Source organism: Streptomyces sp. NPDC048392 (genome assembly GCF_043200575.1).
Lineage (GTDB): Bacteria > Actinomycetota > Actinomycetes > Streptomycetales > Streptomycetaceae > Streptomyces.
In genome coordinates, this window is sequence record NZ_JBICYB010000005.1 from 141515 (window position 1) to 254077 (window position 112563).

Below are 112563 nucleotides of genomic sequence, written 5' to 3' on the forward strand. Positions count from 1 at the left end.
CCGGCGTGAGCTGCGGACACCCCGCCCGGCCGTACCGTCACGACACATGCGACGGCACCCGTGGGCGCACCGGCACCCGCCACGCCGGGCCGCGCCCCCGCGAGCACACCGCCGCAGCCGGCGTGAGCTGCGGACACCCCGCCCGGCCGTACCGTCACGACACATGCGACGGCACCCGTGGGCGCACCGGCACCCGCCACGCCGGGCCGCGCCGCGCCCCCGCGAGCACAGGCAAGGCACAGACACCGGCACCTGCACCGGCACAGAGACCTGCGCACCGGCACCGGCACAGACACCGGCACCACCACCCGGCCGCGCGCTCAGTGTCCGAGCGCCCGCCGCCACTCCCCCACCGCGTCCGCCGACACCGGCCCGTCCCACCCCGCGGGCCGCGCCGCTCCGCCGATGTGGAAGCCGTCGACGCCCGCGTCCAGCAGCCCGGGTACGTGCTCCAGCCGCAGCCCGCCGCCCACCAGCAACTGCTGCTCGTACCCCGGTTCCCCCCGCCGCCGCGCCTCCGCGAGCAGCACCGTCAGGCCCTCGTCCACGCCGTCGGCCGCCCCGGCCGTCAGATACGTGTCGAGGCCCGGGAAGTCCGCGAGCTGCTTGCGCAGCGCGTCCCGGTTCGCGGCCCGGTCGATCGCGCGGTGGAACGTCCACCGGCACCCGTCCAGCACTTCGGCGACCCGCTCCACCGCCCCGAGGTCCACCTCGCCCTCCGCGTCGAGGAACCCCAGCACGAACTGCGTGGCCCCGGCCTCCCGCAGCCGACCCGCGACCCGTGTCAGCCGCTCGACGTCCCCGGCGGCGAACCCGTCCGCGAGCCGCAGCATCACCCGTACGTCGATGTCGACGGCGGCGCGGATCGCGGCGACGGTGGCGGCCGGCGGGGTGAGTCCGTCGGCCGCCATGTCGCTGACCAGTTCGAGGCGATCCGCGCCTCCGGCCTGGGCGGCGACCGCGTCCTCGACGTCGAGGGCGATCACCTCCAGGACTGCACGCTTGCTCATGGGACCCCATTCGTCGGCCTGCTACAGGTCTAGTCCAATCCAAGACTACGCCCGGACGACGGGCAGGGGTGCCCCGTCGCCGCTCAGCCGCCGAAGATGTTCAGCTCCGCCGCCTCCACCCCGGCCAGCTCGAATCCGGCCGCGCCTGCCGTTCCGTCCGCTGCGTCCACGGGGCGGCCGGCGTACAGCCGTACGAGGGTGGCGGCGTCGCCGATGAACCGGCCCGGCGGCCGCTCACCGCTCACCTCGCCGAGTTTCAGGGGCTCGTCGAGGTCGTCGAGGTCGGCGTGCAGCGGCACGTGACCGCGCTCGCGGGTGAGGGTGCCGAGCAGCGCGAGCGCCTGAGGCAGTCCGCGGCCCGCGTACGCCCCCGGCTCACCGAGGGCCGCCCGCACGTCACCGGCGTGCACCCACTCGCCCAGCGCGACCAGGTCAAGCGCGCCGCCGGCCCGGGCGATCACCGGGCCCGCCTCGGTCATGCCGCGCTCCAGTTCGTCGACGACCCGGGCGTTCGTCCAGTCGGCGCGTTCGGCGATGTCGCGGTCGTTGGACTCGGGCGAGAAGACGCCGTCCTCCAGGCGGTGCTCCACCACCCGGATCAGCGCGCCGGAGCAGTGCGCCAGCACGTCGCGCACGGTCCAGCCCGGACACGCGGCCACCGGCAGCGCGAAGTCCGCGTCCGTCCTGGACCGCAGCAGCGGCACCAGTTCGTCCCTTCCAATGGTCAGCAGCCGCCCGGGCAGCTCGGGGTCGCGTACGTCGTGCACGTCTGCGGGAGTCGTCATGGACTCCACGTTAGGGGTGTGCGCCGCGCGCGGTCAGTGTTCCAGCAGGTCGTCCAGTTCGGCGGCGAAGAGGAGCGCGGGGTCGAAGCCCATGCCGGTGAACTGGCCCGCGAGTTCCAGGGAGAGGACGCCGTGCAGCCGGGACCAGAAGGACAGGGCCCGGTGGAGTACGGCGCCGGACGCCGGGTGGTCCCCCGCCCACCGCCGGTGGGTCTCGAGGTGCCCGTCGAACGCGTCGGTGCCGCCGTCGGACGGCAGCGCGGCACAGGCGTCGACGATGACCCCCATCGTCTCGGCGGCGATCTCGGTGATGTCGTCGGGCGCGCGGTAGCCGGGGACTGGGGTGCCGTGGATGAGGAAGTAGCGCTGCGGGTCGTCCAGGGCCCAGGCCCGCAGGGTGTGCGCGAGGCCCGCCAGGCCGGCGTCGGCCTCGGCGGCCGCCCGGAAGGCGTCGGCCTGGCTGCGGTAGGCGTCCCGGATGAGTTCGGTGATCAGCTCGTCGCGGCCGTCGAAGTACCGGTAGAGCGCGGGCCCGCTCATGCCCATCCGCTTGGCGATCGCGTTGAGGGAGAGCGCGGACGCTCCCGCCGCGGCGATCTGCTCCCACGCGTGTTCCTTGATCTCCGCGCGCACCTGGGTGCGGTAGCGCTCGCGCGGGGTCGTCGTGCGCGCCTCCGGCATGGTCCGCCCGCCGCCTCTCGGCCTTCTCCGGCCAGGGGATGCAACAATTCGTTAGAAGCTATCACGAACATTATCTGGGAGAATGCGTGCATGGCCGACCTCGACGCCCTGCGTTCCCGCTGGCTGCGTGCGCTCCTCCCGGCACGTGACGGCGCCCGCGACCCGGATCCGTACCCGTACGCCGACGCGCTGCTGCGCCGGTGGTCCGAACCCCTGCGGCGCTACCACACGCTCGCGCACCTCACGGCGGTCCTGGACCACGTCGACCTGCTGGCGGAGCACGCGCGGGACCCGGACGCGGTCCGGCTGGCCGCCTGGTTCCACGACGCGGTCTACCGGCCCGACCGGTCCGAGAACGAGGAGCGCTCGGCCCGGCTCGCCGAGCGCGCCCTGACCGAGGCCGGGGTCCCGGCGGGCAGGACCGCCGAGGTGGCCCGGCTGGTCCGGCTCACCGTCACCCACGCCCCGGCCGCCGACGACCGCGACGGGCAGGTGCTCTGCGACGCGGACCTGGCGGTCCTGGCCTCGCCGCCGTCGGCCTACGCGGCGTACACGGCGGCCGTCCGCGAGGAGTACCACTTCGTGCCGGACGACGCCTTCCGCCGGGGACGCGCCACGATCCTGCGCCGGCTCCTCGACCTGCCCCGCCTGTTCCACACCCCGTACGGACAGCGGGAGTGGGAGGCCACCGCCCGCCACAACCTCACCGGCGAGCTGGAAATGCTGTCGCTCCCGGACACCCCGGGCCTCTAGCCTGCACGGCATGCGGAACATGGGCGGGGAACAGGTGGAGGAGGCCGTCGCGAGCGCCGTCGCGCTGCTGCGGACGGCGACGGACCGGGACTGGCAGACGGCGCGGGCCGGACGGCTCGAGTGGAGCTGCCGGTACACGGCGGAGCACGTCGCGGGCGTCCTCATCGCCTACGCGGGCCAGCTGGCCGGACGCGCCACCGAGACATGGGTCCCCTTCGAGATCACTCTCGACGAGGGCACCGGCAACGAGGACGTGCTCCAGGTGGTCGAGACATCCGGCGCGCTGCTCGCCGCCACCCTCCGCACCACTCCGCGCGAGGTCCGGGCCTTCCACCCGTACCCCTTCCGCAGCGCGGACCGCGAGGGCTTCGCCGCGATGGGGGTCGTCGAGGTGTTCCTGCACACGCACGACATCGCCGAGGTTCTCGGGCCGGTCTACGAGCCGCCCGCCGAGCTGTGCGCGGACGTCCTCGCCCGGATCTTCCCGCACGTCCAGCCCGGCGCCGACCCCTGGCGCACCCTGCTGTGGGCCACCGGCCGCGGCGACCTGCCCGGGCGCGCCCCGGTCACCGAGTGGCGCTGGCGCAACAACCTGGTGGTCCCGGCCGGACGGCTCGCCCTCCAGGGCGTCACGCCCGCCGCCGCCACCGACCTCGCCGCGGGCGGCGACGGCGGCTTCGCGTGGGTCGGCGGCGGGCCCTTCCAGGGCACCCGGGACGCCGCCGGCATGCTGCTGAAGGCGTACCAGGCGGGCGTCCACCGGCCGGAGTGGGGTGTCTTCGTGCTCGTGCGGCGCGAGGACGGGCGCGCGGTCGGGGGCATGGGCTTCCACGGGCCGCCGGACGAGGACGGCCGGGTGGAGATCGGCTACGACCTCGCCGAGGCGGCCCGGGGCAACGGCTACGCGACCGAGGCGTTGCGCGCGCTGTCCGCGTGGGCGCTGGCGCGGGAGGAGGTGACGTCCGTGTTCGCGACGACCGAGCCGGAGAACACCGCGTCGCAGGCCGTCCTCGCCCGTGCGGGGTTCGTCCGGGTCGCCGCTCAGGACGCGGAGGGCACCGAGCAGTTCGCCTACGAGCTGCGCGACTGAGTACCGGCCCCGGAGCCCGGACCGGTAGAACCCTTGCGGCGGCGCAGTCCCGCCCCGTGCAGCAGCCGCACCACCTCGCGGCTGCCGACCTCCAGCGCGCCGGCGGACACCGCGTCGGCGTACCGCTGGGCGGGCAGGTCGTAGTGATCGCGTTCGAAGGCGCGGCGCGGCACGCCCAGCCTCGCGGCGAAGGCGTGCAGTTCGGCGTAGGAGACGTCGCTGACCAGGTGGGACCACATGCGGCCGTGGCCCGGCCAGGCCGGCGGGTCGATGTAGAGGGTCACCGGGCCGCCGTCCTCACGAGGATCCCGGGCCGCCGGTGCCCGCGCCCAGCGAGCCGACCGCCGCGACCTTCACGCCCGCCTTGCCGCACACCCAGTGCGGATCGGGGCCCAGTTCGGGCTCGACGTCCAGCGCGTGCGGGTCGCCGGAACCGCACACCGGGCACAGCGGCCAGCGGCCGTACCGCTCCAGCAGGGCGTCCTGCACGTCCTGCGCGACCAGCCCGGCGACGAACTCCGCGCCCTCGGGCCACTGCTCTACCCACCAGCGCCGCCGCACGACGGACTCCTCGACCAGCGACACGACGTCCGGCTCGGCGACCTCGCCCGCCACCAGGTCGGCGAGCACCAGGGCGCGCGCGGCGTGCAGCGCCTGCTCCAGGGGGCTGATGGGGTTCATGCACCCATTGTGCGCACTCTTGACCCGCGGACCGAAACGAAAATATCTTTCACGAGTGACCGATGAAGTGAAGGAAACTTTCGCCAGCGCCGACGGGGGCCGCCGCGCCTCCGGTGGCGCGGGCGCACCGCCCGCGCCCGCCGCCCTCGCGGCCAAGGTCCGCACGCTGGCACCGTCGATGACCCGGTCCATGCAGCGGGTCGCCGAGGCCGTCGCGGGCGATCCGGCCGGCTGCGCGGCCCTCACGGTCACCGGTCTGGCCGAGCTGACCGGCACCAGCGAGGCGACCGTCGTACGCACCGCCCGGCTGCTCGGCTACCCGGGCTACCGTGATCTGCGCCTCGCGCTCGCCGGACTCGCCGCCCAGCAGCAGTCCGGGCGCGCGCCCGCCATCACGACCGACATCGCGGTCGACGACCCGATCGCCGACGTCGTCGCCAAGCTGGCCTACGACGAGCAGCAGACCCTCGCGGACACCGCCGCCGCTCTGGACACCGTCCAGCTCGGCGCGGCCGTCGCCGCACTCGCCGCCGCCCGGCGCACCGATGTGTACGGCATCGGCGCCTCCGGCCTGGTCGCCCAGGATCTCACCCAGAAGATGCTGCGCATAGGGCTCATAGCGCACGCCCCCGCCGACCCGCATCTCGCCGTCACCAACGCGGTGCAGCTGCGCGCCGGGGACGTCGCCCTCGCGATCACGCACTCCGGCTCGACGGGGGACGTCATCGAACCGCTGCGGGTCGCCTTCGAACGCGGCGCGACGACCATCGCCGTCACCGGCCGCCCCGACAGTCACGTCACCCAGTACGCCGACCACGTACTGACCACGTCCACGGCCCGGGAGAGCGAGCTGCGGCCGGCGGCCATGTCGTCGCGGACCAGCCAGCTGCTGGTGGTGGACTGCCTGTTCGTGGGGGTGGCGCAGCGGACGTACGAGGCGGCCGCGCCGGCTCTGGCGGCGTCCTACGAGGCGTTGGCGCATCGGCACCGGTCGCTTCGCGCGGGAGACCGCAGGGCTTGATCATCGCGGGCGGCCGCGGCCGGGTGTGGCTGGTCGCGCAGTTCCCCGCGCCCCCGGACATGTACAGACACCGAAGTTGAAAAGGGCCGCTTCCTCATGACCTCGACCCCCCATCACCCCGACCTCCGCTCCCAGTTGGAGACCCTCACCACCGAGGCGTTCCGGCCCGAGCTGGCCGAGGTCGACCGGAAGAGCACCCTGGACATCGCGCGGCTGATGAACGGCGAGGACGCCGCCGTGCCCGCCGCCGTCGCCGAGCGGCTGCCCGAGATCGCGGCCGCCATCGACGCCGTGGCCGCCCGGATGGCACGCGGCGGACGGCTCGTCTACGCGGGTGCCGGTACGGCCGGCCGGCTCGGCGTGCTGGACGCCTCGGAGTGCCCGCCGACCTTCAACACCACTCCCGGGCAGGTGGTCGGCCTGATCGCCGGCGGCCCGGACGCCATGGTCAGCTCCGTCGAGGGCGCCGAGGACTCGCCCGAGCTGGCCCGCGCCGACCTGGACGGCCTCGCCCTGACCGCCGACGACACGGTGGTCGGTGTGAGCGCCTCCGGCCGCACCCCGTACGCCGTCGGCGCGGTCGAGCACGCCCGTGCGCTCGGCGCCCTGACGATCGGCCTCGCCTGCAACCGGGGCAGCGCCCTGGCCGCCGCCGCCGAGCACCGCATCGAGGTCGTCACCGGGCCCGAGCTGCTCACCGGCTCCACCCGGCTGAAGGCCGGCACGGCGCAGAAGCTGGTCCTGAACATGCTGTCGACGATCACCATGATCCGGCTCGGCAAGACGTACGGGAACCTGATGGTGGACGTCCGCGCCTCCAACGAGAAGCTGCGGGCCCGCTCGCGCCGCATCGTCGCGCTCGCCACCGGCGCCGCCGACGACGACATCGAGCGCGCTCTGACGGCGACCGACGGTGAGGTCAAGCACGCGATCCTGGTGCTGCTGGCCGACGTGGACGGCCCGACGGCCGCCCGCCTCCTGGCCGAGTCCGGCGGTCACCTGCGGGCGGCACTCGCGGCCGCGCACGGCTGACCGCCCCGCTCCACCACCCCGCCCGGCCGCGCGCCCGGGGCAGTGGGCGCCGTGTGCGATTCTGAGGGACATGAACCACGCCCAGCTGACCGCCCTGGGCCGCGCCCTGCGTCTTCTCGGTGAGCACGGCGAGGCCCTGACCACCGACACGCCGGAGGCCAAGCTGCACGAGGTCCGCGCGGACCTGAAGCGTGCGCTGGACCAGCTGGAGGAGAGCGTCACGACGACGGCCCCCAGCACCCGCTGCCCCGAGCATCCGAACGGACCGGTCGACAAGGCCGCCCCCGACCTCTGCCTCCTGTGCGAGACCCGCCGCCGCACCGCCCGCCGCACCGAGTACAACGGCGGTCCGCTGCCGGCCCGGCCCACCGAGCCGGTCCAGTCCCGGTACGGGGTGCGGGGCGACCGGCCGCAGCCCCAGCAGCGCTGGCTGCCGGAGCTGTGGAACGGCCAGGCGTGGCAGCTGTGCGGCACCCCGCGCCGCGACCGCCGCGAGGCCGAGCTGTACATCGCGGCCCAGCTGCGCGGCCCGCGCGCCGCGATGGCGTACCGGCTCGTCCACGAGTTCACGGACTACGAGGTGCTGCGGGTGTGGGGCACGCCGGTACGGGCCGACACCGAGCCGATGGGCGGCCTCTGAGCCGACCCGCATCACCCTGAAGACTCCATCCGCAGTACTCTGACCGGAGTGCTTCGAGTCCGCGTACGCTCCTGGAGCCGGAACATGGTGAGACGGAACGACCAGCGCCGCGCCGCCCTCGTCGACGCCGCGATCGAGGTGCTGGCCGCGCAGGGCGCCCGGGGGCTGACCTTCCGGGCGGTGGACACGGAGGCCGCCGTCCCGGCCGGCACCGCGTCCAACTACTTCGCGAACCGCGACGACCTGCTCACCCAGGCGGGCGCCCGGGTCTACGAGCGCCTGCACCCCGACGAGGCCACCCTGGCCCGTCAGCGTACGGCCGGCCACGACCGGGACACCTACGTCCTGCTGATGGGGGAACTGGTCGACCGCGTCGCCTCGTTCCGCACCGGCTACCTCGCCCTGCTGGAGCTGCGCCTGGAGGCCACCCGGCGCCCCGGCCTGCGCGCGGTGCTGACCGAACGCGTCCGCGAGGACGTCGCCGCCAACGTCGCTCACCACGAGGCGTCCGGCCTCCCCGGCGACGCCATGGCGGTCAAGCTGCTCCACCTGGCCCTGAACTGGCTGATCGTCGAACAGCTCACCCTGCCGGACGTGTTCACCCCGGCCGAGCGCGACGAGCTGGTGGCGGCGGCCGTCGAACGGATCGTGACGCCGGTCGCGGCCCGGTAGGCGGATGACCCGCCGGGTCAGATCTGGTTCTCGCCGCCGTCGACGTACCAGTTGGCGCCGAGGACGAAGCTGCTCTGGTCCGAGGCGAGGAAGGCCACCACCGCGGCGACCTCCTCGGGGCGTCCCATCCGGCCGATCGCGGTGTCCCCGGCGAGCTTCGTGTGGACGGTCGGCGCGTTCGACTCGCCGAAGAGGTCGGTGATCCCGGGGGTGTCGACCGGCCCCGGGGAGATGGCGTTGACCCGGACGCCGCGGCCCTTGAGCTCGTTGGCCCAGCCCCGCGCGAAGGCGCGGACGGCGGCCTTGGAGGCGGCGTACAGACTGAACGCCTCCGCACCGTTGTCGGCGGCGGTGGAGGCGTTGAGGATGACCGAGGCACCGTCGTTGAGCAGCGGCAGCGCCTGCTGCACGGTGAAGAGCGTGCCCCGCACGTTGACGCCGAGGATCTGGTCGATCTGCTCCTCGGTGATCTGCTCAAGCGGCACGAGGGAGGCGGTCGCCGCGTTGGCGAAGACCACGTCGAGCCCCCGGCCCCGGGCGCGGACCGCGTCGTAGAGCCGGTCCAGGTCGGCCCGGTCCGAGACGTCACCGGCCACTGCCGTGACCCTCTCCGCACCGATGACCTCCACGGCCGCGTCGAGCGTGGCCTTGCGCCGGCCGGTGATGAACACGTGCGCGCCCTCGTCCGCCAGCCGCACCGCGCTGGCCAGACCGATCCCCGTGCCGCCGCCGGTGACGACGGCGGTCCTGCCTTCGAGCTGTCCCATGGTGAACGCCCTCCGATCAACATTCAGTACCGAGCGGTACTGAAAGCGACCGTAGCACATCCGTATCGATTGGTACCGAAGGCGTAGACTGGGGAGCATGGAGAAGCGACGGAAGGGGCCGATCGGCCGGCCCAGGGGCTTCGACGCCGACGAGGCCCTCGAAAAGGCCATGCGGGTCTTCTGGGAGCAGGGGTACGAGGGCGCCAGCCTCACCGACCTGACCAGCGCCATGGGCATCACCCGCACCAGCATGTACGCGGCCTTCGGCAACAAGGAGGACCTGTTCCGCAAGGCGCTCGAGCGCTACGAGGAGGGTCCCGCCGCCTACGTGGCCCGCGCCCTGCGCAAGCCCACCGCCCACGAGGTGGCCACGGCGTTCCTGAACGGCGCCGTCGACACCTGCACGCGCCCCGACTGCCCGGCAGGGTGCCTGGGCGTCCAGGGCTCCCTCGCCTCCGGCGAGACGGGACGCCCCGCCCGGGACCTGCTCGCCGACTGGCGCAACGGGGGCGTCTCCCAGCTCCGGGACCGGTTCCGGCAGGCCGTCGAGGACGGCGATCTGCCCCCCGGCACTGACCCGCTGCACGTCGCCCGCTACCTCATGACCTTCGCCAACGGCATCTCCGTGCAGGCCACCGGTGGCGCCACCCGTGAAGACCTCCAGCGGGTGGCCGACACGGCCCTGCGCAACTGGCCACCCGCCTGACGACACCCTTCAGGGCCGTACGCACACCACGCCGCCTCAGCGGCAGACCCCTGACGGGCGGAGCGGTTCAGCCTCGGCGCGGGACGCCCCGCGAGGGACCCCTCTCAAAAACCGAGGACAAAACAGCGATTTTGTCCTCGGTTCTCGACATGCCCCCCACCGCCCCACCAGCTCACCGGCCCACCAACCCGCCAATCCACCGGCCCACCGGCTTCCCAACCCACCAACCCACCGGCCCACCGGCTTCCCAACCCACCCCGCACCGACCCGCCGGTCGTCAGACGCCAAGCCCCACCGACCCACCGGTCGTCAGACGCCAAGCCCGCCCGTCGTGCTGGCGAGACGCGAGACACGCGCGCCCCTCACCCCGGGCCCCTGGACGGCCCACCCGAGGGACCGGCATGCCCGGACACCCGCTCTCCCCCGGCCGCCCGCACGCTTCTCACCCGTGCTGGAGCGGGCCGGGTCAAGGGTGGCCCGAAGGGCCATCGGCGCAGCCGACGCGGAGCGCCCTTGACGCGGGTCGTGGAAGCACGACACTGGCCAAGAAGCGGGCGGCCCCAGGCCCAGGTTCAGGCCCAGACCCAGACCCAGACCCAGACCCAGCAGGAGGCTCCGAAAAGGTCACGCCTCCGGTCCCGGCCCCACCAGCGGCAGCGGCAGCGGCAGCGGCGCGAACTCGTACCCCTCCCACAGGCGCCGGGACGTCTCCTCCGGGTACGGCGCGACGGTCGGCTCGGCGTCCAGAACCTGTACGAGGCGCCGTTCCGTGTCGTACACCGGCCAGCCGGGGTCGCCGGTGCGGGCGAACGCCGTCCAGGCGGAGCGGAAACGCGACGACAGGGCCAGCGCCTCCTCGGACGGCTCCGCACCGGCGAACAGGAGCAGCGCCACGTCCGCCTGGAAGGTGCCGAAGAGGAGCGGGACGTCCAGCGCGTGACAGGCGCCCAGGGCGCCGCCGTCGGCCGGGGCCGGCCAGGTCAGTTCGTAGACGTGGGCCCGGCCGCCGCCCGCGAGGTGCGCCTCGGCCAGGTGCAGGGAGGGCATGGCGAACAGCCAGTCGGTCTGGACGCGTTCGTAGAGGTCGTTCGCACAGGCGCCGGGGAACGCCGCCCGGTAGGCGGCCTCGCCGCCCGGTGCGTACAGGCGCAGGGAGGCGCTCGCGCGGGCCTCGTCGATCTCGCCGAGCTTCCCGGCCATGGCGGTGAACAGGCGGTGCTCGTCCCGGTTGTGACCGACGACCAGGTCGACGTCGCGGGACGCGCCGGACGCGAGCGCCTGCCAGGGCATGACCGGCAGGACCTCGCCGTCCACGACCGGGGAGTACGGGGTCACCGTGGGCGCCGCCCGCCCCCAGCGGGCGACGTTGCCGGGCATCTTCGGGGCGAGGGCCTGACCGGCCCTGACCAGTCGGTCCGGGGCGACGCCCGAGAGGTCCGCGACGGTCGGGCGGAGACCGACCTCGGCGGCGAGGGCGGCGCCGAGGTCCCGGGCGAGTTCGGCGGAGAAGAACGTGCCCGGCACGCTCTGGGCGATGGCCCGCCGGAAGAGTCCGGCCGCGCGCGGCATGGCCAGCAGGGCGGCCACGGAGCCGGCACCCGCCGACTCGCCGAAGACGGTGACCCGGCCGGGGTCGCCGCCGAACGCGGCGATGTTGTCCCGTACCCATTCCAGCGCGGCCACCTGGTCGAGCAGGCCCCGGTTGGCGGGGGCGCCCTCGATGTGGGCGAAGCCCTCCATGCCGACGCGGTAGTTGAGGGTGACGACGACGAGGTCGCCGTCGGCGGCGATGCGACGGGCGTCGTAACCGGGGCTGCCGGAGTGGCCGAGCCTGTACGCGCCGCCGTAGATCCAGACCATGACGGGGCGGTGGGCGGCCGGGTCGGCGGCCGGCGTCCAGACGTTGACCGTCAGCCAGTCGTCGCCCCCGGGGGCGGCCGGCGCGCCGGAAGCGTCCGGTACGCCGGGAGCGGCCGGCGCGCCGGGGGAGTCCGGTACGCCGGCCGCCCCCACGATGCCGAGGTCCTGCGGGGGCGGCGGACCGAAGACGTAAGCGTCGCGTATGCCGTCCCAGGGGCGTGCGGGGCGCGGGGCGGCGAACCGGGCGCCTCCCACCGGGGGTTCGGCGAACGGGATGCCGCGGAAGACGGTCAGGCCGTCCTCGGCCCGTCCGCGCACCGCACCGAAGACGGTGCGCACCACGGGGTCGGTCGTGCTCATCGATCACTCCTCACTGGTCTACCGCAGGCCGTGCGCCAGTTGGTGATCCATGGACCCTACGCCGTGGTGCGCACCGCGCTCGGCCGGAGGGCTGCTCAGCTCAGGGTCTTCAGCGACGCCGCGTCGTACGGGGCGAGGGCGTCGAAGCGGCCGGTGAGCACCTTCTCGGCCCACTGCGGGTCCTGGAGCAGCGCGCGGCCGACGGCGACGAGGTCGAACTCCTCGCGCTCCATGCGGTCGAGGAGGTTGTCGAGGCTGCCGACGGGAGCGCCCTCGCCCAGGAATGCCTTGGTGAAGTCGCCGTCGAGGCCGACCGAGCCGACGGTGATCGCGGGCCTGCCGGTCAGCTTCTTGGTCCAGCCGGCGAGGTTGAGGTCCGCGCCGTCGAACTCGGGGAGCCAGTAGCGGCGGGTGGAGGCGTGGAAGGCGTCCACTCCGGCCGAGGCGAGCGGAGAGAGGACGGCCTCCAGTTCCTCGGGGGTCCCGGCGAGGCGGGCGTCGTAGGCCTCCTGCTTCCACTGGGAGTATCGGAAGATCACGGGGAAACCGGGGGAGACCTTCTCCCGTACGGCGGCCACGATCTCGGCGGCGAACCTCGTCCGGGCCACGGGGTCGCCGCCGTAGGCGTCGGTGCGGCGGTTGGTGCCGGGCCACAGGAACTGGTCGACGAGGTAGCCGTGGGCGCCGTGGATCTCCACGCCGTCGAAGCCGATGCGCTCGGCGGCCGCGGCGGCCTCGGCGAAGGCGCCGATGACGTCGTCCAGGTCGCGCTGGGTCATCGCCCGGCCGGTGGCCCGGTCCTCGCCGATGCGCAGGCCGGACGGGCCGACGGGGGGCGCGTCGGCGAAGGGGGGCTCCCCGGCCTTGCGCACCATGCCGATGTGCCACAGCTGCGGCACGATCGTGCCGCCCGCCGCGTGCACCGCCTCGGCGACCCTCGCCCATCCGGCGAGCTGCTCCTCGCCGTGGAAGCGCGGCACCCGGTCGCTCTGCCCGGCCGAGTCGTGGCCGACGTACGTCCCCTCGGTGACGATCAGTCCGACCCCGGCGGCGGCGCGGCGCGAGTAGTACGACACCACGTCCTGGCCGGGTACACCACCCGGGGAGAACATCCGGGTCATCGGCGCCATCACGACGCGGTTCGGCACGGTGAGGCCGTTGATGGTGGCCGGGCGGGCGAGGAGCCGGGCGGCGCGGGAGGCGGCCTCGGCGGGGATGACGGTCACGTGGGGCTCCAGAGGTGGGTACCGATGGGTATGTGCGCGCGCATGCACCGCACCCCCACCTGAACCACCCCGTCCCGCCGGACCATTCCGTCCCCCGCCGCCGATCTGCCGTGACCCGGGCCACACGGGGTGGTCGGGGCGGGAAACGCCCGAGGGCGGCACCCCCTTGTCGGGGGTGCCGCCCTCGGTCCGTGCGGGACGGCCGATCAACCGGAAACGGTCGATCAGAAGTCCATGTCACCGCCCGGCATGCCGCCCGGAGCGCCGCCGCCGGCGGCGGCCTTCTCCGGCTTGTCGGCGATGACGGCCTCGGTGGTGAGGAACAGCGCGGCGATGGAGGCGGCGTTCTGCAGCGCGGAACGGGTCACCTTCGCCGGGTCGATGATGCCTTCGGCGATCATGTCGACGTACTCACCGGTCGCGGCGTTCAGGCCGTGGCCGACGGTCAGGTTGCGGACCTTCTCCACGACGACGCCGCCCTCGAGACCACCGTTGACGGCGATCTGCTTCAGCGGGGCCTCCAGGGCGAGCTTCACGGCGTTGGCGCCGGTCGCCTCGTCACCCGACAGCTCCAGCTTCTCGAACACCTGGGAGGCCTGGAGCAGGGCCACGCCACCACCGGCGACGATCCCCTCCTCGACGGCCGCCTTCGCGTTGCGAACGGCGTCCTCGATGCGGTGCTTGCGCTCCTTGAGCTCGACCTCGGTGGCGGCACCGGCCTTGATGACGGCCACGCCGCCGGCCAGCTTCGCCAGGCGCTCCTGGAGCTTCTCGCGGTCGTAGTCGGAGTCGCTGTTCTCGATCTCGGCGCGGATCTGGTTGACCCGGCCCTGGACCTGGTCGGCCGAGCCGGCGCCGTCCACGATCGTGGTCTCGTCCTTGGTGATGACGACCTTGCGCGCGCTGCCCAGCAGGTCCAGCGTGGCGTTCTCGAGCTTGAGGCCGACCTCCTCGGAGATGACCTCGCCGCCCGTGAGGATGGCGATGTCGCCGAGCATGGCCTTGCGGCGGTCACCGAAGCCCGGGGCCTTGACGGCGACGGACTTGAAGGTGCCGCGGATCTTGTTGACGACCAGGGTCGACAGGGCCTCGCCCTCGACGTCCTCGGCGATGATCAGCAGCGGCTTGCCCGACTGCATGACCTTCTCCAGGAGCGGCAGCAGGTCCTTGACGTTGCCGATCTTGGAGTTGGCGATGAGGATGTACGGGTCGTCCAGGGACGCCTCCATACGCTCCATGTCGGTGGCGAAGTACGCCGAGATGTAGCCCTTGTCGAAGCGCATACCCTCGGTGAGCTCGAGCTCCAGACCGAAGGTCTGGGACTCCTCGACGGTGATGACGCCTTCCTTGCCGACCTTGTCCATGGCCTCGGCGATGAGCTCGCCGATCTGGGTGTCGGCGGCGGAGATGGAGGCCGTGGAGGCGATCTGCTCCTTGGTCTCGACGTCCTTCGCCTGCTCCAGCAGGGCGGCGGAGACGGCCTCGACGGCCTTCTCGATACCGCGCTTCAGGGCCATCGGGTTGGCGCCGGCCGCGACGTTGCGCAGGCCTTCCTTGACCAGGGCCTGGGCGAGGACGGTCGCGGTGGTCGTACCGTCACCGGCGACGTCGTCCGTCTTCTTGGCGACTTCCTTGACCAGCTCGGCGCCGATCTTCTCGTACGGGTCCTCGAGTTCGATCTCCTTGGCGATGGATACACCATCGTTGGTGATCGTGGGGGCGCCCCACTTCTTCTCGAGGACGACGTTGCGGCCCTTGGGGCCGAGCGTCACCTTGACGGCGTCCGCGAGCTGGTTCATGCCGCGCTCGAGGCCGCGCCGTGCCTCCTCGTCGAACGCGATGATCTTGGCCATGTGAAGTGGTCCCTCCAGGACTGGGGGTGATTCCTTCGGACCGCGCCCGCGCCCGCGACGGACGGCTCGCCGGCGTTGTGGTTCCTTCCCCACTCGGCCTGCGGGCCTCACCGACCCGGTCCTTCGTTGTCACTCTCACCTTCAGAGTGCTAACGCCAATGATTAGCACTCGCCCCCGTCGAGTGCAAGCGCCTCCCACGGATCGGCCATGCGGTCAGCCACCCGCGAACAGGGACCGGGCGGGTGTCCGGGCAGGTGTCCGGGCAGGCCGAAGGGCCCGCACCCCCCGGTTGGGAGGTGCGGGCCCTTCGGAGAAGAACCGTTCGCTTGCGGTGGCCGGACGTCTCAGGCGCTGAGGCGAACCATGTCGGCCTGCGGGCCCTTCTGACCCTGCGAGATCTCGAACTCGACCCGCTGGCCTTCTTCGAGGGTGCGGTAGCCGTCCATCTGAATCGCGCTGTAGTGGACGAAAACATCCGCACCACCGTCGACCGCGATGAAGCCGTACCCCTTCTCCGCGTTGAACCACTTGACGGTGCCCTGAGCCATGCCTAACTCCCCTATTACTGGCCCTTGCACAGATCCGCACTTCGCGGACCCGGGTCAGACCTCGCCCCCCACGACCGGGGGCGTGCGCCGGAACGCGTCGACCGCGGCTGAATGTATCTGTCCAACTGCCGTCTGCAACAGGTCAATCGGACGAGAAATCTGGACGCACCCGGTCCGGAATGTGGCGAGAATTCGCCTGAATTCGGGTCAAGTCAGGTCACTCAAAAGGAGTAAAAGCCGCGAAACACGCCCACACTTTGGCTGCTTCTTGTCGGGCCGGCGGCAGGAATTCACGGTTCCCGTTGTCGTGATCGGGAGCGCGTTCCCCAACTCTACCGCGCTCAACCCAATGGAATTGCCCCCTCCGCTTCTCTTACGGAGAGGGCAAGACGCACTACCGGAAGTATCAGCGGGAGATCAGCGGGGATCAGCCGCCGGCGACCGCCGGGATGATCGAAACCCCCGCGCCGTCCGGGGTCGCGGTCTCCAGGCCCTGCTCGAAGCGGACGTCGTCGTCGTTGACGTAGACGTTGACGAAGCGGCGCAGCCTGCCCTGGTCGTCCAGGACGCGGGCGGCGATGCCGGTGTGGTTCTTCTCCAGGTCGGAGATGATCTCCCCGAGGTTGGCGCCCTCGGCATCGACCTCGGCCCTGCCGCCGGTGTAGGTGCGCAGGATGGTCGGGATGCGAACGGTCACGCTCATGCGAGGCCAGCCTCTCGGAAGGAGTCCAGGTTCGGGCGGATGGTGGCGCTGAGGCCGGTGCCGGCCACCGCGTCGAGGGTCTTGAGTCCGTCGCCGGTGTTGAGGACGACGGTGCTGAGCGCCGGGTCGAGGACGCCGTTCTCGATCAGCTTCTTCGTCACGCCGACCGTCACGCCGCCCGCCGTCTCCGCGAAGATGCCCTCGGTACGGGCGAGCAGCTTGATCGCGTCCACGACCTGCTCGTCGGTCACGTCCTCCACGGCACCGCCGGTGCGGCGCGCGATGTCGAGGACGTAGGGGCCGTCGGCCGGGTTGCCGATGGCCAGCGACTTGGCGATGGTGTCCGGCTTCTGCGGGCGGACCACGTCGTGACCGGCCTTGTACGCCGTGGAGACCGGCGAGCAGCCCTCGGCCTGCGCGCCGAAGATCCTGTACGGCTTGTCCTCGACCAGACCGAGCTTGATCAGCTCCTGCAGCCCCTTGTCGATCTTCGTGAGCTGGGAGCCGGAGGCGATCGGGACGACGAGCTGGTCGGGCAGCCGCCAGCCGAGCTGCTCGCAGATCTCGTACGCCAGGGTCTTGGAGCCCTCGGCGTAGTACGGGCGCAGGTTGACGTTGACGAAGCCCCAGCCCTCGCCGGCCGGGTCGCCGATCAGCTCGGAGCAGAAGCGGTTCACGTCGTCGTAGTTGCCCTGGATGCCGACCAGCTCACCGCCGTAGACGGCGGCCATGACGACCTTGCCCTGCTCCAGGTCGTGCGGGATGAACACGCAGGAGCGGAAACCGGCGCGGGCGGCGGCGGCGCCGACGGCACCCGCGAGGTTGCCGGTGGAGGAGCAGGACAGGGTGGTGAAGCCGAAGGCGCGGGCGGCCTCGATGGCCTGGGCGACGACGCGGTCCTTGAAGGAGTGCGTGGGGTTGCCGGAGTCGTCCTTGACGTACAGGCCGCCGGTGACGCCGAGTTCGCGGGCGAGGTTGTCGGCCTTGACGAGCTTGGTCCAGCCGGGGTTGATGTTCGGCTTGTCGGCCACGTCGGCGGGGACGGGCAGCAGCGGGGCGTAGCGCCAGATGTTGGCCGGGCCCGCTTCGATCCGCTTGCGCAGTTCCTCGGTGTCGTAGGCCGAGAAGTCGTAGGCGATCTCGAGGGGGCCGAAACACTCCTCGCAGGCGAAGACCGGTCCGAGCGGTACCCGGTGGCCGCACTCCCGACAGCTCAGCGCCGCGGCGGGACCGAGGTCGACCGTGGGGTTCGCTGCGTTCGCGGAGTTCGTGGTGCTTTCGGCAGTCTGCACAGCCATGGAGGCGAGGCCCTTTCTCCTCATCTTCCTCACGACGCATCTCGCCGTGAGACGGATTTGGCACCTTCCCTAGCCGGGAGCCCCGCCACGTCTGTGTGACAAGAGCCGGCTGGAGGGTTGCCGGGGCTTCATCGGGCCGTATCCCTCTGCCCCTCTGGATGAGCGGTATGTGGTTGTTTTTCCGTTGTGCGCGCGGCGACCCCGGCATGCGGTGGTCCCACGCGTTGTTCAAGACTGTAACCGAAGGCCAGGACGGTTGAGATAGTCGTCCGTACCGCGAGATGGATCACAAAGGAGCTTCGGGACGTGCTGGAAGAAGTCGAGCGCTGGCTGAGCGCACGCTCCTGGTCCGCCGCGGACCGGCCGATCCAGCAGATCCTGTCCGCCAAGCACGCCACCGGGCAGTCGGTCAGCGTGGTGCTCCCCGCCCTCGACGAGGAGGCGACGGTCGGCGACATCGTCACGGTGATCCGGCGGGAGCTGATGCTCCGGACCCCGCTCGTCGACGAGATCGTGGTCGTGGACTCCGGTTCGAGCGACCGTACGTCGGAGGTGGCCGCGGCGGCGGGCGCGCGAGTGGTGCACCGGGACGCGATCCTCCCGCGAATCCCGGCCGTGCCCGGCAAGGGCGAGGTGCTGTGGCGATCGCTGCTGGTCACCGGCGGCGACATCGTCTGCTTCGTCGACGCGGACCTGCGCGAGTTCTCCGCCGACTTCGTCTCCGGGATCGTGGGGCCGCTGCTCACCGACCCGGACGTGCACCTCGTCAAGGCCGTGTACGACCGTCCGCTGGACGGGGCGGCCGGGCAGGGCGGCCGGGTCACGGAGCTGATGGCCCGGCCGCTGCTCAACATGCACTGGCCGCGACTGGCCGGCTTCGTCCAGCCACTGAGCGGCGAGTACGCGGCCCGCCGCTCCCTGCTCGAACGGCTCCCCTTCCCGGTCGGTTACGGCGTGGAGCTGGGCATGCTGGTCGACGCCCTGCACCTGGTGGGTCTGGACGCGCTCGCCCAGGTCGACGTCGGGGTGCGCGTCCACCGCCACCAGGACGGGCGGGCGCTGGGCCGGATGGCCGCGGCGATCTACCGCACCGCCCAGCTCCGGCTGGCCCGCGGCCACCTGATCCGGCCGGCGCTCACCCAGTTCGAGCGGGGCGTCGACGGCTTCGAGCCGCGCACCTTCGCCGTGGACACCGAGGAACGGCCCCCGATGGCGGAGATCGCGGAGTACGCGGCCCGGAGGGTGGCCTGAGCGTCAGCCGGGGACGCCGTCCGACCAGCGCCAGGTGCCGCCGGAGTCCCGCTCACAGGTCAGGTACTCGCCGCCGCGGCCGTGGGTGCTCAGGCCGTGGTGCCTGCCGGCGCAGAACTGGCCGTCGGCGTAGCAGTTGCCCGCGGGGCTCGTCAGCTCGCAGGCGCCGGTGCCGCCGCCCGTGCCGCCACCGTTGCCGCCACCGGTCGAGCCCGTGCCGCCGTCCCGCGTCTTCGACGGCTTCGGGGCCGGCTCGGGGGTGTGCAGCAGGCGTCCGGCGCAGTCGCGGCCGTCGCGGGGGACGGTGAAGGTCACGGTGCCGGGTCCGCCGCTCTGCTCGCAGACCTTCTCGCCGGAGCCCCAGGACGAGGCCCGCCGACCGGTGCCCTGCAGCCGCACGGTGAAGTCGACCTTCGCCTTCTTGGCGGTGAGGACGGCGGACCCCATGCTGCGGCCGGTGAGGTCCGGCAGCGTGACGGCGGCGGGGGTCGGCGTGGGGGTCGGTGTCTCGGTGCTGGGGGCGGCCTCGGGGGTGGGACTGCCGCTCGGCGTGGCGGTGTCGGTGGCGGTGGCCGTCGCGGGTCGCGCGGCCGCCGCCGGGCCGGCGTCTCCGTCGCCGCAGCCGGCCAGTGCCAGCGCGGCGGCCGCGATCAGCGCGGCCGTGCCGGCGAGTCTGCTCGTGCGCGGGTACCGCCTACGTATGGGCATGGTGCGCCCACCCCCCAGAAAGTTGAAATGTACACCGCGCATCCTCGGCCCGTTCACACTTCCCGCACAAGACGTGTGACCGAATCGCCGCCGAGGTGACGCGCGAGCACGTTTGAGGTTTTCGGGGCCGGGCTAGGTTGAGGCGTATGGCTTCAAGCTTCGGTGCTGCTCAGGTGGTGGTCGCCTCCAATCGGGGGCCGGTCTCGTACGAGGTGCGGGAGGACGGTTCGCTCAACGCCAGACGGGGTGGTGGCGGACTGGTCTCGGGACTGTCGGCCATCGGGCCGGACGCGGGGGCGCTGTGGGTGTGCTCCGCGTTGGGCGAGGGCGACCGCGAGGCGGTGCGGCGCGGGGTCGGCGAGGACGGCGTACGGATGCTGGACGTGCCGGCCGACGTGCACGCGGACGCGTACAACGGGATCGCCAACTCGGTGCTGTGGTTCGTGCACCACATGCTCTACCAGACGCCGCTGGAGCCGGTCTTCGACGCGGAGTTCCGGCGGCAGTGGGCCTCCTACGAGGCGTACAACCGGGCCTTCGCCGAGGCGCTGGCCGAGGAGGCGGCCGAGGGCGCGGTCGCGGTCGTGCAGGACTACCACCTGACGCTGGTGCCGGGCATGCTGCGCGAGCTGCGGCCCGACCTCAGGATCGGACACTTCTCGCACACCCCGTGGGCCCCGGTCGACTACTTCCGGCTGCTGCCGGACGACATCGCCGAGCAGGTGCTGCGCGGCATGCTGGGTGCCGACCGGCTCGGGTTCCTCACGCGGCGGTGGGCCGACGCGTTCACCGCGTGCTGCGACGCCGTGGTGGGCGGGGTCGGCGGCACGCGGATCGGCGTGCACGGGCTCGGCGCCGACGGGGACTTCCTGCGGAAGCGGTCGCACGAGGCCGACGTGGAGGAGCGGATGGCGGCCCTGCGGGAGGAGATCGGCACGGCTCCCGACGGCGGTGCGCGCCGGACGATCGTGCGGGTGGACCGGACCGAGCTGTCGAAGAACATCGTGCGGGGTCTGCTGGCGTACCGGGAGCTGCTGACCGAGCGGCCCGAGTGGCGCGAGCGGGTCGTGCACGTCGCGTTCGCGTACCCCTCGCGGCAGGATCTCGCCGTGTACCGGGACTACACGGCCGAGGTGCAGCGGGTGGCCGACGCGGTCAACGAGGAGTTCGGTACGCCGGGGTGGACGCCGGTCGTCCTGCATGTGAAGGACGACTTCGCGCGGTCGCTGGCGGCGTACCGGCTGGCGGACGTGGCGCTCGTCAACCCCGTCCGGGACGGGATGAACCTCGTCGCCAAGGAGGTGCCGCTCCTCTCCGACGGGGGGTGCGCGCTGGTGCTGTCGCGGGAGGCGGGGGCGTACGAGGAACTGGGCGAGGACGCGTTCGTCGTCAATCCGTACGACGTGACGGGGACGGCTCGGGCCCTGCACGAGGCGCTCGGCCTGCCGGCGGGCGAGCGGATCGAGCGGTCGAAGCGGCTCGCCGCCGCCGCCACCGCGTTGCCGCCGGCGCGCTGGTTCCTGGAGCAGCTCGAGGCGTTGCGGGGCTGACAGCGGGCTGCTGCCCCCGGACCGGCGGGCAGTGGCCGGTCTCCCCGCCGACCGAGCTGCTCCCGGCGACGGGCGGGGCGGCTTCCCTTGACGTCGGCTCAGCCCAGGTGGCCGGCGAGGGCACTCAGCAGCGCCACCACTCCGGCGGGGCCGTCCACCTCGACGTCGGCGCGCTTCCTCAGCTCCGTCACCTCGTCGCTGCCGCTGCACACCAGGAGACCGGGCGTGCCCTCCGTGCGCAGGGTGTCGACGGCCGCGAAGGCGGGGAGGTCGCCGAGGTCGTCGCCCGCGAAGAGGACGGACTCTCCGCCGAGGGAGTGGACGTGGGAGCGCAGCGCCGCGCCCTTGTCCATGCCTGGTGGGCGCAGTTCCAGGACCATGCGGCCCGGTTCGACGATCAGGCCGTGCCGGGAGGCCAGGCCGGCGAGGGGGGCGCGCAGGGCGTCGAAGGCGGCCTGGGGGTCGGGGGCGCGGCGGGTGTGGACGGCGACCGCGTGGCCCTTGTCCTCCAGCCAGGTGCCCCGCGCCGCCCCGGACCGCTCCAGCAGCCCGGGCAGTTCGGCGCGGACGGCGGTGACGCCGGGGTGCGGTGCGGGGGTGGCGAGCGTGCCGGTGGCGGCGTCCCAGCGCTCGGCGCCGTAGTGGCCGAGGACGACGAGGTGGTCGAGGCCGGGGACGTCCGCGAATCCTCCGTGGCGGACGGCGACCTCGGCGGGGCGGCCGGTGATGACCGCGATCGAGGCGACCTTCGGGCCGAGCGCCGCGAGGGCGGGCACCGCGCCGGGGTGGGCCCGGGCCTGGTCGGGGTCGGGCACGATCGGGGCGAGCGTGCCGTCGAAGTCGAGCGCGATCACCGCGCGGCCGGGGCGCGCGAGGAGGGCGTCGAGCCCTTCGCGTCCGGCCGCCGTCGCGGGCGTCGGCAGGGGGCGTGGGGAGTCGTCGCGGATGGATTCCTGGTGGCTGCCCATACCGCGAACCTATCCCGCCGGGGCCGGACCCACGCCTCGCCCGCGGACCGCATCACGGCGGAAGACGGCCCGCGCGGGCACCGGGGCGGACCGCCGCCCGGTGGCGGCCTAGCCGCATCCGGGCCACCGGGCCGTCCCGCCGCGGTGATCCGGCCCGGCACGGTGATCCGCCCAGGTACGGTGATCCGCCCAGGCCGGTAACCCGCCGTGGCATGGTGATCCGCCCTGGCCGACGGCCTGCCCAGCGCGGTGATCCGCCCAGGCACGGCGACCCACGGCGACCCGCCCTGGACGGCGGCCCACCCGCGCACGGCGACCCACCCTCACGGTGACGACCACCCAGGCACGGCGACCCACGGCGGCCCGCCCGGCACAGCGACCTGCCCTGGACGGCGGCCCACCCGCGCACGGCGACCCACCCTCACGGTGACGACCCCGCCCTGGACGGGCGGCCTCAGCGCTCCGCGCGGCGGGACTCCCGTAGCCGGCGCAGCCGGTTGACCGTCACCGGGTCGGACGCCAGGGCGCGGGGGTCGTCCAGGAGGGCGTTGAGGAGCTGGTAGTAGCGGACGGGGGCCAGCCCCAGCTCCTCACGGATGGCGCGCTCCTTGGCGCCGGGGCCGGAAAAGCCCCGGCGTTCCAGCGCGAGGATGCCGCGCTCCCGCTCGGCCAGCTCTCCCGGGTCCATGTACGGCACCGTAACGCCCGCCACCGACAACAACCGCGCTCCCCCGTGCCTCCCGCGCCCGCTACTCCACGCTGCCCGCCCGCATCGCCGTCGCCTGGATCCGGCCGAGGACGTCCTCGGGGCTGCCGCCGGGGGCGACCGCCTGGCCGATGTTCTTCTTGACGTCCGCGCTGACCGAGGCCCAGGAGGTCTTGCCGACCGGGTACAGCTCGGAGAGCAGCAGCTCCTTCAGGAACGGCTGGAGGTTCTCGTCCTCCTGCGCGGTGCTCATGACCTGGGACGCGGAGGTGGTCACCGGCAGCAGGTCGTACTCGCGGGAGAAGCCGAGGACGTTCTCGTCGCTGTAGACGAAGTCGAGGAAGTCACCGATCTCCTCCTGGTGGCCGTTCTTCCTGAAGGCCGTCATCCAGTCGCAGACACCGAGGGTGTTCCTGCTCTCGCCGTCGGCTCCCGGCGTGGTGACCATGCCGTACTTGACGCCCTTGTCGGATGCCGCCTTCATCAGCGAGGGGTGGCCGTTGAGCATGCCGACGTCGCCGTTGGCGAAGGCGGCGAAGGCGTCGGCGCGGTCGAGCTCGCCGGGGGCGACCGGACCGGTGAGGCCCTTGCCGACGAGTTCGTCCTTGAGCCAGGTGAAGGTGGTGACGTTCTGCGGCGAGTCGATGGAGTACGTGCCGACGTCGTCGGTGTAGCCGCCCCCGCCGCTGAGCATCCACTGCATCGTCTCGGCCTGCGCCTCCTCGGCGCCCAGCGGCAGGGCGTACGGGTACTTCACGCCCTTCTCCTCAAGCGCCTCGGCGGCCTCGGCGAGGTCGTCCCAGGACTTGGGCGGCGTGACACCGGCCTGGCCGAAGAGGGTCTTGTTGTAGAAGAGCACGCGCGTGGAGGCCGCGAAGGGCAGGCCGTACTGGACCCCCTTGACCTGACCGGCGCGGGCCAGCTGCGGGACGAAGTCGGCCTGGACCGGGATGGAGAGCACGTCGTCGGCCCGGTAGAGCAGGTCCTTGTCCGCGTAGTCGGAGTAGGCGCCGATCTGCGCCAGGTCGGGCGCCTTGCCCGCCTCGACCATCTCGCGGACCTCGCGGTCGACGTCGTTCCAGGAGTAGACGGTGACATCCACGTGCACGTCGGGGTGCTTCGCCTCGTAGGACTTGGCCAGCTCGTCCCAGTACCTCTGGGAGCTGTTGTCCTTGCTGTCGCCGTAGTCGGCGGCGACGAGTCTCAGCGTCACCTCGTCGGAGTCACCGGAAAGCCCACAGCCGCCGAGGACCGCCGTCATGCCCAGCGCGGACACCACCGCGATCGTTCCTGTCGTACGCCCCTGCACCCTTGAATCCCCAACCCTGTGCTGTCCGCTTAACGGATTAAGGTCTACACCACGGCAGTGGACTAGACCTCTCCCGGGTGTACGGGCCACACTGTCCCCGTGAGACATGTCATCGCCCTCGATGTGGGCGGCACCGGGATGAAGGCCGCCCTGGCGGGGCCTGGGGGCGAGCTGCTGCACCGGGCACGCCGGGCCACCGGCCGCGAGCGGGGGCCCGAGGCGGTCGTCGCGGGCATCCTCGACTTCGCCGCCGAACTGCGGGCCTACGGCGCCGACCGGTTCGGCGAGCCGGCCCGCGCCGCCGGTGTCGCCGTTCCCGGCATCATCGACGAGGAGCGGGGCGTCGCCGTGTACGCGGCCAACCTCGGCTGGCGCGACGTACCGCTGCGGGCGTTGCTCGGCGACCGGCTCGGTTCCGTTCCGGTCGCCCTGGGCCACGACGTGCGCACCGGCGGGCTCGCCGAGGGCCGGATCGGCGCCGGCAAGGGCGCCGACCGGTTCCTGTTCGTGCCGCTGGGCACCGGGATCGCGGGCGCCATCGGCATCGACGGCCGGGTGGAGTCGGGCGCGCACGGCTTCGCGGGCGAGATCGGCCACGTCGTCGTACGCCCCGGCGGCATTCCCTGTCCGTGCGGGCAGCGGGGCTGTCTGGAGCGGTTCGCGTCCGCGTCGGCGGTCAGCCAGGCGTGGGCCCAGGCCTGCGGCGACCCGGGTGCGGACGCCGCCGACTGCGCCAAGGCCGTCGAGTCGGGGGACGCCCGCGCGCTCGCCGTGTGGCGGGACGCGGTGGACGCGCTCGCCGACGGGCTGGTCACCGCGCTCACTCTGCTGGACCCGCGCGTCCTGATCATCGGTGGCGGCCTCGCCGAGGCGGGGGAAACCTTGTTCACACCGCTGCGCGACGCCGTCCGGCGACGCGTCACCTTCCAGAAGCTGCCGGACATCCTCCCCGCCGCGCTGGGGGACACCGCCGGCTGCCTGGGTGCCGGGCTGATGGCCTGGGACCTGCTCGGGACCGGTGCGCACGGCACCGGCCCGCACGGCACCGGCCTGCACGGCACAGATCCGCACGGCACCACTCCCACGACCGTGACTTCCCCGGAGGTAACCGCCTGATGGCCCCCAGCAAGGTTCTCGCCGGTGCCCGGGTGGTACTGCCCACCGGGACCGTGGACGACGGCCGCGTGATCGTCGACGGCACGCGGATCGCGGACACGGCCTCCCCGCAGGCCGAGGTCGTCGACGTGTCGGGCCACTGGGTGGTCCCCGGCTTCGTCGACATCCACAATCACGGCGGCGGCGGAGCCTCCTTCGCCGGCGGCACCCCCGAGGACATCCTCAAGGGCGTCGGCACCCACCGCCGGCACGGCACCACCACGCTGGTCGCCTCCGCCGTCACCGGTGACCTGGACTTCCTCGCCCGGCACGCCGGGGTGCTCGCCGAACTGGCCCAGCAGGGCGACATCGCCGGCATCCACTTCGAGGGACCGTTCATCTCCCCGTGCCGCAAGGGCGCGCACGACGAGCAGCTACTGCGCGACCCCGACCCGGCCGAGGTCCGCAAGCTGATCGACGCCGCGCACGGCCACGCGAAGATGATGACGCTGGCCACCGAGCTGCCGGGCGGCCTGGATTCCGTACGGCTGCTCGCGGAGCACGGCGTGATCGCGGCGGTGGGGCACACCGACGCGACGTACGAGCAGACGCTCCAGGCCATCGACGCGGGCGCGACCGTCGCCACGCACCTGTTCAACGCGATGCCGCCGCTCGGTCACCGCTCCCCCGGCCCGATCGCGGCGCTGCTGGAGGACGAGCGGATCACCGTCGAGCTGATCAACGACGGCACGCACCTGCACCCGGCCGCGCTCCAGCTCGCCTTCCACCACGCGGGCGCCGCCCGGGTCGCCTTCATCACCGACGCGATGGACGCGGCCGGTTTCGGCGACGGCCGCTATCTGCTCGGCCCGATGGAGGTCGAGGTCGCGGACGGCGTGGCCCGGCTGGTGGAAGGCGGCTCGATCGCGGGCTCGACGCTCACCCTGGACCGCGCCTTCAAGCGGGCGGTGACGGTGGACGGGCTGCCCGTCGGGGACGTCGTCGCCGCCATCTCCGCCAACCCGGCGCGGCTGCTGGGCCTGGACGGCCGGATCGGCTCCCTCGAACCCGGCAGGGACGCCGACCTGGTCGTCCTGGACGACGCCTTCGACCTGGTGGGCGTGATGCGCCGGGGCGAATGGGTGGTCGATCCCCAACTGGGCTGATCCGTCCCGGGTCTCCGCTCCCCGGTCCGCCCGGGGCCGTCCCCCGGGCCCGCCCCCACCAGTCCCCGGGCCCGCTCTCGGGCCCGCCCCCGCCAGCCCCCGGGTCCACCCCTCACCAGCCCCCGGGCCCGCACCGGCCAGCTCCCGAGCGGGCACACCGGCCAGCTCCCGAGCGGGCACACGGGCCGGCCCCCGGGTCGGCCGGGTGGCCTGCCCGGGGGCTGGGCCGACCGCCGTCCGTTTGGCATGATCGTGTCCACGGAAGACTTCTCCGGGGGCACACGGCGGCCGCGTCCTCGGGGGAACACACGGCAGCCGCAGGCGATCGGGGGAGGTCGGCCCAGGTGATCCTCACCGTCACACTCAACACGGCTCTCGACATCACCTACCGCGTCCCGCGCCTCACACCGCACGCCTCACACCGGGTCGCCGGGGTGACGGAGCGGCCCGGCGGCAAGGGGCTGAACGTGGCCCGGGTGCTCGCCGCCCTCGGGCACGAGGTGACGGTCACCGGCTTCGCGGGCGGCGCCACCGGAGGCGTGGTGCGCGAGCGGCTGACCGGCGTGCGCGGGGTGACCGACGCGCTCGTCCCGGTCGCGGGGCCGACCCGGCGCACCCTCGCCGTCGTCGACGAGCGCACCGGCGACACCACCCAGCTCAACGAACCCGGCCCCACCGTGGCGTCCGCCGAGTGGGAAGCCTTCCGGGAGGCGTACGAGGACCTGCTGGCCGGTGCCGCCGCGGTGGCCCTGTGCGGCAGTCTGCCGCCGGGCGTGCCGGTGGGCGCCTACGCCGGGCTGGTGCGTGCCGCGCGCGCCGCGGGTGTGCCGGTGCTGCTCGACACCAGCGGGGAGCCGCTGCGGCGGGGCCTCGCCGCCCGCCCGGACCTGATCAAGCCGAACGCCGACGAACTGGCCGAGCTGACCGGCTCGCACGAGCCGCTGCGGGCCGCGCAGGCCGCCCGGCGCCGCGGTGCCCGTGCGGTGGTCGCCTCGCTGGGCGCCGACGGGATGCTGGCGGTCACCCCCGAGGGCCGCTGGCGGGCCGCCCCGCCCGCCCACGTCCACGGCAACCCGACCGGTGCGGGCGACTCCGCCGTCGCGGGCCTGCTCTCCGGCCTGGTCGAGCACCTGACCTGGCCGGACCGGCTGGCCCGCGCGGTCGCCCTGTCGGCGGCGACGGTACTGGCACCGGTGGCGGGCGAGTTCGACCGGGCGGCGTACGAGGAGCTGCTCGGGCGCGGCGTCGCGGTGACGGCGGAGGCGGGCGCGGCCTGAGGCGCCGGGGGCCCGCCGCGGGGCCGCCCTCTAGTCCTTGACCTGGCCCTTCTTCAGGGAGAACTGGTCCAGCAGGACGTTGCACTTGTCGCCGTCGGCGCAGGACAGCGTGATCGTGTTGGTGCCCTTGTTGAGAGTGGGCCAGGCGTAGGTCTTGGTCCAGCCCTTGGCGAAGTCGCCGTCCTTGGCCTGCGCGAAGTTGCCCAGGTTCAGCTTGCTGCCGAACGGCTTGCCGTTGACCGTCAGGGTCATCGACTGGTCCTCGCCGGCCGCGCTGTACCCGGCGAAGAGGGTGTAGAGGCCGTCCTCGGGGATGCCGTCCACGGTCCAGGTGACCGAGGCGCCCGGCTGGCTGAGGTCGGCGTAGACACCGCCGTCCGACTGGGCACCCTCGACGTCCGACGCGAGGGAGGCCGAGCCGCCCAGGCTCATCGCCTTCGCGTCGATGGAGGGCAGCTCGGCCTCCTCCTCGGCGCCGTCGCCTGCGGACGGGCTGGGCCCGGTGGACTCGGACTGGGTGGGGGTGGTGCCGCCGCCCGCCTCGTCGCCGCCCTTGTCGTCGTCGGAGCCGCTGCTCGTCATGGCCACGGCGATGCCGATGACCACCGCGGCGACGACCGCGACCGCGCCGATCAGCAGGCCCTTGGTGTTGGGACCGCGGCGTCCGCCGCCCCCACCGTGCCCGGACGGCTGCTGCGGGCCGCCGGGACCGCCGGGGAAGGTCTCCGGCGCGGCGTAGTGCGCGTTCGGCCGGCCGTAGGCCCCCTGCGGCTGACCGGGGGCACCCTGCTGGGGCGGGGCGGTCTGGCCGTAGGCGGCGGTCTGGGCGCCCTGGCCCTGCGGTGCCCCGTACTGCCGGGTACCGACGGGACGCACCCGGTTGACGGAGTTCGGGTAGCCGTAGCCACCGGACGGCGGCTGGGCCCCGTTGGCCTGCCCGTCGGCGTAGAGATAGCCGAAGGGGTCGTCGTCCTCGGGCGTGCTCGCGCCGTTGTTGCCGGGCGTCATCCCTAGGTCTCCTAACCAGATGCGGTGCGTGGTGCGGTGCGGATGTGAGATGGCGAGCCTACCCGCTTCCACTGACCCAAACGGGTGACTCGAACCGCATCAGCGCGCTGACCTGCTGATCATCCGGCTCGGCGATGCTGTTTGGGACGAGATCGTTTCTCCACGTACATCCGTTCGTCAGCCGACTTCAGCACTTCGTCCGCCGTCATGCCGCAGTGGGCCCAGCCGATGCCGAAGCTGGCACCCACGCGGACCGCCCGGCCCTCGGCCCGGATCGGCTGGATGATCTCGTTGCGCAGCCGTACGGCGAGGTCCTGGGCGTCGGCCCGGCCGAGCCCGTTGGCGAGGATCACGAACTCGTCGCCGCCGAGCCGGGCCACGGTGTCGCCGTCGCGGACGCCTTGGCTGAGCCGGCGGGCGACCTCGATGAGCACGGTGTCGCCCGCGTTGTGCCCGAACCGGTCGTTGATCGACTTGAAGCCGTCCAGGTCGCAGAAGAGGACCGCGAGCCCCTTGGCGCCGTCGTCGCGGCCGCCCTCGGGGGCGATGGCGTGCACATGGTGGTCGAAGCCGCCGTACGGCTCGACGGCGGCGCCGAAGTCGAAGGTGTGGCCGCCGGAGTCGAACACGGCGGGATGCCCGTAGGCGGCGTCCATGGCGTCGGCCACGGCCGCCTGCGACGACTGGGGCCGCTGGCACAGCCGGGCGGCGAGGCGGGAGCGCAGCTCGGCGGAGTTCGGCAGGCCGGTGAGGGAGTCGTGGGAGGCGCGGTGGGCGAGCTGCAGCTCGCGGCGCTTGCGCTCCTCTATGTCCTCGACGTGGGTGAGCAGGAAGCGCGGCCCGTCGGCGGCGTCGGCGACGACGCTGTTGCGCAGCGAGACCCAGACGTGGGTGCCGTCGCGGCGGCCCAGGCGCAGCTCGGCCCGGCCGCCCTCGGCGGAGGTGCGCAGCAGGGTGCCGATGTCCTCGGGGTGTACGAGGTCGGAGAAGGCGTAGCGGCGCATCGCGGAGGCGGGGCGGCCCAGCAGGCGGCACAGGGCGTCGTTGGTGCGCAGGATGCGGCCGTGCTGGTCGCCGCCCATCTCGGCGATGGCCATGCCGGAGGGGGCGTACTCGAAGGCCTGCCGGAAGCTCTCCTCGCTGGCCCTGAGCGCCTGCTGGTCGCGCTCCAGGCGGACCAGGGCGCGCTGCATGTTGGAGCGGAGCCGGGCGTTGCTGATCGCGATGGCGGCCTGGAACGCGTACATCTGCAAAGCCTCGCGGCCCCAGGCGCCCGGACGGCGGCCGTTGCGCGGCCGGTCCACGGACAGGACGCCGACCAGCTCGCCGTTGTTGCCCTCGCCCTGCGGGCCCGGCGCGTACATCGGGGCGAAGAGCCGGTCGGAGGGGTGCCACTCGTCCTCGAAGCGTGGCGCGGGCCCGTCGGTGTACCACTGCGGGACGTCGTCGTCGTCGAGGATCCAGCCCTCGGTGTGGGGTATGAAGATCAGGTCGCCCCACTGCTCGCCCATGTTCAGGCGCCGGTCCCAGGACTCGCGGGAGCCCGCCCGGCCGGTGATCAGCGCCTCGGCGGCCTGGTTGCCGGCGAAGGCGGCGACGACGAGATCGCCGTCGGGACGGACCAGGTTGACGCATGCCAGCTCGTAGCCGAGGGCCTGGACGACGCCGTCGGCGACGGCCTGCAGGGTGTCGGCCAGGCTGCGGGCCTTGTTCATGTCGGCCATGGCCTGGTGCAGCTGCCGCAGGGACGCAAGGCGGACGTAGGGCTCCGACTCGGTCTCCATGCTCGCCCTCCCCCCGAGACCTCGCAGCGAATCAAGGGTTCTCTTCGGCGCCCTTACTGATGGTGCCCTTGCAGGTTCCCCGCCACTGAATCACAGCGCGCTCCGCACTCGGTACACAGGGTCAACAATTACCGCCCCTTGTGACTCAAGTCACAGCGAAAGATGAACAATTGAGTGGAGTTTCTGCGCTTTTCCTGTGCGTTTACCGGACGCGATGTGCGTAGGTATGCGCACGTCTCCTCCCATGGTCCTAGGTCCGGCTCGGGACCGGGGTCCGATGCCCGGCCGACGCCCCGGGGATTAGCGTGGCGGGGTGCCGAATACTCCGTCTCTCACGTCCCAGGTGTCCCCCACGCCCCCGTTGCCCCCGTCCGCCGCCGGGCATGCTGAGGGGGTGAGCAACGAGGAGTTCCGTGCCGCCATGTCCCGGCTGGCCTCGGGCGTGGTCCTGGTGACCGCGCAGGAGCCGCCGCTGGACCCCGACGACCCGCTGGCACCGCGCGGCGAGGATGTCGGGATGACGGCCACCGCCTTCGTGTCGGTGTCCCTGGACCCCCCGCTGGTCCTGGTCAGCCTGCGCGAGGGCTCCCGCATGGACGACCTGCTGGACGAGCAGCCCCTGTGGGCGGTCTCCGTCCTCTCCGAGAGCCAGCGGCACATCGCGGGCCGCTTCGCGATGAAGGGCCGCGTCAGCGACCGCCTCCTGTTCGCGGACATCCCGTACGTACGGGGTGAGGCGACCGGGGCGCCCCTGGCGGGGGGCGCGCTGGCGACCCTGGAGTGCCGCACCGAGCGACGGGTGCCGGCCGGCGACCACACCCTGGTGATCGGCCGGGTGCTGACCGCCGCGCTGCCGAGCGCGGACGGAGGGCCGCTGACGTATTTCCGGGGGCGGTACCGGCACCTGGGCTGAGCGCGATTCGCTCGCCTGTTCCTGCACCGCCTGCCTAGGGTGCGCGCATGACGACCAGTACCGCGCTCCGGCTGGAGACGATCACTTCCGCGAACCTCGGCACCGCTCTCGGCATCCGGGTCCGCCCCGATCAGGAAGTCGCCGTCGAGCCGGTGGTGAAGTCCCTCGCCGAGGCCTACGTCCATCACGGCGTCGCCTGGCCCCGGCTGATCGTCGACGGCGACCGTGCCGTCGGCTTCCTCATGGCCTTCTTCGACATCGACTGGTACGGGGACGGCAGCGTCCTGCGCTCCGGGCTGTGGCGGCTGAACATCGCGGCCGGGGAACAGGGCCGCGGCTACGGCCGCTTCGCCGTGGAGTCGGTGGCCGAGGAGGTCGGGCGCCGCGGCGGCAGGGAGTGCTGGGTGACGTGGCACCCGGGCCCGGACGGCCCCGAGGGCTTCTACCTGGGCCTGGGCTTCCGGGCCGGCGGGACGACCGGCGAGGGCCAGACGGTGGGCGTGCTGAAGCCGGAGCGGTAGCCGGCCGGGGTCGGCGGGCGACTACGTCCTGTCGTCCAACTCGCGTCGTCACCCGGAGGGCGGCCCCCGCGGCGTCAGGTGCGTGCTCTCGGCGTGCCGGGTCCCGGGCCTCGTACGGGATGTACCCGGGTCAGGGCCCGGTACGGCGAGAGTGCGTGCATGACGTCGCCGGGCAGACGGGGGTTGACGACAGGACCTAGCTAGTCCCAGTCCTTGGGGGAGCGGCCGCGCTTGGTCTGCGCGCGCTGCTTCTTCTCCCGCAGCCGGCGTTCGTTGATGCCGCGCGGGATGCGGGTCGGCCTGCGGGGCCGGGGCGGGGGCGCGGTGGCCTCGGCGAGGAGGGCGGCGAGGCGCACGGCGGCGGTCTCGCGGTTGCGCCACTGGGAGCGGTGCTCGGAGGCGCGGACGGTGACGACCCCGTCGGACAGGCGCGCGGCCAGCCGCTCCAGGGCCCGCTGTTTCCACACCTCGGGCAGGGCCTCGGTCCGCGCCAGGTCGAAGCGCAGCTCCACCGCCGTGTCCGTGGTGTTGACGTGCTGTCCGCCCGGCCCCGAGGAACGCGTGAAACGCCAGACGAGCTCGGCCTCGGGCAGGGAGACGGAGCCGCGGATGACATGGGGACCGGACATGCCCTCCATGTTCCCGCCCCCGGGCGGCCCACGTCATCCGAATATCCCGGTCCCGGCCCCGGTCCCGGTCCCGGTAAAGAAAGTAAAGAGGGGCGGAACCTTGAGGACCCCTCTCGTCGTTCATGGTGGTAGCTGTAGCTTTCTTGCCGTACGTAAACGAGGGAAGGGACTCCCGAACAATGGCTGTAAGCCTGTCCAAGGGTGGCAACGTCTCGCTCACCAAGGAGGCTCCGGGCCTGACCGAAGTCACCGTGGGCCTCGGCTGGGACGTCCGTACCACCACCGGCACCGACTTCGACCTCGACGCCTCCGCGATCGCGGTCAACACGCAGGGCAAGGTCTACTCCGACGCCCACTTCGTGTTCTTCAACAACAAGCAGACGCCGGACAACACGATCGTCCACACCGGTGACAACCGCACCGGCGAGGGCGCCGGCGACGACGAGGCGATCAACGTCAACCTGGCCGGCCTTCCGGCCGACATCGAGAAGATCGTCTTCCCGGTCTCGATCTACGACGCCGAGAACCGCTCGCAGAACTTCGGCCAGGTGCGCAACGCGTACATCCGCATCCTCAACCAGGCCGGCGGCGCCGAGATCGCCCGCTACGACCTGTCGGAGGACGCGGCCACCGAGACCGCGATGGTCTTCGGCGAGCTCTACCGCAACGGCGCCGAGTGGAAGTTCCGCGCCGTCGGCCAGGGCTACGCCTCGGGCCTGGTGGGCATCGCCCAGGACTTCGGCGTGAGCGTCTGACGTTCACCAGCCCTTCCATTCCGTACGAAGGCCCCCGGTCGTCCGCCGGGGGCCTTCGGCGTCCCGCCGTCCGGCAGTTCGGGACTTCGGGACTTCGGGACTTCGGGACTTCGGGACTTCGGGCGTGAGGGTGTCATCCTCACCGGCGGGCGCCCGACACCCCCTTCCCAACGGGCGTTTCACGTGAAACCCCCCATAAGATCACGACGTGCGTACCCTCAGTCTCCGACTGCTCGTAGCCGCCGCCACCTTCACCGCCCTCGCGGCGTGCAGCGGCGGCGGCACGGTGGACGGCGCTCCCGGCGGCTCGGGTGTGCGCGACCCGTACTTTCCCAAGGCGGGCAACGGCGGCTACGACGTCGGTCATTACGACCTCACCCTGGACTACGACCCCGACGCCGAGCACCTCGCCGGCACCGCGGTGATCACCGCGCGTGCCATCCGGGACCTGTCCGCCTTCAACCTCGACCTCAAAGGCCTGGACGTCGAGAAGGTCCAGGTCGAGGGCCGGGACGCCCGCTTCAACCGCGCCGGACAGGAACTGACCGTGCGTCCGGCGGACGAACTGGACGACGGGGAGACGTTCCGCGTGACCGTGCGCTACTCCGGCGAGCCGGAGACGATCACCGACCCCGACGGCTCCGAGGAGGGCTGGCTGCCCACCGCCGACGGCGCGGTCGGGCTGGGCGAGCCGACGGGCTCGATGGCCTGGTTCCCCGGCAGCCACCACCCCTCCGACAAGGCCGCGTACGACGTCGCGGTGACCGTGCCGGAGGGCTTCGGCGTGGTGTCCAACGGCGAGTTGCGGGACGAGTGGACCCGTGGCGGCCGTACGACATCCACCTGGCACACCGCCGAGCCGATGTCGAGCCACGTCGTCACGGTCGCCGTCGGCGACTGGGAGACCGGCCGCTCCACCACGGACGACGGTCTGCCGGTGTACACGGCCGTCGACCCCGAGCAGGCCGACGCGAGCCGCAAGGTCCTGAAGCGGCTCCCCGAGATCATGGGCTGGGCGCAGGAGAAGTTCGGCCCGTACCCCTTCTCCTCCACCGGCGCGATCGTCGACCGCGCCGAGGACGCCGGCTACGCCCTGGAGACCCAGAACCGGCCCTATTTCCCCGGCGCCCCGGACGCCGTCCTGCTCGTCCACGAACTCGCGCACCAGTGGTACGGAAACTCCGTCAGCCCGAAGACCTGGCGGGACATGTGGCTGAACGAGGGCTTCGCCACCTACGCGGAGTGGCTCTGGCAGGAGGACCACGGCGGCGACACCGCCCGACAGACGTTCGAGGCGCTCTACGACGGGACGTACTACGACGACGAGGCCGCGAACGAGTCGGTCTGGGCGTTCCCGCCCGCGGACCCGCCCGACGCGGCGCACATCTCCGACGCCCCCGTCTACCAGCGGGGCGCGATGGTCCTGCACAGGATCCGCGAGACGGTCGGCGACAAGGCGTTCCGGGAACTGCTGCGGGGCTGGTCCGCCGCCCACCGCCATGGCAACGCCGACACCGGGGACTTCACGGCGTACGTCGAGAAGTCGGCGCCGGACGAGGACTTCACGGAGATCTGGGAGGACTGGCTGCGCGGGGACGGCAGGCCCGAGTCCCGGTGAGGTGGCGGCGGCGCCGCGCGACGCGCGGGCCGCGCTGCCGGGCGACGCGGTGCACCAGGTGACCGGGTGGGCGGACACCGCCCCGCCGGGCGCCGCTGTCCGCGTTCCCGTCACCGCTCCCGCGGCGGCCTCACCCCTCGAAGGCGTCGAGCAGCAGGGCCAGGTCCGGCGGCCAGAGCGGCTCGGGCGCCTCGGCGAGTTCGGCCGGGCTCCACCAGCGCCAGGTGAGGATTCCGTCCTCGGCGTGGGCGGCGGCGAGGTGGGGTCCGGTGGGTTCGCGGCGGGGGCCGTGGGCCACGTAGATGTGCTCGTGCTGGCGGACGGGGCCGACGCTCAGGTGGGTGAAGTCGTGTTCCCAGGTGCAGAGCAGGGGGCCCGGTTCCAGGTCGGTCCAGCCCGTTTCCTCGCGCAGCTCACGCAGGGCCCCCTCGCGGGGGCTCTCGTCCGCCTCCAGGCCGCCACCGGGCATGGCCCAGTGCACGCCGACCTCGATGTTGTCGTAGCGGAGGAGGAAGACCGCGCCCTCGGGGTCGAGCACGGCGACGCGGGCGGCGCGGCGCGGGGTGCGCGGCTTCCCGCTGTCCAGTTCCCTGCGCAGCACCGTGCAGGGGCGGCCGGCCCCGAGGTCCCGGCGGTGGTCGACGGCCGTGTAGCCGAGGGCGGTCCAGAAGGCGAGCGCGCCGGTGTTGTCGTCGAGGACGGCGAGCCGTACGGCGGTGCGGCCCGCGGCCCGGAAGCGGTCCTCGACGAGTGAGGCGAGCCGTCTGCCGTGCCCCTGCCGCCGCGGGCCCGCGTCCACCATCAGCAGCCCGATCCAGGGGTCCGGGTCGGACGGGTCGGGATGCCGGGCGAGCGTCACCGCGACCCCGATCAGCCGGCCCGCGTCCCTGGCGAGCAGCACCTCGGCGCCCGGCCGCGCCAGCTCGTCGGCGAGCGCGGCCGCCACCTGCTCCGGACGGATGTCCCGCGGGTCGGGGAAGTCTCCGCTGAGCGCGTGGAAGGCGTGGTGGGAGGCGTAGAGGGCGGTGAGTTCGGTCAGGAGCGGGCCGGGGAGGTCGTGGTCGGGGGCGAGCCGCAGGGGAGTGAGGATCACGGGGGCAACCTATCCGGCCGTCCGGCTCCGACGCCCGAGCCGACCCGAGCCGGACGGGTCCGGGCCGACCAAGTCCGAGCCGGACGGGTCCGAGCCGGACAGGTCCGAGCCGGACAGGTCCGAGCCGGACGGGTCCGAGTCAAGCAGGTCCAGGTCGGACAGGCCCGGCCCGGACAGGTCCAGGTCGGACAGGTCGAGGACGAAGCGGTGGCGGACGTCGCCCCGGCCCAGGCGGTCGAGGGCCTCGTTGACGCGGGCGGAGGGCAGGAGCTCGATGTCGGCGGTGATGCCGTGTTGGGCGCAGAAGGCCAGCATCTCGGGTACGGCCCGGTGACCCGTTCGACGTGCTGGCCGTCGTCATCGCCATGTCCATGGCCTGGTCACCGGTCAGCAACGTCTACGCGGCGACCGCCGACGAGCCCCAAGAGGCGCACGAGCGTCGCCGCGACCTGCTGCGGGACGCGGTCCGCCGCGCCACGTCGCCGGACTGACCCGCCCCGCCGGGACCGACCGGGGTCGCGGCGCAGGGCCGGTTCCGGGTCCGTGACACCATCACCTGCGTGCTCGACATCGGCTACGCCCTCTCCACCCGCTTCCCGGACCCGCCGCAGACGGACTACCGCCGCGCGGACGTCCACGCCCTGCGGCACGACCTGTTCTGCGGGGACGTGTATCTCGCCGACACCAAGGCGGACCGGGAGCTGTCCACAGCCTGGGGATGGGTACCGGTGCTCGACTTCGCCTGGGCGCTGTGCGACATCGTGGAGCACGTGGACCGGGATGCGGCGGGTTCCCGGGCCGCCCGGCCGCAGCGGGCGGAGCTGGACTTCACCGAGTCCACCGACCGCCTGCTCTTCGAGCGCCGCTTCGGCTGGGTCGACATCGAGGCGGAGTGGCTGCCGGCGGACGAGCCCCCGCTGTCCTTCTCGCACGCCGAACTGCGCCGGGAGGCCCGGGACTTCCTGCACGACCTGCTCGCCGACCTCACCGACATGCACGAGGACCTGGCGGACAACCCGGCGATCTGGTCCCTCCAGGCCCGCTTCCCCCGCGTGTCCTGAGCGGCCCCTGGCCCGCCCTACTCCGCCACCACCCGCACCCCCAGCTCCGCCGCCAGCACCGGTGCCAGGTCGAGGAGCTGGGCCGGGCTGACGACCGCGCCCGACAGCCGGTCCACGCCGCGGGCCAGCTCCAGCGGGGCGGCCCCGCGCAGGTCGACGTCGGTGAGGGTGGCCGCGCTGAGGTCCGCCTCCTTCAGGGCGCAGTCCACGAACTCGACCCGCTCCAGGCGGGCGCCCCCGAAGTCCGGCTCGACCAGGACGCAGCCCTCGAAGACGACGTCCTTCAGGCGGGCCCGGCGGAGATTGAGGTAGTCGATCTTGCCGCCCCGGATCAGGACCCGCTCCAGTACGGCGCCGTGCAACTGGGTGCCACCGAGGCGGGCGTCCAGCAGCTCGACGTCGCGCAGGGTCGCCTCCGCGAGATCGGTGCCCACACCCCGGACACCGGTGAGGACCGAGTCGAGCAGCCGGGCCCGGGGCAGGGACGCCTCGTCCAGCGCGCACCCCCGCAGCGCGCAGTCCATGAAGCGGGCGCCCGCGCCGTCCTGGCCGGCGAGGTCCGTCTCCCGGAACTCCAGGGCGTCGTAGTCCCCGTCCGGCTCGAGTCCCCCGTCCTCGTACGGCTGGAGAGCCGGCAGCCGCAGCTCCGGGCGCCTGGCCCCCCGCACCGTCGTCGTACTCCGCCCGCCCGCTGTTCTCCTCGCCATGCCCCCATGCTGCACCCGGCCACTGACAACCCCGCCGACCTGCGCGAACGGCGCCCTCCCCGGATTCTCCCGTGCCGCATGTCACGCGCGGCGCTCTCTCGTCCGTCGTACGGGCGAACACGCGCCGCGCAAGGCGGCCCCGACCCGAGGGAGAACCCGAGCCATGCATCGCATCACCGTCATCGGCGGCGGCCTCGCCGGACTGACCGTGGCCGTCACCGCCGCCGAGGCGGGCGCCGAGGTCACCGTGCACGAGGCCCACCACACGCTCGGCGGGCGGGCCCGGACGGCCGACGGCCCCTACCGGACCAACGACGGCCCGCACGCCCTCTACAACGGCGGCGCGCACTGGACGTGGCTGCGGCAGCGGAACCTGATCGGCCCGCTCGCGCCGATCCCGCCGCTGGAGGCGGCCCGGCTGCGGCTGCGCCACAGAGGCGCGCTGCGCCGCACTCCGCCCCTCGCCCTGCTGAAGCTGCTGAAGCTGCTGAAGCTGCTGCGCCGGGGTGTCGGACCGGCGCCCGTCGACACCGACTTCCTGACCTGGGCGACCGGGATCGCGGGTGAGGAGGGCGCCCGGGCCGCCGCCCACTACTGCGCCGTCGCCCTGTTCCACCACGATCCGGGGTCGCTGTCCGCCGCCTTCGTACAGGAACGGCTGCGCCGGGCCGCCAGGCTGCCGCCCGAGGCGCACCACCCGCGCGGCGGCTGGGCCGGGGTCGTGGACCGGATGGCCGCGCTGGCCTGGAACCTCGGGGTCCGGATGGAGACGCTCTCCCGCGTCGACACGCTGCCCACCGGCACCCCCGTCGTCGTCGCCACCTCCCTCGACGCGGCCCGCCGTCTGCTGGGCGACTCCTCGCTGACCTGGCCGAGTGGCCGCACCACCCTGGTCGACCTCGCCGTACGGACCCGGCGCGGTGACGCCTTCGCGGTCTCCGACCTGGACGCCCCGGGGTGGATCGAGCGGTTCACGGCGCAGGACCGCACGCTCGCACCGGCGGGCGAGCAGCTGATCCAGGGGCAGATCCCGATCGCGCCCCACGAGTCCAAGGCCCACGGCACCGCACGGGCCGAACAGCTGCTCGACCTCGGCTTCCCCGGCTGGCGCGAGCGGCTGACCTGGCGGCGCGAGGCGGTCGCGCACGGCCGTACCGGCGCCGTCGACCTGCCCGGCACCACCTGGCGCGACCGGCCCGCCGTCGACCGCGGCGACGGCGTCTACCTCGCCGGTGACCAGGTCGCCGCGCCCGGTCTGCTGTCCGAGGTCTCCTTCAACAGCGCCCTGACGGCGGTCTCCCTTGCCCTCGGCCACCGGGGGCTCGACCTCAAGCGCGCCTGAGGTCGTTGGGTGAGACGACGTACCGGCCCGTACCGGCCGCGCTCCCGCCCCGCGCTCCGCCCTTGAGGGATGGGAAGGTGGTCCTGGAACCATGACCGGCGACAAGCGGAGCCGACCCGCGCAACGGGATGCGGTACGCCCCGATTCATGCTCTTCTGGCCAGATGAGTGGCTCCCGGACAGGTAGACCCGCCGCGCCCGCGGAGGCCGACCCCCGCCGCTGGTGGGGGTTGGTGGTGATCGCCCTGGCCCAGCTGATGGTGGTCCTCGACGCGACGATCGTGAACATCGCGCTGCCCTCGGCCCAGCGCGACCTGGACATGTCCGACGCCAACCGCCAGTGGGTGATCACCGCGTACACCCTCGCGTTCGGTGGTCTGCTGCTGCTCGGCGGCCGGGTCGCGGACCTGGTGGGACGCAAACGGACCTTCGTCATCGGGCTGATCGGTTTCGCCGCCGCCTCCGCGATCGGCGGGGCAGCCGCGACCTCGGTGATGCTCTTCGGCGCCCGCGCCCTCCAGGGCGTCTTCGCGGCCCTCCTCGCGCCGTCCGCGCTGTCCCTGCTGACGACGACCTTCACCGACCCGAGGGAACGCGGGAAGGCCTTCGGCATCTACGGCGCGCTGGCCGGCAGCGGCTCCGCGATCGGTTTCATCGTCGGCGGCGTGCTCACCGAGTACCTGAACTGGCGCTGGTGCCTGTACGTCAACGTCCCCATCGCCGTCGTCGCGGTGATCGGCGCGTTCGCCCTGCTGCACGACCGGCCCGGCCAGTCCGGCGCCCGTCTCGACGTGCCGGGCGTGATCCTGGGCTGCGGCGGTCTGGTCGCCCTCGTCTACGGCTTCAGCGAGGCGCAGCCACGGGGCTGGAGCGACCCGCTGGTGCTGGCCCTGTTCGCCCTGTCCGTCGTCCTGCTGGCCACCTTCGTGTGGTGGCAGACCCACGCGCGAACCCCCCTGCTGCCGCTGCACGTCATCCGGGAGCGCAACCGCGCCGGCTGCTTCCTGACGATGATGCTGGCGGTCATCGGCATGTTCGGGCTGTTCCTGTTCATGACCTACTACCTCCAGCAGATCCTCGGCTACTCCCCCGTGCGGACCGGCCTGGCGTTCCTGCCGCTGACCGCCGCGATCGTCGTGGGCTCCACCCAGATCTCGGCCCGGCTGCTGCCGCACGTGGGCCCGCGCATGCTGATGGTGCCCGGCATGCTCCTCGCCTCCGGCGGCATGGTGATCCTCACCCGGATGACCGTGCACTCGGAGTACGTCACCGAGATCCTGCCCGCGCTGCTGCTGATGGGCCTCGGCATGGGCCTGACCTTCATGCCGGTGTTCTCCACGGCCACCGCCGGGGTCGCCGCGAAGGACTCCGGCGTGACGTCGGCGACGGTCAACACCTCGCAGCAGGTGGGCGGCTCGATCGGCACGGCGCTGCTCAACACCATCGCGACCAGTACCAGCGCGTCCTGGATCACCGCGCACCTCACCGATCCCTCCCAGCGGGAACGGGTCGTCCGGGAGGGCGTCGTCCACGGTTACACGGTCGCCATCTGGGTCGCTGCCGGCATCATGCTGCTGGCGGCCCTGGTCGCGGGCCTGATGGTGACGGCCAAGGCCCCCAAACACGGCACGCCCGCGGACCGTCCGGTGCCGGAACCGGTGGCCTGAGGGAGAAGGGGACCCACCGTCCGCGGGCACGCCCGCGAAGGCCCCCTCCGAGGGCTCCCGGCCGGCGGGCGTCCCCGGTGTCCGCGTGACCGCGGGGCCGCCCGCCGGTAGCGTCCGGCGGTGTGATCGAGGTTCCCGAGGGGCTCGCGGCGGCGCAGGCGAAGTACAACGGGGCGGCGGGGCGCGCCTTCGTCGAGAGGCTGCCCGCGCTGGCGGCCGGGTTCCTGGAGCGGTGGGGACTGCGGCTCGACGGGCCGTCGACGCACGGGTGGGCGGCGCTGGTGCTGCCGGTCGTGTGCCGCGACGGCACCGAGGCCGTGCTGAAGCTCCAGATCCCCGACGAGGAGACAGCGGGCGAACCCCTGGCCCTGCGGGCGTGGGACGCGGACGGCGCGGTGCGGCTGCTCGGCCACGACGCCGCCACCGGCACCATGCTCCTGGAGCGCCTGGACGCCGGCCGCACGCTCGGTCACGTCGAGGACTCCCGCGAGGCCGTCCTCGTCATCGCACGGCTGCTCGCCCGCCTCACCGCGACCCCGGCGCCGCCCGGCGTGCGCGGTCTGGGGGACATCGCGCGGGCCATGCTGGAGCGGACACCGGCGGCGCTGCGGCGCATCCCGGACCCGGCGGACCGGCGGCTGGTCGCCGACTGCGCCGCCGCGGTGCGCGAGGTCGCCGACGAGCCGGGCGACCGGCTGCTGCACTGGGACCTGCACTACGGGAACGTCCTCGCCGCGGACCGCGCGCCCTGGCTCGCCATCGACCCCAAGCCGCTGGCCGGGGACCCCGGGTTCGATCTGCTGCCCGCCCTGGACAACCGCTACGACCCGGCCGAGACCCGGTGGCGTTTCGACGCCATGACCGACGTCCTCGGACTCGACCCGCAGCGGGCCGGTGCCTGGTCCCTCGGCCGCGTCCTGCAGAACTGCCTGTGGCACGCCGAGGCCGGCGACCCGCTGGGGACCGCGCAGCTGGAGATCGGGCGGCTGCTGCGCGACGGGTGAGAAGTCAAGAGCCCCCGGACGCACCGTGGTCGAACATCGCAAGTGGTCTCGGCGACGATCTCCCCGGGCCCCCTTCCGAGCCCCGTACGGCCCGCTTTCCGTCCCTACGCTGACGCGCGTGGCAGGACAGCGGCAGGAGCAACGGCAGGGACAGCGGCAGACCGGGGAACCCCCGGGCGGCACCCGGGAGCGGACGCCGTCGGTGCCGCGCACGGAGCGCGCGCCGTGGGCCGGCGCGGACGGCACCGGCGGGGCACGTTCGGTGCTCGGACTCCAGGGAACCGCCGGCAACCGGGCCACCACGAAGGCCCCACCGGCCTGGGGCGGGGGCCCGTCGGCCTTGCGGCTCGGCGGGCCCGTCAGTCCGAGGGCCGGGGCGCCCCTCAGCCCCGGGGGTCGGGGGCACGCGTCAGCCCCAGGGCCCTCCTGAGGTCGGGGCGCCCATCAGCCCCGGGGCTCGCGGCTCGGGGCGCGCATCCTGGGGCCCCAGGGTCGGGGCGTCATCCCGAGGCTCGGGGCGCCCATCAGCCCCGGGGCTCGCGGCTCGCGGCGCGCATCCTGGGGCCCCGGGGTCGGGGCGTCATCAACCCCGGGGGTCGGGGCGCCCCTCAGCCCCGGGGCCCGGGGCACGGGGCAGCTCTGAGGTCGGGGTGGCCGTCAGCCGCGGGGCCGGGGCGCGTGTCCTGGGGCCGGTCCCGCTCTCGTTCCCGGCGTCCGCCCCGCTCCAGCGCGCCCGGCAGTTCCGTGCGGCGCCGAATCCGCAACTTGCGGTAGGTGCTGGTCAGGTGGGTCTCCACGGTGCGCCGGGCGAGGTGCAGCAGGGCGGCGATCTCGGTGTTGGTGCGGCCGTCGGCGGCCAGTTCGGCGATCCGGCGCTCGCTGCCGGTCAGCGCCCCGGCGCCGGTGCGGGAGGCCACGGGGCCGCGGGCGCCGCCTTCGCGCAGGGCCTGCCCGGCCAGGGTGAGCCAGCGCAGGGCGCCCTTGCGTTCGGCCAGGTCGGCAGCCTCGCGCAGCAGACCGCGGGCGCGTCCGCGTTCGCCGGCCGCGAGGAGCTGGCGGCCCTGGGCGAGCAGGGCGGGGATCAGCTCCGTGTCGGTGTCCGCGGGCGCGTCCCGCAGGGTCCGTACCGCCTCCTCGGCCAGCTCCAGACCGCGCCGCCCGCCGGTCGCGGTGCCCAGCACGCGCAGGGCGCGGCCCACGGTGCGCGGGGTGTTCCACACCCTGGCCAGCCGCAGTTCCTCCGTCGCCAGGGCCAGCGCCTCCGGACCGCCGCCCAGGGCCAGCCGGCACTCCGCGACCGCGGTCCGCCACGGGGTGACGACCGGGCTGACCACCTCGCGGGCCGACTGGCGCCGCCCGCACTCCAGGAAGTCGTGCAGCGCGCCCGCCGGGTCGCCGGTGGCGGCGCGCAGCACGCCCCGCGCGTACAGGTAGCGGTTCAGCTCCCAGTTCTCCGGCACCTCACGCAGGTCGAACCGGTCGGCGTAGCGCTGTGCCTCGTCGGTGCGGCCGGTGTGGACGAGTGCCATCAGGGCGTGGGCGTCCCGGTTGGTGGGCCCGGGGCCCGGCCCCGGGTCGGCGGCGAGGGCGAGCAGCCGGGCGTGGTCGCCGCGGGAGGCGGCGATGTCGGCACGGGTGTTGAGCAGGGCGTGCTGCATCGGGTGCAGCAGGGCGGGGTGCTGTCCGGCCAGGCCGCGTTCCACGAGCCGGTCGGCCTCGCCGAGTTCGTCGGCCCACTGGGCGATCGCGGCGGCCGTGCCCAGCAGGAAGGGTTCGGCGAGCGGGTCGGTGGGCCGGGCGAGCAGGTCCCGTACCCGGGCCATCGCCTGGTCGGCGGAGATCAGCGCGGCCGTCGCCGCGTACCGCACCAGCAGGGCCTGCCCGGCCGTGCCGACCAGTTCCGGGGAGTGCCGGCCGGTCTCGGACAGCCACCGGTACACCTCCTGCCGGGTCGCCAGGTCCTCGTCGGACAGCAGCGCGGTGGCGGTCTGCACGGTGCGGGCGAGACCCGGGTGGCCGGACAGCCGGCCCTCGGTGCGGCGCAGCACCTCCATCGCCGTACGGATCTCGCCGCGCCCGGCCAGGGCGGTGCCGAGGGCGACGGCCGTCCGCACCCGGTTGCGGGGCTCGGCCGGCAGGTGCTGGGCCTCGGCGAGCCGCGCGATGGCGGCCGGGGCGTCGGCCGACGCGTACTCCAGGGAGCCCAGTTCGGTCAGCAACCGCTGTCGCAGGTCGTCGGAGAGCGGCTCGTCCAGCGCCCGGCGCAGGTAGCGGACGGCGTCGGCGGGCCGGGCGTCGTGCACGGCCACGGTCGCGGCGTCGCGCAGGACGCGCAGTGCCCAGGTCAGGCCGACGGCCGGGGTGCGCAGCAGATGCCGGGCGACCGCCTCGACCCGGTCGCCGCGGCGCAGCATCGCCTCTGCCGCCGCCCGGTGCACGGCCTCCCGGCGCGGCTGGGGCCAGCCGCTCAGCACGGCGTCGCGCAGCAGCGGGTGGGCGTATCGGGGGCGGCCGCCCGCGTCGGGGCGCAGCAGACCGAGCCGCGTCATGGCGGCGAGCCAGCCGGCGACCCGTGCGGGATCGGCCCCGGCCGCCTCGGCCAGCACGTCGACCGGGTCCCCGGCACCGGCTGCCGCACCGGCACCGGGCGAAGGGGAGGGGGTACGCCACCGCGTCGTGCCGTCCGGCGGGTGCGCGGGCGGATCGGTACGGCCGTAGGCGGCGCCGTGCGCGGGTTCCGGCCGGGCGTCGTACGGGGCGTGGACCGGGTACGACGGGTACCGCGCCGCGTCGGCGGGTTCGGCGGGGTGCGCACAGGGGCCGTGCGCCGCGGGCTCCGTGCGGGGGTCCGGCCCCCCGGACGCCGGGAACGGTGCCGTCCGCGCGTACGGCAGCGGGGCCCGCGGTTCCCGGCCGCCGTCACCGTGCTCGCCGCGGCCGTCCCCGGACCGGCCCCCGTACTCCGGTCCGCCCTCCCCGCGTCCCGCGTCCGCGCTCCACACGTCCCGGCAGCCCGGGGCGGTGTCCCCGGGCCGCCGCGTCCGCGCCGCCGGTGTCCCGTGGGTGTGCCGGCGCGTGGTGTCGGACGGCGGTGTCCGAGGGTGCGGGAGGGCATGCCGAAGCTCGCCCCGGCGGTCCGGCGGCCCCGCGGGCCAGGCCTGTTCAAGGGTGGCGAGGCAGCGGGCCACGTCGGCCGTCGCGGGGCCCGCGCTGTTCAGCAACCAGGAGACGGCGGCCGGATAGGACCCGGGGTACAGCGCGGCGCAGGTGTCCGGCACCGGCGGGATGCCGTCGGGCTGCGGGGTGCCGCCCAGGTCGTCCAGCAGCGCGTGCAGGAGCAGGGGGCTGCCCGCACCGGCCCGTACGCACTCCGCGGTCCACCGTTCGGACGCCGTCGGGAACGCGGCGCGGACCAGCCCGGCGGCCGCCGGGCCGCTGAGCGGGGCGAGGGTGTGGGTGCGCACCAGGGACGGTGAGAGCGCCTGGGTGAGTCCGGCGGGCCGCGGGTCGATGTCGTACTGGCTGCGCTCGGTGGCGACCAGCAGTACCGGTAATCGGTCGACGTGCCGGGCCGCCTCCGCCAGCCAGCGGCGCGAGGAGTCGTCGGCGAGGTGGACGTCGTCGACGGCCACCAGCACCGGGCCCTCGGCCGCGTAGGAGCGCAGCAGCCGCCACAGCCGGGCCGCGCTGCCCCGGTCGTCGCCGCCGGGCGCCATGTCCGTGAACTCCGGTACCGGGCCGAGGAGGTGGAGGACCATGGCGAACGGCACCCCGGTGTCCTCGGGCGAGCAGCGCACGCGCAGCACCCGCAGGCCGCGGTCCGCGGCGTGCCGGGTGGCCCTCTCCAGTACGGCGGTGCGGCCGGTGCCGCCGGCGCCGCGCAGCAGGACGAGGCGGCCGGTGCCGGCCCGGGCGCGCTCGATCTCCGCGACGAGCAGCGCATGGGCGTCGTCGCGTTCACGGAGCGGTCCGGTCATCGGTGCCTCCTGTGGTGGATGGTGCTCCGCCTGTGGTGGATGGTGCTTCCCCGGTGTGTGAGACGGACGACTGCGGTGAAGGGTGGTGCGAAGTGGTGCGGGTCACGGTGGCGCGCGGCCGTCCCCACGGGCACCCGCGTCCTTGCGTGAGCCCTGTGAACTGCCGGAACTCCCGTCCGGCGGCCCCTCTGGTGGCGGCCGGCGCGCTGGTCTCGTGGTGTGCCTCGTGGTGCTCCACGATTGCGAAGTCCCAGCAGTCGCATAAGTGTGGAACACACACATCCGCTACCGGCCTGTGCTGTGCGGCGGGCTCGTGAACAGGGGGGAAACGGTTGCTCAACTCACCCCGGAACACCACCACGTCCATCACCTCCGCCCGCGGCCTGGGCGGGGCCGTCGGCGTCACCGACCGGCGGGTGCCGGTGGCGGTGACCGCTCCGGACCCGATCAGCCGGGAGGGCGCGGTCAGCCAGTTGCGCCGGCACCCGGAGATCGACCTGCGCGAGGAGTCGGGGCCCGGCACCGTGGCCCTGCTCATCGAGGACGCGCTCGACGACGCGGCGCTCACCCGGCTGCGCCGGATCGTGCGCAGTGAGGGCGCGCGTGCCGTGCTCGTGATCGGCGCGATCCGGGAGAGCGAACTGCTCGACGTCGTCGAGTGCGGCGTCGGCGCCATCGTCTGGCGGCACGAGGCCACCGCCTCCCGGCTGGTGCAGGCGGTACTGGCCGCCGCCCGCGGTGACGGCGACCTGCCCGCGGACCTGCTGGGCCGGCTCATCAGCCAGGTGGGCACCCTGCACCGGGGCGCGGCGGGCCGCCCCGGCGCCCCCTCGCTCGGCCTCGCACCCCGAGAGGTGGACGTCCTGCGCCTGGTCGCCGAGGGTCTCGACACCGGAGAGATCGCCGGCAAGTTGTCCTACTCCGAACGCACCGTCAAGAACGTCATGCACGGACTCACCACGCGGCTCCATCTGCGCAACCGCGCCCATGCCGTGGCCTATGCCCTGCGGGAAGGCTACATCTGACCGAACGGGCAATCGAATGCGGACCCCCGGGGTCGTACGGGCAGGCCGTCCTGCCCCATCGTCGTCCCCGGCACGCGTGCGGGCCGGGCGGCACCCGGGGCACGATCGGTGACAGACTGCGGCAGTGGGCGGGCCGCGCGGACTCGAGTGCGGGCAGGGCGGGAGCGCGAGCGTGATCCACGAGGTGGACGAAGTCCTCAAGACCCTTCTCAGAAGCGGGGCGTTGACGGACTCCGGCATCGACGTGGCCTTCGAGGCACCCACCCGTGACTGGGCGGCCCGGCGCAACGCCCCCGTGGTCAACGCCTACTTGTACGACATCCGTGAGGACGTGGGACGCCGGCAGCGCGGTCAGCTGGCGGTGCGCGACCAGGACGACATCGTCGTCAAGCGCCGCCAGCCGCCGCGCTGGTTCCGGCTGTCGTACCTGGTGACCGCCTGGACGAAGACTCCGCAGGACGAGCACCGGCTGCTGTCCGCCGTGCTGGCGACGCTGCTGCCCCGCGAGCTGCTGCCGCCCTCCGCGCTCCCCGGCTCACTGGGCGCGCTCGGCCTGTCCGTGCCGCTGACGGTGGCGGGCATCCAGACGGAGTCCCGTTCCCTCGCCGAGATCTGGTCCGCCCTGGGCGGCGAGCTGAAGCCCTCCCTCGACCTGGTGGTGACCGCGCCCTTCCCGGCCTTCCCGGAGTACGACGCCGGGCCCCCGGTCACCGAGGGCGCGACGGTCCGGGTCGGCGGCATGGCGGGCGATCCGCCGATGTCCGAGGAGGGACGGTCGCACCGGCCGCACCAGGTCGCGGCCGCCCGCACCGCCCGCAAGGACGCGACGGACCGCCGTTCGGGACGACGGTGAACGCCCCGTACGCCACGAGACCGGGCGCCGTCCCCGGGGCCCCGGCGCCCGACGCGTCCGGCCCGTACGACGATCCCGCCCAGGTGCTGCTCGCCCGGCTCGACGTGCTGCGGGAACGGGTGACCGCGCTGGTCGAGCACCGCACCGCCGCCGACCCCACGGCCGACGACCCGCTGCGCGGCCTGTACCTGTCCGACGAGGCCGTCCACCACCTGCTGCGCGCCTGGCCGTCCGGCGACGGGCCCGAGGGCGCCGAGCCGGTCTCGGTGGGCGGTCCGGCCGGTCCCGGGGACCGGCTGGCGCGGCTGGCCGGGCGGGCGCGGCTGACCGAACTGGACTCCGCCGCCCTGCTGATCGCCCTCGCCCCCGACATCGACCGCACCTTCGAGCCGCTCTACGGCTACCTCAACAACGACGTGAGCCGCCGACGCGCCACCGTGGGCCTCGCCCTCGACCTGTGCGGGGTGCCCGCGCACCTGCCGGCGGCCCGTGCCCGGTTCCACGCCTCCACGCCGCTGCGCGCCCTCGGCCTGCTGGAGGTGGAGGAACCCGAGCGTCCCTTCCTCACCCGTTCGCTGCGCGTCCCGGACCGGCTGACCGGCCACCTGCTGGGCGACGACACCCCGGACGCCGCGCTCCTCGGCCTGCTGCTCCCGATGCCGGACCCGCTGCCGGCCGCCGGCGCCGGCGACTTCGTACGCCACCTGGCCGCCCGGCTGAACGCGGGCCCGCTCACCGCCTACCTGCGCGAACCGCGCGAGGGCGACGGTCTGGCCGCCCTCGCCTGCGTCCTGGACGCCGCGGGAATCGACGCGGTGCGCTGCACCGGACCCGAGGACCACGTGCCCGAGCTGCTGCGCGAGGCACGCCTCGGCGGCCGGGCGGTCGTGGTGTCGGGCCTGCCCGAGAAGCCGGGCCCCCTGGTGCGGGCGCTGACCGCGGCGGCCGACGTGACCGTGCTGCTGACCGACCCCCGGCCGTACGACCCGCACTGGTCGCCGGCCGACCCGCTGGTCCTGGACGCGCCGGGCCGCATGGCCGGCGGAGCGGCCGCCTGGCGGGCCGCGCTGGGAGACGACGCAGACGGGTTCGACCTGGCCCCGGCCGTCGCCCCGTACCGGCTCGGCGGCGACCGCATCCAGCGGGCCGCGCACACCGCCCGCGCCCTCGCCGCCTTCGAGGGCACCCCGGTCACCGCCGAGCACGTCCGGCTCGCCGCCCGCCGGCAGTCGGCCTCCGGTCTGGAACGCCACGCCCGACGGATCCGGCCCGCCGTGGACTGGCGGGACCTGGTGCTGCCCGACAGGCCCCTCGTCCAGCTGCGTGAACTGGCCCTGCGCGCCCGCCACCGCGACCGTGTCCTCGGCGACTGGCGGCTCAGCGCGGGCGGCGGAAGGGGCCGGGGTGTCCTCGGCCTGTTCGCGGGCGAGTCCGGCACCGGCAAGACCCTGTCGGCGGAGGTGGTCGCGGCCGACCTCGGCCTCGACCTGTACGTGGTCCAGCTGTCGTCGGTCGTCGACAAGTACGTCGGCGAGACCGAGAAGAACCTCGAACGCATCTTCACGGAGGCCGACCGCACCGACGCGGTACTCCTCTTCGACGAGGCCGACGCCGTCTTCGGCAAGCGCTCCGAGGTCAAGGACTCGCACGACCGGTACGCCAACATGGAGAGCGCCTACCTGCTCCAGCGCCTGGAGTCGTTCGACGGCATCGCCCTGCTCACCACCAACCTGCGCGCCAACATCGACGAGGCGTTCACCCGGCGCCTGGACCTGGTGGTGGACTTCCCGTTCCCGGACGCCGGGCAGCGGCTGGCGCTGTGGCGGCACGGGCTGTCGCACGTCCCGTCCGACGACGGCATCGATCCGGCCCCGCTGGCCCGGGACTTCGAGCTGGCCGGGGGTTCGATCCGCAGCGCGGTGGTCACCGCCGCCTACCTCGCCGCGGGACGCGACGGCACGGTGACGGCGGACGACCTCCTGGAGGGCGCCCGCCGTGAGTACCGCAAGGCCGGGAGACTGGTCCCGGGGGAAGGCGGCTGGTGAGCCCGCGCCGCCCTCCGGCCGTCACTCCTTCGTCAGGGTGACGATCTTCCACTCCTGGTCGTCGGAGTTGGAGCAGTCGAAGAGCGTGAGCTTCTCCCAGGCCTTGCCCGTGCTGTAGCCGCTCACGTCCAGGCACTTGTTGTTGCTGGCGAAGTTGCGGATCCAGTAGTCGCCACTGCTCTGCTTGTCGGCCCACCAGAGCTGGTTGTCGGCCTTCGTGCCGTCGCAGGTGTACTCGGTGATGTCCGTCCTGATGGGCGCGGCCCCGTAGTCCGGCAGGTCCATGCAGAGCCGGTCCTTGACGTTCACGATCTGGAAGAGCGGCGCCCCGCCGGGGCCGCCCTTCGGATACTTCACCTCGAGGTCCCAGATCTGGTTGTCGCCGGTCTCGTTGCAGTCCGACTGCTGGACGCGGCCGTTGAGCTCACCCTTCTCGCGGCCGGGAAGCTCGGCGCACATCTTGGTGGTGGCGTTGCGCAGCATGACGTTCTTGGCGGGCACCAACGGCTTCACGGCCGGCTTCCCGGGCTTCTCGGACTCGCCGCCGCCCTTCTTCCCGCCACCCTTGTCTCCGCCACCGCCACCGCCGCCGTCGGCCTTCGGCTCCTGCGTGACCGGCTGCTGGGTCTGCGGCTGCTCGACCGGCGCGGACTCCGCGGTGCTGGGCAGGGTCTTCGGGGCGGCGCTGGGACTGGGCGCGAGCGCGGCCCCGGCCTGCTGGGTCTGCTCCGTCGCACTCGTGCGGACCTGCGGCTTGTAGGCGATCCAGATCATCACGAACGCGATGGTCAGCGCCACCGCGATCCCCAGGAACGTGGCCAGCCAGCGCGGCAGGAAGCCCCGCTGCACATACGTCCCCTCGACCTCCGTCGGGTCCACCCCGGACCGGCGGACCGCCAACGTGTACGGCCGCTCCTCCTTCGACCCGAACCAGATGATCTGCCGCGGCTTCAGCGTCGTCTCCACGAACGCCGCACGACCCGGCTCGATCTGCACGTTCCCCGGACGCAACTCGTAGGAGAGATGATCCCCGGTATCACTCCCGGCGACCGACGCCGTCACCTTCGTATTGCCGAGGTTGTCCACCGCCAGCCGCGGCCGCCCCCGGAAGCGACCCTTCACCGTCGGCGGCACCAGCTCGGCCCGCACCTCGGTGAACGGCGTGATCGTGAGGTTCCCCTCCGGAACCGTCACCGCGTCCGGATGCTCCGTCGGCGTGATCCGCACCGCATACGGATGCGGACCCGCCACCGCGTCAGGGGTACGCGGCGGAGCGAACGTCAGCTCCACCGTGCCCGTCGTCCCCGGATACAACCGCAGGGTCTGCGGCTCGACCGTCGTCCAGGGAGCCACCTCCCCCACCGGCTCGAACCGGTACTCATCCACCACATCACCGGTGTTACGCACCCGCAGCCGCACACGCGTACCGCTGCCGGGGTCCACCGTCGCGGACGCGGGCTCCAGAGAAGTCCATAGGCTCACCGAAACGAGGCTACGGGCGAACTCGCCAGAGGTCAGGGGCACTTGGGGCAGTACCGCTTGCCCGAAAGGGCCGCCTGCTCGGCGCCCGGATCTATTCCGCTTCGTCCGCGTGGTCCGTGACCGCTCCCAGGGCGGCGACGGAGGGGGCGATCTTCGCACCCGCGCCGAAGGCGGCACCGTCGGCGTCCGCGGTCCGTTCCGAACTCTGGCCCGGGTCGGTCACGGGGAGTCCGGCGCCGTTGTCGTTGCCCGTCTCGCGGACGCCCGACATGTTCTCCTTGACGTGCTTCAGCTCGTGACCGATGAGGTCCTTGCGGCCGGCCGCCTGCGGACCGAGGAAGACATGGGTGCCGACCGTCATGGCCTGGGCGCCCAGTGCCGCGGTCGCGCGCTGGGCGACCGGGTTGTCGTGGAAGCGGGCGGGGGAGAAATCGGTCTGGTAGAACGACTCCGCCTCGGAGCGCAGCGGTCCCGGGAGCGGGCTGCTCGGCGTGGACATGGCCTCGTTGAGGAGCTGGACCTGGCCCTCGGGGCTGCTGTCCGCGAGCCCGTCGTGCCCGCAGCCGGCGCCGTGCCGGTGCTCGTCCTGGCCGATGAGGCGCGAGACGACGTGGTTGCCGACGGAACGCTGGAGCGCCAGGACCGTCGCGGGGGTCATCGGCCCGCCGCTCACTTTGACGGCGGGCGCGGTCACGGCCGGGCGCGGAGTCCGGCCGCCCCGCACGCCCTTCTGGTCGGCGGCTTCCTCGTGCGCGCGCACACCCTGCTCCCTTCGACACCGGATGTCCGGCCACCAGCATGACGGACATCCGTGCCGCCGGCAGGTCCGTGCGGGCAGTGCCGGGGGCAGCCCTCAGGCCGAGGCGAGCTGCTTGGCTATCGCCGACTCCCACTGCTCCTGCTGGTCGGGGTCGTTGAGCGACTCCAGCCATTCCGCTTCTGACTGGTTGTGCCTTTCGGGGCCGCACTTGATGTCCTTGAGCACCCCACGTGCCAGTGCGCGGATGTCGTTGGGCACGTTCTTGCTCGCGGGGACGGCCGGTCCGGCCGCGAGCGCGTAGAGTTCCTGCGCCATGACCTGCCGCTCGCCCTGCTGGACGGATTTCGTCACCTTGAGGAACTCCGCTGTCGAGTCGAGCAACTCCGCCGCCGCGTCGCGCTTTCTGCGCTTGCCGTTGCCGGGCGCCGCAGTGTCCGTGACTGCCCCGGTGACGGGAGCACCGGCGCCGGGGGTTTCGGTGACGGGCGCTTCGGCGACGGGGGTTTGCGTGACGGAGGTTTCGGCGACGGGCGTTTCGGTGTCCTTGGGCGCTTCGGTGCTCTCGCCCGTGTCCTGCGCCGACGTGGTCCGGGCCCACTTCTCGGGATGCCGCTTCGCCTCAACGCGTTTGGCGCCCTTCTTGCCTCCCTTGTAGACCGCGAGGCCGCCGAGGAAGGCCGCTGCCACGCCGCCCGTGATGGGTGCGGCCGGGCCACCGAGCGCTCCGGCGATGGTCGCGATCGCCAGGGCGCCGCCTGTGGCGCGCGCTATGTTGCCCCCCAGGCTGGCTCCGCGCTTGAGGAGTTTGTTCCTCTGCTTGCGCATCGCGTACTTCTCGCCGCCGGCGAGGTGCTCGAGCAACTCCGTCCTGAGGCCCTCGATGCGCGACCGCAGACGCGCGATGGCCGTCAGCGTCTCTTCGGCCGAAGCGTCCTGCGCACCGGACAGTTCCGAGGTTTCCCGCGCCAGTTCGTCACTCGCTTCCCCCACCTCGTCCAGTACCGTCTGCAGCCTCCGCCGCCGTTCCGCGGCGGTGCCCCGGGAATGCTCCCTGATCTTCCTGTACTTCTCGATGGTGCCCTTGATGACCACGGCGTCACGGGCGGCGATGAGCGTGGAGAATCCCACGGCGGTACCGGCGGCGACATCCCCGAGAATGCCCACCCCCTGCAGGTCGCCGGCGGTTCTCACCGCGTTGTCGGCGATCTTCGACACGTCTCCGACGCCCATGAGGGTGTTCTGCGCGGCGCTGGCGGACTTCCCCTTCACGTCCTTCCTGGCCTGGTGGGACGACGGCCCCTTTTCCCCACGGCCCCTGTACCCGGCGGCCAGGCCGCGCACGTCGTTGGTGAGTCCCGCACCGGTACTCACGACGTTGACACCGGTCTCGAACTGCCCCTGGAGCGCGGTGCCGTGCAGCCGGCCGGTGTCCGACGTGCTCGTCGCCTCCGACCGAAGCCCCGCTCCCACCGGAGCGCTGCCACGCAGGACCGCCGTGTCGAGCGGATCGATCCTCTGCTTGGCCTTGGTGATGCTGAAGGTCTGCTTGAACTTCTCCTTGGTGCCGCCCGCCTTCCCGGCACCGGACTTCCCCGCCTCCTCCGACTCCCCCGACTCCCCCGACTCCCCCGTCTGCTGCGACTCCTCCGTCTGCTGCGACTGCTGCGACTGCTGCGACTGCTGCGCCGCTTCCGCGGCCTTCTTCGCGTCGGCCGCGGCCTTCTTCGCCCGCTCCTGCGCCGCGGCCTCGGTCTTCCCCGTCTGCCGCTGCCTGCGCCCCGCGGTCGCCGCCAGTGCCTGGGCCTCGGCCGCCGCCCCCCGGTGCTCGTCCGCCGCAGCCGCGGCCTTCCCGGCCCGCTTCCGCGCGTCGTTCTCGGTGCCGGCCTGCTTCTGCGCCTCGGCGGCGGCCTTCCCCGCCTGCTTCCGCGCCTCGTCCTCAGCCGTCGCCTGCTTCTTCACCTCGGCCTCGGCCGCCGCGCGCGCCTTCGCCGCGGCCTCGGCCTCCTTGGTCCGTTCCCCCGCCTCGGCCGCGGCCCGGGCCGTCTGCTTCTTCGCCTCGCCCTCGGTCTTCGCCCACTTCCCCGCCGCGTCCGCGGCCTCGGCCCGCTTCTCCCCCGCGGCCTCGGCCTCCCCGGCCTGTTTGTGCACCTCGGCCTCGGCCTCGGCCGCCTGCTTCTGCGCCTCGGCCACCGCAGTGGCCCACTTGCGTACCTCGGCCTCGACCGCGGCCTGCTCCCGGGCGTCGGCCTCGGCCTTCCCCGCCTGCGTCTTCGCCTCGTCCTCGGCCTCCGCCCGGGCCCGCGCCACGGACTCGGCCTCGGCCCGCCTCTTCGCCGCCGTCTCGGCCTCCGCCGCCCATCTCTCCACAGCGGCCTCGGCCTCGGCCTGCTTCTTCGCCGCCGTCTCGGCCTCGGCCGCCCAAGCCCTCACCTCGGCCTCGGCCTCGGCCTGCTTCTTCGCCGCTGCCTCGGCCCGAGCCGTCCACTTCCGCGCCTCACCCTCGGCCTCGGCCGCCCGCTTCCGCGCCTCACCCTCGGCTCCGGCCCGGGACCGCGCCTCGTCCGTGGCCGCCGCCCGCCCCCGCGCCGCGGCCCCGGCCTTGTCCGTCCAGTCCGCCGCCTCGTCCGTGGCCGCCGCCCGCCCCCGCGCCGCGACCTCGGCCTTCCCCGTCCACTCCTCCGCCTCGGCCGCGGCCTCGGCCGCCTGCTTCCGCGCCGTACTCGCGGTCCCTGACCACTGCCACACCTCGGCCTGGGCGTCCGCCCGCCCCAGCGCGGCAGCCGCGGCGTCCCCCTTGCGCTCCTGTGCCTCGGTCTCGGCCTGCTGCTTCCGTGCCTCGGCCTCCTCCTGCCGACGCCTGCCGGGGTCCTGCTCGGATTCCGGTGTCGAGGAGCCGGCCCGGACCTGGCCCGCGGTGTCGGCGGCACGGGTGGCGGTCGCGCGCTGGATCGCCATGGCAACGGCCTTGTTGCCTGCTTTGGCCTGCAAGGAGGCCAGTGGCGGCCGCGCCTCCTGCGGGCGGGGCCTGCTCGGGGCGGCAGCGGCCGTGCGGCGGGTCTGCGTCTCGTGCAAGCGGTCCGACACGGACAACCTTTCCTGACGTCCCGTCACCGTCCCCGCTCGCGCGGGGCAGCGCCCCGGTGCGGCGGGACGGCGCACCCCGGAACGGGGTGTGATCGCAAGATGACATCCTGGCGAACTGACTCTCCACACACGATGTTGAAGAGAAACGCCAGTCGTCCACCAGGGGTCCCCCGGGGAAAGGCGGGGGAGGACGAGGAGTCTGCCCCAACGGGCACGACCAGGGGCAATGAACATGCCCCCGCTCCGGCACCGGAGGCCGTTTCGGCGGGGGCAACGCGCGCGTGAGGCTGAGGGGCGTCCTGTCTCGTACCCCGAGGAGAGCAGAGCATGCCGTCCTACCTGTCGCCCGGCGTCTACGTCGAGGAGGTGGCCAGCGGCTCGCGCCCCATCGAGGGAGTGGGCACCTCGGTGGCGGCCTTCGTCGGGCTCGCGCCGACCGGCCCGCTGAACGAGCCCACGCTGGTGACCAACTGGACGCAGTACGTCGCGGCCTTCGGTGACTTCACCGGCGGGTACTACCTCGCGCACTCCGTCTACGGGTTCTTCAACAACGGTGGCTCCGCCGCCTACGTCGTCCGGGTCGGCGGTTCGGCCGAGGACGCCGCCGAGGACACCGTCGGGGGCACCTCCGCGCCGGCCGCCGTCACCGGCAGCGCCGCCAAGGCCGCGCTGCCCGCCGCCGAGCCCAAGCAGCTCGGCACGTTCGCCGTGGCGGCCACCGCCGCCGGCCGGAGCGGCCCGCTGACCGTCGAGGTCGCCGACCCCGAGGGCGAGGGCCCCGCCGAGCGCTTCAGGCTGATCGTCAAGGACGGCGACAAGCCGGTCGAGACCTTCGACGTGAGCGCCAAGAAGGGCAATCGCTCCTACGTCGTCACGCAGGTCAAGGAGCGCTCCAAGCTCATCACCGTGACCGAGGCCGCGCCGTCCGCGCAGCTGGCCCGGCCGGAGAACCAGACCCTGACGCTGCCCGCACCGCCGGCCGCCGCCCCCGGCGTCCCGGCCGCGCGGAACGAGAGCGCGCACCCCGGCCCGGCCGAGTACCTCGGCGACTCCTCGGACCGCACCGGCTTCGGCGGCCTGGAGGCGATCGACGAGATCTCCATGGTCGCGGTGCCCGACCTGATGGCCGCCTATCAGCGCGGCGCGATCGACCTGGAGGCCGTCAAGGCCGTCCAGCTCGGCCTCATAGCCCACTGCGAGCTGATGGGCGACCGCGTCGCCATCATCGACCCGCCGCCCAGCCAGAACGCCCGCCAGATCCGCGTCTGGCGGCAGGAGACGGCCGGCTACGACTCCAAGTACGCGGCCCTGTACTACCCCTGGATCAAGTCCTTCGACCCGGCGACCGGCCAGTCCCGCCTGGTCCCGCCGAGCGGCCACGTCGCCGGCATCTGGGCCCGCAACGACTCCGAGCGCGGCGTGCACAAGGCCCCCGCCAACGAGGTCGTCCGCGGCGCCGTGGACCTCGAACTGCAGATCACCCGCGGCGAGCAGGACCTGCTCAACCCGATCGGCGTCAACTGCATCCGCTCCTTCCCCGGCCGCGGCATCCGCGTCTGGGGCGCCCGCACGCTCTCCTCCGATCCGGCGTGGCGCTACCTGAACATCCGCCGGTACTTCAACTACCTGGAGGAGTCGATCCTGATCGGCACCCAGTGGGTGGTGTTCGAGCCGAACGACCACAACCTCTGGGCCCGCATCCGACGCAACGTCTCCGCGTTCCTGGTCAACGAGTGGCGCAGCGGCGCCCTGTTCGGCCAGAGCCCGACCGAGGCCTACTACGTCAAGTGCGACGAGGAGACCAACCCGCCGGAGTCGGTCGACCTCGGCCGCGTCGTGTGCGAGATCGGTATCGCGCCGGTGAAGCCCGCCGAGTTCGTGATCTTCCGGCTGGCCCAGTTCTCCAGCGGCAGCGGGGAGCTGGAGGAGTAGGCGGCGGTCCGTCCGTCGTGTCTCCGTGATCCGCGCGCGCCACCCCAGGCGTCGCCCCGTACGCCATCGTCAAGCAGCTTCAGAAGGACAGCGAACACATGAGTCTCAACCCGGGTGACTCCCTCACTTCACACAATTTCGGTCTCCAGATCGACGGGGTGATGGTCGAGTACCTCGCCGAGGTCAGCGGCCTCACCCTCGAACAGGACGTCATCAAGTACCCGCAGAACAACGGCGCGACCGGAAAGAACGAGATCGCGCTGCTGCCGGGCACCCAGAAGGACGGTCAGTGCACCGTCGTGCGCGGTATGACCCAGTCGGCGTCGTTCACCCAGTGGATCAACGACTCCATCAACGGCCGCATGGCCACCGCCCGCAAGAACGCCTCGATCATCATGATGGACTTCGAGGACAACCCGGTGAAGCGGTACAACCTGCGCAACGCCTGGTGCAGCAAGATCGACACGAGCACGGTGAAGGCGGGCGAGGCCGCCGCGCTGACCGAGAGCGTCACCATCGTGTTCGAAGAACTGGTCATCGAGTAATGCGGCGTACGCCTGGCAGGGCGCCCGCGGCACCCCAGGCCGCGGTGGCGGGAGCGGACTTCCCCCGTTCGGCTCCCGCCGCCGCACCGGCGGAGGCGCCGGCCGGCCCTCCGGCCGGGCCGCCCGTGGACGCGGCACCGCGGCAGCAGTTGCGGACCGAGTTCCCCTTCGAGCTGCCGCGCGGGTACGTCGACGAGTCGGGCACGGTGCACCGGGACGGCGTGATGCGCCTGTCGACGGCACGGGACGAACTGATCCCGCTGCGCGACGTGCGGGTGCAGGAGAACCCGGCGTACCTGTCGGTGGTGCTGCTCGGCCGGGTCATCACCCGGCTGGGCACGCTGGCGATGGTGCACGACGGCGTCGTGGAGAACATGTTCGCCTCCGACCTGGCGTTCCTCCAGGACTTCTACCGCCAGATCAACGCGGAGGGCCACACCCGCGCGGCCGTCGAGTGCCCGCACTGCTCGGAACCCTTCGAGGTGGAACTCGGCGGGAGCCGCCTGGGGGAATCGTGACGTACGCGACCGACCGGCTGCACGAGGAGATCGCGTACGTCGCCTACCACTTCCACTGGAGCCTGGAGGCGATCCTGGACCTGGAACACCAGGACCGCCGCCGGTACACGGACCAGATCGCGTCCCTCGTGACGCGTGGCACGGCGGAGGGCTGATCAGTGGGATTCCTGGACCGGCTGCGGGGCCGTCGGGACGGCGGCGGAGGGAGCGGGTCCGCGTCGTCCGCGGTGTCGCCCCCGGGCACGGGTCCTGACTCGGGCACGGGCCCGGGTTCCGACCCGGGCTCAGGCACGGATTCGGGTCCGGCCGCGGGCGGGAGTACGGCGCCCGCGGCCGGCCCCGCGCCCGTGGCCGTCGCCGCCTGGACGGGCCTGCCGCCGATCCGGCGGGCGACGGGCGCGACGCGTACGGGGGTGGCGGACGCCGGTTTCGGCGGCCGCCTTCCGACGTGGCAGAACCCGTCGTTCACGGGGGCGCCGTCCCCCGCGGTACTGAACCCGGCGTCCGGCGACAGCCTGCTGTCGGGCGTCTTCGGCACGCCGGGCGGCCGGACGTCCCCCGCGCCACTGGCCACCCCGCCCGGCACACCGCCGGTGCAGCGGATGCCGGTCGCCCCGCTGCGGGCGATACCGGCAAACGCCCCGGCACCGGCCCAGGCACCGGCCGCCGCCGCGGGTCCCGTTCCCGGGGCGCGGGGCGGTTCGGCCGCTTCGCCCGGGGTGCGGACCTCCTCTTCCTCCGTGCCGGGTGGGCGCGGCGGTTCGCCCGGCGCGACCGGTACGCGCGGTGTGCGCGGAGGCGGGCCGGGTGCGGCGTCCCCGGCGGTCGCGCCGTCGGCCCCCGCGTCCGCGGCCCCGCCGGTCCAGCGGGCGCGCTCCGCCGGGTCGGCGGCGTCCCCGGCGTCCGCGAGCGCACCGGCCCAGGCCGCCCGCGGGGTCCGGGTGACCCCGGTGCCGCCCGCCGCCCCGCACCCGCGGCAAGCCCTGACCAGGGCTCCGTCCGCGGCTTCGGCCGTGCAGCGCCGGGCGTTGCCGGCGAGCCGCCGGACCACCGGCTCACCCCCGGCGTCCTCCGGGACGGCACCTTCGTCGGCGGACGGCGACCGAGCGGACCCCGGCTCGGCACCGGCCGGGGGCGCCTCCCCGGTACACCGTTCCGGCGCCGCTCCGACGGCGCCCGCGGCGCCCACGCCCACCGCGGCATCCGGTGCGCCGGTGCAGCGAGCCGTGCGCCCGCGGCAGCACCCTTCGACCGCCGACGACACCGCCCCGTCACGCCCTCCCGCACCGCAGGCGGTGCCCCACACGGAAGCGACGCCGGGCACGGACGCTCAGAGCAGCACTCCGGCACCGGGGAGCGCTTCCGGCGCGGCACCCGGTACGCCGGTGCAGCGAGCCGTGCGCCCGCGGCAGCACCCTTCGACCGCCGACGACACCGCCCCGTCACGCCCTCCCGCACCGCAGGCGGTGCCCCACACGGAAGCGACGCCGGGCACGGACGCTCAGAGCAGCACTCCGGCACCGGGGAGCGCTTCCGGCGCCGCGGCACCCGGTACGCCGGTGCAGCGAGCCGTGCACCGGAGCGGCGGCAGCGCGGCGGCCACGCCTCCGGTACAGCGCTCCGCCGTCTCGCGGGCCGGCTCCGTGCCGACTGGCACGACCGGCGGCACCGCGTCCGGCGCACCGGTACAGCGTCCCGCGTCACAACCCGGCAGCGGCAGCCCGACGCCCCCACGGGAGAGCGGTACGCCACCCGGTACCCCCGGTACGCCGGCGCAGCGATCCGCGCACCCGTCCGGCAGCGGCACGATGCCCGCGCCGGGCAACGGCGCCACCTCCGGCACGCCCGCACAACACCCCGCCGCCCCGACCGGCCCCGCCCCGACGGGCCGCCCCACCCCAGCAACCACCGCCCGCACCGGCCAGCACCGACCGGCCACACCAGGCACCACACCGCCCGGCCCTCCGGTCCAACGGACGGCATCCCGGCCCAAGCCGGGGCTCGGGCCCGCCATTTCCCGGTCCGGCGACCGGACGGCACCGCCCCCATCCGGCAACGACACGGCGTCCGGAACCCCCGTGCAGCGAGCCGTGCCCCAGCCCGGTCCCACGCCGAGCGGCGCGGAGGGCGCGGCGTCGGCCGGAACCCCGTCGCGCAGCGCGGAGTCCGGGCCCACGCCCTCCGCCCATCCCCGCACCACTCCCAAGCCCGCGTCGGCTCCCGGCGGCACGCCCGCCCCGGCCGACGGCGCCACGACCGGCCTCCCCGTGCAGCGGGCGGCGGCACCCCGCCCCGGCACGCCCGCGTCCCGCGTCGGCACCGGCAGCCCGCCCTCCGACCGCACGGCGTCGGCGTCGGCGTCGGCGTCGGCGTCGGCGTCGGCAGCAGCCACCCCGACCGTACCGCCGGTCCAACGGACGGCGGCCCCGCACAACGGCCCCGCACTCACCCGGCCTTCGACCGCGCCCCGAGCCGACGCACCGTCCGACACTCCCGTCCGGCGAGCGGTCCCCCCGTCCGACCGCTCCGCCCCGTCCCCCGAGGGACGCGACACCGGCACCCGGCCCGGAGGTGCCGCACCCGGTACCCCGCCCCCGCCGGTACAGCGAGCCGTGGCCCGTGCCAACCCGGACCCGGGACCCGGCGGCAAAGAGGCGGCACCGTCCGCCTCACGCCCGGCCGGTACCGGCGGCTCCACCGACGCCCGGCGCTCCTCGACGCAACCGTCGTCCCCCTCGTCCCCGGCGTCCCCGGCGTCGCCCTCATCGGCGAACCAGCCCTCCGCGGCCCCCGGCCGTCCCGGCACACCGACCGGACCGCAGTCCCCGGTCCAGCGCAAGGCGGCAGCCCCCGGCCGGCCGGAGACGCCCCAGCCGTCGCTCCCCGCACAGACCGAGCGGGCCGCACGGACCAGGCAGGCCGCCCAGACCTCGCCGTCCCACCACGCCCCCGGCGCTCCGGGCGCGGCACCGCGGCCCCCGGTCCAGCGCGCCACGGACCGGCAGGGCGGCGTGCCGAGCGCGCCCGTCGGCGGCCCGGCGCCCGCACCGCACCTCGAAGCCCCGGCGACGCCCCCCGCCCCACGTGCTGCCCAGAGCCCCGTCACCCAGCTCACACAGAGCACGCAGAACATGCCGGGCACGCCGGGCACGCCGGGCACATATGGCACATACGACACACAGGACACAGAGAGCACGGAGGCCAGCCAAGCCAAGCAGGGCACGCGGGCCACGCGGGCCGGACGAGCTCCCGCCACACCGCTCTCCCCGCCGGGAACGGACCGGTCGGTAACCACCCGTCCCGCCGCCCCGGCACACCCCGTGCAGCGCAGCGCCCCGGCGCGTCGTCCGGGTCTCGGTGCCCCCACCTCGTCCGGACCCGCCGACCTCGTACGCCCGACCGTGACGCCGACGCCCTCCGCCGCCTCGCAGGCGCCCACGCCCTCCGCCCCGCCGGGGCCGTCCGTACAGCCCGCGCGGCACTCCCCGACCGGCTCCCCCCTGCCCCCGGCCGACACCGCGCCGCTCGCCGCGCGCCTTCCGGGAGCGCCCCCCGGCTCCGCCCCCGCCGGGGCCCGTACGCCTCTGCCCGTGCAGCGCGCCACCGCACCGGCCGGCCCACCGGCCACCACCTCCGCGGCCCTCCCGGCGGCACCACCCTTCACGACCACGGCCTCCGCCGCGGCCGCCCCCTCTCCGCTTCCGGTGTCCTCCCCGGTGCCCCCGCGACAGACCGCCCCGGCGGCCGCCACCGCGCCGCCCCTCACCACGCCCCTCCCTCTGCCGGACGGCGGCGGCCCCACGCCCGCAGCCGTCCAGCGGGGCGCCGTCCAGCGCGCCCCCGCCAGGGCCGTACCCCTGCGCAGGCCCGTGTCGCCCGGCGCCACCGCGTCCCGGACCCCGCTCCCGGTGGCCCCTCTCACCCCGCCCCCGCCCGCTCCGGCCCGCCCGCTCCAGCCCGTCGGCACCCAGTCCGCACCGACGGCGCCGACGGCACCCACGGAGTCACGCCCGGACACGGCCCCCGCCGGCACGCCCCCCGTGCAGCGGGCGCTCGGCCGTACCACCCGGGCCCTGGCCGCCGCGGCGGTGAACACCGTGGCCGCCACCTTCCCCGGCCTGCGGTCCCCCTCGTCCCCGTCCCGGCACACCCCGGCCGAGCCGCCCCCGCCGCCGTACAGCGCGCCGCCTCCCCACAGCGCGCCACCGCCCGGCGGCCCGCCCCCGTACGCGGAGGAGGGCGGCGGGCCGCCGCCCGAGTACACGGCGGTCCCGGCGGGCGGGTTCGACCCGAGCGAACTCACCGACTTCCAGCTCGACGAACTCGTGCACCGGATCATCGGCCGCGTCACCCGCCTCGTCCGCACCGAACTGCGGATGGACCGCGAACGGATCGGCAGACTGCGCGACCCACGATGACCACCGCCCCCGATGAACGTGCGCCTGTGACGGCCACCCGCCCCCGATGACGGCGGACCGCCCCCGGTGACGGCCACCCGCCCCCGATGACGGCCCGCCGCCGCCGACCGCCCGCCCGCGCTCCACCGATCCACCCGACAGAAAGGTCGCCTCCGATGTCCCGCCAGGACCCGGGCTCCTCCATCTGGTTCAGCCTCGCCATCGACGGCGAGAGCCTCGGTTACTTCAACGGGTGCGAAGGCCTGTCGACGCAGGTGGAGGTCGAACAGCGGCAGGAGGGCGGCAACAACGGGTTTGTATGGCAACTGCCCACCCGCGTCACCTTCTCCAACATCCGGCTGACCCGCCCTCTCACGCCGGACACGTCGAAGGTCGCCAAGTGGATCTCCTCCGTGCAGACCGGCATCAAGCGGCCCACCGCCCAGATCTCCGCCCTGCGCGCGGACGGGTCGCTGGTCGCCCGCTGGGGACTGATCGACGTACTGCCCGTCAGCTGGCAGGGCCCCACCCTCGACCCCGGCAACCTGTCCGTGGCCACCGAGGTCCTGGAGATCGCCCACCACGGGTTCACGGACTGACGGCGCCGCAGAGCAGAGAGGAAGACCCATGGCCACCAGCAAGGGCGCCGGCAAGAGCCTCGTACGCGCCAACCTCGCCATCCACGAGCCGCCCACCGGCACCACCACCACGCCCGGCGCGCTGATGCGTACGTTCGGCTTCGAGTTCAACCCGGCCCAGCTGTCCCTCACCCAGCGGACCCAGTGGAAGGCGACGCCGACGGCGGCCGTACGGAAGGCCGCCAAGCCGCAGTTCATGGGCGCCGAGCCGCGGGAGATGACGCTGGAGATATTCCTGGACTCCTCCGCCAAGCCCAACGGCAACACGGTGCTGAAGAAGGTCGAGTCGCTGCTGCGCTGCTGCGAGGTGACGGCCAAGAGCCTCGCCGCCGACCAGCCTTCGCCGCCCTGGGTGGTCTTCGAGTGGGGGTCGTTCTCGACGGCCCGGTTCACCGCGTACGTCGCGTCCATCGAGGCGTCCTACACCCTCTTCGGCACCACCGGCGTGCCCATCCGCGCCACCTGCCAGGTGCAGCTGGTCGAGATCCCCGGCCCGACCCGGGGGCAGAACCCGACCTCCGGCGCGCTCACCGCCCAGCGCGTGCACCGGGTCGTCGCGGGCGACTCGCTCCAGTCGCTGGCCTGGCGCGAGTACGGCAGCGCGGGCGCCTGGCGGGCGATCGCCGAGGCCAACGGCATCGACGACCCGTCCCGCCTGACGAGCGGCACCGAACTGGTCCTGCCGGCCGCCGAGGAGGTGCCGCACTGATGGTGCGTCCCGCGTTCTCCAGCATCGTCCAGGTCAGGATCGGCGGCGCGAAGCTGCCCGACGACATCGCCCCGATGCTCGTCGAGGGCTGGGTCGACCAGGGCGTCGGCGTCCCCGCGGCCTTCCGCCTGACCTTCCGCGACCCCTACCACCTGGTCCTCGGCAAGCTGAACGTCCAGTTCGGCACCCGGGTGGTCATCACGCCGGTGGCCGACGGCCAGGGCGTCGGCAAGCCCCTGCTGACCGGCGAGGTCACCGCCATGGAGGCCGACTACGACGGCACCGGCAGCTTCACCGTGATCCGCGGCTACGACTTCGGGCACCGCATGATGCGCCAGCGCCGCGTGGCCGCCTACCGCAACCAGAAGGCCTCGGACATCGCCCGCAAACTCGCCGCCATGGACGGCGTGTCCATCGGCAGGATCCAGCCGACGAAGGGCATGTACGGGTTCATCAGCCAGTCCAACGTCACCGACTGGGACTTCCTCGCCCGGCTCGCCGACGAGAACAACATGGTGATGTCCGTGGACTCCAAGGGGAAGTTCCGGTTCGTCAGGCCGAACCCGTCGTCCGGCGCGCCCTCCCCGCAGACGGACGGCGACAAGAGCGCCTTCGTCCTCCAGTCCGGCCACGACATCCTGCGGCTGCGGGCCGCGGTGACCGCCGCCGACCAGGTCGGCAAGGTCGAGTCGCGCGGCTGGAACGTCACCACCAAGAAGAAGATCACCGAGGTCGCGCCGGCCAGGACCGACCCGGGCATCACCATCGGCTCCACACCGGGCGAGGCGGCCGGCAAGTTCAAGGCCGCCAAGCTCGTCGAGACCGCCAACCCCTACGACAAGCAGGACGAGGTCCAGCACGCCGCGAAGGCCCTCGCCGCCGACGTCACCTCCTCCTTCGCCGAGCTGGAGGTCGCGGCGTACGGCAGCCCCGACCTGCGGCCCGGCGTGCCCGTCGCGCTCAGCGACGTCGGCAAACCCTTCGAGGGCAAGTACACCGTCACCTCGGTACGCCACCACTTCGGCGACGGCAAGGCCTACGAGTCCTGGATCACGGTCAGCGGACGCCAGTGGCGCTCCCTGTACGGGCTGGCCTCGGGCGGCAGCGGCGGCGTGGACCCCGCGAGCGCGACCCGGCTGCCCAGCGTCGCCAACGCCCTGGTCACCGACGTACAGGACCCCCTCAAGCAGGGCAGGGTCAAGCTCCAGTTCCCGTGGCTGGACGACACCTACGTCAGCGACTGGGCGCGCAGCGTGCAGCTGGGCGGCAAGGGCGGCGGCGGCGTCTTCCCGATGGACGTCGGCGACGAGGTGCTGGTGGCCTTCGACCGGGGCGCGCTGGACCACCCCTTCGTCATCGGCGGGCTCTACAACGGCCGGGACCTGCCGACCAAGGTCGACGTCCCGCTGCACGACGGCCTGAAGAAGCAGGCCACCCGGCACACCGTGTCCGACCGCCAGGGCAACCGCGTCGACCTGCTCAGCCAGCGGACCGGCGGGCGCAAACAGGGTGTCCGGATCGCCAGCGGGAACGACAAGCTGACCATCAACCTCGACCGCACCAAGACCGAGATCACCGTCGACAGCAAGGGCTCCGTCAGCATCACCGGCAGCCGTTCGGTGACGGTGGAGGCGGGCACGATGCTCAAGCTGTACGGACGCCGGTCGGTCATGATCGAGAGCGGCGGCACGCTCACGATGAAGGGCAAGGGCCTGGTGAGCCTCACGTCACTGGGCGGCATGGTCGACGTCAACGCGATGGGCGGTGCCCTGAACCTGGCGACGACCGGCGTCGCGACGCTCACCGCCACCGGCATGGTGTCGATCACCTCCGTGGCCAACGTGAACATCAAGGCCGTCAAACTCGACCTGATCGGCGGCTTCTTCGTCAACACCATCAAGTACCCCTTCGGATGACCGGACGACCCCGCCGGCACCCCGGGTGCGCCGGCCCAAGGAAACGGAAAAGGCAGGTGGCCCCCTGATGGCCGAACAGTTCGTCGGCTCCGGCTGGTCGTTCCCGCTGCGCATCGGCCCCACCGGCGGCATCGCCCTGGTCAGCGGCGAGCGGGAGGTCGAGGAGGCCATCCAGCTGGTCCTGGCCACCGCCCCGGGGGAACGGCCGATGCGCCCCGAGTTCGGCTGCGCCATCCACGACCTCGTCTTCGCCCCGGTCAACGAACAGACCGCAGGCCGCATCCAGCACGAGGTGCACGTCAGCCTGGACCGCTGGGAGCCGCGCATCGAGGTCCACGAGGTCGACGTCTCCACCGGCTCCGACCAGAGCGTCCTCTACATCGACGTGCGCTACTCCATCCGCGGCACCAACAACCCGCGCAGCCTCGTCTTCCCCTTCTACGTCATCCCCTCCCACGACGAGCCGGACCTCCCCGACGGTCCGGCCGGCCCCGCGGGCCACCCGGGCTCTCCCGAAAGCGACCGCTGATGTCCCTGCCCTCCCCCAACCTCGACGACCGCCGCTTCCAGCAGTTCGTAGACGACGCCAAGCGCTACATCCAGCAGCGCGCCCCGGAGTGGACCGACCACAACGTCTCGGACCCCGGCGTCACCCTCGTCGAGACGGTCGCCCACATGGCCGACCAGATCGTCTACCGCCTCAACCGGGTGCCGGAGAAGAACCACCTCGCCTTCCTCGACCTGGTCGGCATCACGCTCTTCCCGCCGTCCGCCGCCCGCACGGACGTCACCTTCTGGCTGTCCGCGCCGCAGGAGGACGCGATCCTCGTCCCGGTCGGCACCGAGGTCGCCACCCTGCGCACCGAGCGGGACGAGGCCATCGTCTTCGCCACCGTGGGCGACCTGACCGTCGTACCGTGCTCGCTCGGCCACCTGGTGGTGCAGCACCGCGGCGCAGCCGTCACCGACCGGACCACGGACCTCGCCGAGAGCAAGGACGTGATGTGCTTCGCCGAGGCCCCGAACCCCGGTGACTGCATGCTCATCGGCCTCAGCGCCGCCACCCCGCACTGCGCACTCGCCCTGGAACTCGACAGCCGCGTCGACGGTGTCGGCGTCGACCCCCGGCAGCCGCCCCTGGTCTGGGAGGCCTGGACCGAGGACGGCTGGCAGCTCTGCGAGGTCGACCGGGACGGCACCGGCGGCCTCAACCGCCCCGGCGACATCGTGCTCCACATACCCGGCGGGCACGTCCTGTCCCGCAACGGCGGCCACGAGGCCGGCTGGATCCGCTGCCGGGTCACCGACCCCCTGCCCGGCCAGCCCTTCTACACCACCTCGCCGACCATCCGCTCCGCCGAGGCCTACACCATCGGCGGCACCACCGGCACCGTGCACGCCGAGACCGTGTACGACGAGGCCCTCGGCGAGTCCACCGGCCTGCCCGGCCAGCGGCTGCGGCTCAACCACGCCCCCGTGGTCGCCGACGACCCGCCGGTCCTCCTGCAGACCGCCGACGACGAAGGCTGGCAGGACTGGCAGGTCGTCCCGCACTTCTCGGGCTCCCGCCCCGACGACCACCACATCACCCTGGACGCCGCGACCGGCGAGATCGCCTTCGGCCCCGCCGTCCGAGAGGCCGACGGCACCCTGCGCCAGTACGGCACCGTCGCCCCCAAGGGCGCCGTCATCCGCGCCCGCCGCTACCGCACCGGCGGAGGCAGGGCCGGCAACGTCGCCCGCGGCGCCGTACAGGTGCTGCGCACCTCCATCCCGTACGTCTCCGAGGTCGTCAACCGCGAGGCCGCCCGCGGCGGCGTCGACGGCGAGACCGTCGAGGAGGCGAAACTGCGGGCACCGATCACGCTCCGCGCCCAGGAACGCGCCGTCACCCTGCGCGACTACGAGGAACTCGCCCGCCGCGCCGCCCCCGAGACCGCCCGCATCACCTGCCTGGAGGGCGAGGAGAACGAACACGGCGCCCACGCCGTCCGCGTCCTCGTCGTCCCCCAGGCCGTTCCCGACCCGGGCGGGCGGCTCCGCTTCGAGCAACTCGTCCCCGGCGACGCCCTCCTGGGCCGCATCACCCGCTACCTCGACGAACGCCGCCTGATCGGCACCCGCCTCGCCGTCGGCCCGCCCTACTACCAGGGCGTCACCGTCGTCGCGACCGTCCACGCCTTCCGCGGCGTCGACGCCGACCGCGTGCGCCGCCAGGCCCACGACGCCCTCTACCGGCACCTCGACCCGCTCACCGGCGGCACCGACGGCAAGGGCTGGCCCTTCGGACGTCCCGTACAGACCGGCGAGGTCTTCGCCGTGCTCCAGCGGGTGCCCGGCGTCGAACTCGTCGACGAGGTGGTCCTGCACCCCGCCGACCCGCTCACCGGCAAGCGCGGCGACCCCACCGACCGCATCGACCTCGAAGCGCCCGCACTGGTCTTCTCCTTCGACCACCGGGTCCGCGTGATCGGGGACGGCGCGTGACGGCCGCCTCCTACCGGGGCTCCGTCGACGGACTCGGCTCCTCGCTGCCCATCGCCTCGATGCTGCCCGCCGTCTTCGCCGACGACGACCTCGCCCTGCGGTTCGTCGGCGGACTCGACGACGTCATCGCCCCCATCCTGAGCGTCCTGGACTGCCTCGACACCTACTTCGACCCCGCCCTCACCCCGGCCGACTTCGCCCAGTGGCTCGGCACCTGGGTCGGTGCCGAGACCGACGGCACCGAACCCGAGGCACGGCTGCGCGCCGCCGTCGCCGCCGCCACCCGGCTGCACCGCGTACGCGGCACCCGGGAGGGCCTGTCCGAGGCCGTACTCCTCGCGTTCGGCGTCGAACCCGAGATCACCGAGAGCGGCGGCGCCGACTGGAACGCCCGCCCTCTCGGCCCGTTCCCCGGCAGACCCCGCCCCCACCTGCACGTCGCCCTCCGGCTGCCCGACCCGGCTCCGGCCGACACCCATCGCCTGGACACCCTCGTCGCCGCCGCCCGTCCCGCCCACATGCCCTACACGGTCGAAGTGACCGCCTCCGAAAGGACCCCGGAGAGATGACCACGCAGAACTGCGCCGAGTGCGGAACCCGCGCGGAACCGGGCCAGTCCTTCTGCGACGCGTGCGGCGCCGTACTCAGCTGGGACCAGGCCGGCGCCCGCGCCGCGCAGCCCGCGGCCGCCACGTCCGACCAGAACCCCGGCTTCGACGCCTTCGGCGGTGCCGGCGTGCCCCCCGCCCGCGCCGGCCGCCCGGCCGCGGCGCCCATCGCGGGCGGCACCGGCGAACCGGCCGGTGCCGCCGGGACGAGCCCGACGCTGCCCCAGCCGCGCCGCCCGGCGGACCTCACGGGCTCCACAGGCCCCACGGGCTCCACGGGCTCCACGGGCTCCACGGGCTCCACGGGCCCCACGGGCACCACGGCCGCGGACGGCACGCGGGACACGGGCCGCGCGCCGGACACCGTGGCCCACGACCCCGACGAGGCAGGGGACGCGGGTCGGGTGGGAGGAACCGACGGTACGGCCGGGCAGACCCGCACCACCGGCACCCCCGGCGCGGACCACGCCGGTGGTGCCCCCGCCACCCGCACTCCCGACGTGGACGAGACCGCCCCCACCACCCCGGTGCCCGCCGCCCCCGCCCCCGCCCCCGACGCGCTCACCGACACCATGTCCGACCGCGCCCGCTCCCTCCTCGTCCCCGTCGCCGACCCGGAGGCCCCCACCCCCGCACCGCCCCCCACCGTCGCGCCCGTCCTGCCCGGCCGCCCCGACGCCGACCGGCCACAGGTCCGCGCCCTGGGCCACCAGCCGGACATCGCCAACGGGCCGCCCTGCCCCTGGTGCTCCACCCCCAACCGCCCCGACCGCCACTACTGCGCCCGCTGCGCGATGCCGCTGTCCGGCACCGGCGAGCAGTCCACCGCACGCGCCCCCTGGTGGCGCCGCCTCTTCGGCGGCCGGCGCCGCGAAACCCCGTGGGCCGGAGACCGCCCCCGCCTGCGCCGCGTCTTCGACCGCATCGGCACCTGGATCACCGTCGTCGTGGTGGTGACCCTGGCCGTCCTCGGCTTCGTCTACATCCCCGACGGTGTCCAGAACACCCGCGACCACTTCGCCAAGCGCGCCCCGGTCTCCCCCGACGAGATCACGGCCTCGCACTCCTACACCGGCCACAAGCCGCAACTCGTCATCGACAAGCTGAGCAACACCTGGTGGGGCCCCGGCATCTCGCAGTCCGGCCAGGGCGAATGGATCGAGGCCTCCTTCACCGAGCCGACCCGCCTGCTGGACGTGATCATCACCCCCGGCGTCTCCTCCCGCGCCAACAAGCTGCAGGAGTCGGCCCTCCCCCACCGCATCGAGGCGACGATCACCACCGCTGACGGAAAGACCAAAACCCGCGACCTCACCCTCGACCAGGGCGCCGGCGGCCAGCGACGCCCGTTCCGCGTCGGCGAGGTCACCAAGGTCCGCTTCACCATCGAATCGGCCCACGCGGCGTCCGCCGACAAGCAGGTCGCCATCGCCGAGATCGAGTTCTTCGGCCCGTCGAGCGCCAACCGCTCCTGACCCGGACCGCCCGCCCGCCCGAATGGACGCCACACCATGAGCCCGCGGGCGGGCCGCCCGAGGCTGAGGCCATGCCCTCGGCACGCGCGACATCCCGCCGTCCTGCCGTCCACGGCCGCCCTGCTCGCCTCCTCCCCGGCGGCCTGCGCGCCGCGGACCGGGACGGCGACCGGCGCGGCGACGGCGGCACGGCGACCGACGAACAGGCCGTGAACGGTTCCGCGGCCAGTCCCCGCGCTGGAACGGCTGCCCCGCCCCCGCACCCGCCCAGGGCGGCGGCCAGGCCCCCGGAACGCTATCGGACGGCATCCGGTGGCAATGCGCCACCCTGCGGACCCCGTTGGACTGGAGGAAGTCCTCCGGCGAGTCGATCGGCCTCGCACTGATCCGGGCCCGCGCCACCGGCGAACCGGACGACCGGATCGGCTCGCCGCTCTTCGACTTCGGCGGCCCCGGCTTCGCCACCCTGCCCGGCCTCGCCCCCGACCACGACAAGTTCCGCACCCGCTGCGACCGCGTGAGCTTCGACCCGCGCGGCGCCGGCGGCAGCCGGGGCGTGTGCCGCCCTGACACCGGCCTCCCCGACGAGGACGATGCGGACGGCACCCCCGACGACGGCGACGCCGAGACGAGGACGCTCGTCGAGTTCCTCCGGAAGACGGCAGCCGCCTGCGAGCAGGGCTCCGGCGACATCCACCCGTACGTCGGCACCACCCGGCGCACGTCCGCGACGGTGTAACGGTTGCTGGAGCGCCTCGGCGGGAACGTGGGCGTCGAGCTGACCCAGGGGCGAGGGCCACGGCGCCTACGACAGCGGCAACACCTGCGTCCAGAACACCGTCAACGCGTACCTGCTCGACGGAAGGCTCCCGTAGCCCGGCGCGGTCCGCGAGGCGGAACCACTGCCGGAGGGCAAGCAGCCCGGACGCACTGCCGACGCCCCCACGATCCGGAGATCGCGAGGGCGTCTCCCTGCCGGGTGTGGAGCCCCCTGTCGGATTCGAACCGACGACCTAGGCCTTACAAGGGCCGCGCTCTGGCCAGCTGAGCTAAGGAGGCACCGCGTACGACGACGCCGTACACGCAGGCGGCTCCACTGTACACAGCCCCCGCTTCCCCGAACCACGAACTTCCCCGCCCCCGCCCGGCATCGCGACCGACCGTAACCATCCGGACATCCGTTCGTCGATCGGTCTGACGTGCTGCGTACGGCCCGGGGCACGGGCAGGAGACGGAAGGCGAAGCCGAACCAGGCAATCAAGGACGCTTCGTGGGGTGAGCTGCTGAGGCAGTTGCGCTACAAGTGCGAGTGGTACGGGCGGACGTTGGTGATCGCCGACCGCTCCTTCCCCTCGACCCGACGGTGCTCGGCGTGCCATGGCAAGGGCCTGAAGCTGGACGCCTCGGTCCGGGAGTGGACGTGTGTCGAGTGCGGTGTCCCGCACGACCGGGACGTGAACGCAGCCGTGAACCTTCGGCACGAGGGGATGCGCCTGTACGGGCTGGTGGCGTCCGGGCTGCCGCCGGGTCGGAAGACGCCGGCAGTGATCAGGGCGTCCGAGTTGAAGACCGTTTCCTGACCGCATGGCAGCGGCTGAGGCGCTAGGGACCGACGGGCCCGTCGGGCGGAACGCCTGTGGAGCCCGTGTAGGACCGGTCGGGCACGGCTCGTGAGGGTTGTGCGCGGTCGGCGGTGGGCGGTGCGCGGCCGGCGGTGGGCGGTGAAGCAGGAAGCCTCGCGGCAAGGTCAAAAGTGCGTGGCTCTGCCCCAGAGCCCTCCTCTCGGGAATTTCCCGCGAAGTTCACGGCCCCCCAGGTACTGACAGACCAGGTGAACGCCAGGTAGCGTCCTGCCCAGCTTCACCTGTGTGGACTACACCACCACCTTCCTACAACGGATCGTCCGGCACGTTCCTGCCGGTAGAAGGGGGCCCATTCACCATGGCCACTGTTACGTTCGACAAGGCGACCCGCGTCTATCCGGGTTCCACGGAGCCCGCCGTCGACGGTCTCGACATCGACATCGCGGACGGCGAGTTCCTCGTCCTGGTCGGCCCGTCCGGTTGTGGCAAGTCCACCTCGCTCCGCATGCTGGCGGGGCTCGAGGACGTGAACGGCGGCGCCATCCGCATCGGTGACCGCGACGTGACGCACCTGCCGCCGAAGGACCGGGACATCGCCATGGTGTTCCAGAACTACGCGCTGTACCCGCACATGTCGGTCGCCGACAACATGGGCTTCGCGCTCAAGATCGCCGGCGTCAACAAGGCGGAGATCCGGCAGAAGGTCGAGGAGGCCGCGAAGATCCTCGACCTCAGCGAGTACCTGGACCGCAAGCCGAAGGCCCTCTCCGGTGGTCAGCGCCAGCGTGTGGCGATGGGCCGCGCGATCGTGCGTGAGCCGCAGGTGTTCCTCATGGACGAACCGCTGTCCAACCTGGACGCCAAGCTGCGTGTCTCCACCCGTACGCAGATCGCCTCGCTCCAGCGCCGCCTGGGCATCACCACCGTCTACGTCACCCACGACCAGGTCGAGGCCATGACGATGGGCGACCGGGTGGCGGTCCTCAAGGACGGTCTGCTCCAGCAGGTCGACACCCCGCGCAACATGTACGACAGGCCCGCGAACCTCTTCGTCGCCGGCTTCATCGGCTCCCCCGCCATGAACCTGGTCGAGGTCCCGATCGCCGACGGCGGTGTGAAGTTCGGCAACAGTGTCGTCCCGGTCAGCCGGGAGGCGCTGAAGGCCGCCGCCGACAGGGGCGACCACACGGTCACCGTCGGTGTCCGCCCCGAGCACTTCGACGTGGTGGAGCTGAACGGCGGCGCGGCCAAGACCCTGTCGAAGGACTCCGCGGACGCCCCGGCCGGTCTCGCGGTCTCGGTGAACGTCGTGGAGGAGACCGGCGCCGACGGCTACATCTACGGCACGGTCGACGTCGACGGCGAGACGAAGGACCTCGTGGTCCGCGTCAGCAGCCGCGCGGTGCCGGAGAAGGGCTCGACGGTCCACGTCGTGCCGCGTCCGGGCGAGGCGCACGTGTTCTCGTCCTCCACGGGCGAGCGCCTCGCCGGCTGAGCGCCCTCGCGCGGGGAATCCTCCCGCTGAGAAACCACGCGACCGGGTGATTTCACCCGCGTTGACGACAAGAGCCCCGCGGCCTGCTGCGGGGCTCTTTGCGGTGTCGACAAATACCCCGGCACAACGGACGTTTCGACCCGCGTTCGTCAACCCCCTATCCCGCCCACTACCGCCCCGCATCCCCCAAAGGGGTGACTAAATGTCGCCAAATCATTACCGGGCGCTACCCTCACTCGCGTGAAGCATTCCGTGAAGCACTCCACCGCCCGACAGACGCGACGCGGCCGGGGCCCCGCCCGCCGGGTCGGCCGCTCTCTCGCCCTTGTCCTGCCCGTCGTCCTGGTGCTCTCCGGGACCCTCGCGGTCACCCGCGTCAACTGGTCCGGGGATCCCTCGGACTCGGTGCTGGCCGCGTCGGAAGCCTCCTCGTCCAAGGCGTCCTCCCGGGCCGCCGCCCGCGCGCCGCACGAGGTGCTGCGCGACCGGCTGCTGACCGAACTGCAGGAGGAGGATCCGGGCGTCGCCCTCACCCACCTCCAGCAGGCGGTGAACGAACGTCCGTCGCTGGCCGACCACTGCGCGTCCATCGCCCGCGCCCTGGGCCGCGCCGCGGTGAAGGTGTACGGACCGACGCGCGCCCAGTCGTACGCCCGGCCCGTCTGCGACACCGCCTTCGCCTCGGGGGTCCTGGCCGCGCACAGCTGAGCGCACTTCGGCGGCGGGCGGGGCGCCGCGTAGAGTTCGGGCATGACCGATCCGAACGCCGCGTCCCGCCGCCCCGTTCAAGCCGTCGTCCTGGCCGGCGGGCAGGGTTCCCGGCTGCGCCCCTACACCGACGACCGGCCCAAGCCGATGGTCGAGATCCCGGGCACGGGGACTCCGATCATCGGCCATCAGCTCACCTGGCTCGCCGAGGAGGGTGTGACGGACGTCGTGGTCTCCTGCGGTCATCTTGCCGAGGTGCTGCAGAAGTGGCTGAAGAACGCCGATCTGCCGCTCTCCGTCACCACCGTCGTCGAGACCGAGCCGCTGGGCCGCGGCGGCGGTCTGAAGTACGCCGCCGCCCACCTCCCTCATCCGGACCGGCCCTGGTACGCCACGAACGGTGACATCTGGACCCGGTTCTCGCTGCGCGACATGGCCGACTTCCACGCCGAGCGGGACGCCGTCGCGACCCTCGCCCTGGCTCGCCCGCGGCTGCCGTGGGGCGCCGTGCAGACGGACGGCTTCGGCCACATCACCGACTTCATCGAGGCACCGCCGTCGACCTTCGAGATCAACGCCGGTGTGTACGTCTTCTCGCCCGCGTTCGCCGGGATGCTCCCGGAGCGCGGTGACCACGAGCGGACGACGTTCCCGCGGCTGGCCCGTGAGCGTCTGCTGGCCGGTTTCCCGATCCCGCAGGGCTCCTACTGGCGGGCGATCGACACCGCGAAGGACCTGACGGAGGCGGCCCGGGAACTGGCGGCCCCGGCGGGGCGCTGAGGGTTCTCCGACGTTCTTGCGGCCGCGTGGGTCAGGTGCGCCGGCGGGACGGCCCTGCCGCTCCGGCGCGAGGCTGTGGGCGGGCGTGATGACGTACGCGCGTCGGAGCGCCGACACGTCAACGGTTCGAGCTCCGTGTCCGTGCGTCGCCGAGTGCTGGGGTTCGCGTACGGTCTGCCCTCCTCCCTTTACGCACGGTTGACGCGGGCGTGCCCGTCGGGGTTTTCGGGGGGCGGCGCAGGGCCGGACTCGATGGTCTTCTGCTTGGGCCGGTGCTTGGTGAGCGTCAACACTTCGGCCGGATCTGTTGATGCGGTGCTCGGATGAGCGAGGTGTGAACAGTTGTTGGGAGAGTGTTCACGGCTTTCGGGGAGGGGTGCCTGGAGTGGGGCGGTGAGGGCATGGACGGCGCTCAGAAGTATGAACGGTGCGTTTGGCTCATCGTGACTCAGTGACGCGATCCTGCGTGCATCGGGACGAGTCGGTTGCGTGGCGCGACTGTCCGTCAGCTGTCCGGTGCTGTACGGACGGTCGGGGTGGTCGGTACGGGCAGAGCGTCGCGATACGGCCCGGGACAGCGGAGGGGCGCGGCAGGACGGCGGTGGACGGTGAGGCGGTACGGCCCCGGATGCCGCGGGTGAGGCGGAGCCACCAAGGCGCCGTGCCACCTGGTGCAGCCGCTCACGGTCGTCGACGTCCCCGGCCGATCTCCGTCGGCAGCCCGTCCCGGGCCCACGCGTCGACCACGCGGTCGGACAGGTACCGGCACGCCGACACGAGGAAGGCTCCGGAGGCCATCGCCGGGTCCCACACCCGCCGCCTCAGCAGCTCGTCGGCCGTCTTCGCACGCCAGACGCCCGGTTCCGCGCCCTCCGCCGGGCCCGGTGCGGAGCACAGCGGGGCCAGGATGTGCTCGACGACTTCCTCGGCCGGCGCTTTCGGCGTGTGGTGCGCGCCCGTGTCGCGCCGGTTGCCCGACCGCACGACCACGGCCGAGCCCGCCGGCCGCACCTTGGGATCGCCGCGCAGGTCGACGCCGTACAGCCCGGAGCAGGCGGCCGCCCGCTCGGTGAGTGCCGCGTCGCTGCCGCAGACGGTCTCCAGTTCGGCCGTGACGCCTCTTCACTCCCTGCCCCCGCCCGGATCGGCCACCGCCCGTACGCGGCTCGTAACACCCCTGCGGAAGCCCGAAGGGCAGGGCCGGGGGGGGGGGGGGGGGCCCCCCCCCCGCCGGGGGCCCCCCCCCACCCCCCCCGGCCCCGGTGTCGGAGTCAGCCCAGGAGACCGCCCACCAGTCGGCTGCCGGGCTCTCCGGTGGACGAGGAGTCTCCGTCGTCACCGCTCCCGGTGCCGCCGGTGGAGCCGTCGCTGCCGCCGGTCGTGGTGCCGCCCGCTGTCGGCCCGGCCGTGCTGCTCGGCGCCCGGCCGGCCGGGGAGGACTGCCGCGGCGGGGCCTGGCCGGTGGTGCCCTGGGTCTGGCTGGGCGTGCCGCCGGTGGTGGTGCCGCTGTCGCGGGTCGCTCCCGGGGCGGTCACGGCGTCCTCGGAGGGGCTGGCTCCGGTGTCGCCGGTGGCGCCGCGGGTGGGTGAGGCGGACGCCTCGGGGGTCTTCGGCTTGCGGGTGCCGGGCTCCTGCGGAAGCGGGGAGCCGGGCAGTTCGTTGCGCGGGGACTCGCCGGGCCCGGGGACGACCACGCGGTCGGCGTCCCGGACGGCACCGCCGAGGAGGGAACCGACGAGGAGGGTGACACCGGCGACGAGGAAGGTGATGAGGGCACCGCGGCGCAGGACGTAGCGGCGCAGGTCCCAGATGTCGGCGCGGGGGCCGAGTCGGCGCCAGGCGCTGCCCGCGAGCCGGCCGTCCACGGAGTAGACGGGTGCCCCGGCGATGATCAGCGGGGACCAGGCGGCGAGGTAGATGATGTCGGGCGCGTCGTAGACCGGGACGCTCTTCCAGCTGACGGTGACGAGGAGCGCGCCGGACAGGGCGGCACCGATGACGGCGGCCACGCGCTGCCAGCAGCCGAGGACGGTCAGGACGCCCACCAGCACCTGGAGGAAGGCGATGACCAGCCCGGCGCCCACGGGGTGGGCGAGGGCGAACTGGCGCAGCGGCTCGGCGACGTCCCAGGGGTGCAGGCTGTTGAGCCACTTGACCATGGAGCCGCGTTCGCCGCCGTCGAAGTAGACGGGGTCGCAGAGCTTGCCCATGCCGGCGTAGACGGAGATGAAGCCGAGGAAGACGCGCAGGGGCAGCAGTACGACGCCGAGGTTCATGCGGCGGCCGGGGAAGTAGGCGTGCCGCGCCGGGTCGTCGGTACGGCGCCTGCTGCGCGGCTGGCCCGGGTCGGTGTCGTCGTCGTAGCCGTCGGGTCCGTAGCCGTCGGCGGCGGTCCCCGAGCCCTCCCTGCCGTAGGAGGGGCCGTCGTAGGCCGGTTCGTCGTAGGCGCTGCCGACGGTGCGCATGGCGGGCAGCAGCCGGGTGCCGTCGGGGACGGGGCCGCGCTGGGCGCCCACGAGGGGGGTCTCGAGCGTCTGGGCGGCGGGGCCGTCGTCGTAGCCCAGGGGGTCGCCGTCGATGTCGACCCGGGGGATGACCTGAGTCGCTCCGGCGTCGGCGGCCGGGTTTTGGCCGTGGTGACCGGCTCCCGCCCGCACCGCCTGGAGCAGCCGGTGCGCGCCGGTGTCGTCCGGGTCGGACCGCCCGCTCCACACGACGGCGCGGCGGCGGCCGGCGGCCGGGGCGGCGGGCATGCGGGTGGTGTCCTGGGTGGCGCTCAGGTGCCGCGCGATCCGCGGGGACTGGGTCCGCCGCGCGGAGGCACCGAACTGCACGCGGAAGCTCGCGTGGTTGACGATGACCTGGGCCGGATCGCTCGGCACCTTCACCATGCTCAGCGCGGGAGCGTCGTCGTATCCCGACGACGAGCGGTCCCCCGTGGGTGTGCGGGGTGTTCTGGTGTCCACACTCATCTAACCGAGTGATGTGTCGTTAGGACACTGCCTTGACCGCCCCGATCTGTCCGGACCGCGTCAAGCATGTCCGGACCACCCCGAACACCCCTTACGGGCTACGCGGCGAACACCCGTTCAGGCATGCCGCCGCGCGCCCCGCACCGACCGGCGTCAGCGCCGCCGTGCCGCCTCGTAGAGCACGATCCCCGCGGCCACACCGGCGTTGAGGGACTCCGCCCCACCCGGCATCGGGATCCGCACCCGGAAGTCGCAGGTCTCGCCGACCAGCCGTGAGAGACCCTTGCCCTCGCTGCCGACGACGATGACGACGGGACCGTCCAGGGCCTCCAGGTCGCCGAGTTCGGCCTCTCCGTCGGCGGCTAGGCCGACGACCGTGATGCCGGCCTTCTGGTACGACTCCAGCGCCCGGGTGAGGTTGGTGGCGCGGGCCACCGGCGTACGGGCGGCCGTACCGGCGGACGTCTTCCAGGCGCCCGCGGTCATGCCGGCCGCGCGCCGCTCGGGCACGACGACGCCGTGACCGCCGAAGGCGCAGACGGAGCGGACGACGGCGCCGAGGTTGCGCGGGTCGGTCACGCCGTCGAGGGCGACGATCAGCGGGTCCACGCCTTCGTCGTGGGCGGCGGCGACCAGGTCCTCGGGGTGCGCGTACTCGTACGGCGGCACCTGGAGCACGAGCCCCTGGTGGTTCAGCCCGTTGGTCATCCGGTCCAGCTCGGGGCGCGGCGCCTCCATGAGGTTGATGCCGCCGCGCTCGGCCGCGAGCTGGAGGGCCTCGCGCACCCGCTCGTCGTTGTCGATGAACTGCTGGACGTAGAGCGTCGAGGCGGGCACGCCGTCGCGCAGGGCCTCGTAGACCGGGTTGCGGCCGACGACGAGCTCGGACGTGGACCGTCCGCCGCCGCGCCGCTGCTGGGTGCGTCCCGTGGCGCGGCGCGCCTTCGCGTTGGCGACCCGCTGCTTGGCGTGCCCCTTGCGCATCTCGGCGGGAGGCGTCGGCCCCTTGCCTTCCAGGCCCCGGCGTCGCTTGCCGCCACTGCCGACCTGCGCGCCCTTCTTGCCGGACATGCGGCGGTTGTTCGCGGCCATGAGTACCTGTCTCCGCTCTCTACGGGAGTGTGTGTGGTGCTTGCGTCCTGTGCAGTGTGCCGCCCGGAGGGCCGGGCGGCACAATCGATCTACGGAACCGGACTCACCGGTACCGTGCCGGGACCGGAACCGGACCGCTCCGGCGCCGGGCCGGTCAGCGCGGGCCGAGGCTCCAGCGGGGCCCCTGCGGGCCGTCCTCGATGACCAGTCCGGACTGTCCGAGCTGGTCGCGGATGGCGTCGGCCGTGGGCCAGTCCCTGCGCGCCCGCGCCGCCTCCCGCTGGTCGAGCACCAGCCGTACGAGGCTGTCGACCACGTGCCGCAGGTCCTCGCCCTGCTCCTGTTCCCCGGCCCACTGCGGGGCCAGCGGGTCGAGCCCGAGCACCCCGAGCATGGCCCGCACCTCGGCGAGCCGGCCCACGGCGGCGTCCTTGTCGTCGGCGGCCAGGGCGCTGTTGCCCTGCCGGACGGTGGTGTGCACGACCGCGAGGGCCTGCGGGACGCCCAGGTCGTCGTCCATCGCCTCGGCGAAGGCGGACGGCACCTCGGCGGCGGGCTCGACGGTGCGGCCGGCCAGCTCGGTGACGCGCCGCACGAAGCCCTCGATCCGCGCGTACGCCGACTCGGCCTCGCGCAGGGACTCCTCGCTGTACTCGATGGTGGAGCGGTAGTGCGGGGTGCCGAGGTAGTACCGCAGCACGACCGGACGCCACTGCTTGACCATCTCGCCCACGAGCACGCTGTTGCCGAGCGACTTGGACATCTTCTCGCCGCTCATGGTGACCCAGGCGTTGTGCACCCAGTACCGGGCGAAGGCGTCGCCGAAGCCCTTGGCCTGGGCGATCTCGTTCTCGTGGTGCGGGAAGATCAGGTCGATCCCGCCCCCGTGGATGTCGAACTCGGTCCCCAGGTACTTGTGCGCCATGGCGGAGCACTCCAGGTGCCAGCCGGGCCGCCCCCGCCCCCACGGCGTCTCCCAGCTGGGCTCCCCGGGCTTGGCCGCCTTCCACATGGCGAAGTCGCGCGGGTCCCGTTTGCCGGTCTCGCCCTCCCCGGCGGGCTGGCGCAGCTCGTCGAGGTCCTGGTTGGACAGCGACAGATAGCCCGGCAGGGACCGCACGTCGAAGTAGACGTTGCCCTCGGCCTCGTAGGCGTGCCCGCGCTCGACGAGCCCGCGCATCATCTCGACCATCTCGGTGACGTGGCCGGTGGCGCGCGGCTCGTAGGTGGGCGGCAGGCAGCCGAGGGCGGTGTAGGCGTCGTTGAACGCCTGCTCGTTCTCGTACCCGATGGACCACCAGGGGCGGTTCTGGTCGGCCGCCTTCCGGATGATCTTGTCGTCGATGTCGGTGACGTTGCGGATGAACGTGACGTCGTAGCCGCGGTACGCGAACCAGCGGCGCATGATGTCGAAGTTCAGCCCCGACCGGATGTGCCCGATGTGCGGGGCGGCCTGCACGGTGGCGCCACAGAGGTAGATCGAGACACACCCGGGCGTGAGGGGGGCGAAGTCACGGATCTGCCGGGCGCTGGTGTCGTACAGGCGAATAGTCACGAGTCCAGGGTAGTAGGCGACAAGCGGTGCCCGGGGCAAGAGCCCCGCGTTGACGCACAACCGCTCCGGAACACCGGGGCGGGCCGCCCCCTCACCCCCGCGAGCCCGAACACCGGGGCGGACCGCCTCTTGTCCCCGCGAGTCGGGTGGTGGGTGGGAACAGGCCGGGGCCCAGGGGCGGAGCCCCTGGCGGGGCGCGGGGCGGAGCCCCGCACGGCACGGCCCCGCCGGGCGCCTCTCACCGCCCCGCCCACAGGCACCGCCAGGACACCGCCAGGACACCGCCAGGACACCGTCACCGCACCCGCACGACCAACGCCGTGGCCACCGCCATCAGCCCTTCCCCCCGCCCGGGAAACCCCAGCCCGTCCGTCGTCGCCCCCGACACGGACACCGGCGCCCCCACCGCCGCGGAAAGAACCTCCTGCGCTTCCCCCCGCCGCTTGCCGATCTTCGGCCGCGATCCCACCACCTGCACCGCGACGTTCCCGATCCGGAATCCCGCCGCCCGCACGATCCTCGCCGCCTCGGTCAGGAGCGTCACCCCGGACGCCCCGGACCACTCCGGCCGCCCGGTACCGAAGTGCTGCCCCAGGTCCCCGACCCCCGCCGCGGAGAACAACGCGTTGCACGCCGCGTGCGCGACGACGTCCGCGTCGGAGTGCCCGGCGAGCCCGGTCCCCTCGCCCTCCCACTTCAGCCCGGCGCACCACAGCTCACGCCCGTCCTCGAAGGCGTGAATGTCCGTACCGATCCCGACCTGCGGCAACGGCAGCGGCAGCGGCGGCTGTCCGGCCGTCTCAGAACCCATCGTTCAGCCTCCTGCGAGCCAGCACCGCCTCCGCGAGCACCAGGTCGAGCGGGCGTGTCACCTTGAACGCCTCCTCATGCCCCGGCACCACCACGACCGCGAGCCCGAGCCGCTCGACCATGCCGGCGTCGTCGGTGACGTCGTCGGTCACCGTCTCGTGGGCCCGCACCAGCGTCCCGCGCTCGAAACCCTGCGGCGTCTGCACCGCGCGCAGCCGCGCCCGCTCCGGCGTCGCCACCACCCGCTCCGGCTCGCCCGGCACCGCGGCGGGCTCGACCTGCTTGACCGTGTCGGCGAGCGGCACCGCCGGCACCACGGCGGGCGCACCCTCCCGTACGGCGTCGATCACGGCGTCCACCGTGTCCACCGGCACCAGCGGCCGGGCCGCGTCGTGGACGAGGACGATGTCGTACTGGGGCGGCAGCGCGTCCAGGCCGAGGCGTACGGACTGCTGTCGCGACGCACCACCGGGCACGACAAGGAAATCCGTCCAATCGGGCAGCGCGTGTGCGTCGAGGAGGTTCTTGACCTCGGCCGCGCCGTCGGGCGGGGCGACGACCACGACGAGGGAGACCCCGCGGGAGGCGGCCATCGCCCGGACCGCGTGGACGAGCATGGGCGTGCCGCCCAGCGCGCGGAGAGCCTTGGGGGCGCCCGGGCCGAGCCGTACGCCCCGGCCCGCGGCCGGAATCACGGCGGCGGTCCTGGCGTGCGTACGGTCCGCGACGGACGTACCGGCGGGCGTCTCGGCGGGCGAGGGAGGCGATTCGTCAGACATCGGTTCCTGTCAGGTTTGTGTGCTCGACCTAGTTGGGTATGGCCTCACCGTGCCGGGCGCGACGCCTTGACCGGACCCTTCCGTGACCCTGGTCGAGCCAGCAGCCCGGGCCCGGCACGCCAGGACCCGGGGGAAGCCTCCCGGGATGAGCGTACGAGGATCCACGGCATCCGGATGTCCGGACGCCGGAAACCGGGCCCGGGTACGAACATGCCGCAGCGCCCGGCGACAGCAAGGATGTCATCGGGCACCGCGGCATTTCAGTGCGCTGAACCGAGTGGCTGACGGTCTGCGCCTCGCCTCAGGTCAGGAGGCGAGCACCTCGTCGAGCAGGGCCTCCGCCTTGTCCTCGTTGGTGTTCTCCGCGAGAGCCAGCTCGCTCACCAGGATCTGGCGGGCCTTGGCGAGCATGCGCTTCTCACCTGCGGAGAGTCCGCGCTCGCGCTCGCGGCGCCACAGGTCGCGCACGACTTCCGCGACCTTGATGACGTCGCCGGAGGCGAGCTTTTCCAGGTTTGCCTTGTACCGGCGCGACCAGTTCGTGGGCTCCTCGGCATACGGCGCGCGCAGCACCTCGAAGACCCGGTCCAGCCCGTCCTGACCAACCACATCACGCACGCCGACGAACTCCGCATTGTCCGCTGGCACACGTACCGTCAGGTCGCCCTGGGCGACCTTCAGCACCAAGTAGGTCTTGTCCACGCCTTTGATCTGGCGAGTTTCGATAGCCTCGATCAGCGCGGCCCCGTGATGGGGATAGACCACGGTGTCGCCAACCTTGAACGTCATGTGACAGGTACCCCTTCCGTGGCTATCCAGGGTAACACGGAAACGGCGTCTTCTGAATGGCGTTTTCGCAGGTCAGGGCATATCTCGGGGCTTGACAACAGCAACAGGAACGTGCTGCGCCGGGCGGGCGGAAGAAAGTATTCGCAGGTCGGAGCGGCTCTTCAGGCCGGGCGAAACACGCACGTCACACGCGTCCGGAGGCGCTCCCGCTCGCCCAAAAAGACCGTTATGTCCGCTTCCATGCGTGCGACTTCCGCTACTCCGTTCGGTGGCTGTGGCGGGCTTCCGGACGAATCCGGAATTGATCACGAGGTCCCCCGGACGGCCCCCGGTGATCCATTTCCTGGCCACCGCCCGGGCATTCTTCATCGGAGATTTCGCGTACCGATCCGCGACCGCTATGGCGGAGGCCTTCCTGCATGAATGGCGGACGACTACGAGCGGCAAACGACCGGGGAACGGCCGCGGGAACTGGCCGCGGAAGCAGCGCGCCGCCCCCTCCCGCCGGTCCTCCCCCTTCGTCCGTACGCACCCCGCCGACGCCCCGGCACTGCCCCGGCGCTACCGCCTGCCGGGCTAAGCCGGGTGTCTTGGGGGAGGGTCGGGTGCGGCGCCCCGGGAACGGCTCGGTAGCCTGAGGTCGCTGACAGTCACTTAGGGCGGCTTTATCCGTTGCCGCCACCCCGCTCGAGTCCAAGGAGTTGCCGCCGCCGTGAGCAGCAGCCTTCGACGCGGTGCCCTCGCCGCCGCCGCCATCGCGTTCTCGATCGCCTCGCTCGCCGCGTGCGGTGCCGGTCACAACGCCCAGACCCTGCAGATCAAGCCGGACAACGCTGCGACGACCGTCGGCGACATCGAGATCCAGAACGCGATCGTCATCACGCAGCCCGACCCGGAGTCGACCGGCCCGGCCGTGGTGTCGGCCACCCTGTTCAACAACGGCAGGACGGACCAGACCCTCGAGTCCGTCACCGTGGCCGGCACCGGGAAGTCCGCCGAGCTGAAGCCCGCCGAGGGCGAGAAGGGCGACCTGACCGTCCCGGCCGGCGGCTCCCTGATCCTCGGGGGCGAGGACAACGCCGCCGCCGTCCTGCCCAGCAGTCGCGAGGCGCTCCGGGACGGCGACGCGCAGAAGATCACCTTCACCCTCAGCGAGACCGGTGACGTGAGCCTGCGCGCGTTCGTCGTGCCCGCCGAGAGCTACTTCTCCCAGTGGGGCCCGAGCGACGTCCCGGCGGCCCCGGGCGCGTCGGCGCAGCCCTCCGGGGGAACCTCCGCCGAGACCTCCGGCGAGCCGGGCGAGGGCGAGACCTCCGGCGCCCCGGCGAACGGCGAGACGGCCTCCGGGACCGGCGAGTCCACCGGCGAGACGAACGGGACCGGCACGGCCACCGACGGCACCGCCCAGGAGGACGGCACCGGCACCGAAGCCGGCCACTGAGCACCGTACGAACGAAGGGCGGGACCTCTCCGTGAGGTCCCGCCCTTCGCGTATCCGCCCGGTCGGCCCGTGGACCGGCGGGCCCGTGGACCGGCGGGCCCGTGGACCGGCGGGCCCGTGGACCGGCGGGCCCGTGGACCCGTGGACCGGCGGGCCCGTGGGCCCGTGGACCGGCGGGCCCGTGGGCCCGTGGGCCGGTCTACGGCTCGAACTTGTAGCCGAGCCCCCGCACCGTCACCAGGTAGCGCGGCGCGCCCGGGTCCGGCTCGATCTTGGCGCGCAGCCGCTTGACGTGGACGTCGAGGGTCTTGGTGTCACCGACGTAGTCGGCACCCCAGACCCGGTCGATCAGCTGCATGCGGGTCAGCACGCGCCCGGCGTTGCGCAGCAGCATCTCCAGCAGGTCGAACTCCTTCAGGGGCAGGTCGATCTTGGTGCCGCCGACGGTGACCACATGCCGGTCGACGTCCATCCGGACGGGACCGGCCTCCAGCGCGGCGGGGGCGACCTCCTCCGGCTCGCCGCGGCGGCGCAGTACGGCACGGATGCGGGCGACCAGCTCGCGGGAGGAGAAGGGCTTGGTGACGTAGTCGTCGGCCCCTATCTCCAGCCCGACGACCTTGTCGATCTCACTGTCCTTGGCGGTCACCATGATCACGGGAACGTTCGAGCGGCCGCGCAGCTGGCGGCAGACCTCGGTGCCCGGCAGTCCGGGCAGCATCAGGTCGAGGAGCACGAGGTCGGCGCCGTTGCGCTCGAACTCGTCGAGTCCGTCGGGGCCGGTGGCCGCGATGGCGACCTCGAAGCCCTCCTTGCGGAGCATGTACGACAGGGCGTCGGAGAAGGACTCCTCGTCCTCGACGACGAGCACACGGGTCACGGAAGGACCTCCGGGGCGGGAAGCGTTTCGTACGGGGATGTTTGGGGGGATCGGGAGGACCGCGCGGTCTCGTCGCTGAGCCCGGCACGGTCGGAACGCTGCTGCGCACGGTCGCGGGCGGGGCCCGCCTCCGGCAGTCGCAGGGTGAAGGTGGAGCCCTGGCCTTCGGCGCTCCACAGCGTGACCTCCCCGCCGTGCGAGGCGACCACGTGCTTGACGATCGCGAGACCCAGACCGGTGCCTCCGGTGGCCCGGGAGCGGGCCGGGTCGACGCGGTAGAAACGCTCGAACACGCGCTCCTTGTCCTTCTCCGAGATGCCGATGCCCTGGTCGGTCACGGCGATCTCGACCAGGTCGCCGCCGGGGGCGGCGACGCGGCGGGCCGCTATGCCGACGCGGGTGCGGGCCGGCGAGTAGTTGACGGCGTTCTCGACGAGGTTGCCGAGGGCGGCGGCGAGCTGGCCGCGGTTGCCGCGTACGCGCAGGTCCGCCGTGCCTCCGGCGGCCATGGTGATCTGTTTGGTGCCCGCCGCGTGCCGGCAGCGGTCGATGGCCTCGGCGACCAGCTCGTCCACCCGGACGGGCTCGGCGTCGTCGAGGGGGTCGTCGTTCTGGACCCGGGACAGGTCGATGAGTTCCTGTACGAGGTTGGTGAGCCTGGTCGCCTCGATCTGCATCCGCCCGGCGAACCTCTCCACCGCCTCCGGGTCGTCCGCCGCGCCCATGACCGCCTCGGAGAGCAGCGAGAGCGCACCCACCGGCGTCTTCAGCTCATGACTCACGTTGGCCACGAAGTCGCGGCGTACGGCCTCGATGCGGCGGGCCTCGGTGAGGTCCTCGACCAGCAGCAGCACCAGCCGCGACCCGAGGGGCGCGACGCGTGCGGAGACGGCGAGCGCGTCTCCGCGCCCGTTCCCGCGCCGGGGAAGGTCCAGCTCGACCTGCCGTATCTCACCGTCCCGCCGGGTGTCCCTGGCCATCTGCAGCATCGGCTCGACGGCGAGCTTGCCGCCCCGGACCAGGCCGAGGGCGTACGCCGCCGAGCTGGCCTTGACCACCGCGTCCGCCTCGTCGAGGACGACCGCGGAGGACCGGAGCACCGACAGGACGGTGTCGACACCCGGCGGCAGCACCGGGTCCGTGTGGAGCGAGGTGCGCGTGGGGCGCTTCTGCTCCCGCTCGCTCCAGCGGAACGCCAGCGTGGCGATGACGCCGGTGAGTACTCCGGCGATCGCTGCCGCTGCGGCGACCGCCGCGTTCACGTCCATGTCCCCAGGTTAGGCATGACAGGGGGCCCCGCCCCAGCCATCCGGGTGCGACCTCGAACACTCGTCGCCCAGAGTTCACCTGGGAGCCGGTGATGGTTCATTCGGGGTGCCGGAACCGGACGCGTTCACGCCGGAACGTGTAAGCGTGGGGGCACGGCGAGGGGCAGCGGACCGGTGCGGGACCCGCGCGGGGCCGGTACGAACCGGCGCGAGCCCCCTAAACGGACGTACGAGAGGGAATCCTGATGCGGGACGCGTACCACGAGGAACTTGATTCGATCGGTGACGGTCTGGTGGAGATGGCCCGGCTGGTCGGGTCGGCCATCGGACGCGCCACGACCGCGATCCTCGACTCCGACCTGAAGCTGGCCGAGGCCGTCATCGAGGCCGACCAGAAGGTCGACGAGCTCCACCACGAGCTGGAGGCCCGGGCGATAGCGCTGCTGGCCCGGCAGCAGCCGGTCGCGACGGACCTGCGCATCGTCGTCACCTCGCTGCGGATGTCCGCCGACCTGGAGCGTTCGGGCGACCTGGCCCAGCACGTGGCCAAGCTGGCCCGGCTGCGCTACCCGGAGCGGGCGGTGCCGCACGACCTGCACGCGACCATCCTGGAGATGGGCCAGCTCGCACAGCGCCTGATGGCGAAGGCGGCCGAGGTCATCATCACCAAGGACGTCGACCTGGCCCTCCAGCTGGAGCAGGACGACGACGCGATGGACCTGCTGCACCGCACCCTCTTCCAGCACCTGATGGACGACCGCTGGAAGCACGGCATCGAGACGGCGGTGGACGTCACCCTCCTGGGCCGCTACTACGAGCGCTACGCCGACCACGCCGTCGCGGTCGCCAAGCGGGTCGTCTACCTGGTCACCGGCGAGCACGCGGACAACCTCCAGGCGGACATCCAGCCGGCGACGCAGGCCGACGGGGCCTGAGTCCCGCCTGCGCGGGAGCGGACCGGGGGCGCGCGTTCACCTCAGTGCGCCGTTGATGCGACGGCCGCTCGGGGCGTGCAATGGAGACAGGCACCCGCTTCCAGGAGGAACCATGGCCGATTCCCCCAGCACGAAGCCCGACCCCGCGCAGGAACGCCCCACCGAGCAGCCCGCCGAGATCCGCAAGCTCCCGCTGATCGCCGCGTGCGGCTGCGGCTCGGGCTGCGGCTGCGGCTGCCAGTCGGGCAACCCCTGCCAGTGCGGCTGACTCGGTAGCGATACCGCGGTGCGGTGACAGGACGGCGGCCGGACCCACTCCGGCCGCCGTCCGAACCTCCGGGACCGCCTGGTCCTCCTGTGACCTCCTGTGACCGCCTGGTCCTCCTGTGACCGCCTGGTCCTCCTAGACCCCCTGGGCCGTCTGGGCCTCCTGGCTGTCGCCAACCGCGTCTCGGGCGTCTACCTCACGCTGGTCGGCGGTGCGATGGCCGTCGCCGCCGCGGAACCCCTGGCGCTGGGGGCGGTGCGGCGGACCCGACGCGGGGGACGCGGCGGACACGGGGGACGCCGCGAACACGGGGAGCGGCCGACGACGGCGAACTGAACCACGCCCGGGCGGCTCGGCCGGCTCGGCTCGTCTACGTGTATCCGCCTCGCGGGGGGAGACTGTGCTCCTCCCTGAGCATCTCCTCCGTGATCACGCCCAGGTTCTTCGCCCGGTGCAGCCTGGCCGACGGCTCGGTGCCGGACACGGTCGCCTTTTCCTCCTCCAGGTCTTCCCTGGCGCCGAGATCCGCGACGTTGACGCCGTGCTTGTTGTGCTGGGCGTGGATCATCTCGTGCCCGTAGAGCGTGAAGACGGGCGTGAGGGACTCGCCCTCCTTGGCGACCTCGCTGTCCCTGAACCGGTGCGGCATGGAAACGGTGCTGGTGGAACCGATGTTGGGTCGGTCCTCGCCCTGTGCCAGATTGGCGGGCCGGTCGTCCGCGTCCGCCTGCGCCGCGAGATCGGTCTTCCCCAACGCCTCGACCACCTCGGGGTGGTAGGGAACGACCTTCACCGTGGGCTTCGGGGCGTCCGAGGCGGCCAGGTCGGTCAGGAGGTCGCGGCCGTGCTGCCGGGAGAGCAGCCTGGCGTGACTGGAGTGGACCTCGGTGTCGAAGCCGTCCAAGGCCGCCGGGCTGGGGTCGTCCCCGGCGGGGCGCGGCTTCGTCGACGTCGCGATCCCCCGCCCGCTCGTGATCCGCGACCAGGTGTCGGAGAGTCCGCGGGCGCCCGCGGTGTCACTCGGAGCGAGGTCCATCGCGACAGGCCGCAGTCCCGACGTCTTCCGCAGAATCCTGACGTACGAGAAGTGCCGCTTCTGTATCTCGTCCAGCAGCGCCTTCAGCCCTCGGTTCCTCGGATTGCCGTCCTTGCCCGCCGGATCGGCACGGAACTGGCCGTAGATCATGTGCTCGGCCGTGTCCAGGATGGTCCCGAGCTCGTCGCAGTGCTTCTGCTTGGCCGTCAGGGACTTGAACGTCCATGCGATCGATTCGGCCTGTCCGATCAGCTTGTCCGCCGAGGCGAGCGCCTCTTGCGCGAAGTCGTGGAGATGCTGGACCTCGGGGTCCACGGCCTCCGCGACCGTGCTCGCCGCGGGTGCGCGCTGCACCGCCGCGAGGGAGGGGACGACGCCGGTGGTGTGCCGCTGCGCCCCGACCGCGCGAGCCACCGCGTCGTTGCCCGCCGCGTGCCCCAACGCCAGCACCCCGGCGGAACGCCGGTCCACCGGGGGCACCCGACGAGCCCCGGCTCCCGCCTCCCGCCCGAGGCCCACCCTGTCGGCCTGCCCCGGCCCCTTCTGCGCCCGCACGTCACTCCCGGTGTAGCTGCTTGAGGACCTGGATTCCAACCCGGACGGAGCGCGGACACCAGGGCCGCACGGGCAGGCCCGGGGGCAGCGTCCGGGGCCGACCGACCGGCGGCGGCCGGTGATCCGAGGGTGCGAGAGTGGGCCCATGACGGCACCAGGAGCCACGGCCGTGGCGGTCGACGAGGTCGAGGACATCGCGGTGGAGGGGCTGCGCTGGCTGACGGGAGCGGCGCGGGAGGCCCCCGGCGGCGGCCTCGCCTGGCCGACGACGCCCTCGCGGGACGCGCCGGACCCGGTGCTCTACAGCGGTACGGCCGGCACCATCCCCGTACTCCTGGAGGCATGGCGGCACTTCGGCGACGACTCCTACGCCGACATCGCCCTGCGCGCGGCCCGCAGTCTCGCGCGTTCCGTGGGCGAAGTGGACGACGACTCCCTGTACTTCGGCCGCACCGGCCTGGCCCTGGCCCTGCGGACCGTCCACACCGAACTGGGCGACCCGGCCGCGGGCGAGGCCGCGGACCGTGCCCTGCGCCTCGTCCGGTCCCGCTTCGACGGCACCCGCTGGGGCGAGCTGTTCGAGCTGATGGGCGGCAACGCGGGCATCGGCCTCGGCGCGCTGCTCACCGGCGACGAGGAACTGGCCGTCCTGGCCGTGGAGCCGTACCTGCGGACGGCGGAGCGAACCCCCGCGGGCGTCCAGTGGCCCCATCGCCCGGGGACCGACGCCCGCATGCACCACGTCTCGCACGGCACGCTGGGCATCGCCGTGGCGCTCGCCCGGGTCGGCGCGTCCACGGACCGTACGGACCTGCTCGACCTTGCGCTTGCCGCCGTCGCGGACGTCGTGGCACGCGACCAGGCGGGCCCGGAAGGGTTCCTGGTACGGCACTCCACTCCCCAGTTCCTCCCCGACCTGATCGAGCCCATCAGCTACGGCTGGTGCCACGGCCCGGCCGGCGACGCCCAGGTCTTCAGACTGCTGCGGGACATCACGGCCGATCCCGCCTGGACCGACCTCGCCGACCGCTGCTGGCACACGGTCACCCACTCCGGCCTGCCCCAGCGGCTGCGCCCCGGCTTCTGGGACAACAACGGCCGCTGCTGCGGCACCGCGGGCGTCCTCGCCCTGGCCTGCGACCGCATCGCCGAGCAGCGGGACCCGTACGACTTCGCCGACGTCCTGGTCGCGGACCTGGCCACCCGCGCGATCCGGGACGTCGGGGGCGCCCGCTGGTCGAACGTCGACTTCCGCTCCACGCCGGGCGACCTGGAACCGCAGATCGGCTGGGCGATGGGCACCGCGGGCATCGTCCGCGAGCTGCTCCGCTACGTACGGCTGACCCGCGGGGGCAGCCCGACCTACGCCTTCGCGTGGCCGGATCAGCACCCGGTGTCCGCCTGACCGAACCGGACCGCGGCGATCGGATGCGGCAGGACCGCGCCCCGCCACGGTGGGACGCCGAAGGGAGACCCCGTGGTCCCGGGGCCGCTTCCGCCTCGCCAAGCAGTACAACTGGTTCCGTACGGGACGGTCATCAACGACTCTGCCGGGTAGGTGCCGACATCGGCGTCAGGAACTCTGCCGCGCGGCAAGCGCCGGGATCGCGGCGATCTTCTCCGGCGTCAGAGCCGACCAGTCGACCCCCTTCGGACGGTGAGGCTTCGGGCAGGTGATGACCGTGCCGGGGGTCACGATCAAGTCGACACCGACGTCGTGCTCCGTGGTGGGGATCGGGATGTCGGTCACCTGGAGCGCGTGGACGGTGGTGACCACGAGAGTCTTCGAGGTCACCAGACCTGCCTCGGTGAGCAGAGCGAACTCGATGTCGGAGTAGCCGGCGCCTTTGCCGACGCGTACGCCGTTCCGGTTGACGGCGACACTGCCGAGGATGATCAGGTCCAATGGCGGGAGGGCGTCGACCTCGACCGTGGGGGCGATCGCGGCAGCGGTTATGCGCAGGGCCCACACCACGGCCTGCGAAATTCTGCGCGCGGCCCCCGACACTTCGCTGCCCGGGGGACGCACCCGCGAGGCATGGGGGTGGAGGAGACGAACGCTGGGCCGGCCCGTCACCGGCCCCCGCGGGCCAGGGTGGCTGCGTGTCGTCCACAGCCGCGTGGACAAGGCGAATGGCAAGCTGTGGACCGGGCCGCAGGACGCGCAACGGATGGTCCCCGGGCACGTGCCGCGCCCTCGGCTGCGTCTCGTACATCAGTGGGCGGAGCGCGACGACGCGTACAAGGCAGAGCTGTACGACCGCGTCGCAGGAGACATCGTCTCCTCCACCCCGGCACTCGTCACTGCCGTTCCCTCATTGCCGGCAGTGTGGTGGAGAGCTCTGCGTACGGCTCTCGCCTGCCTCTCCACCGTGCCTACCGACCGCACGGCCGTGCGCCAGGTCTATCTGGATCGTGCCATGCCGAAGTACCTCGCCTTCCTCGACGGACCCGTCTCGACGACACCGCCCGCATGGTCCACCGCACACGGCGACCTGCACTGGGCCAACCTTGCCGGTCCGGGACTCGGGATCCTCGACTGGGAAGGCTGGGGTACGGCTCCCGTCGGCTACGACGCCGCGTTGTTGCACGCCTACAGCCTCGGGGTACCGGAGGCCGCTGAGCGCGTCCGCCGAGAACTTGCCACCATCCTCGACAGCGAGGGCGGGCGGTTCGCGGAGCTGGTGGTGGTGACGGAACTGCTGCAGAGCACGGAGCGAGGGGACAACGCAGAACTCGTTCCCGCGTTGCGGCAGCGGGCTGAGGAGGTTTGGCATCGGAACGCAACGGTCGGCGGATGACAGGTCAACGCGACCAACGCGACCAACGCGGGCCTCGGCGGGTGCGCTCGTGAAGCTCGGGGCCTCTGTGCGAACAGGCGCGAGTAGGCCCCTGCTCATTTCAGGAGCCGCAGGGTGAGGGTTTACTGAAGTTGAGCCACCGGGCCACTTCTTCCGGCCCTGGGTCTTGCCGGGGATCTTGATGAGCTGCCGCTTCTCAGCTCAGGGGCGGTGGGCCCGTGCGCCTGGTGGTCGTCATGGGCCACTGATGAATGACCTCGGGCGGCCCAGGGACGGCCTCACCGCCGCAGGACCCGCCGCGCTGAGGTCCCACAGAGGGCCCAGGCCGCGAATATGCCCCCGCCCCGCGCCGTATGAGCAGTTCGGGGGCATGATCACACAACCTACTTCTTCCTGCCCTGGTTCTTCACGGCCTCGATCGCTGCCGCGGCCGCGTCCGGGTCCAGGTAGGTGCCGCCGGGATTCACCGGCTTGAACTCGGCGTCGAGTTCGTAGGACAGCGGGATGCCCGTCGGGATGTTCAGGCCCGCGATGTCGGCGTCGGAGATGCCGTCGAGGTGCTTGACCAGGGCGCGCAGGGAGTTGCCGTGGGCGGCGACCAGGACCGTGCGGCCGGTGAGGAGGTCGGGGACGATGTTGTCGAACCAGTACGGCAGCATGCGGGCGACGACGTCCTTGAGGCACTCCGTCTGCGGGCGCAGCTCCGGCGGGAGCATCGCGTAGCGCGGGTCGGAGAACTGGGAGTACTCGGCGTCGCGGTCCAGCGCGGGCGGCGGGGTGTCGTAGGAGCGGCGCCACAGCATGAACTGCTCCTCGCCGAACTCGGCGAGCGTCTGGGCCTTGTCCTTGCCCTGGAGGGCGCCGTAGTGGCGCTCGTTCAGGCGCCAGTGGCGCTGGACCGGGATCCAGTGGCGGTCGGCGGCCTCCAGCGCGAGCTGGGCCGTGCGGATCGCACGCTTCTGGACGGACGTGTGGACCACGTCGGGCAGCAGGCCGGCGTCCTTGAGCAGCTCGCCGCCGCGCGTCGCCTCCTTCTCGCCCTTCGGGGTGAGGTTGACGTCCACCCAGCCGGTGAACAGGTTCTTCTCGTTCCACTCGCTCTCGCCGTGGCGGAGGAGGATCAGCTTGTACGGTGCGTCGGCCATGGCTCCGAGCGTAATCCAAGCCCTCCGTGCCCCGCGCGGGGCGCCCGCTGGGCGGACGGTTGACGGGAGGTGTTAATCGAGTGGCCGGACCGGGGTCCGCCTTCGTAAGTTGTGATCGCCACGCTCGCCGCTTACATCCGCATCGGTTCAGCATGCTTACGGGGGTCCCATGCCAGTCACCGGTCTGAGACGTGCCGCACGCGAGACCGTCTCCGGGCTCCCCCGCGAGTTCTGGTGGCTGTGGACCAGCACCCTGGTCAACCGGCTCGGTGCCTTCGTCGCCACCTTCATGGCGCTGTACCTGACCATCGACCGCGGGTACTCCGCCTCGTACGCCGGTCTGGTCGCCGCCCTGCACGGGCTGGGCGGGGTCGTGTCCTCGCTGGGGGCCGGGGTGATGACCGACCGGCTGGGGCGGCGGCCCACGCTGCTCGTCGCGCAGACCTGCGCCGCGCTGTCGGTCGCGCTGCTCGGCTTCGCGCGGGACCCGGTGGCGATCGCGGCCGTCGCGTTCCTGGTCGGCATGGCGAGCAACGCGTCCCGGCCGGCCGTGCAGGCGATGATGGCGGACATCGTGCGGCCCGAGGACCGTGTCCGGGCGTTCTCGCTCAACTACTGGGCGATCAACCTCGGCTTCGCGATCTCCTCCATGGCGGCCGGGTTCATCGCCGAGGTCAGCTATCTCGCCGGGTTCATGATCGAGGCCGGGATGACGCTCGTCTGCGCCGTCCTCGTCTTCCTGGAGCTGCCCGAGTCGCGGCCGCAGGAGAAGGGTGCCGGCGGCGCCTCCGACAAGGACGCGGCCGTTTCCCTCGGGACCGTGTTGCGCGACGGGCGCTACATGAGCGTCGTCGGGCTGTCCTTCCTCGTCGCCCTGGTCTTCCAGCAGGGGTATCTGGGGCTGCCGGTGGCCATGGGTGAGGCCGGGTTCACGCCCGCCGACTTCGGGCTCGCCATCGCGGTCAACGGTTTCCTGATCGTCGTACTGCAGATTCCCGTCACGCGGTTCATCGAGCACCGCGATCCGCGGCTGCTGCTCGTCGCCTCGTCGCTGCTGGCCGGGTACGGCTTCGGGCTCACCGCCTTCGCCGGGTCGGTCGGTGTCTTCGCCCTCACCGTGTGCGTGTGGACGCTGGCCGAGATCGTCAACGCGCCGACCCAGACCGGGCTCGTGGTCCGCCTCTCGCCCGTGCAGGGGCGCGGGCGCTACCAGGGCATGTACACCATGTCGTGGGCGGTGGCCTCCCTCGTCGCCCCGCTGATGTCCGGGTTCGTCATCGACCACTGGGGCGCGGAGTGGCTGTGGGGCATCTGCGCGGTCGTCGGCACGGTGGCGGCGGCCGGGTACCGGGGGCTCATGCGGGGGTTGCCGGACGAGACGTCCGTCCCCACCCCCGTCGCCGCCGCCCCCACCCCCGTCGCCGCCGTGGCCGAAGAGGTCCTTCCCCACTCCCCCGCGGCCGCGAGACCCGAGGCCCCCGGCGCCTGACCGACCGCCCGCTGCCCGCACCCGGCACCCGGTACCCGGCACCGGGCACCGGGCCCTCACGGATGCATCCGCGCGCCCTTCAGCACCTTGTCCACCGCGTTCTTCGGCCCGTGGACCGCGAGGCCCACCAGGTCAAGCTCCGCCGTCGCGACGGCCCGTACGGCCGCCCGGTTGTCGCGGTCGTTGCCCGTGGCGAAGAGGTCGGACGTGAACAGCGCGCGGGGCAGGGCGCGGGACAGTACGCGCGCGTGGGCCCGGGTCAGCGTCTCCTTGGTGCCTTCGAAGACCAGCACCGGCTGGCGGAACATCGGCAGGTAGCCGACGGCGTCCGCGTCCTCGTACGGCTCCCCGATCACCTCGGGGAACTGGCTGCCCAGGCCGCTGACCAGGAACGCGGTGACGTTGAGGCGCTGCCAGGTCTCCAGGTCCTCGCGCAGCAGGACGGCGATCCTGGTGTCGAAGCGGACAGGGGCGTCGGGGGCTGCGTCGTGCGTGCTCATACGGTGAGACTGCCGCCCCGCGTCCGGTCCGGTCTTGTACGTTTTTTGCATGGCCGGCCGGCGCAAGGACCAGCGGAACGTCTCCGCCTGGCGACCCCGCGTGCCGGGCGTCGTCGAGGTCTTCCACGCCCACTACACCGAGTACGCCTATCCGATGCACGTCCACGACGCCTGGACCCTGCTCATCGTCGACGACGGCGCCGTACGGTACGACCTGGACCGGCACGAGCACGGCACCCCGCACGACACGGTGTCGCTGCTGCCGCCGCACGTGCCGCACAACGGCTCCCCCGCCACGCCGGACGGTTTCCGCAAGCGCGTCCTGTACCTGGACGCCTCCCGGCTGGGCGACGAGCTGATCGGGCCGGCCGTCGACGCTCCCGACCTGCGTGACCCCGTGCTGCGGCGGCGGGTCGGGCAGCTGCACGCCGCGCTCGCGCTGCCCGGTGACGAGCTGGAGGCGGAGAGCCGGCTGACCCTGATCGGCGAGCGGCTGCACGCCCATCTGCGGCCCGGGGACGGCCCGGACGGCGCGCGCCGGGATCCCGTGCTCGCCCGGCGGCTGCGTGAGCTGCTCGACGAGCGGGTCGTCCCGGGGATCGGGCTGGCGGAGGCGGCCGCGCTCGTGCCCGCCCATCCGGCGCATCTGGTACGGGCGTTCAGCGGGGCCTACGGCATCGCACCGCACCAGTACCTGATGTCCCGCCGTGTCGACCGGGCCCGGCGGCTGCTGCTGGCGGGACGGGCCCCGGCGGACGTGGCGGGCGCCACCGGCTTCTACGACCAGGCCCATCTGACGCGGCACTTCAAGCGGTTGGTGGGGGTCACGCCGGGGCGGTACCGCGGCAGCGGGCGCTGAGTCCCGGCCGGCTCAGTCCCCGGCACGCTCGATCAGGTGCTGGAAGGCTTCCAGGTTGCGCGTCGACTCCCCGCGCGAGGTCCGCCACGCGTACTCCTTGCGGATGGCGGAGGCGAAGCCCAGCTCCAGCAGGGTGTTGAAGGCGCCGTCGGCGGCCTCGAGGACCTGGCCGAGGAGGCGGTCGATCTCGTCGGGGGTGACGGCGGCCAGGGGGAGCTTGGCGGTGACGTAGATGTCGCCGAGGCGGTCGACGGCGTAACCGATGCCGTAGAGCTTGAGGTTGCGTTCCAGCAGCCAGCGGTGGACGGCCGGTTCGTTCTCGTCGGGGTGGCGGATGACGAACGCGTTGAGGGAGAGGGAGTGCCGGCCGACGAGGAGGGCGAGCGTCGTCGACAGCTTGCGGGTGCCGGGGAGCTTGACGACGTAGTTGCCGGGCTCGGGGCTCTCCCACTCCAGGTCGGCGTCCCCCAGCGCCTCCTCGACGACCTGTGCTGTCTTCCGCGGTGCCTCAGCCATGGTGCGAGCGTACGCGACGGCGGTGGGACTGGATCGCGGCCGTGTACACGTCGGCCGTGGTGGCGGCGGCGCTGTCCCAGCCGAAGAACTGGGCGTGCCGGGCGGCGGCGTCGCCCATGCGCGGCGTCAGCTCGGGGTTGTCGGCGAAATCGCGCAGCACGCGCGCGTAGGCGGCGGGATCGTGACCCTGGACGAGGCGCCCGGTGTGCCCGTCGCGCACGGCTACCGGGAGGCCGCCGACCGCGGCGGCGAGGACCGGCGTACCGGCCGCCTGGGCCTCTATGGCGACCAGGCCGAAGGACTCGCTGTAGGACGGCATGACCAGCACGGAGGCGGCCCGGAACCAGTCGGCGAGCTGTTCCTGTCCGACGGGCGGGCGGAAGCGTACGACGTCGGCGATGCCGAGCCGCGCGGCGAGTTTCTGCAGCCCCTCCGGCTTGGCGAGGCCGCTGCCGCTGGGGCCGCCGACGACGGGGACGACGATGCGGGAGCGCAGCTCGGGGCGTTCGTCGAGGAGTACGGCGACGGCGCGCAGCAGGATGTCCGGCGCCTTCAGAGGCTGTATGCGGCCGGCGAAGAGCGGGATCAGCGCGTCCTGGGGCAGGCCGAGGCGGGCACGGGCCGCGGCGCGGGCGTTGCCGTTCTGGCCCGGTCCGGGGACGGTGCCCTTGGGAAAGGGGCGGAACCGGTCGAGGTTCACGCCGGGGTGGACGACGGCGACCTTGTCGGGGTCGGCGGCGTAGTGGCGGACGAGTTCGTCGGCCTCCTCCGCCGTGTTGGCGATCAGGCGGTCGGAGGCGGCGACGATCTGGGTCTCGCCGATGACGCGGGCGGCCGGTTCGGGGGTGTCGCCGTCGGCCAGGTTGGCGTTCTTGACCTTGGCCATGGTGTGCATGGCGTGCACCAGGGGAGCGCCCCAGCGCTGGGCGGCGAGCCAGCCGACGTGGCCGGAGAGCCAGTAGTGGGAGTGCACGAGGTCGTAGTAGCCGGGGCGGTGCCCGGCCCAGGCCTGCATCACGCCGTGGGTGAAGGCACAGAGCTGGGCGGGCAGCTCCTCCTTGGCCAGCCCCTCGTACGGGCCCGCGTCGATGTGCCGGACGAGGACGCCGGGGGCCAGCTCGACGGTGGGCGCGAGGGCGGCGGTGGTCGCCCGCGTGAAGATCTCGACCTCGATGTTGATCGCGGCGAGGCGCTGGGCGAGCTCCACGATGTAGACGTTCATGCCGCCGGCGTCGCCGGTGCCGGGCTGGTGGAGCGGTGAGGTGTGCACGGAGAGCATGGCGACGCGACGGGGCCTGCGCAGCAGCCTGAGCCGCGGGGAGGTCGCCGGTGAGCGACGCCCGAGCCTGCTGACGTACTGGCTCACGAGCCGTTCCTCCTCGCTGCGGGCATGCCGGCCGGAGGACATGCGCCGCCCTCCAAGGGGTGGGAACACCTGATGGGCGGTGCTCCATTCCGGTTTTCGGACCTTTGCCGAACCATTACCGCTGGTCGCTCAACCGTTCGAGGACCGAGTGCGTGCGATGCCGGGGGGTGCCGGGTCGGCGTGCGGGCCGGCGTGCGGGCCGGCGTGCGGGCCGGCGTGCGGGCCGGCGTGAACGCGTGTCGGCGCCCCACAGGGCTCCGGCGTGCACGCGTCCGCGACCCCCAGGTACAGGGCTCCGGCCTGCGTCCCCCGGTGACCGGTCGGGTGCCCGGCCGCGCATCCGGCATGTCCGGCCCGGAAGATCGCCTCGCCTCGCCTCGTCTCGCCGCACCGCACGACGCCGAGTCCGCACGCGAGTGCGCCGAGCTCGCGGAGTCCGCCGAGTGCGCCGAGTCCGCGGAGCTGTAGGCCCCGGAGGCCTGCGTCTCGGGCGGTGCCGACTGCCGCGGCCGGACGCGGTGGCCTGTGTCTCGGGCGGTGCCGACTGCCGCGGCCGGACGCGGTGGCGCCACCCGGCGGCACCACCTGCGGCCCTGAAACGCCGGCCGTACCATGCCGGCCGTCCGCATACCCTCGTATGCATGCCACCCCGCGCCACCGCCACCCGCCCCGTGGGCACGGTCACGCGCGGGACGACGAATCCCAACCGGCTGCGCCGCATGGACCGCTGGATCGCGGCCGCGCACGGCGCCGAACTGCGCCGCGCCGCCGACCCCGTCGCCGTCGACCTCGGCTACGGCGCCGCCCCCTGGACCGCCGTCGAACTGCTGCACCGCCTGCGCACGGTCGCGCCGCACGCGCGCGTGGTGGGCGTCGAGATCGACCCGGCCCGGGTGTCGGCGGCCCGGCCGTACGCGCGCACGGGGCTCGATTTCCGGCACGGCGGCTTCGAGGTCCCCGTCTCCCGGCCCCCGCTGCTGATCCGCGCGGCGAACGTGTTGCGCCAGTACGACGAGGGCGAGGTCGCCGCCGTCTGGCAGCGGCTGTGCGCGCGGCTCGCCCCGGCGACGGAGCACTCGCGCGGCGGGCTCCTGGTCGAGGGCACCTGTGACGAGATCGGGCGCCGGCACGTGTGGGTCGCGCTCGGTCCCGAGGGGCCGCGCACGGTCACCCTCGCGACCCGGCTGGGCTCCCTGGACCACCCCTCCGACCTGGCCGAACGGCTGCCGAAGGCGCTCATCCACCGCAACGTCCCCGGCGAGCCCGTACACGCCTTCCTGCGCGACTTCGACCGCGCCTGGGCCGCCGCCGCGCCCTACGCCTCCTACGGCGCCCGCCAGCGCTGGATGCGGGCCGTGCGGGACCTCGGAGCCGACTGGCCGGTGACGGACGGGCCGGTGAGGTGGCGCCAGGGCGAAGTGACGGTGCGGTGGGAGGCGTTGGCGCCGCGCATGTGAACCGGCGGCCCCGGCCCGCCGTCCCGCCCCGCCTCATCCCGTCCCGTCCCGTCCCGTCCTGTCGGGAACGATCTCGATGCGGCGCTCGTCACACACCGAGGGGGAAGCAGGAGGACAGCACGGCCTCTGTCGCTTTCCGCGCCGGCATGGCACGATCCCCCGAGCGAGCTATGTTACTGACGGTTAACCAGCTTTGGGGGCGAGGTATGCGTATGGGGAAGCTCGGCTTGACGACCGCTGCCATGACCGTGGTCTGCGCGGTCACCGTACTCGCGGCACCGGGCATGGCTTTCGCCGCGCCCGGCCCCACCCCGTCACCGGGTGCCCCCAGCACCTCCGCCGACCCGGCCGACCCGGCCGACCCGGCCGCCACGCCCGACAAGGACCTGGAAGCCGTACGCAAGCAGCTCGACAAGCTCTACCGGGCGGCGGCCTCGGCCACGGACGAGTACAACGCCGCCGAGGAGAAGGCCGGGAAGCAGAACGCCGAGATCGTCGAGCTGGCAAAGAGGATCGTCAAGGGCCAGGAGAAGCTGGACGGGCTCGAGGAACGCGCGGGAGCCGCGGCCCGCGCCCAGTACCGCACCGGCGGCCTGCCCGACGGGGCGAAGCTGATCCTGAGCGACGACCCCCAGGACTTCCTCGACGGCACGGGCCGGGTGATCCAGGGCCAGCGCGCCACCAAGGGCCTGCTCGGCGAGCTGGCCCGTGCCCAGGAGGACCTGAAGACCTACGCGGCGGACGCCTCCGCCCGCTTCAGGAAGCTGGAGGCGAACCGCAAGGCCAAGGCCACCGCCCAGAAGAAGATCGAGAAGCAGATCGCGGCGGCCGAGAAGCTGGAGTCCGAGCTGGAGAAGGAGGAGAAGGAACGCCTCGCCAGACTGGAGCGGGAGGCCCAGGCCAAGGCCCAGACCGCCTGGCTCGGCTCCGGCATCCTGAAGGACCTCGACGCCAAGGCGACCGAGCGGGGCCGCAAGGCGGTCGAGTACGCCACCGCCCAGATCGGCAAGCCGTACCAGTGGGGGGCCGAGGGTCCGAAGTCCTACGACTGCTCCGGCCTGACCTCACAGGCCTGGGTGTCGGCCGGGCAGGCGATACCGCGCACCTCGCAGCAGCAGTGGAAGCAGCTCAGGCACGTCGACACCGAGGACATGCGCCCCGGTGACCTGGTCATCTACTTCGACGACGCCAGCCATGTCGGCATGTACGTCGGCGACGGCTCCGTCGTGCACGCCCCGCGCCCGGGCCGATCGATCACGATCGCGGGCGCGGGCTCGATGCCGATCCTCGGCGTGGTCCGGCCGGACACGGACCCGGCGCCGGACACGACGCCGGACCCGGCACCCGGGGAGTGACGCGGACCACGCCTCCCGCGCCCGGTACGTGAGGCGGGCCACGTGACCCAGTCCACGCCCGGCGCCCCGCCCCGCGTGACGTTCGTCATCCCCGGCACCCGGCCGACGTGTCCAACTGCGGGGGATAACGCGGCATATGACAGTGGCCGACGGCAGCCCGACGTGTTCTGGACCATTCCGCAGCGGTGCGGTCACCCGCTATGGTCCCCGTCGGTGGGTCGAGGTCCCTCGCCCCGCCATGCCCTCGGGGGGAGGGAAGGAAACAGAAGACGATGCCCGTACCCGTACCGCGGCAGAGGGCGATCCCGGCCGTGGAGTGTGGTCAGGCGCCCGCCGCGTCTCCGGACAGCGGCCCTTCCAAGGAACAGGCCCCGCCCGGGACGCACCCGACGGAGAATCCCACCACGCAGCGAGTAGACACCACGGAGAAGCGCGAGAAGCCCACGGACACCAGCACCCACACCAGCACGGACAGCGGCACGGTCCGGACCACGGACCGCGCCCCGGACAGGGGCACGGACCCGCGCACGGACCGTCACGAGAGCACCGTCCCCACGAACCTCACGGTGCTGCTGATCGAGGACGATCCGGCCGGCTCGCCGATCGTGCCCGACCTGCTCGACCAGGCCGGCAAGCCGATCCGCGTCCGTACCGCGCGCAACCTCACCGAGGCCGAGCGGCTGCTGACCGACGACGTCCACTGCATCCTGCTGGACCTCGCCCTGTCGGCCCCCGCCCCGGCCCGCACGGGCCCCGACGGCAGCGGCGGCAGCGGCGGCAGCGGCGGCGGCGACGCGGAGGACGACGACGAGCTGGCGGTGCTCCGGCAGGTACTGGAGCTCGCGCCCCGGCACGCCGTGCTCGCGCTCACCTCCTCGAGCGACGCCGAGCGCGGCGCCGAGGCGGTCGCGGTCGGCGCACAGGACTACCTGTTCCGCGACGAGCTGGACGGCCGTCTGCTGAGCCGCGCGATCCGCTACGCCGTCGAGCGCAAGCGGTCCGACTCGGCGGAGCGGCGCCTGGCCGAGGGCCGGATGCGGGCGCAGGAGAACCGCCGCCTGGAGCGCGGCCTGCTGCCGACCCCGCTGCTGGCAGGCTCCCCGCTGCGCTTCGCGGCCCGCTACCGGCCGGGCCGCTCGCGCGCTCTGCTCGGCGGCGACTTCTACGACGTGGTCCGCACTCCGGACGGCACCGTGCACGCCATGATCGGCGACGTCTGCGGGCACGGCCCGGACGAGGCGGCGCTCGGAGTGGAGCTGCGGATCGCCTGGCGGGCGCTGACCCTGGCCGGGCTCTGCGGCGACCAGCTGCTCGGCACGCTCCAGCAGGTGCTGGAGCACGAGCGCTCGGACGAGGAGATCTTCGCCACCCTGTGCGCCGTGGACATCTCCCCGGACGGCCGCCGCGCCGGACTGTGCCTGGCCGGGCACCCGTCGCCGCTGATCGCCGGACCGGGCGTGCCCGCACGGCTGCTGCCCTACGACAACAACGGCCCGGCGCTGGGGCTGCTGCCGGGCGCCCGCTGGCCGCGGACGCAGGTGGAGCTGGGCGCCGAGTGGAGCCTGATGCTCTACACCGACGGTCTGATCGAGGGCCACGTCGGCGGAGGCCGGGAGCGACTCGGGCAGGACGGCATGGTGGAGATGGTCCGCCGCCAGATCGCCGAGGGCCTGCGGGGCGAGGAGCTGCTGCGGGCGACCGTCAACGAGGTGCGCGAGCTGAACGGCGGCGAGCTGGCCGACGACGTGGCCGTGGTCCTGCTGGACCGGACGGCCTGAGCGGACCGCACGATCTGAGCGGCCCCGACGGCCCGACCGGACCGGGGGACACGACCGGACCGGACGGCACGACCGGACGGCACGACCGGACCAGACGGCACGACCGGACCAGAGGACACGGCAGGACCAGGACACGGCAGGACCGGACGGCACGGCAGGACCGGAGGACACCACCGGAGCGGACGGCACGGGCCGTCCGGCCCCGGTGACCACCCGGTCGGCCTTCGCCATCCGCGCGGGCGTCCGTCTCAGCGTCCGCCGTTGTACGGGCCGTACGGGCCGTCGCTGCTGGAGCCGCGGCGGCTGCTGCGGCCGCCGCCCGACATGCCGCGCAGTGCGGGCCGTACGTCGACCATGTACACGATCGTCGCGATGAGACCGATGATCGGCAGGAACGACAGGATGTTGAAGATCAGGTTCACCACGAAGGCGATCCCGAGGACGATCAGCCAGAAGGGCTTCGTCTTCTTGTCGGCCGCGCGGTAGGCGTCCTCACGGCGCGTGGCGGCGTCGATCAAAGCGAAGCCGCTGAAAAGGATCAGGGCAGTGCTCAGCAGCCACATGAAGCCTGCGAACCCCTGCATCAGCACAACGTCCACCACCAGAATCGGGTCGTCATTACGCGGTCACCGTACCCGTAGAACGGGCCGGAAACCCCAAGGGTGCCCGGCCCGCTCCACTCGTCGCGCGCCCTGCCCTACTTGGCGGGCGGCGTCGTCTTCTTCGCGGTGGTGCTCTTCTTGGCCGGGGCCTTGCGCGGGGCGGGGGTCTTCTTCGCCGTGGCGGACTTCTCCTCGGTGACCCGGACCGGCTCGGGCTTGGCCGGGGCGGCGGGCTTGGCCGGCTCGACGGCCACGGCGAGGTCCTCCACGTCCTCGGCGAGGTCCTCGATGCCGTCGGCTGCCTGGCCGCGCCAGGTGCGCACCGCCTGCTCGCCGCGCTCGGCGACCTTCTCGTAGGTCTCCCTGGCCTTGACGGCGTACTCGGCGGCGACGCCGACCGAGCGCAGCGCGAGGTCCTGGGCGGTCTCGCCGAGCTTCTTGAAGTCGGAGTCGAGCGAGCCGAAGAGCTCGTTCGCCTTGGCCTGGAGGCTCCCCTGCGTCTCCCTGACGCGCGCCGTCGCCTTCTCCTGGACGGCCTTCGGGTCGGTGTTGCGCACGGCGTCGATCCGCGCCGGGGCCTCGGTGCGCAGCTGCTCCACCAGCACCGGCACCTTCTTGGCCTGCTGGAAGGCGAGGTCCGCGGTGCCCGCGGCGAAGTAGAGCGGGGTGGGGTCGCTGAAGGTCTTGCGCAGGTCGTCGGTGATGGCCATGGTGATGGTCCTCCGGAATCGCATGTGACTGAGGGTTTCGTGGTGGTCCCGCGCCCGGCCGGACGGCGGCTGCCCGCCGCTCGTCCGGCCGTCTACCGCGGGCCGGGGTCCGGTATGGAGGCGGCCCCGTCGACAACGGAGTCCGTGCCGGCGTCGGCGTCGGCGTCGGTCCCGAACCCGTTCTCCTTGCGGAAGGATTCGTAGACCTGGAGCAGCACCTGCTTCTGCCCCTCGTTCAGCGAGGGGTCGGCGAGGATGACCGCACGCGTCTCCACGTCGTCCCGGTCCCGCTCCGCGTCGAGGATGCCCGCGCGGACGTACAACGTCTCGGCGGAGATGCGCAGCGCCTTGGCGACCTGCTGGAGCACCTCCGCGCTCGGCTTGCGCAGCCCGCGCTCGATCTGGCTCAGGTACGGGTTGGAAACGCCCGCGGCATCGGCGAGCTGCCGCAGCGACAGCTGCGCGTTGCGCCGCTGCTCGCGCAGATACTCACCGAGGTTGCCGACGTTGAGCGATGCCATGACTCCACCATGCAGCACGTCGCTAACTTTTGCAAGCACCGCGCTTGCAAAAGTGCGCCCGTTCGCGGGAACGGATTCGGCGCATGACGCGGAAGGTGTCCGTCCCCAGTGCTTGTGAGGGCTTCCCGCTGGATCCGCCCCGCGAAGTGATCGAGTCCGATCGACCCGCGCGGCGAGGCTTCCGTGGTTCGTCCTACGGACGTCGCGCGACGAAGACGAACTCCTTGCCCGGTCTGTCGGGCGCGTCGCGGACGCCCTCCACCTCATAGCCCTGCGCGATCAGCTCCGTCTCGACCTCCTGCCGCTCACGGAAGCGCAGGGTGGAGTCCGACGTGAGTACCTGCCCGTCGGCAGCGAACACGTAAGTCCAGCGGAACGTCACCAGCGGCTCGTTCACCTCGATCACCTGGACCCAGGTTTCGACGGAGCCGACATCCGGGATCTCCGTCACGCGGTAGGAGGCTTCGCGATTCCACCCCTCCCAGGCCCGTCCGGCCGGATCGCGGGTCTCGAACACCAGACGGCCGCCAGGCTGCAGTGCTGCGTACGCGCCGCGCAGGGTCTCGCGCCATGCCTGCGGATCGAGGATCTGCTGGGCGGCGTTCGCGGTCATCGTCGCCAGGTCGACCCGCATCGGCGGGAGGGTAGAGGCGTCGCCGCAGATCCAGCGCACGCGCTCGCCGCCCGGCTTGGCTCGGGCCACGTCGATGGACGCCTGGGCGGGATCGACACCGACGACCTCGATCCCGCGATCAGCCAGCAGGAGCGCGAACACACCTGTTCCACAGCCGATGTCCAGCACCTGACGCGCACCGAACTCTTCCGTCATGCGGACGTACGCGTCGAGATCGCCGCGATCGGGGTCGAGTGGGTCGTAGATCGCGGCGAGCCGTGGATGTCCGAAGCAATCGTCTGTCATGCGGCCGAACGTAGGAGCCGCTGAGCCCGGACGCCCACTTGATTTCGCCATCTTCCTCTCGGTCCCGCCGACTTCCGCACAGTGGTTCACAGGGGGCACAGGGAGCACAGCGCAGAGGCGTTGCCGGCCGTGGACCGGTTCGAGGTCGGATGGCGGGCTGACGAGGGTGGGCCTCGGCGGCCGTTGGCGGATGTGCTCTCGGTGGAGGGCCGCCGTCGGGACCGGGCCGGCCGATGACTTTCCGGCGCCCGGGGAGTCATACCCCGTACCACCAGCCCGGCCCGGAGGACGCCCCATGAGCGCACTGCACGACACCCTGCACCGGTACGTCGACGACGGCAGCGTGCCGGGAGCCGTCGGACTCGTCGCCCGTGGGGGCGGGGAGGCGGACGTGGAGGTGGTGACCGCCGGCTCGGTCGACGCCGAGGGCACCGCACCGATGGCGAGGGACACGATCTTCCGTATCGCGTCCCTCACCAAGCCCGTCGCGGCGGCCGCGGTCCTGATGCTGGTGGAGGAGGGGCGGCTCGCCCTGGACGCGCCGGTCGAGGAGTGGCTGCCGGAGCTGGCGGAACCGAGCGTGGTGCGCACACCCGGCGCCCCCGTCGACGACGTGGTCCCGGCGGACCGCCCGATCACGGTCGAGGACGTGCTCGGCTCCCGCACCGGCTGGGGTTTCCCCGCCGACTTCTCCCTCCCGGCGGTGCGGTCCCTGTTCGCCGTACAGCGGGACGGCCGCTCCCTGGGGGACTGGCCGGACCCGGGCACGTGGCTGAACCTGCTCGCGCGGGTGCCGATGCTGCACCAGCCCGGCACCGCCTGGCTGTACGGCACCTCCTCCGACCTCCAGGGCATCCTGGTCGCCCGGGCGTCGGGCCGCACCCTCCCCGACTTCCTCGCGGAACGGATCTTCGAACCGCTGGGCATGAGGGACACCGCCTTCGAGGTCCCCGAGGCGAAGCGGTCGCGCTTCACGTCGTTCTACACCCCGGCTCCGGACGGCACCCTGGAACTGACCGACGCTCCGGACGGCGAGTGGGACCGTCTCCCGCGCTTCCACTCGGGCGGCGGGGGCCTGGTGTCCACGGCCGACGACTGGCTGGCCTTCGCCCGCATGCTGCTGAACGGCGGCGAGGGCGACGGCCACCGCCTCCTCACCCGCTCCTCGGTCGACCGCATGACCACCAACCACCTCACGGCCGAGCAGCGCGCCGCCGTGCCCCTCTTCCTGGAGGGCCAGGGCTGGGGATACGGCGGCCAGGTCGACGTCGCCCCGACCGATCCCTGGAACGTGCCGGGACGCTACGGCTGGGTGGGCGGTACGGGGACGACGGCGCACATCGTCCCCGCCACCGGAACCGTCGCGATCCTGCTGACCCAGGTGGGGATGACGAGCCCCACCCCGACGCCGCTGATGCGTGACTTCTGGAGGAGCGTCGCGGGCGATCAGGCGTCCCCGGGGGCCGCTCCGGGGGCGTGACCGCCGGTGCACGGCCTCAGAAGGGCAGGGGCCGCTCGTGCACCACGTCCAGCCGGGACACCGCGCGGGTGAGCACCACGTACAGCCGGTGCAGGCCCCGCCCTCCGGGGCCCTCCGCCGCCGCGATCGCCGCCGGTTCGACGGCGACGACGTGGTCGTACTCCAGGCCCTTGACCACGCTCGCCGGGACCACGGCCACCCGGGCACCCAGTGCCTCGGGTCCCGCCGCCGCGATGCCGGCCGCGTCCAGGGCCGCCCGCAGCCCGGGTACGTCCGGGTCGGCGGCGACGACGCCCACCGAGCCCTCGCTGGTGAGCGCGTGCCGCACGGCGTCCACGACGGCCTCCGGAACGGCGCCGGGCGTCGTCTCGCGCAGCGTCAGCTCACCGTCGCCGCGCAGGGAACGGGCCTCCGGTACCTCCACGTCGAGCCGCGCGAGCAGCCGGTTGGTGAGGCCCACGACCTCCTTCGGCACCCGGAACCCGGTGGTCAGCGGCACCACGGCCGCGTCCGGGCGGCCCAGGTGCGCGAGGGTGGTCGGCCAGGAGCGCGCGGCCCACGGTGTGGTGCCCTGGGCGAGGTCGCCGAGGACGGTCAGCGAACCGAAGGCGGACCGGCGGGCGATGGCCCGGCACTCCATCGGGGAGAGGTCCTGGGCCTCGTCGACGACGATGTGGCCGTAGCCCTCGGGGTGTTCGAGGAGTCCGGCGACCTCGTCGAGGAGGACCAGGTCGGCGGCGGACCAGCGAGCCGACTTCCACGACCGCGGCGCCCGTCCGGTCCACAGCAGGGCCTCCCGCTCCTCCTCGTCCAGCAGTCCGTCGGCGGCCCGGGCCAGCACGCCGGCATCGCCGAGCAGCTGTGCGAGGACCTCTTCGGGGCGCACCCGGGGCCATACGGCGTCGAGGTGGGCGCCGATCGGGCGGGCCCGCTCGATACGGCGCAGCCAGGCGTTGGTCTGCGGCCCGGCGCGCCGTTCGGCCCGCTCCTGGACATACCGCACGATCCGGGCCCGCACCCGCTCGCGCCCGACGGTGTACGGCGGTTCCTCCTCCCGTACGTCCGCGACGATGCGGGCCAGCGTCCCGTCCGGGACGCGCCACCGGTAGGAGCCGTCCGGTACGGCGAGGGGGCCGGCGGCGCCGGGCGCCACGCGCGCGTACAGGGCGCGGCGCAGCACCTCGGCCATCCGGACGTCGTGCTTGACGGCGGCGGCCCGTTCGCCGTCCGTGCCGGTGACCGGGTGGCGGGCGATCTCCCGGGGCAGGGTGGACTGACGTACGCCGGTCTCGCCGAGGGCGGGGAGCACCTCGGCGATGTAGGAGAGGAAGGTCGGGTTGGGGCCGAGGATCAGCAGTCCGCCGCGCCGGATGCGCTGCGGGTGGGTGTAGAGCAGGTAGGCGGCCCGGTGCAGGCCGACGGCGGTCTTGCCCGTGCCCGGGGCTCCCTGGACGCACACGGTGGTGGTGAGGCCGGCGCGGACGAGGTCGTCCTGTTCGGGCTGGATGGTGGCGGCGATGTCACGCATGGGCCCGACTCGGGGCCGCCCGATCTCCCGGGCGACGATGGCGCCGGCCCGGGACTCTCCCCGGCCCAGGTGCTCGTCCTCCATGCCGGTGAGGTCGGCGCGGTCGCCGCGGCTTGCGGGCGCCCAGCCGAAGCGGCGGCGGACGGCGACGCCGCGGGGGTCACCGGCGGTGGCCTGGTAGAAGGCGCGGGAGACGGGGGCGCGCCAGTCGACGACGAGGGGCGGAGCGGCCGGGTGCTCGCTGATCCGCAGCCGCCCGATGTGCAGCGCCCGCTCCCCGCCGTCGCCGTCGGTCCCGGCCTCCGTCGCGCTGAAGTCCAGCCGTCCGAAGAACAGCGGCCCCTCGGGCAGTTCGCGCATCTCCTTGGCCCGGCTGCGCAGCCGGTGTCCGAGGACCTCGGCGTCGGCGCCGGAGGCGGAGACGTCCTCGCCGGTGACGACGTGCTCCCGGGCGCCCTCGACCATCGCGGTGAGGACGGCCCGGCAGTGTTCGTGGTGGGCGCGCTCCCGGTCGAGGGCGCGCTTGAGGGCGGGTTCGGTCGACGTCATTCCGGCAAGCGTACCGGAATAACGTGACTGAGTAATATCTTTTACCGAGTCATCCGACGGGTCGGTCTGCCGGGGCCGTGGCCAGCCCCGGCAGCCCCGCCGCCAGCCCGGCGAACGCCCGTCCGGCCGCCGCCACCGCCTCCCCCCGCACGTCCTCCACCCGTTCCCCGTCGGCGATCCGCCGCCAGTTCTCCAGCGCCAGGATCCGCTGCACGGCGATGATCTGCCCGGCGGCCAGCCTGGCCTCCAGGCCACCGCCGAGCACCTCGGCCAGCGCGGCCTCGGACCGCTCCAGCTGCGTGTGCATCCGGGCGACCAGGGCGGGTGTGCCGTAGAGCAGCCGGTGGAAGGCGAGTACGGCGGGGTGGTCGTTGAGTCCGGTCACCGGGTCGCATCGCTCGAGGCCCGCCAGAAAGTGCCGCCGCAGCGCGTCGAGCGGCGCCGGGCCCTCCCCCGCCACCCGGGCCGCCTCCTCCTCGTGGTCGGCGATGCGGTGCAGGACGAGGTCCTCCTTCGCCGGGAAGTACCGGAAGAGCGTCGGCTTGGAGACCTCGGCCGCGGCGGCCACCTCCGCGACGGACACCGCGTCGAACCCCTTCTCCAGGAAGAGTTCGACGGCGACGTCCGACAGGGTTCGGAACATCCGCTGCTTCTTGCGCTCGCGCAGACCGGGGGCGTTCATGGGGCGAGCCTAGGCCTGTCCGGCGGCTGCCCGTCGTCCGTGTGCGCGCGGCTCCACCGCGCGAGGGCCGCGCCGATCTCGGCCGGGCCGGGTACCGAGTCGAGCCCCAGGGGCACGGCCGCGTCGGCCAGGACGCCGTGCAGCCTGACCGCCGCCGGCAGGACCCGGGAACGGGGCGACCGAGCGTCCCGCCCCAGCGAGACGGCTTCCCGGACGACGTCGGTGAAGACCGACTGGGCGCGCTTGTACCCGACGAGCCGTCCCAGGTCCTGCCGCCAGCCGCGCGAACCGCCCGGACGCACGGCCTCGACCGCACGACGCCACCCCTCCGCCACCTGTCGGCGCTGCCAGGACGGGTAGCGCATCAGATGCAGATGGGTGGCCAGCTCGTACAGGGGGTCGCCGACCATCGCCAGTTCCCAGTCGATGGTCCACAGCCGCCGGTCCGCGTCGACGATGAGGTTCTCGCGGTGCAGGTCGGCGTGGAGCAGGCAGAACGGACGCTCGCGGAGTCCGCGGACATGCTTCCGCAAGCGTCCGAACGCGTCGTCGTCCAGCCCCAGGGCCGCGAAGAGGGACCCGAACTCCCCCAGGTTGTGCGCGTAGACACGCCGCTCGGTGAAGCGGACGAGCCGTTCCACGAACCCGTCCGTGTCGCCGTCCGCCGGGCGGTCCTCGGGGCGGCACCGCCTGTCCACCGTGAGGGTGCGCGAGGTGACGGCCGCCGTCTCCCCGAAGAGCCGCACGATCTGCCGTACGAGCCCGTCGGGCACCGCCCGGCCCGCTCCGTGCAGCGTTCCGAGGGTCTGGCCCTCGACGAACCGCTGCAGGGGCAGCCCGTCGATCTCGAAGACATCCGGTACGCCGGTGATCCGGCCCCGCAGGGCCCGCAGCAGCTCTTCCTCCGACCGGAAGCACCGGCGGTCGAACCACAGCAGGTTGCCGCGCGGTTCCCGGCACTTCCAGCGGGCCGCGCCCGCGGCACCGTCCACTCCGGGCAGCGGTACCACGTAGGTCTCGTGGTGGTATCCGCGCAGCGGGCCCTCGACCGTGCTCGCGTCACCGCTCACCTCGACGGCGCGAAGCCGGGCGGGGGAGGCCGATTCAGGCGACATTCACCGTTTCTCTCGCCTTGGACCCTTGCGGAGGTGCAGGAGTGGGAGAACGGTACTCCTGTTGTCCCCGGCAGCCCACGGAACGCCGCCGAAGGCCCCGGACGCCGCCGCCGGGTCCCACCGCACGGGGAACGCGGGAGCACGTGGGCGGCACCCGGCCTCAGGCGCCGGCCGGCCCCGCGGCCTCCCACAGCAGTCTGAGGACCGGCTCAAGCGAGTCCACGACCGTTTCCGCGCCCGCCTGTTTCAGTGCCTTCGCCTTCCGCTCGCTGCGGGCGTAGCCCAGGAAGAGCACGCCGGCCCGGCGGGCGGCGGTCAGGTCGGAGGTGGTGTCGCCGACCATCAGGGCCCGCCCGGGGGCGACGCCCATCGCGCCGAGGGCGCGGTGGAGGCAGTACGGGTCGGGCTTGAGCAGGTGAAGGTCCTGGGTGCGGCCGTAGATGTGCGGGGCGAAGCAGTCCAGCAGGCCACGGGTCGTGAGGTATGCGCTCACCACGCGCGGGGAGTTGTTGGTCGTGATCGCGAGACCGACGCCGAGCGCGGCCCAGGTGCGGATCAGCGGGTCCGCGTACGCGGTCGGCCACGCGGTGGGCACGGCGCGCAGTTCCTCCCGGGTCAGCCGGTCCTCGAAGTCGGCGACCAGGTCGCTGCGGTGGCGCCCGCGGTTGACCGCGCCCAGCAGGACGTGCGGGTCGGGGTGGACCTGCTCCTCCCGGGTCAGCAGTTCCTTGAGGCCCTGGCCCTCCAGCCAGTCCACCAGTTCGCCGGCCACCCGGTCGGCCGAGTAGCCCGCGAACAGCCTGCAGATGGGGCCGTCGAAGTCCCACAGGACGACGCGGGCGCCCGCGACCAGTTCCCTCAGACCTTCGGCCCGCTCGGTCACCGGTTCCGTCTGATCCGTATCGGAAGTCACTAGGAGAGTGTCATGTCCGTGGTGATGGTTTCCCAGAGGGCGTCGAACCACTTCTGCGATTCGTCCACGAACACCGCGTCCCGGTGACCGGTGCGCTTCAGGAACGAGAACAGCAGCGACTGGGAGCCGAGCGCGTCGTACATCTCCAGCGTCCGGCTCTCGTACTCCTCCTCGCGCCGGGTCAGCAGGTAGTAGCCGAGAAGGGCCTCCTCGCCGTTGAGCAGGTAGAGCTTCATCGGCGGGGTGAACGGCAGGGCGCGGAAGGCGACGTGCACGTCGACGCGGTGGGTGGAGCGCACGGCGTGCAGGTTGTGCTGGAGGACGCGGGCCTGGGCGTTGCGCATCTGGAGCCAGCGCCGGGGGAGCGGGTCGTCCTCCTCGTCCTCGACCAGGACGGGGAAGGCCAGTTCGATGTCGCGTGACGGCATCAGGACGCGGAAGTCGATCGCCTCCGGGTGGATGCGGCCCTCGTGGATCATGCGGAGCGGCTCGCTGAGAGCCAGCATCAGCGTCTCCGAGGTGTGGCACACGACGTCGACCCGCACACGCGGGGCGGCGAACGCCTGCGCCAGGCGCGGTCCGAGTGCCACCATCGTCGGCTGCGGCTCGGCCCGGGGCGTGGCGGGCTCGGCGATGCGCGGCGGGCTGCCCTTGCTGACGTTGGTGAGCAGCCCGTCCTCCTGGAGTGCGCGCAGGGCCTGGCGTACGGTGCCGCGCTCCACGCCGAACTCCTCGGCCAACTCGGCCTGGGTGGGCAGGCGCTCGCCCGCCCTGAGGTCTCCCCCGCGGATCCGCTCCCGCAGGACGTCGGCGATCTCCTGGGACGAGAGCCTTCTGCTGCCGTTCACGGACACGTTCTCCTGAGTCACGACCAAACGCTACAACTTCGACCTACCTATGGGGAGTTGTTTAAAACTTGTTTACAGGTAGCGGCCAAGCGGGGACAACGTAGGCAGAGTTGGTTGCCAACTTAGTCCAGTTGGCGGAAGTTCGCCTTCCTGAAGGGGGAAGACCATGCCCGTCCTCGCCCTGGTCTCCGCGGTGTTCGTCCTCACCTCCGAGC

103 protein-coding genes, 1 tRNA gene, 3 pseudogenes and 1 riboswitch (1 of these 108 running past the window's edge) are annotated in these 112563 nt (G+C 73.2%); of the genes and pseudogenes, 56 read left to right on the forward strand and 51 right to left on the reverse strand.

Going from position 1 to position 112563, the window contains the following annotated elements; all coding sequences use genetic code 11:
* Positions 1-320 precede the first annotated feature (320 nt).
* The 3 genes from ACGFYH_RS10455 to ACGFYH_RS10465 form a co-directional block, all read right to left on the reverse strand.
* Positions 321-1010, reverse strand: a complete 690-nt coding sequence (locus tag ACGFYH_RS10455) for a copper homeostasis protein CutC (protein WP_393802722.1) — start codon at positions 1008-1010, stop codon at positions 321-323.
* A gap of 83 nt (positions 1011-1093) precedes the next feature.
* Entirely contained in the window at positions 1094-1795 is a 702-nt protein-coding gene (locus tag ACGFYH_RS10460) for a maleylpyruvate isomerase family mycothiol-dependent enzyme (RefSeq protein WP_393802723.1), read from the reverse strand.
* A 33-nt stretch (positions 1796-1828) separates the two neighbouring features.
* Positions 1829-2476 carry a TetR/AcrR family transcriptional regulator gene (locus ACGFYH_RS10465; protein ID WP_393802724.1) on the reverse strand — a complete coding sequence of 216 codons (648 nt, stop codon included), beginning with the start codon at positions 2474-2476 and terminating at the stop codon, positions 1829-1831.
* Positions 2477-2566: 90 nt separating this feature from the next.
* On the opposite strand from ACGFYH_RS10465, the gene ACGFYH_RS10470 reads away from it, so the two are divergent.
* Both ACGFYH_RS10470 and ACGFYH_RS10475 read left to right on the forward strand, forming a co-directional pair.
* Positions 2567-3229: a hypothetical protein gene (locus tag ACGFYH_RS10470; protein WP_393802725.1), complete on the forward strand. Its 663-nt coding sequence runs from the start codon at positions 2567-2569 to the stop codon at positions 3227-3229.
* Positions 3230-3239: 10 nt separating this feature from the next.
* On the forward strand, positions 3240-4319 hold the full coding sequence (locus ACGFYH_RS10475) for a GNAT family N-acetyltransferase (protein ID WP_393802726.1): 1080 nt from the start codon (positions 3240-3242) through the stop codon (positions 4317-4319).
* Here the strand turns inward: ACGFYH_RS10475 and ACGFYH_RS10480 are convergent.
* Both ACGFYH_RS10480 and ACGFYH_RS10485 read right to left on the reverse strand, forming a co-directional pair.
* Positions 4301-4603 carry a DUF4031 domain-containing protein gene (locus tag ACGFYH_RS10480; RefSeq protein WP_393802727.1) on the reverse strand — a complete coding sequence of 101 codons (303 nt, stop codon included), beginning with the start codon at positions 4601-4603 and terminating at the stop codon, positions 4301-4303. The genes ACGFYH_RS10475 and ACGFYH_RS10480 overlap by 19 nt on opposite strands.
* A 13-nt stretch (positions 4604-4616) precedes the next feature.
* Complete coding sequence (locus ACGFYH_RS10485; RefSeq protein WP_393802728.1) at positions 4617-5000, reverse strand: hypothetical protein; 384 nt, start codon at positions 4998-5000, stop codon at positions 4617-4619.
* A 55-nt stretch (positions 5001-5055) separates the two neighbouring features.
* Here ACGFYH_RS10485 and ACGFYH_RS10490 point away from each other — a divergent pair, with 55 nt between their 5' ends.
* The 4 genes from ACGFYH_RS10490 to ACGFYH_RS10505 all read left to right on the forward strand — a co-directional run bounded on the left by ACGFYH_RS10490 (position 5056) and on the right by ACGFYH_RS10505 (position 8365).
* On the forward strand, positions 5056-6021 hold the full coding sequence (locus tag ACGFYH_RS10490) for a MurR/RpiR family transcriptional regulator (RefSeq protein ID WP_393802729.1): 966 nt from the start codon (positions 5056-5058) through the stop codon (positions 6019-6021).
* A gap of 96 nt (positions 6022-6117) precedes the next feature.
* Entirely contained in the window at positions 6118-7053 is a 936-nt protein-coding gene (murQ, locus tag ACGFYH_RS10495; protein WP_393802730.1) for an N-acetylmuramic acid 6-phosphate etherase, read from the forward strand.
* A 70-nt stretch (positions 7054-7123) separates the two neighbouring features.
* Positions 7124-7693, forward strand: a complete 570-nt coding sequence (locus ACGFYH_RS10500) for a hypothetical protein (RefSeq protein WP_393802731.1) — start codon at positions 7124-7126, stop codon at positions 7691-7693.
* Between the two features lie 84 nt (positions 7694-7777).
* The gene (locus tag ACGFYH_RS10505; protein WP_393802732.1) at positions 7778-8365 is read left to right on the forward strand and encodes a TetR/AcrR family transcriptional regulator; all 588 of its coding nucleotides are present in this window, start codon (positions 7778-7780) and stop codon (positions 8363-8365) included.
* 17 nt (positions 8366-8382) lie between these two features.
* Here ACGFYH_RS10505 and ACGFYH_RS10510 read toward each other — a convergent pair whose 3' ends face one another.
* Positions 8383-9132: an SDR family NAD(P)-dependent oxidoreductase gene (locus ACGFYH_RS10510; protein WP_393802733.1), complete on the reverse strand. Its 750-nt coding sequence runs from the start codon at positions 9130-9132 to the stop codon at positions 8383-8385.
* Between the two features lie 97 nt (positions 9133-9229).
* Between ACGFYH_RS10510 and ACGFYH_RS10515 the strand changes: the two genes are divergently transcribed.
* Positions 9230-9838: a TetR/AcrR family transcriptional regulator gene (locus tag ACGFYH_RS10515; protein WP_393802734.1), complete on the forward strand. Its 609-nt coding sequence runs from the start codon at positions 9230-9232 to the stop codon at positions 9836-9838.
* Positions 9839-10462: 624 nt separating this feature from the next.
* On the opposite strand, the gene ACGFYH_RS10520 is transcribed toward ACGFYH_RS10515, so the two are convergent.
* The 6 genes from ACGFYH_RS10520 to thrC form a co-directional block, all read right to left on the reverse strand.
* Entirely contained in the window at positions 10463-12058 is a 1596-nt protein-coding gene (locus ACGFYH_RS10520; protein ID WP_393802735.1) for a carboxylesterase/lipase family protein, read from the reverse strand.
* 95 nt (positions 12059-12153) lie between these two features.
* Positions 12154-13284 (reverse strand): NADH:flavin oxidoreductase, encoded by a 1131-nt coding sequence (locus tag ACGFYH_RS10525; protein WP_393802736.1) that lies wholly within the window; start codon positions 13282-13284, stop codon positions 12154-12156.
* 224 nt (positions 13285-13508) lie between these two features.
* Positions 13509-15137, reverse strand: coding sequence for a chaperonin GroEL (gene groL / locus ACGFYH_RS10530; protein WP_393802737.1), 1629 nt, complete (start codon positions 15135-15137; stop codon positions 13509-13511).
* Between the two features lie 345 nt (positions 15138-15482).
* A complete protein-coding gene (locus ACGFYH_RS10535; RefSeq protein ID WP_004929928.1) occupies positions 15483-15686 on the reverse strand; it encodes a cold-shock protein in 204 nt (67 codons plus the stop codon).
* 427 nt (positions 15687-16113) lie between these two features.
* Entirely contained in the window at positions 16114-16389 is a 276-nt protein-coding gene (locus tag ACGFYH_RS10540) for a MoaD/ThiS family protein (RefSeq protein WP_393802738.1), read from the reverse strand.
* Positions 16386-17687, reverse strand: coding sequence for a threonine synthase (thrC, locus tag ACGFYH_RS10545; protein ID WP_393802739.1), 1302 nt, complete (start codon positions 17685-17687; stop codon positions 16386-16388). Before thrC ends, ACGFYH_RS10540 begins: the two co-directional genes overlap by 4 nt.
* 17 nt (positions 17688-17704) lie before the next feature.
* Positions 17705-17852, reverse strand: a riboswitch (SAM riboswitch).
* A gap of 141 nt (positions 17853-17993) precedes the next feature.
* Here thrC and ACGFYH_RS10550 point away from each other — a divergent pair.
* Entirely contained in the window at positions 17994-18938 is a 945-nt protein-coding gene (locus tag ACGFYH_RS10550) for a glucosyl-3-phosphoglycerate synthase (protein ID WP_393802740.1), read from the forward strand.
* A 3-nt stretch (positions 18939-18941) separates the two neighbouring features.
* Here the strand turns inward: ACGFYH_RS10550 and ACGFYH_RS10555 are convergent, their stop codons facing one another.
* Positions 18942-19646 (reverse strand): hypothetical protein, encoded by a 705-nt coding sequence (locus ACGFYH_RS10555; protein WP_393802741.1) that lies wholly within the window; start codon positions 19644-19646, stop codon positions 18942-18944.
* A 146-nt stretch (positions 19647-19792) separates the two neighbouring features.
* On the opposite strand from ACGFYH_RS10555, the gene ACGFYH_RS10560 reads away from it, so the two are divergent.
* Positions 19793-21196: a trehalose-6-phosphate synthase gene (locus tag ACGFYH_RS10560; RefSeq protein WP_393802742.1), complete on the forward strand. Its 1404-nt coding sequence runs from the start codon at positions 19793-19795 to the stop codon at positions 21194-21196.
* Between the two features lie 98 nt (positions 21197-21294).
* Here ACGFYH_RS10560 and otsB read toward each other — a convergent pair whose 3' ends face one another.
* The 3 genes from otsB to ACGFYH_RS10575 all read right to left on the reverse strand — a co-directional run bounded on the left by otsB (position 21295) and on the right by ACGFYH_RS10575 (position 24131).
* Positions 21295-22164 (reverse strand): trehalose-phosphatase, encoded by an 870-nt coding sequence (gene otsB, locus ACGFYH_RS10565; protein ID WP_393802743.1) that lies wholly within the window; start codon positions 22162-22164, stop codon positions 21295-21297.
* A 454-nt stretch (positions 22165-22618) separates the two neighbouring features.
* The gene (locus ACGFYH_RS10570; RefSeq protein WP_393802744.1) at positions 22619-22852 is read right to left on the reverse strand and encodes a DUF3263 domain-containing protein; all 234 of its coding nucleotides are present in this window, start codon (positions 22850-22852) and stop codon (positions 22619-22621) included.
* A gap of 61 nt (positions 22853-22913) precedes the next feature.
* Entirely contained in the window at positions 22914-24131 is a 1218-nt protein-coding gene (locus ACGFYH_RS10575) for an extracellular solute-binding protein (RefSeq protein ID WP_393802872.1), read from the reverse strand.
* A 147-nt stretch (positions 24132-24278) separates the two neighbouring features.
* Between ACGFYH_RS10575 and ACGFYH_RS10580 the strand changes: the two genes are divergently transcribed.
* The 3 genes from ACGFYH_RS10580 (at position 24279) to ACGFYH_RS10590 (ending at position 27717) form a co-directional block, all read left to right on the forward strand.
* Entirely contained in the window at positions 24279-25295 is a 1017-nt protein-coding gene (locus ACGFYH_RS10580) for an ROK family protein (RefSeq protein ID WP_393802745.1), read from the forward strand.
* Complete coding sequence (nagA, locus tag ACGFYH_RS10585; protein WP_393802746.1) at positions 25295-26440, forward strand: N-acetylglucosamine-6-phosphate deacetylase; 1146 nt, start codon at positions 25295-25297, stop codon at positions 26438-26440. The genes ACGFYH_RS10580 and nagA overlap by 1 nt, the downstream gene beginning before the upstream one ends.
* A gap of 344 nt (positions 26441-26784) precedes the next feature.
* Positions 26785-27717, forward strand: coding sequence for a 1-phosphofructokinase family hexose kinase (locus ACGFYH_RS10590; RefSeq protein WP_393802747.1), 933 nt, complete (start codon positions 26785-26787; stop codon positions 27715-27717).
* A 30-nt stretch (positions 27718-27747) separates the two neighbouring features.
* Here the strand turns inward: ACGFYH_RS10590 and ACGFYH_RS10595 are convergent, their stop codons facing one another.
* A complete protein-coding gene (locus ACGFYH_RS10595) occupies positions 27748-28725 on the reverse strand; it encodes a carbohydrate-binding protein (RefSeq protein WP_393802748.1) in 978 nt (325 codons plus the stop codon).
* Positions 28726-28844: 119 nt separating this feature from the next.
* On the reverse strand, positions 28845-30509 hold the full coding sequence (cdgB, locus tag ACGFYH_RS10600) for a diguanylate cyclase CdgB (RefSeq protein ID WP_393802749.1): 1665 nt from the start codon (positions 30507-30509) through the stop codon (positions 28845-28847).
* Between the two features lie 313 nt (positions 30510-30822).
* Here cdgB and ACGFYH_RS10605 point away from each other — a divergent pair, with 313 nt between their 5' ends.
* Both ACGFYH_RS10605 and ACGFYH_RS10610 read left to right on the forward strand, forming a co-directional pair.
* On the forward strand, positions 30823-31422 hold the full coding sequence (locus ACGFYH_RS10605) for a flavin reductase family protein (RefSeq protein ID WP_393802750.1): 600 nt from the start codon (positions 30823-30825) through the stop codon (positions 31420-31422).
* 47 nt (positions 31423-31469) lie between these two features.
* Positions 31470-31943, forward strand: a complete 474-nt coding sequence (locus tag ACGFYH_RS10610) for a GNAT family N-acetyltransferase (protein ID WP_393802751.1) — start codon at positions 31470-31472, stop codon at positions 31941-31943.
* A gap of 200 nt (positions 31944-32143) precedes the next feature.
* Here the strand turns inward: ACGFYH_RS10610 and arfB are convergent, their stop codons facing one another.
* Complete coding sequence (gene arfB, locus ACGFYH_RS10615; RefSeq protein WP_393802752.1) at positions 32144-32581, reverse strand: alternative ribosome rescue aminoacyl-tRNA hydrolase ArfB; 438 nt, start codon at positions 32579-32581, stop codon at positions 32144-32146.
* 170 nt (positions 32582-32751) lie between these two features.
* On the opposite strand from arfB, the gene ACGFYH_RS10620 reads away from it, so the two are divergent.
* Positions 32752-33327, forward strand: coding sequence for a TerD family protein (locus tag ACGFYH_RS10620; RefSeq protein WP_393802753.1), 576 nt, complete (start codon positions 32752-32754; stop codon positions 33325-33327).
* Between the two features lie 208 nt (positions 33328-33535).
* The gene (locus ACGFYH_RS10625; RefSeq protein ID WP_393802754.1) at positions 33536-34945 is read left to right on the forward strand and encodes a M1 family metallopeptidase; all 1410 of its coding nucleotides are present in this window, start codon (positions 33536-33538) and stop codon (positions 34943-34945) included.
* A gap of 130 nt (positions 34946-35075) precedes the next feature.
* Here ACGFYH_RS10625 and ACGFYH_RS10630 read toward each other — a convergent pair whose 3' ends face one another.
* Positions 35076-36038 carry a GNAT family N-acetyltransferase gene (locus ACGFYH_RS10630; RefSeq protein WP_393802755.1) on the reverse strand — a complete coding sequence of 321 codons (963 nt, stop codon included), beginning with the start codon at positions 36036-36038 and terminating at the stop codon, positions 35076-35078.
* A 9-nt stretch (positions 36039-36047) separates the two neighbouring features.
* Positions 36048-36353, reverse strand: a pseudogene (locus ACGFYH_RS10635) (pentapeptide repeat-containing protein); the annotation flags it as partial.
* Between ACGFYH_RS10635 and ACGFYH_RS10640 the strand changes: the two are divergent.
* Both ACGFYH_RS10640 and ACGFYH_RS10645 read left to right on the forward strand, forming a co-directional pair.
* Positions 36350-36529 (forward strand): annotated as a pseudogene (locus ACGFYH_RS10640) (TetR/AcrR family transcriptional regulator); the annotation flags it as partial. The pseudogenes ACGFYH_RS10635 and ACGFYH_RS10640 overlap by 4 nt on opposite strands.
* A 69-nt stretch (positions 36530-36598) precedes the next feature.
* Positions 36599-37099 (forward strand): hypothetical protein, encoded by a 501-nt coding sequence (locus ACGFYH_RS10645; protein ID WP_393802756.1) that lies wholly within the window; start codon positions 36599-36601, stop codon positions 37097-37099.
* 17 nt (positions 37100-37116) lie between these two features.
* Here the strand turns inward: ACGFYH_RS10645 and ACGFYH_RS10650 are convergent, their stop codons facing one another.
* A complete protein-coding gene (locus ACGFYH_RS10650) occupies positions 37117-37806 on the reverse strand; it encodes a pentapeptide repeat-containing protein (protein ID WP_393802757.1) in 690 nt (229 codons plus the stop codon).
* 163 nt (positions 37807-37969) lie between these two features.
* Here ACGFYH_RS10650 and ACGFYH_RS10655 point away from each other — a divergent pair, with 163 nt between their 5' ends.
* From ACGFYH_RS10655 to ACGFYH_RS10665, 3 genes are all read left to right on the forward strand, one after another.
* Positions 37970-39148 carry an NAD(P)-binding protein gene (locus tag ACGFYH_RS10655; RefSeq protein WP_393802758.1) on the forward strand — a complete coding sequence of 393 codons (1179 nt, stop codon included), beginning with the start codon at positions 37970-37972 and terminating at the stop codon, positions 39146-39148.
* Between the two features lie 163 nt (positions 39149-39311).
* Positions 39312-40814 carry an MFS transporter gene (locus ACGFYH_RS10660; RefSeq protein WP_393802759.1) on the forward strand — a complete coding sequence of 501 codons (1503 nt, stop codon included), beginning with the start codon at positions 39312-39314 and terminating at the stop codon, positions 40812-40814.
* 122 nt (positions 40815-40936) lie between these two features.
* Positions 40937-41818 carry an aminoglycoside phosphotransferase family protein gene (locus tag ACGFYH_RS10665; RefSeq protein ID WP_393802760.1) on the forward strand — a complete coding sequence of 294 codons (882 nt, stop codon included), beginning with the start codon at positions 40937-40939 and terminating at the stop codon, positions 41816-41818.
* Positions 41819-42426: 608 nt separating this feature from the next.
* Here ACGFYH_RS10665 and ACGFYH_RS10670 read toward each other — a convergent pair.
* On the reverse strand, positions 42427-45795 hold the full coding sequence (locus tag ACGFYH_RS10670; protein WP_393802761.1) for an AAA family ATPase: 3369 nt from the start codon (positions 45793-45795) through the stop codon (positions 42427-42429).
* A 365-nt stretch (positions 45796-46160) separates the two neighbouring features.
* On the opposite strand from ACGFYH_RS10670, the gene ACGFYH_RS10675 reads away from it, so the two are divergent.
* From ACGFYH_RS10675 to ACGFYH_RS10685, 3 genes are all read left to right on the forward strand, one after another.
* Positions 46161-46820 carry a LuxR C-terminal-related transcriptional regulator gene (locus ACGFYH_RS10675; protein ID WP_393802873.1) on the forward strand — a complete coding sequence of 220 codons (660 nt, stop codon included), beginning with the start codon at positions 46161-46163 and terminating at the stop codon, positions 46818-46820.
* 172 nt (positions 46821-46992) lie between these two features.
* The gene (locus ACGFYH_RS10680) at positions 46993-47673 is read left to right on the forward strand and encodes a DUF4255 domain-containing protein (RefSeq protein WP_393802762.1); all 681 of its coding nucleotides are present in this window, start codon (positions 46993-46995) and stop codon (positions 47671-47673) included.
* Positions 47670-49718: an ATP-binding protein gene (locus ACGFYH_RS10685; RefSeq protein ID WP_393802763.1), complete on the forward strand. Its 2049-nt coding sequence runs from the start codon at positions 47670-47672 to the stop codon at positions 49716-49718. The genes ACGFYH_RS10680 and ACGFYH_RS10685 overlap by 4 nt, the downstream gene beginning before the upstream one ends.
* Positions 49719-49739: 21 nt before the next feature.
* On the opposite strand, the gene ACGFYH_RS10690 is transcribed toward ACGFYH_RS10685, so the two are convergent.
* The 3 genes from ACGFYH_RS10690 to ACGFYH_RS10700 form a co-directional block, all read right to left on the reverse strand.
* Positions 49740-51200, reverse strand: coding sequence for an RICIN domain-containing protein (locus ACGFYH_RS10690; RefSeq protein ID WP_393802764.1), 1461 nt, complete (start codon positions 51198-51200; stop codon positions 49740-49742).
* A 91-nt stretch (positions 51201-51291) separates the two neighbouring features.
* The gene (locus tag ACGFYH_RS10695) at positions 51292-51960 is read right to left on the reverse strand and encodes a DUF4157 domain-containing protein (RefSeq protein ID WP_393802765.1); all 669 of its coding nucleotides are present in this window, start codon (positions 51958-51960) and stop codon (positions 51292-51294) included.
* A 93-nt stretch (positions 51961-52053) separates the two neighbouring features.
* Positions 52054-55044 (reverse strand): hypothetical protein, encoded by a 2991-nt coding sequence (locus tag ACGFYH_RS10700; RefSeq protein WP_393802766.1) that lies wholly within the window; start codon positions 55042-55044, stop codon positions 52054-52056.
* A 327-nt stretch (positions 55045-55371) separates the two neighbouring features.
* Here ACGFYH_RS10700 and ACGFYH_RS10705 point away from each other — a divergent pair, with 327 nt between their 5' ends.
* The 14 genes and pseudogenes from ACGFYH_RS10705 to ACGFYH_RS10770 form a co-directional block, all read left to right on the forward strand.
* Complete coding sequence (locus tag ACGFYH_RS10705; protein WP_393802767.1) at positions 55372-56976, forward strand: phage tail sheath family protein; 1605 nt, start codon at positions 55372-55374, stop codon at positions 56974-56976.
* Positions 56977-57074: 98 nt separating this feature from the next.
* Complete coding sequence (locus ACGFYH_RS10710) at positions 57075-57521, forward strand: phage tail protein (RefSeq protein ID WP_393802768.1); 447 nt, start codon at positions 57075-57077, stop codon at positions 57519-57521.
* On the forward strand, positions 57521-58039 hold the full coding sequence (locus ACGFYH_RS10715; protein ID WP_393802769.1) for a hypothetical protein: 519 nt from the start codon (positions 57521-57523) through the stop codon (positions 58037-58039). Before ACGFYH_RS10710 ends, ACGFYH_RS10715 begins: the two co-directional genes overlap by 1 nt.
* Complete coding sequence (locus ACGFYH_RS10720) at positions 58036-58194, forward strand: DUF6760 family protein (protein ID WP_007450918.1); 159 nt, start codon at positions 58036-58038, stop codon at positions 58192-58194. The genes ACGFYH_RS10715 and ACGFYH_RS10720 overlap by 4 nt, the downstream gene beginning before the upstream one ends.
* 3435 nt (positions 58195-61629) lie before the next feature.
* Positions 61630-62457 carry a hypothetical protein gene (locus ACGFYH_RS10725; RefSeq protein ID WP_393802770.1) on the forward strand — a complete coding sequence of 276 codons (828 nt, stop codon included), beginning with the start codon at positions 61630-61632 and terminating at the stop codon, positions 62455-62457.
* A gap of 155 nt (positions 62458-62612) precedes the next feature.
* Positions 62613-63035, forward strand: a complete 423-nt coding sequence (locus ACGFYH_RS10730) for a phage tail protein (RefSeq protein WP_393802771.1) — start codon at positions 62613-62615, stop codon at positions 63033-63035.
* A 28-nt stretch (positions 63036-63063) separates the two neighbouring features.
* Positions 63064-63783 (forward strand): LysM peptidoglycan-binding domain-containing protein, encoded by a 720-nt coding sequence (locus tag ACGFYH_RS10735; protein ID WP_393802772.1) that lies wholly within the window; start codon positions 63064-63066, stop codon positions 63781-63783.
* Positions 63783-65699, forward strand: a complete 1917-nt coding sequence (locus tag ACGFYH_RS10740) for a VgrG-related protein (RefSeq protein WP_393802773.1) — start codon at positions 63783-63785, stop codon at positions 65697-65699. The genes ACGFYH_RS10735 and ACGFYH_RS10740 overlap by 1 nt, the downstream gene beginning before the upstream one ends.
* Before the next feature lie 67 nt (positions 65700-65766).
* Positions 65767-66228 carry a GPW/gp25 family protein gene (locus ACGFYH_RS10745; protein WP_393802774.1) on the forward strand — a complete coding sequence of 154 codons (462 nt, stop codon included), beginning with the start codon at positions 65767-65769 and terminating at the stop codon, positions 66226-66228.
* A complete protein-coding gene (locus tag ACGFYH_RS10750) occupies positions 66228-68186 on the forward strand; it encodes a putative baseplate assembly protein (RefSeq protein ID WP_393802775.1) in 1959 nt (652 codons plus the stop codon). The genes ACGFYH_RS10745 and ACGFYH_RS10750 overlap by 1 nt, the downstream gene beginning before the upstream one ends.
* A gap of 59 nt (positions 68187-68245) precedes the next feature.
* Positions 68246-68755: a phage tail protein gene (locus tag ACGFYH_RS10755; protein ID WP_393802874.1), complete on the forward strand. Its 510-nt coding sequence runs from the start codon at positions 68246-68248 to the stop codon at positions 68753-68755.
* A complete protein-coding gene (locus tag ACGFYH_RS10760; RefSeq protein ID WP_393802776.1) occupies positions 68752-70269 on the forward strand; it encodes an NADase-type glycan-binding domain-containing protein in 1518 nt (505 codons plus the stop codon). Before ACGFYH_RS10755 ends, ACGFYH_RS10760 begins: the two co-directional genes overlap by 4 nt.
* 340 nt (positions 70270-70609) lie before the next feature.
* Positions 70610-71008 (forward strand): hypothetical protein, encoded by a 399-nt coding sequence (locus ACGFYH_RS10765; RefSeq protein WP_393802777.1) that lies wholly within the window; start codon positions 70610-70612, stop codon positions 71006-71008.
* 85 nt (positions 71009-71093) lie between these two features.
* Positions 71094-71144 (forward strand): annotated as a pseudogene (locus tag ACGFYH_RS10770) (hypothetical protein); the annotation flags it as partial.
* 107 nt (positions 71145-71251) lie between these two features.
* Here ACGFYH_RS10770 and ACGFYH_RS10775 read toward each other — a convergent pair.
* Positions 71252-71328: transfer RNA gene (locus ACGFYH_RS10775), tRNA-Thr, on the reverse strand.
* Positions 71329-71468: 140 nt separating this feature from the next.
* Here ACGFYH_RS10775 and ACGFYH_RS10780 point away from each other — a divergent pair.
* The 4 genes from ACGFYH_RS10780 (at position 71469) to ACGFYH_RS10795 (ending at position 74835) form a co-directional block, all read left to right on the forward strand.
* Complete coding sequence (locus ACGFYH_RS10780; protein WP_393802778.1) at positions 71469-71849, forward strand: zinc ribbon domain-containing protein; 381 nt, start codon at positions 71469-71471, stop codon at positions 71847-71849.
* A 361-nt stretch (positions 71850-72210) separates the two neighbouring features.
* Positions 72211-73347, forward strand: a complete 1137-nt coding sequence (msiK, locus tag ACGFYH_RS10785) for a diacetylchitobiose ABC transporter ATP-binding protein MsiK (RefSeq protein WP_393802779.1) — start codon at positions 72211-72213, stop codon at positions 73345-73347.
* 252 nt (positions 73348-73599) lie between these two features.
* The gene (locus ACGFYH_RS10790; RefSeq protein ID WP_393802875.1) at positions 73600-74055 is read left to right on the forward strand and encodes a hypothetical protein; all 456 of its coding nucleotides are present in this window, start codon (positions 73600-73602) and stop codon (positions 74053-74055) included.
* Between the two features lie 42 nt (positions 74056-74097).
* A complete protein-coding gene (locus ACGFYH_RS10795; RefSeq protein WP_393802780.1) occupies positions 74098-74835 on the forward strand; it encodes an NDP-sugar synthase in 738 nt (245 codons plus the stop codon).
* A 681-nt stretch (positions 74836-75516) separates the two neighbouring features.
* On the opposite strand, the gene ACGFYH_RS10800 is transcribed toward ACGFYH_RS10795, so the two are convergent.
* From ACGFYH_RS10800 to ACGFYH_RS10830, 7 genes are all read right to left on the reverse strand, one after another.
* Positions 75517-75819, reverse strand: coding sequence for a hypothetical protein (locus tag ACGFYH_RS10800; RefSeq protein WP_393802781.1), 303 nt, complete (start codon positions 75817-75819; stop codon positions 75517-75519).
* 287 nt (positions 75820-76106) lie between these two features.
* Positions 76107-77807: a DoxX family protein gene (locus ACGFYH_RS10805; protein WP_393802782.1), complete on the reverse strand. Its 1701-nt coding sequence runs from the start codon at positions 77805-77807 to the stop codon at positions 76107-76109.
* Positions 77808-77960: 153 nt separating this feature from the next.
* Positions 77961-78899 (reverse strand): 23S rRNA (guanosine(2251)-2'-O)-methyltransferase RlmB, encoded by a 939-nt coding sequence (gene rlmB, locus ACGFYH_RS10810; protein ID WP_393802783.1) that lies wholly within the window; start codon positions 78897-78899, stop codon positions 77961-77963.
* 154 nt (positions 78900-79053) lie between these two features.
* The gene (gene cysS / locus ACGFYH_RS10815) at positions 79054-80454 is read right to left on the reverse strand and encodes a cysteine--tRNA ligase (protein ID WP_393802784.1); all 1401 of its coding nucleotides are present in this window, start codon (positions 80452-80454) and stop codon (positions 79054-79056) included.
* Between the two features lie 295 nt (positions 80455-80749).
* Complete coding sequence (gene ispF / locus ACGFYH_RS10820) at positions 80750-81265, reverse strand: 2-C-methyl-D-erythritol 2,4-cyclodiphosphate synthase (RefSeq protein ID WP_393802785.1); 516 nt, start codon at positions 81263-81265, stop codon at positions 80750-80752.
* Positions 81255-82043, reverse strand: a complete 789-nt coding sequence (gene ispD, locus ACGFYH_RS10825) for a 2-C-methyl-D-erythritol 4-phosphate cytidylyltransferase (protein WP_393802786.1) — start codon at positions 82041-82043, stop codon at positions 81255-81257. Before ispD ends, ispF begins: the two co-directional genes overlap by 11 nt.
* Before the next feature lie 306 nt (positions 82044-82349).
* Positions 82350-82832, reverse strand: a complete 483-nt coding sequence (locus tag ACGFYH_RS10830; RefSeq protein WP_003953493.1) for a CarD family transcriptional regulator — start codon at positions 82830-82832, stop codon at positions 82350-82352.
* 712 nt (positions 82833-83544) lie between these two features.
* Between ACGFYH_RS10830 and ACGFYH_RS10835 the strand changes: the two genes are divergently transcribed.
* Positions 83545-84273 (forward strand): DUF461 domain-containing protein, encoded by a 729-nt coding sequence (locus ACGFYH_RS10835; RefSeq protein ID WP_393802787.1) that lies wholly within the window; start codon positions 83545-83547, stop codon positions 84271-84273.
* Between the two features lie 199 nt (positions 84274-84472).
* Here the strand turns inward: ACGFYH_RS10835 and ACGFYH_RS10840 are convergent, their stop codons facing one another.
* Entirely contained in the window at positions 84473-85153 is a 681-nt protein-coding gene (locus tag ACGFYH_RS10840) for a response regulator (RefSeq protein WP_384968414.1), read from the reverse strand.
* Positions 85150-86421, reverse strand: coding sequence for a sensor histidine kinase (locus ACGFYH_RS10845; RefSeq protein ID WP_393802788.1), 1272 nt, complete (start codon positions 86419-86421; stop codon positions 85150-85152). Before ACGFYH_RS10845 ends, ACGFYH_RS10840 begins: the two co-directional genes overlap by 4 nt.
* Positions 86422-86666: 245 nt before the next feature.
* Between ACGFYH_RS10845 and phoU the strand changes: the two genes are divergently transcribed.
* The 3 genes from phoU (at position 86667) to ACGFYH_RS10860 (ending at position 87960) form a co-directional block, all read left to right on the forward strand.
* Positions 86667-87356: a phosphate signaling complex protein PhoU gene (gene phoU, locus ACGFYH_RS10850; RefSeq protein ID WP_393802789.1), complete on the forward strand. Its 690-nt coding sequence runs from the start codon at positions 86667-86669 to the stop codon at positions 87354-87356.
* 112 nt (positions 87357-87468) lie between these two features.
* Positions 87469-87624, forward strand: a complete 156-nt coding sequence (locus ACGFYH_RS10855) for a hypothetical protein (RefSeq protein WP_393802790.1) — start codon at positions 87469-87471, stop codon at positions 87622-87624.
* A gap of 99 nt (positions 87625-87723) precedes the next feature.
* Entirely contained in the window at positions 87724-87960 is a 237-nt protein-coding gene (locus ACGFYH_RS10860) for a hypothetical protein (protein ID WP_393802791.1), read from the forward strand.
* A gap of 34 nt (positions 87961-87994) precedes the next feature.
* Here ACGFYH_RS10860 and ACGFYH_RS10865 read toward each other — a convergent pair whose 3' ends face one another.
* Complete coding sequence (locus ACGFYH_RS10865; protein ID WP_393802792.1) at positions 87995-89131, reverse strand: M91 family zinc metallopeptidase; 1137 nt, start codon at positions 89129-89131, stop codon at positions 87995-87997.
* 229 nt (positions 89132-89360) lie between these two features.
* Here ACGFYH_RS10865 and ACGFYH_RS10870 point away from each other — a divergent pair, with 229 nt between their 5' ends.
* Positions 89361-90620: a lanthionine synthetase LanC family protein gene (locus tag ACGFYH_RS10870; RefSeq protein WP_393802793.1), complete on the forward strand. Its 1260-nt coding sequence runs from the start codon at positions 89361-89363 to the stop codon at positions 90618-90620.
* 168 nt (positions 90621-90788) lie between these two features.
* On the opposite strand, the gene ACGFYH_RS10875 is transcribed toward ACGFYH_RS10870, so the two are convergent.
* Positions 90789-91190 (reverse strand): 5-formyltetrahydrofolate cyclo-ligase, encoded by a 402-nt coding sequence (locus ACGFYH_RS10875; RefSeq protein WP_393802794.1) that lies wholly within the window; start codon positions 91188-91190, stop codon positions 90789-90791.
* Between the two features lie 145 nt (positions 91191-91335).
* Here ACGFYH_RS10875 and ACGFYH_RS10880 point away from each other — a divergent pair, with 145 nt between their 5' ends.
* Positions 91336-92016: a hypothetical protein gene (locus tag ACGFYH_RS10880; protein ID WP_393802795.1), complete on the forward strand. Its 681-nt coding sequence runs from the start codon at positions 91336-91338 to the stop codon at positions 92014-92016.
* 383 nt (positions 92017-92399) lie between these two features.
* Here the strand turns inward: ACGFYH_RS10880 and ACGFYH_RS10885 are convergent, their stop codons facing one another.
* The gene (locus tag ACGFYH_RS10885; protein ID WP_393802796.1) at positions 92400-93161 is read right to left on the reverse strand and encodes a phosphoglyceromutase; all 762 of its coding nucleotides are present in this window, start codon (positions 93159-93161) and stop codon (positions 92400-92402) included.
* Positions 93162-93330: 169 nt separating this feature from the next.
* Here ACGFYH_RS10885 and ACGFYH_RS10890 point away from each other — a divergent pair, with 169 nt between their 5' ends.
* On the forward strand, positions 93331-94650 hold the full coding sequence (locus ACGFYH_RS10890; protein ID WP_393802797.1) for an MDR family MFS transporter: 1320 nt from the start codon (positions 93331-93333) through the stop codon (positions 94648-94650).
* Between the two features lie 56 nt (positions 94651-94706).
* On the opposite strand, the gene ACGFYH_RS10895 is transcribed toward ACGFYH_RS10890, so the two are convergent.
* Positions 94707-95150 carry a DUF2000 family protein gene (locus ACGFYH_RS10895; protein ID WP_393802798.1) on the reverse strand — a complete coding sequence of 148 codons (444 nt, stop codon included), beginning with the start codon at positions 95148-95150 and terminating at the stop codon, positions 94707-94709.
* 49 nt (positions 95151-95199) lie between these two features.
* Between ACGFYH_RS10895 and ACGFYH_RS10900 the strand changes: the two genes are divergently transcribed.
* Complete coding sequence (locus ACGFYH_RS10900; RefSeq protein ID WP_393802799.1) at positions 95200-96009, forward strand: AraC family transcriptional regulator; 810 nt, start codon at positions 95200-95202, stop codon at positions 96007-96009.
* A 12-nt stretch (positions 96010-96021) separates the two neighbouring features.
* Here ACGFYH_RS10900 and ACGFYH_RS10905 read toward each other — a convergent pair whose 3' ends face one another.
* Together ACGFYH_RS10905 and mshA are read right to left on the reverse strand one after the other, a co-directional pair.
* The gene (locus ACGFYH_RS10905) at positions 96022-96525 is read right to left on the reverse strand and encodes a YbjN domain-containing protein (RefSeq protein WP_393802800.1); all 504 of its coding nucleotides are present in this window, start codon (positions 96523-96525) and stop codon (positions 96022-96024) included.
* Entirely contained in the window at positions 96518-97891 is a 1374-nt protein-coding gene (gene mshA, locus ACGFYH_RS10910) for a D-inositol-3-phosphate glycosyltransferase (protein ID WP_393802801.1), read from the reverse strand. Before mshA ends, ACGFYH_RS10905 begins: the two co-directional genes overlap by 8 nt.
* 312 nt (positions 97892-98203) lie before the next feature.
* Here mshA and ACGFYH_RS10915 point away from each other — a divergent pair, with 312 nt between their 5' ends.
* The 4 genes from ACGFYH_RS10915 to ACGFYH_RS10930 all read left to right on the forward strand — a co-directional run bounded on the left by ACGFYH_RS10915 (position 98204) and on the right by ACGFYH_RS10930 (position 102481).
* Entirely contained in the window at positions 98204-98359 is a 156-nt protein-coding gene (locus ACGFYH_RS10915; RefSeq protein ID WP_393802802.1) for a hypothetical protein, read from the forward strand.
* 173 nt (positions 98360-98532) lie between these two features.
* Positions 98533-99348 (forward strand): class I SAM-dependent methyltransferase, encoded by an 816-nt coding sequence (locus tag ACGFYH_RS10920; protein WP_393802803.1) that lies wholly within the window; start codon positions 98533-98535, stop codon positions 99346-99348.
* Positions 99349-99554: 206 nt separating this feature from the next.
* Positions 99555-100703, forward strand: a complete 1149-nt coding sequence (locus tag ACGFYH_RS10925; RefSeq protein ID WP_393802804.1) for an NlpC/P60 family protein — start codon at positions 99555-99557, stop codon at positions 100701-100703.
* Between the two features lie 272 nt (positions 100704-100975).
* A complete protein-coding gene (locus tag ACGFYH_RS10930) occupies positions 100976-102481 on the forward strand; it encodes a PP2C family protein-serine/threonine phosphatase (RefSeq protein WP_393802805.1) in 1506 nt (501 codons plus the stop codon).
* A gap of 248 nt (positions 102482-102729) precedes the next feature.
* On the opposite strand, the gene ACGFYH_RS10935 is transcribed toward ACGFYH_RS10930, so the two are convergent.
* The 4 genes from ACGFYH_RS10935 to ACGFYH_RS10950 all read right to left on the reverse strand — a co-directional run bounded on the left by ACGFYH_RS10935 (position 102730) and on the right by ACGFYH_RS10950 (position 105233).
* Positions 102730-103065, reverse strand: coding sequence for a DUF2516 family protein (locus tag ACGFYH_RS10935; protein ID WP_393802806.1), 336 nt, complete (start codon positions 103063-103065; stop codon positions 102730-102732).
* 113 nt (positions 103066-103178) lie between these two features.
* Positions 103179-103793: a hypothetical protein gene (locus ACGFYH_RS10940; protein WP_393802807.1), complete on the reverse strand. Its 615-nt coding sequence runs from the start codon at positions 103791-103793 to the stop codon at positions 103179-103181.
* 92 nt (positions 103794-103885) lie between these two features.
* Complete coding sequence (locus tag ACGFYH_RS10945) at positions 103886-104314, reverse strand: helix-turn-helix domain-containing protein (RefSeq protein WP_393802808.1); 429 nt, start codon at positions 104312-104314, stop codon at positions 103886-103888.
* A gap of 193 nt (positions 104315-104507) precedes the next feature.
* On the reverse strand, positions 104508-105233 hold the full coding sequence (locus ACGFYH_RS10950; RefSeq protein ID WP_393802809.1) for a class I SAM-dependent methyltransferase: 726 nt from the start codon (positions 105231-105233) through the stop codon (positions 104508-104510).
* Positions 105234-105528: 295 nt separating this feature from the next.
* Here ACGFYH_RS10950 and ACGFYH_RS10955 point away from each other — a divergent pair, with 295 nt between their 5' ends.
* On the forward strand, positions 105529-106713 hold the full coding sequence (locus ACGFYH_RS10955) for a serine hydrolase domain-containing protein (RefSeq protein WP_393802810.1): 1185 nt from the start codon (positions 105529-105531) through the stop codon (positions 106711-106713).
* A 16-nt stretch (positions 106714-106729) separates the two neighbouring features.
* On the opposite strand, the gene ACGFYH_RS10960 is transcribed toward ACGFYH_RS10955, so the two are convergent.
* The 5 genes from ACGFYH_RS10960 to ACGFYH_RS10980 form a co-directional block, all read right to left on the reverse strand.
* Positions 106730-108790, reverse strand: coding sequence for a HelD family protein (locus tag ACGFYH_RS10960; protein ID WP_393802811.1), 2061 nt, complete (start codon positions 108788-108790; stop codon positions 106730-106732).
* Between the two features lie 49 nt (positions 108791-108839).
* Positions 108840-109472 (reverse strand): TetR/AcrR family transcriptional regulator, encoded by a 633-nt coding sequence (locus ACGFYH_RS10965; protein WP_393802812.1) that lies wholly within the window; start codon positions 109470-109472, stop codon positions 108840-108842.
* Entirely contained in the window at positions 109469-110587 is a 1119-nt protein-coding gene (locus ACGFYH_RS10970; protein ID WP_393802813.1) for a phosphotransferase, read from the reverse strand. Before ACGFYH_RS10970 ends, ACGFYH_RS10965 begins: the two co-directional genes overlap by 4 nt.
* Before the next feature lie 160 nt (positions 110588-110747).
* Entirely contained in the window at positions 110748-111500 is a 753-nt protein-coding gene (locus ACGFYH_RS10975; protein ID WP_393802814.1) for an HAD family hydrolase, read from the reverse strand.
* Complete coding sequence (locus tag ACGFYH_RS10980) at positions 111500-112375, reverse strand: winged helix-turn-helix domain-containing protein (protein ID WP_393802815.1); 876 nt, start codon at positions 112373-112375, stop codon at positions 111500-111502. Before ACGFYH_RS10980 ends, ACGFYH_RS10975 begins: the two co-directional genes overlap by 1 nt.
* A gap of 139 nt (positions 112376-112514) precedes the next feature.
* On the opposite strand from ACGFYH_RS10980, the gene ACGFYH_RS10985 reads away from it, so the two are divergent.
* Positions 112515-112563, forward strand: the beginning of a protein-coding gene (locus tag ACGFYH_RS10985) for a hypothetical protein (protein WP_393802816.1). The gene runs 140 nt beyond the window's last position; 49 of the gene's 189 nt are visible here — the first part of the coding sequence; it begins with the start codon at positions 112515-112517; its stop codon lies off the right edge, out of view.

Bases quoted from the DNA above. Each gene is read 5' to 3' on its own strand.
- msiK (WP_393802779.1), top strand. From the start codon at position 72,211: ATGGCCACTGTTACGTTCGACAAGGCGACCCGCGTCTATCCGGGTTCC.
- ACGFYH_RS10555 (WP_393802741.1), bottom strand. From the start codon at position 19,646: ATGCCCATACGTAGGCGGTACCCGCGCACGAGCAGACTCGCCGGCACG.
- ACGFYH_RS10705 (WP_393802767.1), top strand. From the start codon at position 55,372: ATGCCGTCCTACCTGTCGCCCGGCGTCTACGTCGAGGAGGTGGCCAGC.
- ACGFYH_RS10935 (WP_393802806.1), bottom strand. From the start codon at position 103,065: ATGCAGGGGTTCGCAGGCTTCATGTGGCTGCTGAGCACTGCCCTGATC.
- ACGFYH_RS10805 (WP_393802782.1), bottom strand. From the start codon at position 77,807: ATGAGTGTGGACACCAGAACACCCCGCACACCCACGGGGGACCGCTCG.
- ACGFYH_RS10750 (WP_393802775.1), top strand. From the start codon at position 66,228: ATGTCCCTGCCCTCCCCCAACCTCGACGACCGCCGCTTCCAGCAGTTC.
- ACGFYH_RS10900 (WP_393802799.1), top strand. From the start codon at position 95,200: ATGGCCGGCCGGCGCAAGGACCAGCGGAACGTCTCCGCCTGGCGACCC.
- ispF (WP_393802785.1), bottom strand. From the start codon at position 81,265: ATGGGTTCTGAGACGGCCGGACAGCCGCCGCTGCCGCTGCCGTTGCCG.
- ACGFYH_RS10660 (WP_393802759.1), top strand. From the start codon at position 39,312: ATGAGTGGCTCCCGGACAGGTAGACCCGCCGCGCCCGCGGAGGCCGAC.
- ACGFYH_RS10730 (WP_393802771.1), top strand. From the start codon at position 62,613: ATGTCCCGCCAGGACCCGGGCTCCTCCATCTGGTTCAGCCTCGCCATC.
- ACGFYH_RS10710 (WP_393802768.1), top strand. From the start codon at position 57,075: ATGAGTCTCAACCCGGGTGACTCCCTCACTTCACACAATTTCGGTCTC.
- ACGFYH_RS10755 (WP_393802874.1), top strand. From the start codon at position 68,246: ATGCTGCCCGCCGTCTTCGCCGACGACGACCTCGCCCTGCGGTTCGTC.
- ispD (WP_393802786.1), bottom strand. From the start codon at position 82,043: ATGTCTGACGAATCGCCTCCCTCGCCCGCCGAGACGCCCGCCGGTACG.
- ACGFYH_RS10745 (WP_393802774.1), top strand. From the start codon at position 65,767: ATGGCCGAACAGTTCGTCGGCTCCGGCTGGTCGTTCCCGCTGCGCATC.
- ACGFYH_RS10890 (WP_393802797.1), top strand. From the start codon at position 93,331: ATGCCAGTCACCGGTCTGAGACGTGCCGCACGCGAGACCGTCTCCGGG.
- groL (WP_393802737.1), bottom strand. From the start codon at position 15,137: ATGGCCAAGATCATCGCGTTCGACGAGGAGGCACGGCGCGGCCTCGAG.
- ACGFYH_RS10570 (WP_393802744.1), bottom strand. From the start codon at position 22,852: ATGGACCCGGGAGAGCTGGCCGAGCGGGAGCGCGGCATCCTCGCGCTG.
- ACGFYH_RS10500 (WP_393802731.1), top strand. From the start codon at position 7,124: ATGAACCACGCCCAGCTGACCGCCCTGGGCCGCGCCCTGCGTCTTCTC.
- ACGFYH_RS10925 (WP_393802804.1), top strand. From the start codon at position 99,555: ATGCGTATGGGGAAGCTCGGCTTGACGACCGCTGCCATGACCGTGGTC.
- ACGFYH_RS10950 (WP_393802809.1), bottom strand. From the start codon at position 105,233: ATGACAGACGATTGCTTCGGACATCCACGGCTCGCCGCGATCTACGAC.
- ACGFYH_RS10575 (WP_393802872.1), bottom strand. From the start codon at position 24,131: ATGACGGCGGTCCTCGGCGGCTGTGGGCTTTCCGGTGACTCCGACGAG.
- ACGFYH_RS10940 (WP_393802807.1), bottom strand. From the start codon at position 103,793: ATGGCCATCACCGACGACCTGCGCAAGACCTTCAGCGACCCCACCCCG.
- ACGFYH_RS10855 (WP_393802790.1), top strand. From the start codon at position 87,469: ATGGCCGATTCCCCCAGCACGAAGCCCGACCCCGCGCAGGAACGCCCC.
- ACGFYH_RS10610 (WP_393802751.1), top strand. From the start codon at position 31,470: ATGACGACCAGTACCGCGCTCCGGCTGGAGACGATCACTTCCGCGAAC.
- ACGFYH_RS10895 (WP_393802798.1), bottom strand. From the start codon at position 95,150: ATGAGCACGCACGACGCAGCCCCCGACGCCCCTGTCCGCTTCGACACC.
- ACGFYH_RS10845 (WP_393802788.1), bottom strand. From the start codon at position 86,421: ATGGACGTGAACGCGGCGGTCGCCGCAGCGGCAGCGATCGCCGGAGTA.
- ACGFYH_RS10475 (WP_393802726.1), top strand. From the start codon at position 3,240: ATGCGGAACATGGGCGGGGAACAGGTGGAGGAGGCCGTCGCGAGCGCC.
- ACGFYH_RS10760 (WP_393802776.1), top strand. From the start codon at position 68,752: ATGACCACGCAGAACTGCGCCGAGTGCGGAACCCGCGCGGAACCGGGC.
- ACGFYH_RS10505 (WP_393802732.1), top strand. From the start codon at position 7,778: ATGGTGAGACGGAACGACCAGCGCCGCGCCGCCCTCGTCGACGCCGCG.
- phoU (WP_393802789.1), top strand. From the start codon at position 86,667: ATGCGGGACGCGTACCACGAGGAACTTGATTCGATCGGTGACGGTCTG.
- rlmB (WP_393802783.1), bottom strand. From the start codon at position 78,899: ATGGCCGCGAACAACCGCCGCATGTCCGGCAAGAAGGGCGCGCAGGTC.
- ACGFYH_RS10970 (WP_393802813.1), bottom strand. From the start codon at position 110,587: ATGTCGCCTGAATCGGCCTCCCCCGCCCGGCTTCGCGCCGTCGAGGTG.
- ACGFYH_RS10920 (WP_393802803.1), top strand. From the start codon at position 98,533: ATGCCACCCCGCGCCACCGCCACCCGCCCCGTGGGCACGGTCACGCGC.
- ACGFYH_RS10560 (WP_393802742.1), top strand. From the start codon at position 19,793: ATGGCTTCAAGCTTCGGTGCTGCTCAGGTGGTGGTCGCCTCCAATCGG.
- ACGFYH_RS10885 (WP_393802796.1), bottom strand. From the start codon at position 93,161: ATGGCCGACGCACCGTACAAGCTGATCCTCCTCCGCCACGGCGAGAGC.
- ACGFYH_RS10960 (WP_393802811.1), bottom strand. From the start codon at position 108,790: ATGACGTCGACCGAACCCGCCCTCAAGCGCGCCCTCGACCGGGAGCGC.
- ACGFYH_RS10540 (WP_393802738.1), bottom strand. From the start codon at position 16,389: ATGAGCGTGACCGTTCGCATCCCGACCATCCTGCGCACCTACACCGGC.
- nagA (WP_393802746.1), top strand. From the start codon at position 25,295: ATGGCCCCCAGCAAGGTTCTCGCCGGTGCCCGGGTGGTACTGCCCACC.
- ACGFYH_RS10510 (WP_393802733.1), bottom strand. From the start codon at position 9,132: ATGGGACAGCTCGAAGGCAGGACCGCCGTCGTCACCGGCGGCGGCACG.
- otsB (WP_393802743.1), bottom strand. From the start codon at position 22,164: ATGGGCAGCCACCAGGAATCCATCCGCGACGACTCCCCACGCCCCCTG.
- ACGFYH_RS10535 (WP_004929928.1), bottom strand. From the start codon at position 15,686: ATGGCTCAGGGCACCGTCAAGTGGTTCAACGCGGAGAAGGGGTACGGC.
- ACGFYH_RS10520 (WP_393802735.1), bottom strand. From the start codon at position 12,058: ATGAGCACGACCGACCCCGTGGTGCGCACCGTCTTCGGTGCGGTGCGC.
- ACGFYH_RS10460 (WP_393802723.1), bottom strand. From the start codon at position 1,795: ATGACGACTCCCGCAGACGTGCACGACGTACGCGACCCCGAGCTGCCC.
- ACGFYH_RS10830 (WP_003953493.1), bottom strand. From the start codon at position 82,832: ATGACGTTCAAGGTTGGCGACACCGTGGTCTATCCCCATCACGGGGCC.
- ACGFYH_RS10965 (WP_393802812.1), bottom strand. From the start codon at position 109,472: ATGAACGCCCCCGGTCTGCGCGAGCGCAAGAAGCAGCGGATGTTCCGA.
- ACGFYH_RS10735 (WP_393802772.1), top strand. From the start codon at position 63,064: ATGGCCACCAGCAAGGGCGCCGGCAAGAGCCTCGTACGCGCCAACCTC.
- ACGFYH_RS10905 (WP_393802800.1), bottom strand. From the start codon at position 96,525: ATGGCTGAGGCACCGCGGAAGACAGCACAGGTCGTCGAGGAGGCGCTG.
- ACGFYH_RS10655 (WP_393802758.1), top strand. From the start codon at position 37,970: ATGCATCGCATCACCGTCATCGGCGGCGGCCTCGCCGGACTGACCGTG.
- ACGFYH_RS10485 (WP_393802728.1), bottom strand. From the start codon at position 5,000: ATGAACCCCATCAGCCCCCTGGAGCAGGCGCTGCACGCCGCGCGCGCC.
- ACGFYH_RS10955 (WP_393802810.1), top strand. From the start codon at position 105,529: ATGAGCGCACTGCACGACACCCTGCACCGGTACGTCGACGACGGCAGC.
- murQ (WP_393802730.1), top strand. From the start codon at position 6,118: ATGACCTCGACCCCCCATCACCCCGACCTCCGCTCCCAGTTGGAGACC.
- ACGFYH_RS10465 (WP_393802724.1), bottom strand. From the start codon at position 2,476: ATGCCGGAGGCGCGCACGACGACCCCGCGCGAGCGCTACCGCACCCAG.
- ACGFYH_RS10715 (WP_393802769.1), top strand. From the start codon at position 57,521: ATGCGGCGTACGCCTGGCAGGGCGCCCGCGGCACCCCAGGCCGCGGTG.
- ACGFYH_RS10740 (WP_393802773.1), top strand. From the start codon at position 63,783: ATGGTGCGTCCCGCGTTCTCCAGCATCGTCCAGGTCAGGATCGGCGGC.
- ACGFYH_RS10930 (WP_393802805.1), top strand. From the start codon at position 100,976: ATGCCCGTACCCGTACCGCGGCAGAGGGCGATCCCGGCCGTGGAGTGT.
- arfB (WP_393802752.1), bottom strand. From the start codon at position 32,581: ATGGAGGGCATGTCCGGTCCCCATGTCATCCGCGGCTCCGTCTCCCTG.
- ACGFYH_RS10650 (WP_393802757.1), bottom strand. From the start codon at position 37,806: ATGGCGAGGAGAACAGCGGGCGGGCGGAGTACGACGACGGTGCGGGGG.
- cdgB (WP_393802749.1), bottom strand. From the start codon at position 30,509: ATGGAGACCGAGTCGGAGCCCTACGTCCGCCTTGCGTCCCTGCGGCAG.
- ACGFYH_RS10870 (WP_393802793.1), top strand. From the start codon at position 89,361: ATGACGGCACCAGGAGCCACGGCCGTGGCGGTCGACGAGGTCGAGGAC.
- ACGFYH_RS10795 (WP_393802780.1), top strand. From the start codon at position 74,098: ATGACCGATCCGAACGCCGCGTCCCGCCGCCCCGTTCAAGCCGTCGTC.
- ACGFYH_RS10515 (WP_393802734.1), top strand. From the start codon at position 9,230: ATGGAGAAGCGACGGAAGGGGCCGATCGGCCGGCCCAGGGGCTTCGAC.
- ACGFYH_RS10670 (WP_393802761.1), bottom strand. From the start codon at position 45,795: ATGACCGGACCGCTCCGTGAACGCGACGACGCCCATGCGCTGCTCGTC.
- ACGFYH_RS10945 (WP_393802808.1), bottom strand. From the start codon at position 104,314: ATGGCATCGCTCAACGTCGGCAACCTCGGTGAGTATCTGCGCGAGCAG.
- ACGFYH_RS10620 (WP_393802753.1), top strand. From the start codon at position 32,752: ATGGCTGTAAGCCTGTCCAAGGGTGGCAACGTCTCGCTCACCAAGGAG.
- thrC (WP_393802739.1), bottom strand. From the start codon at position 17,687: ATGGCTGTGCAGACTGCCGAAAGCACCACGAACTCCGCGAACGCAGCG.
- ACGFYH_RS10595 (WP_393802748.1), bottom strand. From the start codon at position 28,725: ATGACGCCCGGCAACAACGGCGCGAGCACGCCCGAGGACGACGACCCC.
- ACGFYH_RS10470 (WP_393802725.1), top strand. From the start codon at position 2,567: ATGGCCGACCTCGACGCCCTGCGTTCCCGCTGGCTGCGTGCGCTCCTC.
- ACGFYH_RS10455 (WP_393802722.1), bottom strand. From the start codon at position 1,010: ATGAGCAAGCGTGCAGTCCTGGAGGTGATCGCCCTCGACGTCGAGGAC.